This is a genomic window from Schaalia dentiphila ATCC 17982 (genome assembly GCF_000154225.1).
GTDB lineage: Bacteria > Actinomycetota > Actinomycetes > Actinomycetales > Actinomycetaceae > Pauljensenia > Pauljensenia dentiphila.
The window spans coordinates 1,297,830-1,413,172 of sequence record NZ_DS264586.1; the positions used below are offsets into that span (position 1 = coordinate 1,297,830).

100 protein-coding genes, 1 tRNA gene, 3 rRNA genes and 1 riboswitch (2 of these 105 cut by a window edge) are annotated in these 115,343 nt (G+C 63.9%); of the genes, 79 read left to right on the forward strand and 25 right to left on the reverse strand.

Translation table 11 applies throughout. The features are described from left to right. The 8 genes from ACTODO_RS05480 to ACTODO_RS05515 all read left to right on the forward strand — a co-directional run. Positions 1 to 239, forward strand: partial view of a DeoR/GlpR family DNA-binding transcription regulator gene (locus ACTODO_RS05480; RefSeq protein ID WP_003792304.1) — the end only. It extends 511 nt beyond the left edge of the window; only the last 239 of its 750 coding nucleotides appear in the window; its start codon lies beyond the left edge, outside the window; the stop codon is at positions 237 to 239. A gap of 10 nt (positions 240 to 249) precedes the next feature. After that, the gene (locus ACTODO_RS05485) at positions 250 to 1,596 is read left to right on the forward strand and encodes a dihydrolipoamide acetyltransferase family protein (protein WP_003792305.1); all 1,347 of its coding nucleotides are present in this window, start codon (positions 250 to 252) and stop codon (positions 1,594 to 1,596) included. 16 nt (positions 1,597 to 1,612) lie between these two features. Further along, positions 1,613 to 2,980, forward strand: a complete 1,368-nt coding sequence (gene lpdA, locus ACTODO_RS05490) for a dihydrolipoyl dehydrogenase (RefSeq protein ID WP_003792306.1) — start codon at positions 1,613 to 1,615, stop codon at positions 2,978 to 2,980. 33 nt (positions 2,981 to 3,013) lie between these two features. Continuing rightward, positions 3,014 to 5,467, forward strand: a complete 2,454-nt coding sequence (locus tag ACTODO_RS05495) for an alpha-ketoacid dehydrogenase subunit alpha/beta (protein ID WP_003792308.1) — start codon at positions 3,014 to 3,016, stop codon at positions 5,465 to 5,467. Between the two features lie 159 nt (positions 5,468 to 5,626). Next, entirely contained in the window at positions 5,627 to 6,946 is a 1,320-nt protein-coding gene (locus ACTODO_RS05500; RefSeq protein ID WP_003792309.1) for a PHP domain-containing protein, read from the forward strand. A gap of 27 nt (positions 6,947 to 6,973) precedes the next feature. After that, positions 6,974 to 7,996, forward strand: a complete 1,023-nt coding sequence (locus ACTODO_RS05505) for an SDR family NAD(P)-dependent oxidoreductase (protein ID WP_003792310.1) — start codon at positions 6,974 to 6,976, stop codon at positions 7,994 to 7,996. Between the two features lie 99 nt (positions 7,997 to 8,095). Further along, the gene (locus ACTODO_RS05510; RefSeq protein ID WP_003792311.1) at positions 8,096 to 9,697 is read left to right on the forward strand and encodes an alcohol dehydrogenase catalytic domain-containing protein; all 1,602 of its coding nucleotides are present in this window, start codon (positions 8,096 to 8,098) and stop codon (positions 9,695 to 9,697) included. A 185-nt stretch (positions 9,698 to 9,882) separates the two neighbouring features. Next, positions 9,883 to 10,695, forward strand: a complete 813-nt coding sequence (locus tag ACTODO_RS05515; protein WP_003792312.1) for a hypothetical protein — start codon at positions 9,883 to 9,885, stop codon at positions 10,693 to 10,695. Between the two features lie 94 nt (positions 10,696 to 10,789). Here ACTODO_RS05515 and ACTODO_RS05520 read toward each other — a convergent pair whose 3' ends face one another. The 3 genes from ACTODO_RS05520 to ACTODO_RS05530 form a co-directional block, all read right to left on the reverse strand. Continuing rightward, positions 10,790 to 11,650 (reverse strand): IS3 family transposase, encoded by an 861-nt coding sequence (locus ACTODO_RS05520; protein ID WP_003790148.1) that lies wholly within the window; start codon positions 11,648 to 11,650, stop codon positions 10,790 to 10,792. Then, positions 11,650 to 12,162 (reverse strand): helix-turn-helix domain-containing protein, encoded by a 513-nt coding sequence (locus tag ACTODO_RS05525; RefSeq protein WP_034511730.1) that lies wholly within the window; start codon positions 12,160 to 12,162, stop codon positions 11,650 to 11,652. Before ACTODO_RS05525 ends, ACTODO_RS05520 begins: the two co-directional genes overlap by 1 nt. A 101-nt stretch (positions 12,163 to 12,263) precedes the next feature. Next, on the reverse strand, positions 12,264 to 13,745 hold the full coding sequence (locus ACTODO_RS05530; RefSeq protein WP_034512164.1) for an alanine/glycine:cation symporter family protein: 1,482 nt from the start codon (positions 13,743 to 13,745) through the stop codon (positions 12,264 to 12,266). Between the two features lie 590 nt (positions 13,746 to 14,335). Here ACTODO_RS05530 and ACTODO_RS05535 point away from each other — a divergent pair. From ACTODO_RS05535 to rrf, 3 genes are all read left to right on the forward strand, one after another. Beyond that, positions 14,336 to 15,876: ribosomal RNA gene (locus ACTODO_RS05535) — 16S ribosomal RNA — on the forward strand. A 324-nt stretch (positions 15,877 to 16,200) separates the two neighbouring features. Then, a 23S ribosomal RNA gene (locus ACTODO_RS05540) occupies positions 16,201 to 19,325 on the forward strand. A gap of 125 nt (positions 19,326 to 19,450) precedes the next feature. Continuing rightward, positions 19,451 to 19,568, forward strand: a 5S ribosomal RNA gene (gene rrf, locus ACTODO_RS05545). Together the 16S, 23S and 5S rRNA genes form the textbook arrangement of a ribosomal RNA operon. Before the next feature lie 138 nt (positions 19,569 to 19,706). On the opposite strand, the gene ACTODO_RS05550 is transcribed toward rrf, so the two are convergent. Beyond that, positions 19,707 to 20,903: a hypothetical protein gene (locus ACTODO_RS05550; RefSeq protein ID WP_003792315.1), complete on the reverse strand. Its 1,197-nt coding sequence runs from the start codon at positions 20,901 to 20,903 to the stop codon at positions 19,707 to 19,709. On the opposite strand from ACTODO_RS05550, the gene ACTODO_RS10320 reads away from it, so the two are divergent. The 6 genes from ACTODO_RS10320 to ACTODO_RS05585 all read left to right on the forward strand — a co-directional run bounded on the left by ACTODO_RS10320 (position 20,844) and on the right by ACTODO_RS05585 (position 28,001). Beyond that, positions 20,844 to 22,457: an HAD-IIA family hydrolase gene (locus tag ACTODO_RS10320; protein ID WP_003792316.1), complete on the forward strand. Its 1,614-nt coding sequence runs from the start codon at positions 20,844 to 20,846 to the stop codon at positions 22,455 to 22,457. The genes ACTODO_RS05550 and ACTODO_RS10320 overlap by 60 nt on opposite strands. A gap of 184 nt (positions 22,458 to 22,641) precedes the next feature. Continuing rightward, complete coding sequence (locus ACTODO_RS05565; protein ID WP_003792321.1) at positions 22,642 to 23,469, forward strand: TlyA family RNA methyltransferase; 828 nt, start codon at positions 22,642 to 22,644, stop codon at positions 23,467 to 23,469. Continuing rightward, positions 23,466 to 24,296: an NAD(+)/NADH kinase gene (locus ACTODO_RS05570; RefSeq protein WP_003792322.1), complete on the forward strand. Its 831-nt coding sequence runs from the start codon at positions 23,466 to 23,468 to the stop codon at positions 24,294 to 24,296. The genes ACTODO_RS05565 and ACTODO_RS05570 overlap by 4 nt, the downstream gene beginning before the upstream one ends. Beyond that, positions 24,293 to 25,969 carry a DNA repair protein RecN gene (recN, locus tag ACTODO_RS05575; RefSeq protein ID WP_003792323.1) on the forward strand — a complete coding sequence of 559 codons (1,677 nt, stop codon included), beginning with the start codon at positions 24,293 to 24,295 and terminating at the stop codon, positions 25,967 to 25,969. The genes ACTODO_RS05570 and recN overlap by 4 nt, the downstream gene beginning before the upstream one ends. Continuing rightward, positions 25,966 to 27,111, forward strand: coding sequence for a putative cytokinetic ring protein SteA (steA, locus tag ACTODO_RS05580; RefSeq protein WP_003792324.1), 1,146 nt, complete (start codon positions 25,966 to 25,968; stop codon positions 27,109 to 27,111). Before recN ends, steA begins: the two co-directional genes overlap by 4 nt. After that, on the forward strand, positions 27,108 to 28,001 hold the full coding sequence (locus ACTODO_RS05585; protein ID WP_003792325.1) for a copper transporter: 894 nt from the start codon (positions 27,108 to 27,110) through the stop codon (positions 27,999 to 28,001). Before steA ends, ACTODO_RS05585 begins: the two co-directional genes overlap by 4 nt. A 79-nt stretch (positions 28,002 to 28,080) precedes the next feature. Here the strand turns inward: ACTODO_RS05585 and ACTODO_RS05590 are convergent, their stop codons facing one another. Further along, complete coding sequence (locus tag ACTODO_RS05590) at positions 28,081 to 28,941, reverse strand: IS3 family transposase (protein ID WP_003790148.1); 861 nt, start codon at positions 28,939 to 28,941, stop codon at positions 28,081 to 28,083. Next, positions 28,941 to 29,453, reverse strand: coding sequence for a helix-turn-helix domain-containing protein (locus ACTODO_RS05595; protein ID WP_034511730.1), 513 nt, complete (start codon positions 29,451 to 29,453; stop codon positions 28,941 to 28,943). The genes ACTODO_RS05590 and ACTODO_RS05595 overlap by 1 nt, the downstream gene beginning before the upstream one ends. 152 nt (positions 29,454 to 29,605) lie before the next feature. Here ACTODO_RS05595 and ACTODO_RS05600 point away from each other — a divergent pair, with 152 nt between their 5' ends. The 8 genes from ACTODO_RS05600 (at position 29,606) to ACTODO_RS05635 (ending at position 36,776) form a co-directional block, all read left to right on the forward strand. After that, positions 29,606 to 30,250: an NUDIX domain-containing protein gene (locus ACTODO_RS05600; protein ID WP_003792327.1), complete on the forward strand. Its 645-nt coding sequence runs from the start codon at positions 29,606 to 29,608 to the stop codon at positions 30,248 to 30,250. Between the two features lie 129 nt (positions 30,251 to 30,379). Beyond that, positions 30,380 to 31,099 carry a helix-turn-helix transcriptional regulator gene (locus ACTODO_RS05605; protein ID WP_003792328.1) on the forward strand — a complete coding sequence of 240 codons (720 nt, stop codon included), beginning with the start codon at positions 30,380 to 30,382 and terminating at the stop codon, positions 31,097 to 31,099. Between the two features lie 32 nt (positions 31,100 to 31,131). After that, positions 31,132 to 32,577, forward strand: coding sequence for a Fe-S cluster assembly protein SufB (gene sufB / locus ACTODO_RS05610; protein WP_034467058.1), 1,446 nt, complete (start codon positions 31,132 to 31,134; stop codon positions 32,575 to 32,577). After that, entirely contained in the window at positions 32,577 to 33,767 is a 1,191-nt protein-coding gene (sufD, locus tag ACTODO_RS05615; protein ID WP_003792330.1) for a Fe-S cluster assembly protein SufD, read from the forward strand. Before sufB ends, sufD begins: the two co-directional genes overlap by 1 nt. Positions 33,768 to 33,783: 16 nt before the next feature. Further along, positions 33,784 to 34,536, forward strand: coding sequence for a Fe-S cluster assembly ATPase SufC (gene sufC, locus ACTODO_RS05620; protein ID WP_003792331.1), 753 nt, complete (start codon positions 33,784 to 33,786; stop codon positions 34,534 to 34,536). Between the two features lie 5 nt (positions 34,537 to 34,541). After that, a complete protein-coding gene (locus tag ACTODO_RS05625; RefSeq protein ID WP_003792332.1) occupies positions 34,542 to 35,819 on the forward strand; it encodes a SufS family cysteine desulfurase in 1,278 nt (425 codons plus the stop codon). A 38-nt stretch (positions 35,820 to 35,857) separates the two neighbouring features. After that, a complete protein-coding gene (sufU, locus tag ACTODO_RS05630; protein WP_003792333.1) occupies positions 35,858 to 36,334 on the forward strand; it encodes a Fe-S cluster assembly sulfur transfer protein SufU in 477 nt (158 codons plus the stop codon). Between the two features lie 10 nt (positions 36,335 to 36,344). Beyond that, complete coding sequence (locus ACTODO_RS05635) at positions 36,345 to 36,776, forward strand: metal-sulfur cluster assembly factor (RefSeq protein ID WP_034512171.1); 432 nt, start codon at positions 36,345 to 36,347, stop codon at positions 36,774 to 36,776. An 87-nt stretch (positions 36,777 to 36,863) separates the two neighbouring features. Here ACTODO_RS05635 and ACTODO_RS05640 read toward each other — a convergent pair whose 3' ends face one another. Genes ACTODO_RS05640 through ACTODO_RS05655 form a run of 4 tightly spaced genes read right to left on the reverse strand, consistent with a single transcriptional unit; the run spans position 36,864 to position 41,524 of the window. Then, positions 36,864 to 38,549, reverse strand: coding sequence for an AMP-binding protein (locus ACTODO_RS05640; protein WP_003792336.1), 1,686 nt, complete (start codon positions 38,547 to 38,549; stop codon positions 36,864 to 36,866). 51 nt (positions 38,550 to 38,600) lie between these two features. Next, a complete protein-coding gene (ypfJ, locus tag ACTODO_RS05645) occupies positions 38,601 to 39,497 on the reverse strand; it encodes a KPN_02809 family neutral zinc metallopeptidase (protein WP_003792337.1) in 897 nt (298 codons plus the stop codon). A gap of 15 nt (positions 39,498 to 39,512) precedes the next feature. Next, on the reverse strand, positions 39,513 to 40,838 hold the full coding sequence (gene tgt, locus ACTODO_RS05650) for a tRNA guanosine(34) transglycosylase Tgt (RefSeq protein ID WP_003792338.1): 1,326 nt from the start codon (positions 40,836 to 40,838) through the stop codon (positions 39,513 to 39,515). Then, positions 40,835 to 41,524, reverse strand: a complete 690-nt coding sequence (locus ACTODO_RS05655; RefSeq protein WP_003792339.1) for a queuosine precursor transporter — start codon at positions 41,522 to 41,524, stop codon at positions 40,835 to 40,837. Before ACTODO_RS05655 ends, tgt begins: the two co-directional genes overlap by 4 nt. Positions 41,525 to 41,666: 142 nt before the next feature. Here ACTODO_RS05655 and ACTODO_RS05660 point away from each other — a divergent pair, with 142 nt between their 5' ends. Then, positions 41,667 to 43,280: an ABC-F family ATP-binding cassette domain-containing protein gene (locus tag ACTODO_RS05660; protein ID WP_003792340.1), complete on the forward strand. Its 1,614-nt coding sequence runs from the start codon at positions 41,667 to 41,669 to the stop codon at positions 43,278 to 43,280. An 82-nt stretch (positions 43,281 to 43,362) separates the two neighbouring features. On the opposite strand, the gene ACTODO_RS05665 is transcribed toward ACTODO_RS05660, so the two are convergent. The 5 genes from ACTODO_RS05665 to ACTODO_RS05685 form a co-directional block, all read right to left on the reverse strand. After that, the gene (locus ACTODO_RS05665) at positions 43,363 to 44,136 is read right to left on the reverse strand and encodes an amino acid ABC transporter ATP-binding protein (RefSeq protein ID WP_003792341.1); all 774 of its coding nucleotides are present in this window, start codon (positions 44,134 to 44,136) and stop codon (positions 43,363 to 43,365) included. Continuing rightward, entirely contained in the window at positions 44,133 to 45,095 is a 963-nt protein-coding gene (locus tag ACTODO_RS05670; protein ID WP_003792342.1) for an amino acid ABC transporter permease, read from the reverse strand. The genes ACTODO_RS05665 and ACTODO_RS05670 overlap by 4 nt, the downstream gene beginning before the upstream one ends. Before the next feature lie 7 nt (positions 45,096 to 45,102). Continuing rightward, positions 45,103 to 46,047 (reverse strand): ABC transporter substrate-binding protein, encoded by a 945-nt coding sequence (locus tag ACTODO_RS05675; protein WP_003792343.1) that lies wholly within the window; start codon positions 46,045 to 46,047, stop codon positions 45,103 to 45,105. A gap of 96 nt (positions 46,048 to 46,143) precedes the next feature. After that, positions 46,144 to 47,079 carry an ABC transporter substrate-binding protein gene (locus tag ACTODO_RS05680; protein WP_003792344.1) on the reverse strand — a complete coding sequence of 312 codons (936 nt, stop codon included), beginning with the start codon at positions 47,077 to 47,079 and terminating at the stop codon, positions 46,144 to 46,146. A 140-nt stretch (positions 47,080 to 47,219) separates the two neighbouring features. Further along, entirely contained in the window at positions 47,220 to 47,912 is a 693-nt protein-coding gene (locus tag ACTODO_RS05685; RefSeq protein ID WP_003792346.1) for a DUF4191 domain-containing protein, read from the reverse strand. 105 nt (positions 47,913 to 48,017) lie between these two features. On the opposite strand from ACTODO_RS05685, the gene ACTODO_RS05690 reads away from it, so the two are divergent. Further along, on the forward strand, positions 48,018 to 49,352 hold the full coding sequence (locus ACTODO_RS05690) for a protein kinase domain-containing protein (protein WP_003792347.1): 1,335 nt from the start codon (positions 48,018 to 48,020) through the stop codon (positions 49,350 to 49,352). An 83-nt stretch (positions 49,353 to 49,435) separates the two neighbouring features. On the opposite strand, the gene sucB is transcribed toward ACTODO_RS05690, so the two are convergent. Continuing rightward, a complete protein-coding gene (gene sucB / locus ACTODO_RS05695) occupies positions 49,436 to 51,151 on the reverse strand; it encodes a 2-oxoglutarate dehydrogenase, E2 component, dihydrolipoamide succinyltransferase (protein WP_034512175.1) in 1,716 nt (571 codons plus the stop codon). 27 nt (positions 51,152 to 51,178) lie between these two features. Then, complete coding sequence (lpdA, locus tag ACTODO_RS05700; RefSeq protein WP_003792349.1) at positions 51,179 to 52,552, reverse strand: dihydrolipoyl dehydrogenase; 1,374 nt, start codon at positions 52,550 to 52,552, stop codon at positions 51,179 to 51,181. A gap of 155 nt (positions 52,553 to 52,707) precedes the next feature. On the opposite strand from lpdA (ACTODO_RS05700), the gene ACTODO_RS05705 reads away from it, so the two are divergent. Continuing rightward, positions 52,708 to 53,256 carry a hypothetical protein gene (locus ACTODO_RS05705; protein ID WP_003792350.1) on the forward strand — a complete coding sequence of 183 codons (549 nt, stop codon included), beginning with the start codon at positions 52,708 to 52,710 and terminating at the stop codon, positions 53,254 to 53,256. Between the two features lie 90 nt (positions 53,257 to 53,346). Here ACTODO_RS05705 and ACTODO_RS05710 read toward each other — a convergent pair whose 3' ends face one another. Both ACTODO_RS05710 and ACTODO_RS05715 read right to left on the reverse strand, forming a co-directional pair. Beyond that, positions 53,347 to 53,808: a tRNA (cytidine(34)-2'-O)-methyltransferase gene (locus ACTODO_RS05710; protein WP_003792351.1), complete on the reverse strand. Its 462-nt coding sequence runs from the start codon at positions 53,806 to 53,808 to the stop codon at positions 53,347 to 53,349. Positions 53,809 to 53,813: 5 nt separating this feature from the next. Continuing rightward, the gene (locus ACTODO_RS05715; protein WP_003792353.1) at positions 53,814 to 54,341 is read right to left on the reverse strand and encodes a YbhB/YbcL family Raf kinase inhibitor-like protein; all 528 of its coding nucleotides are present in this window, start codon (positions 54,339 to 54,341) and stop codon (positions 53,814 to 53,816) included. 129 nt (positions 54,342 to 54,470) lie between these two features. Here ACTODO_RS05715 and ACTODO_RS05720 point away from each other — a divergent pair, with 129 nt between their 5' ends. Genes ACTODO_RS05720 through ACTODO_RS05730 form a run of 3 tightly spaced genes read left to right on the forward strand, consistent with a single transcriptional unit; the run spans position 54,471 to position 59,687 of the window. After that, entirely contained in the window at positions 54,471 to 54,953 is a 483-nt protein-coding gene (locus ACTODO_RS05720) for a hypothetical protein (protein ID WP_003792354.1), read from the forward strand. A 9-nt stretch (positions 54,954 to 54,962) separates the two neighbouring features. Further along, the gene (locus tag ACTODO_RS05725) at positions 54,963 to 56,516 is read left to right on the forward strand and encodes a DNA polymerase Y family protein (protein WP_003792355.1); all 1,554 of its coding nucleotides are present in this window, start codon (positions 54,963 to 54,965) and stop codon (positions 56,514 to 56,516) included. Between the two features lie 39 nt (positions 56,517 to 56,555). After that, the gene (locus tag ACTODO_RS05730) at positions 56,556 to 59,687 is read left to right on the forward strand and encodes a DEAD/DEAH box helicase (protein ID WP_003792356.1); all 3,132 of its coding nucleotides are present in this window, start codon (positions 56,556 to 56,558) and stop codon (positions 59,685 to 59,687) included. Here ACTODO_RS05730 and ACTODO_RS05735 read toward each other — a convergent pair. Beyond that, on the reverse strand, positions 59,684 to 60,748 hold the full coding sequence (locus ACTODO_RS05735) for an alcohol dehydrogenase catalytic domain-containing protein (protein ID WP_003792357.1): 1,065 nt from the start codon (positions 60,746 to 60,748) through the stop codon (positions 59,684 to 59,686). The two genes, ACTODO_RS05730 and ACTODO_RS05735, sit on opposite strands and share 4 nt — an antisense overlap. A 116-nt stretch (positions 60,749 to 60,864) precedes the next feature. Between ACTODO_RS05735 and ACTODO_RS05740 the strand changes: the two genes are divergently transcribed. Next, positions 60,865 to 64,149 (forward strand): error-prone DNA polymerase, encoded by a 3,285-nt coding sequence (locus ACTODO_RS05740; protein WP_003792358.1) that lies wholly within the window; start codon positions 60,865 to 60,867, stop codon positions 64,147 to 64,149. On the opposite strand, the gene ACTODO_RS05745 is transcribed toward ACTODO_RS05740, so the two are convergent. Next, entirely contained in the window at positions 64,146 to 64,823 is a 678-nt protein-coding gene (locus ACTODO_RS05745; protein ID WP_208853689.1) for an HAD family hydrolase, read from the reverse strand. The two genes, ACTODO_RS05740 and ACTODO_RS05745, sit on opposite strands and share 4 nt — an antisense overlap. Before the next feature lie 88 nt (positions 64,824 to 64,911). Between ACTODO_RS05745 and ACTODO_RS05750 the strand changes: the two genes are divergently transcribed. From ACTODO_RS05750 to ACTODO_RS05775, 6 genes are all read left to right on the forward strand, one after another. Further along, positions 64,912 to 65,400 (forward strand): MarR family winged helix-turn-helix transcriptional regulator, encoded by a 489-nt coding sequence (locus ACTODO_RS05750; protein ID WP_196773340.1) that lies wholly within the window; start codon positions 64,912 to 64,914, stop codon positions 65,398 to 65,400. Positions 65,401 to 65,478: 78 nt separating this feature from the next. Then, positions 65,479 to 65,565 (forward strand) — tRNA-Leu (locus ACTODO_RS05755). A gap of 71 nt (positions 65,566 to 65,636) precedes the next feature. Continuing rightward, the gene (locus tag ACTODO_RS05760) at positions 65,637 to 66,308 is read left to right on the forward strand and encodes a DsbA family oxidoreductase (protein WP_003792361.1); all 672 of its coding nucleotides are present in this window, start codon (positions 65,637 to 65,639) and stop codon (positions 66,306 to 66,308) included. Then, on the forward strand, positions 66,305 to 66,817 hold the full coding sequence (locus ACTODO_RS05765) for a pyrophosphohydrolase domain-containing protein (RefSeq protein WP_003792362.1): 513 nt from the start codon (positions 66,305 to 66,307) through the stop codon (positions 66,815 to 66,817). The genes ACTODO_RS05760 and ACTODO_RS05765 overlap by 4 nt, the downstream gene beginning before the upstream one ends. A 71-nt stretch (positions 66,818 to 66,888) precedes the next feature. Next, the gene (locus ACTODO_RS05770) at positions 66,889 to 67,986 is read left to right on the forward strand and encodes an NAD(P)/FAD-dependent oxidoreductase (RefSeq protein WP_003792363.1); all 1,098 of its coding nucleotides are present in this window, start codon (positions 66,889 to 66,891) and stop codon (positions 67,984 to 67,986) included. A 33-nt stretch (positions 67,987 to 68,019) separates the two neighbouring features. Beyond that, a complete protein-coding gene (locus tag ACTODO_RS05775; RefSeq protein WP_034512178.1) occupies positions 68,020 to 68,286 on the forward strand; it encodes a hypothetical protein in 267 nt (88 codons plus the stop codon). Between the two features lie 105 nt (positions 68,287 to 68,391). On the opposite strand, the gene ACTODO_RS05780 is transcribed toward ACTODO_RS05775, so the two are convergent. Together ACTODO_RS05780 and ACTODO_RS05785 are read right to left on the reverse strand one after the other, a co-directional pair. Continuing rightward, positions 68,392 to 69,324 (reverse strand): aldo/keto reductase, encoded by a 933-nt coding sequence (locus ACTODO_RS05780; protein WP_003792366.1) that lies wholly within the window; start codon positions 69,322 to 69,324, stop codon positions 68,392 to 68,394. Positions 69,325 to 69,328: 4 nt separating this feature from the next. After that, the gene (locus tag ACTODO_RS05785) at positions 69,329 to 70,183 is read right to left on the reverse strand and encodes a RecB family exonuclease (RefSeq protein ID WP_003792367.1); all 855 of its coding nucleotides are present in this window, start codon (positions 70,181 to 70,183) and stop codon (positions 69,329 to 69,331) included. Between the two features lie 79 nt (positions 70,184 to 70,262). On the opposite strand from ACTODO_RS05785, the gene ACTODO_RS05790 reads away from it, so the two are divergent. From ACTODO_RS05790 to ACTODO_RS05870, 17 genes are all read left to right on the forward strand, one after another. Continuing rightward, positions 70,263 to 71,312, forward strand: coding sequence for a tRNA (adenine-N1)-methyltransferase (locus ACTODO_RS05790; protein WP_034512180.1), 1,050 nt, complete (start codon positions 70,263 to 70,265; stop codon positions 71,310 to 71,312). Continuing rightward, positions 71,305 to 72,849: a proteasome ATPase gene (gene arc / locus ACTODO_RS05795; RefSeq protein WP_003792369.1), complete on the forward strand. Its 1,545-nt coding sequence runs from the start codon at positions 71,305 to 71,307 to the stop codon at positions 72,847 to 72,849. The genes ACTODO_RS05790 and arc overlap by 8 nt, the downstream gene beginning before the upstream one ends. Further along, positions 72,846 to 74,366 (forward strand): depupylase/deamidase Dop, encoded by a 1,521-nt coding sequence (gene dop, locus ACTODO_RS05800; protein ID WP_003792370.1) that lies wholly within the window; start codon positions 72,846 to 72,848, stop codon positions 74,364 to 74,366. The genes arc and dop overlap by 4 nt, the downstream gene beginning before the upstream one ends. A gap of 25 nt (positions 74,367 to 74,391) precedes the next feature. Beyond that, positions 74,392 to 74,568 carry a ubiquitin-like protein Pup gene (locus ACTODO_RS05805; RefSeq protein WP_003792371.1) on the forward strand — a complete coding sequence of 59 codons (177 nt, stop codon included), beginning with the start codon at positions 74,392 to 74,394 and terminating at the stop codon, positions 74,566 to 74,568. Position 74,569: 1 nt separating this feature from the next. Continuing rightward, complete coding sequence (gene pafA / locus ACTODO_RS05810; protein ID WP_034512182.1) at positions 74,570 to 75,955, forward strand: Pup--protein ligase; 1,386 nt, start codon at positions 74,570 to 74,572, stop codon at positions 75,953 to 75,955. Beyond that, a complete protein-coding gene (locus tag ACTODO_RS05815; RefSeq protein ID WP_003792373.1) occupies positions 75,952 to 76,992 on the forward strand; it encodes an FKBP-type peptidyl-prolyl cis-trans isomerase in 1,041 nt (346 codons plus the stop codon). Before pafA ends, ACTODO_RS05815 begins: the two co-directional genes overlap by 4 nt. A gap of 60 nt (positions 76,993 to 77,052) precedes the next feature. Then, positions 77,053 to 78,264 (forward strand): chorismate synthase, encoded by a 1,212-nt coding sequence (gene aroC / locus ACTODO_RS05820; RefSeq protein ID WP_003792375.1) that lies wholly within the window; start codon positions 77,053 to 77,055, stop codon positions 78,262 to 78,264. Continuing rightward, a complete protein-coding gene (locus ACTODO_RS05825) occupies positions 78,261 to 78,770 on the forward strand; it encodes a shikimate kinase (RefSeq protein ID WP_003792376.1) in 510 nt (169 codons plus the stop codon). The genes aroC and ACTODO_RS05825 overlap by 4 nt, the downstream gene beginning before the upstream one ends. Further along, complete coding sequence (gene aroB / locus ACTODO_RS05830) at positions 78,767 to 79,849, forward strand: 3-dehydroquinate synthase (RefSeq protein WP_003792377.1); 1,083 nt, start codon at positions 78,767 to 78,769, stop codon at positions 79,847 to 79,849. Before ACTODO_RS05825 ends, aroB begins: the two co-directional genes overlap by 4 nt. Further along, positions 79,846 to 80,370: a shikimate kinase gene (locus ACTODO_RS05835; RefSeq protein ID WP_003792378.1), complete on the forward strand. Its 525-nt coding sequence runs from the start codon at positions 79,846 to 79,848 to the stop codon at positions 80,368 to 80,370. The genes aroB and ACTODO_RS05835 overlap by 4 nt, the downstream gene beginning before the upstream one ends. Positions 80,371 to 80,394: 24 nt before the next feature. Further along, complete coding sequence (gene efp, locus ACTODO_RS05840; RefSeq protein ID WP_034512184.1) at positions 80,395 to 80,958, forward strand: elongation factor P; 564 nt, start codon at positions 80,395 to 80,397, stop codon at positions 80,956 to 80,958. Beyond that, entirely contained in the window at positions 80,958 to 81,920 is a 963-nt protein-coding gene (gene nusB, locus ACTODO_RS11095; RefSeq protein ID WP_003792380.1) for a transcription antitermination factor NusB, read from the forward strand. The genes efp and nusB overlap by 1 nt, the downstream gene beginning before the upstream one ends. A 217-nt stretch (positions 81,921 to 82,137) precedes the next feature. Then, positions 82,138 to 82,485 (forward strand): hypothetical protein, encoded by a 348-nt coding sequence (locus tag ACTODO_RS05850; protein ID WP_003792381.1) that lies wholly within the window; start codon positions 82,138 to 82,140, stop codon positions 82,483 to 82,485. An 88-nt stretch (positions 82,486 to 82,573) separates the two neighbouring features. Beyond that, positions 82,574 to 82,759: a modification methylase BabI gene (locus ACTODO_RS05855; protein WP_231125980.1), complete on the forward strand. Its 186-nt coding sequence runs from the start codon at positions 82,574 to 82,576 to the stop codon at positions 82,757 to 82,759. 311 nt (positions 82,760 to 83,070) lie between these two features. Beyond that, positions 83,071 to 83,379, forward strand: a complete 309-nt coding sequence (locus ACTODO_RS10985; RefSeq protein ID WP_003792383.1) for a hypothetical protein — start codon at positions 83,071 to 83,073, stop codon at positions 83,377 to 83,379. Positions 83,380 to 83,730: 351 nt separating this feature from the next. Further along, complete coding sequence (locus tag ACTODO_RS05865; RefSeq protein WP_003792384.1) at positions 83,731 to 84,429, forward strand: hypothetical protein; 699 nt, start codon at positions 83,731 to 83,733, stop codon at positions 84,427 to 84,429. A gap of 15 nt (positions 84,430 to 84,444) precedes the next feature. Further along, on the forward strand, positions 84,445 to 85,773 hold the full coding sequence (locus ACTODO_RS05870; RefSeq protein ID WP_003792385.1) for a hypothetical protein: 1,329 nt from the start codon (positions 84,445 to 84,447) through the stop codon (positions 85,771 to 85,773). Positions 85,774 to 85,901: 128 nt separating this feature from the next. Here the strand turns inward: ACTODO_RS05870 and ACTODO_RS05875 are convergent, their stop codons facing one another. After that, complete coding sequence (locus ACTODO_RS05875; RefSeq protein ID WP_003792386.1) at positions 85,902 to 86,198, reverse strand: DUF2249 domain-containing protein; 297 nt, start codon at positions 86,196 to 86,198, stop codon at positions 85,902 to 85,904. 404 nt (positions 86,199 to 86,602) lie between these two features. On the opposite strand from ACTODO_RS05875, the gene uhpT reads away from it, so the two are divergent. After that, entirely contained in the window at positions 86,603 to 88,018 is a 1,416-nt protein-coding gene (uhpT, locus tag ACTODO_RS05880) for a hexose-6-phosphate:phosphate antiporter UhpT (RefSeq protein WP_003792387.1), read from the forward strand. Between the two features lie 2 nt (positions 88,019 to 88,020). After that, positions 88,021 to 88,797 (forward strand): inositol monophosphatase family protein, encoded by a 777-nt coding sequence (locus ACTODO_RS05885; protein ID WP_003792388.1) that lies wholly within the window; start codon positions 88,021 to 88,023, stop codon positions 88,795 to 88,797. 48 nt (positions 88,798 to 88,845) lie between these two features. On the opposite strand, the gene ACTODO_RS05890 is transcribed toward ACTODO_RS05885, so the two are convergent. Next, the gene (locus tag ACTODO_RS05890) at positions 88,846 to 89,883 is read right to left on the reverse strand and encodes a LacI family DNA-binding transcriptional regulator (RefSeq protein WP_003792390.1); all 1,038 of its coding nucleotides are present in this window, start codon (positions 89,881 to 89,883) and stop codon (positions 88,846 to 88,848) included. Positions 89,884 to 90,014: 131 nt separating this feature from the next. On the opposite strand from ACTODO_RS05890, the gene pyrR reads away from it, so the two are divergent. The 22 genes from pyrR to lnt form a co-directional block, all read left to right on the forward strand. Then, the gene (gene pyrR / locus ACTODO_RS05895) at positions 90,015 to 90,578 is read left to right on the forward strand and encodes a bifunctional pyr operon transcriptional regulator/uracil phosphoribosyltransferase PyrR (RefSeq protein WP_003792391.1); all 564 of its coding nucleotides are present in this window, start codon (positions 90,015 to 90,017) and stop codon (positions 90,576 to 90,578) included. Positions 90,579 to 90,581: 3 nt separating this feature from the next. Next, on the forward strand, positions 90,582 to 91,568 hold the full coding sequence (locus ACTODO_RS05900; RefSeq protein WP_003792392.1) for an aspartate carbamoyltransferase catalytic subunit: 987 nt from the start codon (positions 90,582 to 90,584) through the stop codon (positions 91,566 to 91,568). Beyond that, a complete protein-coding gene (locus tag ACTODO_RS05905) occupies positions 91,561 to 92,880 on the forward strand; it encodes a dihydroorotase (RefSeq protein ID WP_003792393.1) in 1,320 nt (439 codons plus the stop codon). Before ACTODO_RS05900 ends, ACTODO_RS05905 begins: the two co-directional genes overlap by 8 nt. Next, positions 92,877 to 94,064, forward strand: a complete 1,188-nt coding sequence (carA, locus tag ACTODO_RS05910; RefSeq protein ID WP_003792394.1) for a glutamine-hydrolyzing carbamoyl-phosphate synthase small subunit — start codon at positions 92,877 to 92,879, stop codon at positions 94,062 to 94,064. The genes ACTODO_RS05905 and carA overlap by 4 nt, the downstream gene beginning before the upstream one ends. Continuing rightward, positions 94,064 to 97,363, forward strand: coding sequence for a carbamoyl-phosphate synthase large subunit (gene carB, locus ACTODO_RS05915; protein ID WP_003792395.1), 3,300 nt, complete (start codon positions 94,064 to 94,066; stop codon positions 97,361 to 97,363). Before carA ends, carB begins: the two co-directional genes overlap by 1 nt. Next, on the forward strand, positions 97,360 to 98,226 hold the full coding sequence (gene pyrF, locus ACTODO_RS05920; RefSeq protein ID WP_003792396.1) for an orotidine-5'-phosphate decarboxylase: 867 nt from the start codon (positions 97,360 to 97,362) through the stop codon (positions 98,224 to 98,226). The genes carB and pyrF overlap by 4 nt, the downstream gene beginning before the upstream one ends. 101 nt (positions 98,227 to 98,327) lie before the next feature. Beyond that, positions 98,328 to 98,639 (forward strand): integration host factor, actinobacterial type, encoded by a 312-nt coding sequence (gene mihF / locus ACTODO_RS05925; RefSeq protein ID WP_007589281.1) that lies wholly within the window; start codon positions 98,328 to 98,330, stop codon positions 98,637 to 98,639. A gap of 27 nt (positions 98,640 to 98,666) precedes the next feature. Beyond that, on the forward strand, positions 98,667 to 99,224 hold the full coding sequence (gene gmk / locus ACTODO_RS05930; RefSeq protein WP_003792399.1) for a guanylate kinase: 558 nt from the start codon (positions 98,667 to 98,669) through the stop codon (positions 99,222 to 99,224). Between the two features lie 36 nt (positions 99,225 to 99,260). Further along, positions 99,261 to 99,527, forward strand: coding sequence for a DNA-directed RNA polymerase subunit omega (gene rpoZ / locus ACTODO_RS05935; RefSeq protein ID WP_003792400.1), 267 nt, complete (start codon positions 99,261 to 99,263; stop codon positions 99,525 to 99,527). Between the two features lies 1 nt (position 99,528). Further along, entirely contained in the window at positions 99,529 to 100,758 is a 1,230-nt protein-coding gene (gene coaBC / locus ACTODO_RS05940) for a bifunctional phosphopantothenoylcysteine decarboxylase/phosphopantothenate--cysteine ligase CoaBC (protein WP_003792401.1), read from the forward strand. Then, entirely contained in the window at positions 100,755 to 101,942 is a 1,188-nt protein-coding gene (gene metK / locus ACTODO_RS05945; RefSeq protein ID WP_003792402.1) for a methionine adenosyltransferase, read from the forward strand. The genes coaBC and metK overlap by 4 nt, the downstream gene beginning before the upstream one ends. Continuing rightward, positions 101,939 to 102,574 (forward strand): vitamin K epoxide reductase family protein, encoded by a 636-nt coding sequence (locus ACTODO_RS05950; RefSeq protein WP_003792403.1) that lies wholly within the window; start codon positions 101,939 to 101,941, stop codon positions 102,572 to 102,574. The genes metK and ACTODO_RS05950 overlap by 4 nt, the downstream gene beginning before the upstream one ends. A 42-nt stretch (positions 102,575 to 102,616) precedes the next feature. Next, positions 102,617 to 104,599 (forward strand): primosomal protein N' family DNA-binding protein, encoded by a 1,983-nt coding sequence (locus ACTODO_RS05955; protein ID WP_003792404.1) that lies wholly within the window; start codon positions 102,617 to 102,619, stop codon positions 104,597 to 104,599. Between the two features lie 34 nt (positions 104,600 to 104,633). Beyond that, entirely contained in the window at positions 104,634 to 105,578 is a 945-nt protein-coding gene (locus tag ACTODO_RS05960) for a methionyl-tRNA formyltransferase (protein ID WP_003792406.1), read from the forward strand. Continuing rightward, entirely contained in the window at positions 105,575 to 107,047 is a 1,473-nt protein-coding gene (locus tag ACTODO_RS05965) for a transcription antitermination factor NusB (RefSeq protein ID WP_003792407.1), read from the forward strand. The genes ACTODO_RS05960 and ACTODO_RS05965 overlap by 4 nt, the downstream gene beginning before the upstream one ends. A gap of 10 nt (positions 107,048 to 107,057) precedes the next feature. Next, entirely contained in the window at positions 107,058 to 107,720 is a 663-nt protein-coding gene (gene rpe, locus ACTODO_RS05970; protein WP_003792408.1) for a ribulose-phosphate 3-epimerase, read from the forward strand. A gap of 107 nt (positions 107,721 to 107,827) precedes the next feature. Further along, positions 107,828 to 107,957: riboswitch (FMN riboswitch) on the forward strand. 56 nt (positions 107,958 to 108,013) lie between these two features. Next, on the forward strand, positions 108,014 to 108,787 hold the full coding sequence (locus tag ACTODO_RS05975; protein WP_003792409.1) for an ABC transporter permease: 774 nt from the start codon (positions 108,014 to 108,016) through the stop codon (positions 108,785 to 108,787). A gap of 11 nt (positions 108,788 to 108,798) precedes the next feature. Then, on the forward strand, positions 108,799 to 109,842 hold the full coding sequence (locus ACTODO_RS05980) for an ABC transporter substrate-binding protein (RefSeq protein WP_431312113.1): 1,044 nt from the start codon (positions 108,799 to 108,801) through the stop codon (positions 109,840 to 109,842). A 49-nt stretch (positions 109,843 to 109,891) separates the two neighbouring features. Further along, positions 109,892 to 110,824: a helix-turn-helix transcriptional regulator gene (locus ACTODO_RS05985; RefSeq protein WP_003792411.1), complete on the forward strand. Its 933-nt coding sequence runs from the start codon at positions 109,892 to 109,894 to the stop codon at positions 110,822 to 110,824. Next, positions 110,817 to 111,755, forward strand: coding sequence for a helix-turn-helix transcriptional regulator (locus ACTODO_RS05990; protein ID WP_003792412.1), 939 nt, complete (start codon positions 110,817 to 110,819; stop codon positions 111,753 to 111,755). The genes ACTODO_RS05985 and ACTODO_RS05990 overlap by 8 nt, the downstream gene beginning before the upstream one ends. Continuing rightward, positions 111,752 to 114,520 carry a DEAD/DEAH box helicase gene (locus tag ACTODO_RS05995; protein ID WP_003792413.1) on the forward strand — a complete coding sequence of 923 codons (2,769 nt, stop codon included), beginning with the start codon at positions 111,752 to 111,754 and terminating at the stop codon, positions 114,518 to 114,520. Before ACTODO_RS05990 ends, ACTODO_RS05995 begins: the two co-directional genes overlap by 4 nt. Positions 114,521 to 114,536: 16 nt before the next feature. Next, positions 114,537 to 115,343 carry the beginning of an apolipoprotein N-acyltransferase gene (lnt, locus tag ACTODO_RS06000; protein WP_003792414.1) on the forward strand. It continues 813 nt past the right edge of the window, so only the first 807 of its 1,620 coding nucleotides appear in the window; its start codon is at positions 114,537 to 114,539; the stop codon falls past the right edge of the window.

The window sequence follows — 115,343 nt, forward strand, 5'->3', positions numbered from 1 at the left end:
ACGGGTTCAGCGTTGATCGGGGTCTGACCACCCAGCTTGTAGAAGGTGGACAGGTCGGCTCCATTATGCGTACCCGCGCACAAGAGACGTGGCTGCTCGCTGACTCCTCCAAGTATGGGGAAGCCGGCTTTGTCAGCTTCATGGGGATCGACGAGGTCACCGGAATCATCACCGACGATGAGATCCCCGAAGAATCCATCAAGGAATTGGCCGAGCGCACGAAGCTGCGCATCGTCTAGGAGGAATTACATGGCCACCATCGTGGTGATGCCCCAGCTGGGCAACTCTGTTGAGTCATGCATCATCGTCGAGTGGATGATCGCAGAAGGCGACACCGTCTCCGTCGACCAGACGCTCGCGTCCATCGAGACCGACAAGTCGACCATGGAGGTGCCCTCGACCGCCGAGGGTACCGTCCTGAAGCTCCTGTGGGAGGAAGGCGACGAGGTCCCCGTGAAGGATCCGCTCATCATCGTCGGTGAGCCCGGAGAGGACATCTCCGGCCTCGTTCCCGGTGGCGACGCTGCCCCCGCCGAAGCCGACGCTCCCGCCGAGCAAGTCGCCGCTGCCCCCGAGGCTGGCGCCCCCGCCTTCGCGACCGAGCGCGCCACCGGCGCCGTCTCTCCGCGCGCCCGCGCCCTCGCCGCGTCGAACGGCGTCGACGCCTCGGCCATCACCGAGGGCTCCGGCCCCCACGGCCGCGTCATCGAGCGTGACGTCGCCGCCGCGATCGCCGCCGGCCCCGTCCTGACCTCCGCCGCGCGCGCCGCCGGCGTGAGCGCAGCCGAAGGCACCGGCATCGGTGGGCGCGTGTCCGTCGCCGACGCTGGCCGTACCGCAGAGGCTGCCCCGGCCGCCGCTGTCGTGGCTCCCGCCGCCGCTGCCGCCGACTTCCCCGGCGCCTCGGCCTCCGCCCCGCTCAAGGGCGTGCGCAAGGTCGTCGCCAAGCGAATGATGGAGTCCCTGACCTCCACCGCGCAGCTGACCCTCAACACGACGGCCAACGCCGCCGGCATCCTCGCGATGCGCAAGAAGGTCAAGAACGCCGACGAGGCCCTGGGCCTGAACAAGATCACGCTCAACGACCTGGTCTGCTTCGCGGTGTCGCGCACCCTGCTCAAGTACCCCGTGTTCAACGCTCACCTCGAGGACGGCGTCCTCACCGAGTTCGAGCAGGTCCACCTCGGCTTCGCGTGCGACACCCCGCGCGGCCTCCTCGTCCCCGTCATCCGCTCCGCGCAGGCACTGGGCCTCAAGGCGTTCTCCGACGAGGCCAAGCGCCTCGCCGGCGGCGCGATCGACGGCTCCCTGTCGCCCGACTTCTTGAGCGGCGGCACCTTCACGGTCTCCAACATCGGTTCCTTCGGTATCGAGACCTTCACCCCCGTCATCAACCTGCCCCAGACGGCCATCCTGGGCGTCGGCGCGATTACCCCGCGCCCGACCGTGGCCGCAGACGGCTCGATCGGCGTGGAGCAGCGCCTAAACCTGTCGCTGACGATCGACCACCAGGTGATCGACGGTGCGGACGGCGCTCGCTTCCTGCGCGACCTGGTCGCAGCCATCGAGAACATCGACGTGACGGTCCTGGCCTGAGGAAAGAGGAATACTCATGAGTGACACGCATTTTGACGTCATCGTCCTCGGTGCGGGCCCCGGCGGCTACCTGGCTGCCGAGCGCCTCGGACACGCGGGCAAGAAGGTCGCCCTCGTGGAGGAGCAGTACCTGGGCGGCACCTGCCTGAACGTGGGCTGCATCCCCACCAAGACCCTGCTCAACGGCGCGAAGAACTACCTGCACGCCAAGGAAGCCAGCCAGTTCGGCGTGGACGCTCAGGGCGTGGCCGTCAACTGGACGCAGATGCAGGCCTGGAAGGACCAGGTCGTGAAGGGCCTGGTCGCCGGCGTCGCAGCCACTGAGCGCAAGGCGGGGGTCACCGTCATCAACGGACGAGGCCACCTCGATGCCCCCGGTCGCGTGACCGTCGAGGGTACGACCTACACCTCGGATCACGTCATCATCGCCACGGGTTCCGTGCCGGCCATGCCCCCGCTGCCCGGCACCCAGGACAACCCGGCGCTGGTCGACTCCACGGGCATCCTGTCCCTGCCGCAGATCCCGGCCCGTCTCGCGATCATTGGCGGCGGCGTCATCGGCGTCGAGTTTGCGTCCCTGTACGCCACCCTCGGCTCCCAGGTGACCGTCATCGAGATGGCCCCCGAGATCCTGCCCTTCATGGACGACGACCTGGCCGCCAAGGCCCGCGCCGCCATGAAGGACGTGACCTTCGAGCTGGGCTGCCGCGTCGAGTCCCTCGACGGAGGCACCGTCCACTACTCCAAGGGCGAAGAGAAGCTGAGCGTCGAGGCCGACGTGGTCCTCATGGCTGTTGGCCGCCGTCCCGCGACGGAGGGCTGGGGCGCGCAAGAGGCTGGCCTGGAGATCAACCGCGGCGTCGTCGTCGACGACACGATGCGCACCAACCTGCCCAATGTGTGGGCCATCGGTGACGTCACCGGACGTTCCCTCCTGGCGCATGCCGCCTACCGCATGGCGGAGATCGCCTCGGCGAACATCCTCGATCCCTCCGCTAAGAAGCGCGGCGAGGTCATGCGCTGGCACACCGTTCCGTGGGCCGTCTTCTCGATCCCCGAGGCCGCAGGCGTCGGTCTGACCGAGTCCGCCGCCAAGCGCGAAGGCCGCGAGGTCCTCGTCGCCAAGGTCCCCGCCCTCATGTCCGGCCGCTTCATCGCGGAGAACGGCTTCAAGGCCCCCGGCGAGGCGAAGATCCTCGTCGACCCCAAGACCCACCAGGTGCTGGGCATCCACGTGCTGGGTGCGTACGCCGCCGAGATGATCTGGGGCGCCCAGGCCGTCCTCGAGATGGAACTGACCGTCGAGGACCTGCGCCAGGTCGTCTTCCCGCACCCCACGGTCTCCGAGGTCATCCGCGAAGCCGCGTGGGCCGTCAAGCTCTAACGAACATTCCCTACATCAAGGAAGAGTAGAAACATGACTCAGTCTCTTATCATCGACCCCAATGAGGTGCGTCGCCCCGGGTACGTGAAGTTCCCCGAGGTCCCCGTCAACCAGTACACCTTCGACCGTGACACCGAGATCGCCCGCTACGGCGAAAAGGGCATGGTCCAGATGCTCCACGACATGATCGTCGTGCGCACCTTCGAGTCGATGCTCGACTCCATCAAGAAGACCGGCGCCTGGGAAGGCGTCGAGTACAACCACCCCGGCCCCGCCCACCTGGGCATCGGCCAGGAGAGCGCCTACGTCGGCCAGAGCTACGTGCTGTCGCCCGATGACTTCATCTTCGGTTCGCACCGCTCCCACGGCGAGATCCTCGCCAAGTGCTACTCGGCCATGCACCAGATGGATGAGAGCCAGCTCGAGGGCATCATGAAGGGCTTCCTCGGCGGCGAGACCCTGTCCTACGCCGAGAAGATCGACTACAAGGACACGAAGGACCTCACCGAGAACTTCATCCTCTTCGGCGCCCTCGCCGAGATCTTCGCCCGCAAGTCCGGCTTCAACCGCGGCCTGGGCGGCTCGATGCACACCTTCTTCCTGCCCTTCGGTTCCTACCCGAACAACGCGATCGTCGGTGGCTCCGCCCCCATCGCGAACGGTGCGGCCCTCTTCAAGCGCATCAACCGCAAGCCCGGCATCGTCATCTCCAACATCGGTGACGCCGCCATGGCCTGTGGCCCCGTGTGGGAGGCCATGAACTTCGCGTCCATGGACCAGTTCCGCTCGCTGTGGCGCGAGGAGGACGGTGGCAACCCGCCGATCCTGTTCAACTTCTTCAACAACTTCTACGGCATGGGCGGCCAGACCTTCGGTGAGACCATGGGCTACGAGATCCTCGCCCGCGTGGGTGCGGCCCTCAACCCCGAGGCCATGCACGCCGAGCGCGTCGACGGCCTCAACCCGCTGGCCGTCGCTGATGCGACCACCCGCAAGAAGAAGATCCTCGAGGAGGGCCGTGGCCCCGTCCTCATGGACACCATCACCTACCGCTTCTCCGGCCACTCGCCGTCGGACGCCTCCTCGTACCGCACGAAGGAAGAGGTCGACCTGTGGGAGCAGGTGGACTGCATCAAGGAGTACTCCAACCTGCTCATCTCCAACGGCCTGACCACGCAGGACGAGATCGACGGCTACACCGCCTCCCTGACCGAGAAGCTTGTCAAGGTCCTCAAGCTCTCGATCGACGACGAGGCCACGCCTCGCGTCGCCGACGGCTACATCGACTCCGTCATGTACTCCAACGAGAAGGTCGAGGCCTTCGACGACGCGACCCCCGAGATCGACCTCGAGGACAACCCGCGCGTCAAGGCTCTGGCCAAGAAGGTGCGTACCTCTGTCGACGAGAACGGCAAGCCCGTCTCCAAGATGCGCATGTACCAGTTCCGTGACGGCCTGTTCGAGGCCATGCTGCACCGCTTCAAGACCGACCCGACGATGGCCGCTTGGGGCGAGGAAAACCGCGACTGGGGCGGTGCCTTCGCCGTCTACCGTGGCCTGACCGAGGCCCTGCCCTACCGTCGCCTGTTCAACTCGCCCATCGCCGAGGCCTCGATCGTGGGCGCCGGCGTCGGCTACGCGATGGCCGGTGGCCGCGCGGTCGTTGAGCTCATGTACTGCGACTTCCTGGGCCGCGCCGGTGACGAGGTCTTCAACCAGATGGCCAAGTGGCAGTCGATGAGCGCCGGCCTGCTCAAGATGCCTCTCGTCCTGCGCGTGTCCGTGGGCGCGAAGTACGGCGCTCAGCACTCTCAGGACTGGAGCGCGCTCGTCGCTCACATCCCGGGCCTGAAGGTCTACTTCCCGACCACCCCGACCGACGCTAAGGGCATGCTCAACCTGGCGCTCGCCGGCACCGACCCGGTCGTGTTCCTCGAGAGCCAGAAGCTCTACGACAAGGGCGAGGACTTCGAGCCCGGCGGCGTGCCCGAGGGCTACTACGAGACCGAAGAGGGCGAGCCGGCGATCCGCCGCGAGGGCACCGACATCACGATCGCTGCCTACGGTGCGACCGTGTACAAGGCCCTCGAGGCCGCGGACGTCCTGGCTGAGAAGTACGGCCTGAGCGCCGAGGTCATCGACCTGCGCTTCGTCGCCCCGCTCAACTACGACAAGCTCATCGCCTCCGTGAAGAAGACCGGTCGCCTGGTCCTCACCTCGGACGCGGTCGAGCGCGGTTCCTTCCTGAACACGGTCGCTGCCAACGTGCAGACCCTGGCCTTCGACGCGCTCGACGCGCCGATCGCCGTCGTGGCCTCGCGCAACGGCATCACGCCCGGACCCGAGATGGAGTCGTTCTTCTTCCCGCAGGTCTCCTGGATCCTCGATGCGATTCACGAGCGCGTCCTCCCGCTGCCCGGCCACGTGCCCACCACGAAGCACGCGACCGAGGCTGAGATCGCGCGCCTGAACCGCGCGGGACTCTGAGGCGCTGGGGGCGGGCCGTTCCCCTTTCCTGCCCGCCCCCGTCCTTGGCTCGCATTCCCTGACGCGAGCCCGCGAGGCCGGGGCTACACTCCTCCTCACCGTGCCCCGGCCTCGCCCACATACTTGTTTCAATACCGTTTTTCTCCACCCAACGAAGAGATGGCAGAACCCATGGACATCACCAACGACCCGGCAGCAACCCCGGCCCAGCGCATCGAGGCGCTGCGCGCCGGCGTGGCCGACGAGCACTTCCCCAGCTGGGTGCCCGAATCGAATAACCACATTCACACGTGCTTCTCGTTCAGCCCCTACACGCCCACGCACGCCGCCCTGCTGGCGCGCCGCAACGGCCTGCGCGTCGTCGGATCGGTCGACCACGACTCGATCGGCGCCGCCGCTGAGATGAGCGAGGCGACCCGCATCCTGGGCATGGGTTCCGTCACCGGCTTTGAGATCCGCGCCCGCTTCGGCGAAGGCACGCCGCTCGCGCAGCGCAAGCTCAACAACCCCGATTCCGAGGGCGTCGCCTACATGACGGTCCAGGGCGTGCCCGCCCCGGCCCGCGAGAAGGTCGCCGAGTGGCTCGCCCCCAAGCGCGCCGCCCGCCTCGAGCGCACTCTCGCCATGGCCGAGAGCGCCAACAAGATCCTCACCGACCTGGGCCTGGAGCCCTTCGACCCGCGCTCCGACATGGTCGGCATCTCCCAGTACGCCAATGGCGGTGGGATCACCGAGCGTCACCTGCTGGCCGCCATGGCCTCGGCCCTCATCCGTGGTTTCGGCCGTGGTCCCGCCCTGGTCCAGGGCCTGGACTCGATGGGCGTCGAGATCCCCGAGTCCCTCGCTCGCGTGCTCTCCGACGCCGACAACCCGCACCTCATGTACGACCTGCTGGGCGTCCTGAAGGCCAACTACCTGGATCGCATTTACATCCAGCCCTCCGACGAGCTGCCGAGCGCGGCCGAGGTCGTCGAGTTCGCCGACTCTGTCGGCGCGATCGCCACCTACGCCTACCTGGGCGACGTGTCTGCCTCGCCGACGGGCGACAAGAAGGCCGAGAAGTTCGAGGACGACTTCCTCGACGAGCTCTTCGAGTACATGGAGTCTATCGGCCTGCGCGCCGTCACCTACATGCCCCCGCGCAACACCCCCGAGCAGCTTGAGCGCATCCACGCGCTCGCGGCCGCCCACGGCATGCTCGAGATCTCGGGTGTGGACATCAACCAGCCCCGCCAGCGCTTCACCTGCGAGGAGCTGCGTCGCCCCGAGTTCGCGGACCTCAACGAGGCCACGTGGGCGCTCGTCGCGCACGAGGCCCTGTCCTGCGTGGACCCCTCCCTGCACCTGCTGGGCCGCACGGGTCGCCTGACCCCCGAGGCGCTCGCCGAGCGCATCAGCCAGTACGCACCCCTGGGTCGCGCGATTGCCGACGGCGAGGACGCCGCCGCGGTCGCCGCCCGAGCCACATCGATTAACTGACGATCACCGTCAAGAAAGAGAGACATCATGAGTAACGCCCCCGAGGTACGCGGGCTCTTCCTCAAGGCCCTCGGCCGCCCGGTCATCGTGGCCCCCAGCTCGGCCGAGCCGACCGTCACCTTCGACGGCCCGCTCACCGAGGTGTGCCCCTGCTCCCTGAAGGAGACGGAGCTTCCCGTTGTCGTGCGCGCCGGCGAGGAGACCTTCGAGGTCCGCGCCACCGCCACGGGTGAGCGCGCCATCAACGGCCGCGTCGCTCTCGTGACGGGCGGCGCCCAGGGATTCGGCGCGGAGATCGCGCGCGGCCTGGTGGACGCCGGCTGCTTCGTGTACGTCGCCGACCTGAACGGCGAGGGCGCCGCAGCAAAGGCGGCCGAGCTCGGCGGCGAAGGCGTCGCCCACCCGATCACGGTCAACGTCGCCGACGAAGAGTCCGTCGCCGCGATGGCCACCGAGATCGAGCGCGTCACCGGCGGCCTCGACCTGGTCGTCTCTAACGCGGGTATCGTGCGCGCAGGCTCCGTCCTCGAGCAGGACGCTTCCGCGTTCCGCCTGTCCACGGACATCAACTACGTGGCCTTCTTCCTGGTCACCAAGCACCTGGGCCAGCTCTTGGCCCGCCAGCACTCGACCGCCCCCGAGTGGCTGACCGACATCATCCAGATCAACTCCAAGTCCGGCCTCGTCGGCTCGAACAAGAACGCGGCCTACGCGGGTTCGAAGTTCGGCGGCATCGGCCTGGTCCAGTCCTTCGCCCTCGAGATGGTTGCTCACGGCGTGAAGGTCAACGCGATCTGCCCCGGCAACTTCTACGACGGCCCGCTCTGGTCCGACCCGGACCGTGGCCTCTTCGTCCAGTACCTGAACTCCGGCAAGGTCCCCGGCGCCAAGACGGTCGCCGACGTCAAGGAGTTCTACGAGGCGAAGGTCCCCATGCGCCGCGGCGCCCAGGGAATCGACGTTCTGCGCGCGATCTTCTACATCGTTGAGCAGGAATACGAGACCGGCCAGGCCGTGCCCGTCACGGGCGGCCAGGTGATGCTCTCCTGACTTCTCACGAGGCCGGGGACGCATGCGGGTTTCTCGCCAGCTCCCCGGCCTCGTCCTTTCTTCCCACGTCCAGTTGTTTTTCCAGTGAAAGAGTCAGTCATGACCCAGATTCCCTCCACCCAGTACGCGATTCAGATCGTCGGCAAGGAAGAGTTCGTCGTTAACCCGGCGAAGCCCGTTGACCCCGTTGGCCCGACGCAGATCATGCTCGAGGTCGAAGCCTGCGGCATTTGCTTCTCTGATACGAAGCTGCTCCACCAGTTCGATGGCCACCCGCGCAAGTCGGATGTGGTGGCGGGCATCGACCTGGACGCCCTCAAGGACATCCCGTCCTACCACCCGAACCAGGAGGCCGTGACGCCCGGCCACGAGCCCGTCGTGCGCGTCGTGCAGGTCGGCGAGAAGGTCACGCACTTCAAGGTCGGCGATCGCCTGCTGGTCCAGGCTGACTGGAAGCACCTGCGTACCGCGAAGTCGAACGGCGCCTTCGGCTACAACTTCGACGGTGCCCTCGAGGAGTTCGTTGTCGTCGACGAGCGCTGCGTCGTGTCCCCGGACGGGGAAGAGTTCCTCATCCACGTGTCGGAGGGCCCGTCGGCCGCAGCCGTCGGCCTCATCGAGCCCTGGGCGACCGTCGAGGGTTCCTACGCGTGGGCCGAGCGAAACCACGTCGCCGACGGCGGCCGCCTGCTGGTGGTCGGTGAGGGCGACATCGACGCTCTGACCGCCGAGCACAAGCCCGCCGAGGTCGTGCGCGTTGCCGCCGACGCCATCGAGAGTGTCGAGGGCGAGTTCGACGACATCGTGTTCTTCGGTGCGGACGCCGACGCCATCGAGAAGGCCGCGCTCCTGATCGGCACCCGCGGCACCATGTGTGTCGTCCTCGGCGGCGAGAAGATCTCGCGCAAGGTGTCCCTGGACATCGGCCGCGTCCACTACGACTTCACCCGCTTCTGCGGCACGACCGGCTCGGACCCGCGCGAGGGCTACGCCTGGATCCCCGCCAACGGCGATCTTCGCGAGAACGACCGTTGCGTCTTCGTCGGCGCCGCCGGCCCGATGGGCGTCATGCACACGATGCGCGCCGTCACCTCGGGTGTTCCCGGCGTCAGCGTCGTGGGCACCGACCTGTCGGACGAGCGTCTGGCCAACCTGACGAAGGTTGTCGGCCCGACCGCCGAGAAGAACGGCGTGCCGCTGGACATCGTCAACACCTCCTCGACGCCGCTGGTGTACGGCTACACCTACGCGACGTGCCTCGTGCCGGTCCCGGCGCTGGTCTCCCAGGCCGTCGACCTGCTGGCCGAGGGTGGCATCCTGAACGCGTTCGCCGGTATCCCGGCCGGCACGTTCGGCGACTTTGACCTGCAGGGCATCATCGAGCGCCGCATCTTCATGCTGGGCACCTCCGGCTCGGACGTCTCCGACATGCGCACGGTCCTGCGCAAGATCGAGGCTGGCATCATCGACACCACGATCTCCCTGTGGGCGATCACCGGCATGGCGGGCTTTGGCGACGCCATTAACTCGGTGATGGACCGCACCTCGGGCGGCAAGATCATGGTCTTCCCGATGATGCACGACCTGGGCCTGACCCCCGTTTCTGAGCTGGCCGAGAAGCTGCCGACGGTCGCTGCGAAGCTCGACGCCGACGGCCTGTGGACCAAGGAGGCCGAGGAGGCGCTGCTCGCCACCCGCTGAGCGCTCCGCCTCGACCTTTGCCCCGGCCTCGTCTGTCACTCAGACGAGGCCGGGGCTTCCTGCGCCTGCGAAGCGTGCGGGGCTGCTCTTATTCCCGGCCGAAGGAGTATGCTAGGAAGAGGCGAGTCGCGGGAGGGGACATGCGTTGTTGGCGATCGCTGGTGGATCACGGTTCTCGTGCGCCGGTGACAAGAGACGAAGGCTACGTGGCGTTGCAGGCGTGGCTGGTCGGCCAGCTGGACCCGCGCACGCCCCACGCGGCGGACGTCTTTGCGCAGGACAGGGAGTGCCTCTACGATGCATTCCTGTCCGTGCTCATTGGCACGGGGCTGGGATTCATCGACTACGACGACATCCGCTTCCACCACGGCCTCTACGCCTTCGACTTTTTCGTGGGCGACGTCCACGCGCCACCCCGGCGTGGGGGAGCGGACGGGCCGGGGGAGTCCCGCGCGGCAGGGCAGCTCTCCCCGGCGGTCGCCACCCCGGCGATGTGCCACGCGATTGTCGACACGTGGCTCGGTGACGTGGGCAGGCACATCCACTTCGTGGCATCTGTGATTGCCTCCGTGGCCACCCTCGAGCTCGTCGCCGATGTGAGCGTCGACGAGTGCGTCTTCGAGTGTGACCTGCCGCCGGATTACGCGCGCTCCACCGCGAACATGCCGTTCGAGGACGGGAGCCTGCCGATCGGCTCGCTGGACGCCTGCCTGCTCGCCGAAGGGCCGCTCATTCACCTCGAGGCGCGCCCGCGCTACAAGGGACAGGCCCTGTCCCCCTCGGGCTTTACCGAGGCCTTGGCATCGGCCGTGCAGATGGGGCTCTCCGTGGAGTCGTCCTCTGCGTTCGCCTTCGGGGCCGCCGCCACTCTGCGCGCCCCGCACGGGGGCCCTGAGATACTCGGGTGGGCCGCCGACGCGGTGGCTCGTGCCCTGTCCGCGTGCGGGCACACCGGGGGAGTGCAGATCCGAACGCGCTTCGATCACGCGCCGGCGTAGGATCCGATCGCCGCGCCGTCGCGCATAACGAAGCCCCGGCCTCGTCCGTTCAATGAACTGCGCCCCGAAACTTGGACGCTTTAAATGGTAGCCGTTATGCGGCTTCCTGTAGGGCCTGATCCCGGTATTCTGCCGGGGTCAGGCCCTTGAGCTTTACTTGGCGTCTTGTTGTGTTCCAGTGTGTGATGTAGGCGTCGAGGTCGGCTTTGAAGCTCTCGAAGGTCTGCCAGTCCTGGCCGCGAAAGAACTCGTCCTTGAGGTGCCCGAAAACCTGCTCGGTGGCGCCATTGTCGATGCAGTTGCCTGTGCGTGACATGCTCTGGATGAAACCGTTATCGGCGAGCGCACTGATGTAGGTCTCGTGCTGGTACTGCCATCCCATGTCCGAGTGCAAGATCGGCTCAGCTCCTGCGGGCTTGGCATCTATGAGCATCTGGAGCATCTCTTGTTGTTGGGCGAGGTTGGGGCGCATCGAGATGGAGTGGGCCACGATCTCTTTGCTGGCAAAGTCGTAGACCGGAGCGAGGTAGGCCTTACCGAAGGAGAGCTTGAACTCGGTGACATCGGTACCCATTTTCTGCCAGGGCCCATCGGCCTTAAAGTCGCGGCCGATGATGTTGTCGAAGCTGTGTCCCACGTCCCCCTTGTAGGAGTTGTACCTGTGGTAGGCCCTCTCGCGGCGTATGGCGCAGCGCAGCCCCATTTCGCCCATCATCTTCAAGACCGTCTTATCGGCGATGCGCTCCCCTTCCTCAGCGCGCAGGCACATGGCTACCTGCCTGTGACCGCACCCGTTGGGGGTTCGCGAAAAGATCTGGGCGACCTTGGGCCGCAGATACGCCCTGGTTGGCTGCTGGGGGTGAGCCAGCGCGTAGTAGTAGCTCGACCTGGCAAGACCGGCGGCCTCAAGGAGATCACCTACCGCGTGTCCGCGCCCTGAAAGCTCGGCAACCACTAGGGCTTTGTCCCGGTTTGGGAGCGCCTCTGCGCCTTCAGGGCAATCGATTTTTTTAGGTACGCCACCTGCGCCTCGAGCTTGCGCACGCGCACTTCGAGTTCCTCCTCACGCGTTGGTGGCACCGCCCGCACCGACCCCTTCGGCCTGCCCTTGGGCTTGGGCTTAAGCGCCTGCGCGCCGCCCTCGCGGTACAGCCTGCACCAATTCTTCAGCGGTGTCGCGCTCGCAATACCGAAACGCACCATCGCCTCAGGCTTACTCATCCCACCATCAACCACGGCCCTCGCTGCGGCGACCTTGGTCTCATAGTCGTATCTGGCCCGCTTTACTCCCATGGCAAGAAGCCCGCCCCTCCCGATCACGCGGTACATCTTCTGCCACTCTCTCACAGTCTCGGCACACACACCAAGCCTCCTGGCGGTCAAACCATAGCCAAACCCCCTCTCAAACATCTCCACCGCCTGCTCCCGAAGCAAACGATCATGCCTCAACCCCAGATCCACAGACACGAAAAGCCTCCCATTCCCTGGACTTCAATTTCGATGTCCAAGAAACGGGAGGCAGTTCACAATCAGACGAGGCCGGGGCCGGTTGCTAGGGAAGAGGACCCTTACGCGTTGGTCTTCTCGGCGGCGTCCTGGGCGGAGGCCGGAGCCTTATCCTGCCAGTAGTCCAACTCTGCGGGGTTCAGGCCGATCGAGGAGGCCGTGAACTTCGGGTCGCGGCCGGCCTTACGCTGGGCGACGTAGTCGTTCGCGCAGCGGATGGCCTGGTTGCCGAGGATAACGATGACGGGCAGGTTGATGAGCGCCATGAGGCCCATCAGGATGTCGCCCAGGTTCCACGCGACCTCAAACTTCAGGAGCGCGCCGCAGAAAACGAGGCCAGCGGCCACGAGACGGAAGGCCGTGAGCATCCAGTGCTTGATCTCGATCTTGCGCAGCAGGAAGCGGAAGTTGACCTCGGCGTAGTAGAAGTTGCCGACCAGCGTCGTGAACGCGAAGAGGAACAGTGCGACCGAGATGAAGACCTGGGCGACCGGCTGGCCGAGCACCGTGGCCATCGCGTCCTTCACGAGGGGAGCGCCCGTCACGCCGCCATCATCGCCGACGCCCGAGGAGAGAACCACGAACGCGGTGAAGGTACAGATGATCATCGTGTCGATGAAGACGGAGAGCATCTGGACGAGGCCCTGCTTGGCGGGGTGGGACACGGAGGCGGAGGCCGCGGCGTTCGGCGCCGAACCAACGCCGGCCTCGTTCGAGTACAGGCCGCGCTTGATGCCGTACATCATGGCCGAACCGGCGAAGCCGCCGAAGATAGCCTGGAAGTCGAAAGCACCCTTGAAGATCGCGGAGAACATCGCGGGAATGTTGTGGAAGTTGAGGGCGATGACGACCGCGCCGACACCCAGGTAGATGATGGCCATGACGGGAACGAGGAAGCCCGTGACCTCGGTCAGGCGGCGCGTGCCGCCCAGGATCGAACCTGCCATCAGAATCGCGAGGATGGCACCGATGATCCAGGGAGTCCACTCGTTTGCCCAGCTGTACTGGGTGAAGGCGTCGGCGACGTTGAAGGATGCCAGCAGGTTGAAGCCACCCATGTAGGTAAGGATCAGAACGATGGCGAAGAGGTAGGCGAGCCAGTTCTGCTTAAGAGCCGTCTGGATGTAGTAGGCGGGACCACCGTAGGAGTGGTGAGGGCCGCGCTTCTTGTAGATCTGCGCGAGCGTCGACTCAATGAAGGCGGAAGCGCCACCGAGCGTGGCGATGACCCACATCCAGAACACGGAACCGGCACCGCCGAGCGTCACGGCCGTCGCCACACCGGCGATGTTACCGACGCCCACGCGCGAGGCCGTGGAGACCATCAGTGCGCGGAAGGAGGAGACACCGCCTTCTTTCTTCGGAGGCTCCATCACGACGCGAAGCGCATCCACAAACAGGCGCAGCGGAAGAGCGCGCGTGCGGATAAAGAAGTACAGGCCGACGCCGATCAAGAGGGCGACGAGCACGTACGTATACATAAAGCCTGAGATCGTATCCAGGGTGCCGGCGAGATCGAAGGCCGGGCGCAGGGTGCCGTTCATGGTGTTTCCTAGCATTGTCGGATGCGGTAGAACCGCGCTGATGGCGGCAAGTATAGCCCTAGGGTCAATGGATAGTAAAAACTTTGCTAAGAACTGTGATGGTTTCTGTCATAAGTCCAGCTTGCGAGTGCCTGGAGCCTGCACTATTGCGGATCGGGAGCCTCTGCAGAGAGCGCTGGAGCACACTTTCGTTCAAATCATGTGGTCTGGGACATGAAATTGCGCGATTCTGGGCTGGATTCACCCTCGTCCTCTGGTCATTTTGGCTAGATTCTGCGGAAAAGTGGATGAAGGGGTGTTCGGTACGTACGATTTGACGATGTTGAGCAACCTGCGTATTGTTTTCCTTGTTGCGCCGAACGGCAGCGAACGAAGCGAGAAGCTCGGGTCGCGGAAACATGGCGCGAAACACCTTTCGAAAGCATGCGAGAAATTCGTGTGTGCTCGATCGTGTGGGTGTTGTTTGTGAACTCGATAGTGTGTTTGTTTGTTTTTTATGCCTGTTTTTTGTTTTTGAGTGTTTTTGGTTGGGATTGCTGGCTGGCCTTGTTTGGTTGGTTGGTTTTTCTGGGCTTTAACGTTTTTGTTTTTGTTCGGAGAGTTTGATCCTGGCTCAGGACGAACGCTGGCGGCGTGCTTAACACATGCAAGTCGAACGCTGAAGCCCAGCTTGCTGGGTGGATGAGTGGCGAACGGGTGAGTAACACGTGAGTAACCTGCCCCCTTCTTTGGGATAACGCCCGGAAACGGGTGCTAATACTGGATATTCACTGATCTTCGCATGGGGGTTGGTGGAAAGGTTTTTTCTGGTGGGGGATGGGCTCGCGGCCTATCAGCTTGTTGGTGGGGTGATGGCCTACCAAGGCTTTGACGGGTAGCCGGCCTGAGAGGGTGACCGGTCACATTGGGACTGAGATACGGCCCAGACTCCTACGGGAGGCAGCAGTGGGGAATATTGCACAATGGGCGAAAGCCTGATGCAGCGACGCCGCGTGAGGGATGGAGGCCTTCGGGTTGTAAACCTCTTTCGCTCATGGTCAAGCCGCAACTCAAGGTTGTGGTGAGGGTAGTGGGTAAAGAAGCGCCGGCTAACTACGTGCCAGCAGCCGCGGTAATACGTAGGGCGCGAGCGTTGTCCGGAATTATTGGGCGTAAAGGGCTTGTAGGCGGTTGGTCGCGTCTGCCGTGAAATCCTCTGGCTTAACTGGGGGCGTGCGGTGGGTACGGGCTGACTTGAGTGCGGTAGGGGAGACTGGAACTCCTGGTGTAGCGGTGGAATGCGCAGATATCAGGAAGAACACCGGTGGCGAAGGCGGGTCTCTGGGCCGTTACTGACGCTGAGGAGCGAAAGCGTGGGGAGCGAACAGGATTAGATACCCTGGTAGTCCACGCTGTAAACGTTGGGCACTAGGTGTGGGGGCCACCCGTGGTTTCTGCGCCGTAGCTAACGCTTTAAGTGCCCCGCCTGGGGAGTACGGCCGCAAGGCTAAAACTCAAAGGAATTGACGGGGGCCCGCACAAGCGGCGGAGCATGCGGATTAATTCGATGCAACGCGAAGAACCTTACCAAGGCTTGACATGCACGGCGGCACTGCAGAGATGTGGTGGCATTTAGTTGGTCGTGTGCAGGTGGTGCATGGTTGTCGTCAGCTCGTGTCGTGAGATGTTGGGTTAAGTCCCGCAACGAGCGCAACCCTTGCCCTATGTTGCCAGCACGTGATGGTGGGGACTCGTGGGGGACTGCCGGGGTTAACTCGGAGGAAGGTGGGGATGACGTCAAATCATCATGCCCCTTATGTCTTGGGCTTCACGCATGCTACAATGGCTGGTACAGAGGGTTGCGATACTGTGAGGTGGAGCGAATCCCTTAAAGCCAGTCTCAGTTCGGATTGGGGTCTGCAACTCGACCCCATGAAGGTGGAGTCGCTAGTAATCGCAGATCAGCAACGCTGCGGTGAATACGTTCTCGGGCCTTGTACACACCGCCCGTCACGTCACGAAAGTTGGTAACACCCGAAGCCCATGGCCTAACCGCTTTGTGCGGGGGGAGTGGTCGAAGGTGGGATTGGCGATTGGGACGAAGTCGTAACAAGGTAGCCGTACCGGAAGGTGCGGCTGGATCACCTCCTTTCTAGGGAGCCCATATTTATGGGGAACAAGCGTGCATGGTGACCCGTTGTGGTTGGTGTGTTGGCTTGTTTTCTTGTGCCTGCATGTGTACGCCACCCGATGTGGGTGGTGGGTGTGGGTGCGTTACTGGGTTGGGCATAAGAAGTTATACGAGCGAGCACACTGTCGGGTTCACGTTCAACACCGTGTTGGCGTCCGCCACGTGTTGTGGTGGTTGCCCGCGCAGCCGGCCTGATGGTTTGTTGGGTGTGGGTGTGTGTGGTGGGTTGTTTGTGATTTGTATAGTGGTTGCGAGCATATTTGTTCTGTACTGTTTTTTGTGTTTTGTTTAGTTTTATTGGGCATTCGGTGGATGCCTTGGCATCAAGAGCTGATGAAGGACGTTGCGGCCTGCGATATGCCTCGGGGAGCTGGCGAGCGAGCGTTATTATCCGAGGGTGTCCGAATGGGGGAACCTAACCTGGGTTGTGCTGGGTTACCATCATCTGAACGTGTATAGGGTGGTGGGGGGAACGCGGGGAAGTGAAACATCTCAGTACCCGCAGGAAAAGATATTCCGTGAGTAGTGGCGAGCGAAAGCGGAGGAGGCTAAACCAGATGCGTGTCAAAGGCGGCGGCCGTTGCGTGTTTGGTGTTGTGGGGCCATATTGGATCTTTCTGCCGGGGGATCGCATCACTTGTTGTTGGGAGTTGAACAGTCTGGGAAGTCTGACCGTAGAGCGTGATAGTCGTGTAAACGGACCGGTGGCGTGTGGTGTGGGTGTGGTACCCGAGTAGCGCGGGACTCGTGAAATCTCGTGTGAATCTGCCAAGACCACTTGGTAAGCCTAAATACTACTTGATGACCGATAGTGCATAGTACCGTGAGGGAATGGTGAAAAGTACCCCGGGAGGGGAGTGAAATAGTACCTGAAACCGTGTGCCTGTAAGCCGTCAGAGCCTTGAGGGGTGATGGCGTGCCTTTTGAAGAATGAGCCTGCGAGTTAGTGATACGTGGCGTGCTTAACCCGTGTGGGGTATGCGTAGCGAAAGCGAGTCTGAAAGATGGCGTGTGTCGCGTGTTCTAGACCCGAAGCGGGGTGATCTACCCATGGTCAGGTTGAAGCAGAGGTAAGACTGTGTGGAGGACCGAACCCACCAGGGTTGAAAACCTGGGGGATGAACTGTGGGTAGGGGTGAAAGGCCAATCAAACTCCGTGATAGCTGGTTCTCCCCGAAATGCATTTAGGTGCAGCGTCGCGTGGTCCCTGGTGGAGGTAGAGCTACTGGATGGCCGATGGGCCCTATGGGTTACTGACGTCAGCCAAACTCCGAATGCCATTAGGTGTAGCGCGGCAGTGAGACTGCGGGGGATAAGCTTCGTAGTCGAGAGGGAAACAGCCCAGATCATCAGCTAAGGCCCCTAAGCGTACGCTAAGTGGGAAAGGATGTGGAGTCGCGGTGACAACCAGGAGGTTGGCTTAGAAGCAGCCATCCTTGAAAGAGTGCGTAATAGCTCACTGGTCAAGTGGTTCTGCGCCGACAATGTAGCGGGGCTCAAGCGTACCGCCGAAGCTGTGGCAACAACACGCAGAGCTGGCACCAGGAACTGGATGTCGGTGTGTTGTTGGGTAGGGGAGCGTCCTGCACGAGGTGAAGCCTGGAGGGAACTTCTGGTGGATTGTGTGGGAGTGAGAATGCAGGCATGAGTAACGAATCTGCGGTGAGAATCCGCAGCGCCGATTGACTAAGGGTTCCAGGGCTAGGTTTATCCGCCCTGGGTTAGTCGGGTCCTAAGGCGAGGCCGACAGGCGTAGTCGATGGACAACCAGTTGATATTCTGGTACCGCGTTATGACCGCCCATGCTGAAGTCATTGTGCTAACCAATTTGCTCACGCCGCCTCCACGCTTTCGGGCGTGTTGGTGTGTGTGGGTCTTGGGGCCCCGGTGATGGTAGGCAAGCGTGTTAACAGGGGTGACGCAGACAGGTAGCTGCAGTGCGCCGATGGTTGTGCGTATTTAAGGTTGTGGCCCGCCTCCCAGGCAAATCCGGGGGGCACTAGGGTGAGAACTGATGAGGGACACACGCGTGTGTGGACTTGTGGTGATCCTAAGCTGCCGAGAAAAGCCTCGACGTGAGGGCATGACGCGCCCGTACCCTAAACCGACTCAGGTGGTCAGGTAGAGTATACCGAGGCGTTCGAGTGAATCGTGGTTAAGGAACTCGGCAAAATTCCTCCGTAACTTCGGGATAAGGAGGACCCCGTGACTTCGGCCCATCATGCGTGGGTGTGGGGTTGTGGGGTCGCAGAGAATAGGGAGAAGCGACTGTTTATCAAAAACACAGGTGCGTGCGAAGCCGTAAGGCGATGTATACGCACTGACGCCTGCCCGGTGCTGGAAGGTTAAGAGGAACCGTCAACACCCCCTTTTGGGGTGTGAAGCGGTGAATTTAAGCCCCAGTAAACGGCGGTGGTAACTATAACCATCCTAAGGTAGCGAAATTCCTTGTCGGGTAAGTTCCGACCTGCACGAATGGCGTAACGACTTCTCCGCTGTCTCAACCGCGAACTCGGTGAAATTGCAGTACGAGTAAAGATGCTCGTTTCGCGCAGAAGGACGGAAAGACCCCGGGACCTTTACTATAGCTTGGTATTGGTGTTCGCTTGGACTTGTGTAGGATAGGTGGGAGACTGTGAAGCTGCCGCGCCAGCGGTGGTGGAGTCGTCGTTGAAATACCATTCTGGTTCAAGCGGACACCTCAACCTTGGCCCGTGATCCGGGTTGGGGACAGTGCCTGGTGGGTAGTTTAACTGGGGCGGTTGCCTCCTAAAATGTAACGGAGGCGCTCAAAGGTTCCCTCAGCCTGGTTGGTAATCAGGTGGCGAGTGCAAGTGTACAAGGGAGCTTGACTGTGAGACCGACGGGTCGAGCAGGTGCGAAAGCAGGAACTAGTGATCCGGCCATGGCACGTGGGTGCGTGGTCGCTCAACGGATAAAAGGTACCCCGGGGATAACAGGCTGATCTTGCCCAAGAGTCCATATCGACGGCATGGTTTGGCACCTCGATGTCGGCTCGTCGCATCCTGGGGCTGGAGTTGGTCCCAAGGGTTGGGCTGTTCGCCCATTAAAGCGGTACGCGAGCTGGGTTCAGAACGTCGTGAGACAGTTCGGTCCCTATCCTCTGTGCGCGCAGGAAATTTGAGAAGGGCCGTCCCTAGTACGAGAGGACCGGGATGGACGAACCTCTGGTGTGCCAGTTGTACCGCCAGGTGCATGGCTGGTTAGCTACGTTCGGAAGGGATAACCGCTGAAAGCATCTAAGCGGGAAGCCTGCTTCAAGATGAGATTTCCACGCCCCCCCGTGGGGTGAGAGGCCCCCGCCAGACTAGCGGGTCGATAGGCCAGAGGTGGAAGCACAGCAATGTGCTCGCGAGCCGACTGGTACTAATGGGCCAACACTAAACAACAACCCAACACACCGTTGGGGTGAACAAGAAACACCAGCACAACAGCCGCAACCACTATACAAACCACGATCAACCCACACCCCCGCCACAACAACACTACGGGGGAGCGTGTTGAACACCAATCTTGTGGTGGTCATAGCACCGGGGAAACGCCCAGCACCCATTCCGAACCTGGAAGCTAAGCCCGGCAGCGCCAATGGTACTGCAACCGACAGGTTGTGGGAGAGTAGGACACCGCCACAACACACCGAATCGAGAGGGACGGACCGCGATAGCGTGCCGTCCCTCTCGTTTTTGCGGCCCCATGCCGCTGATACGCCGCCCGTCGTCTACTATTGGGTGGTTGAACGCGCACGATGCGCACCATGAACAAGAGCGCGCCTATCGGCGCAGGAATAGAGGATAGACACCATGGCAGAAGAGACTCGAGGACGCGGCGAATTCGGCCGTGGTGGATACCAGAAGCGCCAGCCGCAGTGGCGCGATCGCGATGGCGAACGCTCCGCCCGCGGTGAGCGAGGCGGTTTCCAGCGGCGTGATGATCGCCGTGGTGGCTTCCGCGACGACCGTCGTGATGGCGAGCGCGGCGTTTTCCAGCGTCGTGACAACGACCGCCGCGATTTTGGTTCGCGTGATGATCGTCGTGGGGACCGCGGTGGCTACCAGCGTCGCGACGACCGCCGCGGCAATTTCGAGGACCGTGGGGACCGTGGTGGGTTCCGTCGCGACGATCGTCGTGACGGTGATCGTGGTTTCCAGCGGCGTGATGATCGCCGTGGTGGCTTCCGCGACGACCGTCGTGATGGCGAGCGCGGCGGTTTCCAGCGTCGTGACAACGACCGCCGTGGCTTTGGTTCGCGTGATGATCGTCGTGGGGACCGCGGTGGCTACCAGCGTCGCGACGACCGCCGCGGCAATTTCGAGGACCGTGGGGACCGTGGTGGGTTCCGTCGCGACGATCGTCGTGACGGTGATCGTGGTTTCCAGCGGCGTGATGATCGCCGTGGTGGCTTCCGCGACGACCGTCGTGATGGCGAGCGCGGCGGTTTCCAGCGTCGTGACAACGACCGCCGTGATTTTGGTTCGCGTGATGATCGTCGTGGGGACCGCGGTGGCTACCAGCGTCGCGACGACCGCCGCGGCGGCTTCCAGGATCGCGGACGCGGGGGTGCACCTCGTAACGACGGCGGTTACAAGAACTACTCCTCGACGGATGAGTACGTCTCGCCCAACGGTAATGAGCCGACGATTCCGGCCGGCGTCAGCGCTGAGGAGCTCGACCGCGATGCTCTGCGCGCTCTGACCACCCTTTCTGGTCCCAATCGTGACATCGTTGCCCGCCACCTGGTGATGGCCGGCCAGCTGATCGATCTTGATCCCGAGGCTGCCTACCAGCATGCGCAGGCCGCTGTTGCACGTGCAGGCCGAGTCGACGTTGTACGCGAGGCTGCTGCGCTTACCGCCTATGCTTCGGGACGCTACGAGGAAGCTCTGCGAGAGGTTCGTGCCGTGCGTCGCATGCGGGGCGATTCGTCGCTGCGTGCCGTGGAAGCCGACGCTGAGCGTGGGCTCGGCCATCCGGAGAAGGCCGTCGAAATCATCGACGCCACCGATCCCTCGACCCTCGACCTTGCCGAGCAGGTGGAGCTCGTGCTCGTCTCCTCCGGCGCGCGTGCGGATCTCGGCCAGGCTGAGGTTGGCCTCGTGATCGTTGACGATGCACTTGCAGTGCTGCCGGCTGAAGCTGACGACGAACTGCGCCGCCGCCTGATGGAGGTCAAGGCGCAGCGACTGCTCGACCTTGGTCGCGACGACGAAGCCGCAGAGGTCATCGCGTCGATGCCCGCCGAGGTCGAGGATACGGAGATTGTCGATATCGCCCTGTACGCTGATGCCGACGTGGATGGCAAGCGTTCTCCGCTGCGTGGCTCGGGCGCGGCTCTGGCTGAAGAATACGACTGCGCACTGCTCGACCTTGACGGTACTGCGTGGTCCGGTGACGAGAAGATCGAGCACGCGGCCGCGTCGGTGATCGAGGCGCGCGAGGCCGGCATGGCTTCCGCCTTCGTCACCAACAATGCGATGCGTACCCCCCAGCAGGTGACCGACAAGCTTAACTCCATGGACTTCCAGGCGACGCCTGACATGGTCATGACCTCCGCGATGGACATCGCAGCGATCATGGCTGAAGAGCTCGAGGAGGGCTCGAAGGTATTCGTCATCGGCGGCGCCGGTCTGCGTCTCGCTCTCGAGGAGCGTGGCTTTGTCCTGGTGGACAGCGCCGATGAGGAGCCTGTGGCCGTTGTTCAGGGCCTTGACAAGAAGGTCGACTGGGCGCTGCTGTCCGAAGGCGCTTTCGCCATCGAGCGCGGGGCGGCCTTCTACGCCTCGAACCTTGATGCAACCTTGCCTATCGAGCGCGGCCAGGCACTGGGCAACGGTTCGCTCGTCCGCGCTATCCAGCACGCGACGCGCAAGCGTCCGATCGCTGGTGGCAAGCCTGAGCCGGGTATCTACCGCCGTGCCGGCGAGCTTGTGGGCGCGCAGAACCCGCTCGCTGTCGGTGACCGCCTCGAGACCGACATCATGGGCGCTGTCGCCGCCGGTGTGCCTGCCCTGCATGTCCTGACGGGCGTGCACCAGGCGCGCGACGTCATCCGCGCCCCGCGCGGACAGCGCCCCACCTACCTCGCGATCGACATGCGTGGTCTGCTTGAGGCACACCCGGCACCCAAGCACCACCGCGACGGCACGTGGACCTGCGGTGTCTCCCAGGTTGCCAAGGCCACGCGCTCCGGCGTGCTCACGCTCGACGACGTCGAGCTGACCGAGCCTGTCACGATGAGCATCGACTCCTATCGTGCACTCGCCGCTGCGGCGTGGGAGTATGCGGATGGCGCCGGCACGCCGGCCAGCTGCCCCGAGATCACGGTCGTCGACAACGAGGATCCCGCTGGCATCGTCTCCCAGCCCGAGCCTGTTGCCGCCGCGGACGAGGACGACTTCTACGACGTGGCTGCGGATGCCGACAAGCTGCCCGAACCGGGGGCTTCGACCCCCGTGTTCCTGCCCGGTGAAGAAGAGCTCGAGGAGCTCCTGGAACGCACGGCAGATCTGGACGAGCAGGCCTGATGGCATTACGCGAGCAGACTGAGGCCCGCCTGGTCGGTTTCGATCAGCTCGGCGCGTCCCTTCAAGTAGAGACGCTCCGGGCGATCGAAGCCGACCTGCGGCGGGCCCTGTCTGCCGACGCGCCGAGCGGCACGGTCCGCCCCGGTGCGCAACTAATGGGTTCAGGTCACGAGGGGAGCGGCGCGTGAAGTTACGCAGGATCGACTCCGAGCTGGTGCGCCGCGGCCTCGCGAAGTCCCGTGCTGCCGCTGCACAGATGATTGAGGACGGGCGCGTCAAGCTCGATGGCCAGATCGTGCTCAAGCCCGCTCGCCAAATGGATCCTGCTCAGGCGATCGTTGTCGAGGAATCGGACGATCCGGAGTACGTATCGCGCGGCGCTCACAAGCTTGCGGGAGTACTTGACGCGCTCGGCGACAAGGCGCCGCTGATCGAGGGGCGTCGGGCTCTGGACGCGGGTGCTTCGACAGGTGGTTTTACTGACGTGTTGTTGCGCCGCGGCGCCGCATCCGTCGTCGCCGTCGACGTCGGATATGGCCAACTCGCGTGGAAGTTGCAGAGCGACCCGCGCGTGGAGGTGCACGATCGGACGAACGTGCGCACCCTCGATCCGGCTTCCGTCGCTCCCGCCCCGGAGCTTGTGGTCGGCGATATGTCGTTCATTTCGCTGACGCTGGTACTTCCTGCGCTCGTTGCAGCGGCCGCGCCCCACGCCGATTTCCTCCTGATGGTCAAGCCTCAGTTCGAAATCGGTAAGGAACGTCTCGGCCACGGAGGCGTCGTTCGTAATCCCGAGCACCATGTCGAAACTGTGGAAACGGTTGCGCGGTGCGCCATCGAGCGTGGCTTGGATATCGCAGCGATCGCTGCGTCACCGCTGCCCGGTCCATCCGGTAACGTCGAGTATTTCGTGCACATGCGCCGCGACTACCCGGATCCCATCGATCCCACGCAGCTCACCGACTACATCCGGCGTGCAGTTGAGGCCGGTCCCGCTGGAGGTTCCCGATGACTCGTGTCCTGATGGTTCGTCACCGTCACAGGCCCAACGCGGTGACGAGCGCCGTGAGCCTCGCAGAGGCACTCAAGGAACGCGGCATAGACGTCGTCGACGACGCTTCGGGCGGCGATATCGATATGGTGCTCTCGATCGGCGGCGATGGCACTTTCTTGGTCGCTGCGTCGAGTGCGCGCGCTCTGGACGTCCCCCTTCTCGGTATCAACGCCGGCCACATGGGATTCCTGACGGAACTCGGTGATAAGGGCACGGGCGATCTCGCGCGCAAGATTGCCGATGGCGACTTTTCGGTCGAACGACGCATGACACTCGATGTCACGATGGAACGTCCCGACGGATCGAAGGCTGACGACTGGGCACTCAACGAGGCTGTCGTCATGCACACCGACGTCGCGCATCCCGTTCATTTTGCGCTCGTCGTCGACGGCCAGGAAGTGTCGACGTACGGCGCGGACGGCATGATTTTGTCGACTCCGACCGGATCGACCGCCTACTCCTTCTCCGCGGGAGGCCCGGTCGTGTGGCCCGATACCGAGGCGATCGTTGTCGCCCCGCTGGCCGCTCACGGCCTTTTCACCCGCCCGCTCGTCGTCGGCCCGTCGGCGTGTGTGGAGATCGTTGTTCTCGATGACATCTGGACGCCTCCGGAGATGTGGTGCGACGGCCTACGTCGTATGACAGTCCCTGCTGGCGCAGTGGTGCGGGCGCGCGTCGGTTCGTCTCCCGTTCAGCTTGTACGCGTCGACGACACGCCATTTTCTGCACGTCTCGTCCGCAAGTTTAATCTTCCCGTGCGCGGGTGGAGGGATGATCCTCGGTGATCGAGTCTCTCGATATGTCGCATCTCGGCGTCATCGAGTCTGCCCACGTCGACTTTGGCGAGGGCCTTATCGTCGTCACCGGTGAGACCGGTGCGGGCAAGACGATGGTGCTGTCGAGTCTCCAGCTGCTGCTCGGTGCCCGAGCGGATGCGGCGCTCGTACGCTCGGGTGCCGATCATCTGTCTGTCGATGGTATTTTTTCGGTCAACGAGGAGGTTGCAGCTCGCGTTGAGGAGGCCGGTGGCCTCGTCGAGGGCGGTGAGCTGATTGTCGGTCGTTCGGTGCGTGCTGCAGGCCGTTCGCGCGCGCACCTCGGATCGCGCCCCGTGCCGGCCTCGGTCCTGACGGATATCGTCGGGTCGATGGTGACGATTCATGGGCAGTCCGACCAGATCCGTCTCACGGGTGAGGCCGCACAGCGCCGCGCGCTCGATCAATTTGGCGGTGAGGAGCACGCGGCTCTGCTTGGGGAGTACCGCGCGGCTTTTCGTCACGCGGTCGAGGTCAAGCATCGCCTGGATTCGCTGCGTGTCGATGCGAGCGAGCGTGCCGAGGAGCTGGAGGATCTGCGCGCGGCGATCAAGCAGATTGAAGAGCTTGATCCCGCCATCGGCGAAGAAGAAGATCTCGTTCGCGAGGCAGCGCGCCTAACGAATGTCGAGGACCTGCGTGCGCTGGTGGGAGTGACTCTGAGCTTTCTCAAGGGTGACGATCGGGGCGACTTCACAGGGGCGGTTGAGGCGACCCGTCACGCCTACGCACAGCTCGATGACGCAGCTCGATTCGACGCGGCCGTGGCTGAGTTTGTGGGACGTGCGCGCAATCAGGTGCTCGAGTTGGAAGCACTTGCTGATGACGTTTCGGCGTACCTGTCGCGCCTCGACGCTGATCCGGAGAGGCTTGCGCAGATTCACGCGAGACGAGCGGCTATCAAAGACGTACTGCGTGGGCGCGCGGCTGACATCGAGGGCCTCCTCGCATGGGCCGACGAGGCTCGCTCTCGTGTCGAGGAACTTTCGTCGCCCGGGTCTGATCCGGCCGCTGTCGAACGTGAACTGGTGGCCGCCCAGGAGCGCGTTCTTGAGTGTGGGCGCCGCGTCACGCAGGCGCGTGTGCGTCTCGCGGGACAGCTCGCGGAGGGCGTGAACGAGGAGCTTCACGCCCTGTCGATGCCCGACGCGACGCTGCACATCGATTGTGAGCCGACGAAACCCACCTCCAATGGATGTGAGACCGTCGTCTTCCGCTTGCAGCCACATCCTCATGCTCCCGCCCGCCCTCTCGGACAGGGAGCCTCCGGCGGTGAGTTGTCCCGTGTCATGCTCGCATTGGAGCTGATGCTGGGGCGCACCGAAGCGTCGTCGACGTTTATCTTCGACGAGATCGACGCCGGTATTGGCGGGCAGACCGCGACCGAGGTTGGCGCGCGTTTGAAGAGGCTTGCACAATCACGGCAGGTGATTGTCGTGACGCACCTGGCCCAAGTCGCGGCTTTTGGCGATCAGCACCTCGTCATCGAGAAGAACGATGGGACCACGAAGGTGCGCGAAGTGAGCGGTGCGAACCGTGAAGCTGAACTGACCCGCATGATGGGTGGGGATCCGCACTCGGCTGCGGCGCGCCGCCACGCTTCGCAAGTCTTGGCCTCTGCCGTGTCACAATCGCAGGGATGAGTGAGACACTTTCAAAGGAAACGAGCGCGCGCTCCGGGCGGATTCGCATTGACGACCGCCCCAAGCACCTGGCGACGCGCCTAGAACGCGGCGAGATCGCCGTCATCAACGGTGCGGACCTGGACCGCGAGAGCGCTGCGGCGCTCGTTGCTGCCGGTCCCGTCGCAGTGCTGAATGCACAGCCGTCTCTGACGGGACGCGTAGCTGCCCTGGGGCCACGGCTCATTCTCGAGGCTGGCATTATCCTCGTCGACGACCTGGGTCAGGACATCATGTCCCTGCGCGAAGGCCAAGAAGTGACGGTCACAGGATCGAAGGTCCTCGTAGACGGCTCCGTCATTGCGACCGGATCCATCGTGTCCTTGGACGACTTGGATGTCGACGTCGCCGACTCGTCTGCGCTGTTCGCCGCTGTCGACGCCTCGATTGAGGACTACCTGTCGAAAGATGGTGCGACGGTGCTGCGCGGAGTCAACGTGCCCCAGCTCTCCGACCTCGAGAAACGGCCGATTCTCCTCGTGACGGGTGCTGCCGACGCGAAGGCCGAGTTGCGTGCCCTCGCGCGATGGCGCTCCGAGGTTAGCCCGTTTGTGATCGCCGTCGACGGCGGAGCCGACGTGGCGCTGAAGGCCCGACTGTCGCTCGACCTCGTCGTCGGTGACGCCGAACTGATGAGTGAGAAGGCAATCCGCAAGGCTCGCTCCTTTATCGTTCGCGCCGGAGGAGACGGCCTCGCTCCCGGCGCAGATCGGCTCGACCGTATGGGCGTCGTTTACGATCGCGTCGCTATGGCTGGCACGTCTCTCGACGCGGCTTTCGTTGTCGCTGCACATTCGTCGGCGCCCTCTGTCGTCACTGCTGGCGTGTCGTACGGGGAGGCGGAGCTGGTTGACGCCGGCCGAGCCCTTGTGGCCCCCGCATTCTTCTCGCGGCTTGCGGTTGGCTCGCGCCTCATCGGTGCGCAGGCGGTCGCGGCGACCTTCCGCCCGCGTCCGCGCGGTTGGACGCTTGTTCTGCTCGCCGTGGTCGCGCTGGCCCTGATGGGCGTCGCTCTGTGGTCGACCCCGTGGGGCAACGACCTGCTGCACCCCGTCACTTCATTCTTCGTCTCGCTGATGCACTCCGCAGGAGGAGCCCAATGATTAACTTCCGCTACCACGTCGTCTCGATCATCGGGATCTTCATTGCTTTGGCCGTTGGCGTCGTTCTGGGGGCCGGCCCGCTGCAAAGCCGTATTCAGGCTGGCGTCAGCTCGTCGGCGACCACCTCGGCAGCGGACCCGCTGCTGAGCGCTCAAGCAGATGCGGAGGCTGCCGGCCTCAAGGCCCTCGCTTCTTCGACGCTTACCGGTTCGCTGAGCTCCGCCAAGGTTGCCCTCGTTGTTTTGCCCGGCGCATCTGACGATGACGTGACTGCGATTCGTTCGACGCTGACCGATGCCGGAGCGAGCGTCGTCGGTCGAGTGACGCTCACTGACAACTGGCAGTCGACCTCGATGAGCCAGTACCGCACGACGCTGTCGACGACCCTGGCCTCGCACCTCGCGTCGGGCGCTGCCAAGACCGCTAGCGCTGATGGCGTCGTTGGCTATTCGATCGTCCAGGTGCTGACCACGACCGGAGCCGAGACCGACCTGCTGCGTCAGATTCTCACCGATGAATCCACGCCGATCATGACCATCGACGAGGATGCAAACGGTAGTGCCACGGCGCTCGTCGCCGTTGGCCCGCGTGCACAGGCGACGGCTGCTTCCAACGCGACGCCCGCTGCGGTGACGTCGAACCCCGATGCGTGGGTTGGCCTCGGCCAGGCGCTCGGCTCGACTAACGGCGTTCTCGTCGGCGACGCCTCCACCCGCGCCGCGATGATTTCGCAGGTGCGTGCCAGCGGTACCGTTGTTACGACAGTTGACTCGGTCGGAACGACTCTGGCCGCTGTCGATACCGCGCTGGCGCTGTCGACGCCCGCGACGAGTGCCCGCGCTTTCGGTGTGGGCACCGGTGCACAGTCGGTGATTCCCTCCGTCGAGTAGCACACAACGCTCTTAGCTGAAGCCCCGGTGGTTCATTGTGAACTGCGCCCCGAAACTTGGACGCTTTAAATGGTAGCCGTTATGCGGCTTCCTGTAGGGCCTGATCCCGGTATTCTGCCGGGGTCAGGCCCTTGAGCTTTACTTGGCGTCTTGTTGTGTTCCAGTGTGTGATGTAGGCGTCGAGGTCGGCTTTGAAGCTCTCGAAGGTCTGCCAGTCCTGGCCGCGAAAGAACTCGTCCTTGAGGTGCCCGAAAACCTGCTCGGTGGCGCCATTGTCGATGCAGTTGCCTGTGCGTGACATGCTCTGGATGAAACCGTTATCGGCGAGCGCACTGATGTAGGTCTCGTGCTGGTACTGCCATCCCATGTCCGAGTGCAAGATCGGCTCAGCTCCTGCGGGCTTGGCATCTATGAGCATCTGGAGCATCTCTTGTTGTTGGGCGAGGTTGGGGCGCATCGAGATGGAGTGGGCCACGATCTCTTTGCTGGCAAAGTCGTAGACCGGAGCGAGGTAGGCCTTACCGAAGGAGAGCTTGAACTCGGTGACATCGGTACCCATTTTCTGCCAGGGCCCATCGGCCTTAAAGTCGCGGCCGATGATGTTGTCGAAGCTGTGTCCCACGTCCCCCTTGTAGGAGTTGTACCTGTGGTAGGCCCTCTCGCGGCGTATGGCGCAGCGCAGCCCCATTTCGCCCATCATCTTCAAGACCGTCTTATCGGCGATGCGCTCCCCTTCCTCAGCGCGCAGGCACATGGCTACCTGCCTGTGACCGCACCCGTTGGGGGTTCGCGAAAAGATCTGGGCGACCTTGGGCCGCAGATACGCCCTGGTTGGCTGCTGGGGGTGAGCCAGCGCGTAGTAGTAGCTCGACCTGGCAAGACCGGCGGCCTCAAGGAGATCACCTACCGCGTGTCCGCGCCCTGAAAGCTCGGCAACCACTAGGGCTTTGTCCCGGTTTGGGAGCGCCTCTGCGCCTTCAGGGCAATCGATTTTTTTAGGTACGCCACCTGCGCCTCGAGCTTGCGCACGCGCACTTCGAGTTCCTCCTCACGCGTTGGTGGCACCGCCCGCACCGACCCCTTCGGCCTGCCCTTGGGCTTGGGCTTAAGCGCCTGCGCGCCGCCCTCGCGGTACAGCCTGCACCAATTCTTCAGCGGTGTCGCGCTCGCAATACCGAAACGCACCATCGCCTCAGGCTTACTCATCCCACCATCAACCACGGCCCTCGCTGCGGCGACCTTGGTCTCATAGTCGTATCTGGCCCGCTTTACTCCCATGGCAAGAAGCCCGCCCCTCCCGATCACGCGGTACATCTTCTGCCACTCTCTCACAGTCTCGGCACACACACCAAGCCTCCTGGCGGTCAAACCATAGCCAAACCCCCTCTCAAACATCTCCACCGCCTGCTCCCGAAGCAAACGATCATGCCTCAACCCCAGATCCACAGACACGAAAAGCCTCCCATTCCCTGGACTTCAATTTCGATGTCCAAGAAACGGGAGGCAGTTCATTGTGACCGCCGGGGCCTCGTCGCACTCCTGCTCGTGCAAGGCGCGGGCCTATACTCAATGGCGTACTGCCGAACCCAAATGAAAGCGTGATCATGCGTTTCCTGTCTCCCCAAGACGCTGTGACCATCGAAGACCAGCACAGCCCCCGTACCGTGACCAAGAGCGAGACTGTGTGGAACGGCCGCATCGTCGACATGATCAAAGACCACGTCATTGTCGTCGAGGGCCAGGAACCCGTTGTTCGTGAATACACGCGGCACCCGGGTGCCGTCGCTGTCATCGTGCTGCGCGGTGAGAGTGGGGGAGAGGAGCTTCTCCTGGAGCGTCAGTACCGTCACCCCGTCAAGGCCGAGCTGTGGGAGATTCCCGCGGGTCTGCTCGATGTTCCCGGTGAGGATCCGCGCATCGCAGCAGAGCGCGAGCTTGCTGAAGAGGCTGATCTGGTTGCCGATCGCTGGGACGTCCTCGTCGACTACTTCACCTCGCCTGGCGTCTCGACTGAGCCGCTGCGTATTTTCCTCGCCCGCGAGCTCCACGACGCCGACGAGGCCTTCGAGCGTGAGGACGAGGAAGCGACGATGGAATACGCGTGGGTGAGCCTCGATGATGCGCTCACCATGGTGTTGGATGGGCGGCTGCACAACCCGTCGGCCATCATCGGTGTCCTCGCCGCGCACGCCGCTCGCGCGCGCGGGTGGGCCGGAATGCGGGCAACCGACGCTCCGTGGCTCCGGTGATTTTTCTCCGGTAGGTCCTAGGTCCCTAAATGTGTGGGCGGTCCAACACTCCAAGCGGCTTTTCGCAACGCCTATTTATCTAAATTGGCGTACACTCGTTCCCAGAGAAAAGCACACAGAGGCGCAGTAATGGAGCGTCGGAGCGGAGGACACGTGGCAGAAGAATCAGACGCCACTACTCGACAGCAGGTGCTCGATCTCATCGTCGAAAAGGGGCCGGTTACGGCCTCGTCGATCGCGAAGGTCCTGGGGCTGACGACGGCCGCCGTGCGGCGCCACATCACTCTCCTCTTGGACTCTAAGGAGATCGCCGAGCACGAGCCCAGTGCTCCGTCGAAGCGTGGCCGTGGTAGGCCCGCACGTCACTACGTCGCGACCGAACGGGCACACGTTCACCTTGCCGATGGATATTCCGACCTCGCCTCCAAGGCCCTCGGATACCTTGGCCAGCTCGGTGGGCATGAAGCCGTTGAGTCTTTTGCTGCAGCGCGGTCGCGCGAGATCGAGCGGCGCTACGCGCCGATCGTGCGCGACGCGGGTTCAGACCCGCGGGTGCGCGCCCAGGCGCTCGCCGATGCGCTTACTCAGGACGGCTACGCGGCCACTGTGCGCGACATCGGCGGTGGAACGCTCGCGGTGCAGCTGTGCCAGGGCCACTGCCCGATTCAAAATGTCGCGGGAGATTTCCCGCAGCTGTGCGACGCCGAGACGCTTGCCTTTGGCAAGCTGCTTGACGTCCACGTGCAACGACTTTCCACGCTTGCTGGCGGGGGACACGTGTGCACAACCCACATTCCCGTGGGTATGCCCGTCATCCGCCCCGGAGCGCGGAACGTGCGACGCAAGTAGCACTTGGTTAAGAACGAGAGGTTGACACAACAATGACGCAGGCACCCGCCTCGGGCGCTGATGACCGTCGAATGACCGATGATGAGATCATCGAGTCGATTGGCGGTTACGAATACGGTTGGCACGACTCCGACGACTACTCGAAGGACGTCCCCACCGGAATTAACGAAGAAATCGTTCGCTTCATCTCTGAGGTGAAGGACGAGCCGCAGTGGATGCGGGAGCGCCGCCTGAAGGCGCTGGAACTGTTCGAACGTAAGCCGATGCCGGCGTGGGGTCCCGATCTGTCCCACGTGGATTTCGATTCGTTCAAGTACTACGTACGTCCGACGGATCGCCAGGTCAACGACTGGGAAGACCTGCCTGAGGAAATTCGCGACACATATGACCGCCTCGGCATTCCCGAGGCTGAGAAGTCGCGCCTGGTCTCCGGCGTCGCCGCTCAGTACGAGTCCGAGGTCGTCTACCAGCAGATCCAGGAAGACCTGGAGCGACAGGGCGTCATCTTCACTGACACCGACACCGGCCTGCGCGAGTACCCGGAGATCTTCGAGGAGTACTTCGGTAAGTGCGTTCCCGCGGGTGACAACAAGTTCTCTGCACTGAATACGGCAGCCTGGTCCGGTGGATCCTTCGTCTACGTCCCCAAGGGCGTTCACGTGACGATCCCGCTGCAGGCGTACTTCCGCATCAACACGTCGGCAATGGGCCAGTTTGAGCGCACGCTGATCATCGCCGACGAAGGCTCTTACGTCCACTATGTTGAGGGCTGCACCGCCCCCATCTACGACGAGAACTCTCTCCACTCCGGCGTCATCGAGATCTTCGTGAAGAAGGACGCTCGCGTACGCTACACGACGATTCAGAACTGGTCGACGAACGTCCTCAACCTGGTTACCCAGCGTGCAATGGTTGAAGAAGGCGGCACCATGGAATGGGTCGACGGCAACATGGGTGCCGCGATCACCATGAAGTACCCGGCCTGCTTCCTGATGGGTGAGCACGCCCGTGGCGAGACGCTGTCCATCGGTTTCGCAGGCCCCGGCCAGCAGCAGGACACCGGCGCCAAGATGGTGCACATGGCCCCCCACACCTCCTCGTCGATCGTGTCGAAGTCCGTGTCCCGAGGCGGTGGCCGCACCTCCTACCGTGGCCTCGTCCAGGTCAACGCCCGTGCGCGTCACTCCAAGTCGAACGTGCTCTGCGACGCCCTGCTCGTCGATAAGATCTCGCGGACCGACACCTACCCCTACGTTGACGTGCGCACCGACGACGTCGAAATGGGCCACGAGGCAACCGTCACGAAGGTGAGCGCCGACCAGCTCTTCTACCTGATGAGCCGCGGTCTCGACGAGAACGAGGCCATGGCAATGATCGTGCGCGGCTTCGTCGAGCCGATCGCCAAGGAGCTTCCGATGGAGTATGCCCTCGAGCTCAACCGCCTCATTGAACTGCAGATGGAAGGATCCGTCGGCTGATGACGACCCCCAACACTATTGTTGACACCATGAACAAGGCCCACTCGCACGGGGCTGACGCCGAGAAGGCTCACCCGTCGCGCGCGGACCGTCCGACCTCGTTCAACCTGGACGACATTGTCGTTCCGCACGGACGCGAGGAGGACTGGCGATTCACCCCGATGCGTCGCATCGAGCGCCTCTTCGAACCCGCCAACTACGACGCGGGCGATGCGCCCGTGACGGTTGACGCTCCCGCTCCCGTCGTCGTCGAAACCGTGACCCGCGACGACAAGCGCCTCGGAACCGTTCTTGCTCCCGGCGATCGCACCGCCGTCGTCGCGTGGAACGGCTTTGAGCAGGCAACCGTCGTCGAGATCCCGGCAGAGGCTGAGCTCGACGCTCCTGTTCGCATCAACGTGGCGGATATCGAGGGCACCCGCGCGCAGCACATCGTGATTCGCGCCGAGAACTTCTCGAAGGCTACCGTCATCCTGTCGCACACCGGATCCGCGCAGGCTGCCCTCAACCAGACTGTTGAGGTTGAGACTGGCGACAGCGCGAACCTGACCGTCGTGTCGCTGCAGGAATGGGACGATACCGTTCTGCACGCCTCGAACCAGCGTCTGGCGCTCGGCCGTGACTCCAAGCTCACGCACATCGTTGTTAGCTTCGGCGGCGACCTTGTGCGCGTGTGCGCCGACACCGACTTCCGTGGCCCCGGCGCCGAGATCAACATGCTCGGTATCTACTTCGTGGACGGTGGCCAGCACCTTGAGCACCGCGTGTTCGTTGACCACTCCCAGCCGAAGTGCTTCTCGCGCGTCACCTACAAGGGCGCCCTCCAGGGCAAGGATGCGCACTCGGTGTGGATCGGCGACTGCCTCATTCGCGAGGCCGCCGACGGAACGGACACCTACGAACTGAACCGCAACCTGGTGCTCACCGAGGGCGCTAAGGCCGACTCCGTCCCCAACCTCGAGATCGAGAACGGCGAGATTGAAGGCGCCGGACACGCGTCTGCGACCGGTCGTTTCGACGACGAGCAGCTGTTCTACCTGATGAGCCGTGGTGTTCCTGAGCACGAGGCACGCCGCCTGGTCGTGCGCGGCTTCTTCGCCGAACTGATCAACCAGATTGGCGTCCCCGAGGTGGTCGAGCACCTCATGGCAACCGTCGAGGCCGAGCTGGCCAAGTCCCGTAACAACTGAGCTGTAAGGAATACATATGTCGACTCTGCGTATTAAGGATCTGCACGTCTCCGTCGAGACCGCCGAGGGCCCCAAGGAAATCCTCAAGGGCGTCAACCTCACCATCAACTCCGGTGAAATCCACGCCATCATGGGCCCCAACGGCTCCGGCAAGTCCACCATGGCCTACGCTCTGGCCGGTCACCCCGATTACGAGATCACCTCGGGTGAGGCATGGCTCGACGACCAGCTCATCACCGAGATGAGCGTCGACGAGCGCGCCAAGGCAGGCCTGTTCCTGGCCATGCAGTACCCCGTCGAGGTCGCTGGCGTGTCCGTCTCCAACTTCCTGCGCACCGCCAAGACCGCGATCGACGGCCAGGCTCCGGCCCTGCGCTCGTGGGTCAAGGACATGAAGAGCTCCATGGAGAACCTGCGCATGGACTCCGACTTCGCCGAGCGTGACGTCAACGTCGGCTTCTCTGGCGGTGAGAAGAAGCGCCTGGAGATCCTGCAGATGGAGCTGCTCAAGCCCTCCTTCGCCGTCCTCGACGAGACCGACTCCGGCCTCGACGTCGACGCTCTGCGCATCGTGTCCGAGGGCGTCAACCGCGTCCACGGTGAGACCGGCTGCGGCGTTATGCTGATCACGCACTACACCCGTATCCTGCGCTACATCAAGCCCAGCCACGTTCACGTTTTCGTCGACGGCCGCGTTGCCGCTCAGGGCGGCCCCGAGCTGGCCGACGAGCTCGAAGAGAACGGCTACGACAAGTACCTGGGTCTCTGATCGCCGTGTCTACGGACTTCACCGCCGCCGAGCTCAACGCGATTCGATCGGACTTTCCGATTCTGAGTCGCGTCGGGCGCGGCGGCGCGCCCATTGCGTACCTCGACGCATCTGCGACCTCGCAGAAGCCCGTGTGCGTGATCGACGCCGAGGCCGACTTCTACCGCCGTAGCAACGGAGCGGTCCACCGAGGTACGCACCTTCTCGGCGACGAGGCGACTGACGCTTTTGAGAGCGCGCGGGGTACCCTGGCCTCGTTCGTGGGCGTTGCACCCGACGAGATCGTGTGGACGAAGAACGCCACCGAGGCGATCAACCTCGTCGCTCTGTCCATGGGAAACGCGTCGCAGGGCATGGGAGGCGCGCAGTCTGCTGCTCTGCGCGTGGGACGGGGCGATCGCATTGTCTGTACGCGCGCTGAGCACCACGCGAACATCGTTCCGTGGCAGCAGCTGTGTGAGCGTACGGGCGCCGAGCTCGCATGGCTCGATCTGACGCCCGACGGTCGCATTGACCTGGACACGCTGTCGGTTATTACGCCGAATACCCGTTTGGTTGCATTTACCCACGTGTCTAACGTCACGGGCGCCGTTTCGCCTGTTGCTGCCGTGACTGCAGCTGCGCGCGCCGTCGGCGCGCTTATTCTCCTCGACACGTGCCAGTCCAGCGCGCACATGCCGCTCGACCTGTCCGTGCTCGACGTGGACTTTGCGGTATTTTCCTCCCACAAGATGCTCGGCCCCACGGGTGCGGGCGCGCTGTGGGGACGTCGTGCGCTTCTAGCTGCGATGCCACCCGTTCTCACCGGCGGCTCGATGATCGAATGGGTGACCATGGAGGAATCGACCTTCATGGCTCCTCCCGAGCGTTTCGAAGCCGGATCGCAGCCTGTCGCGCAGATCGCCGCCTGGTCGGAGGCACTGCGCTACCTGTCGATGCTCGGCATGGACCGCGTGGAGGCCCACGAGCACGCGCTTACCCGCATGATGCTCGACGGAATTTCGTCGATCGACGGTATTCAGGTGCTCGGCCCTGACTCGGACGTCGATCGCATCGGCGTCGTCGCTTTCGCCGTCGACGGTGTGCATCCGCACGACGTCGGCCAGTTCATGGACTCCGTGGACGTGGCCGTGCGCGTCGGACACCACTGCGCGATCCCGCTCCATACGTTCTTCCAGGTGCGTTCTTCCGCGCGTGCGTCGGTCGCACCGACAACCACTGTGCAGGAGATCGACCGTCTCATTGATGGCCTGTCGAAGGTCCGCAGTTTCTTCGGCCGATAGAATCGCCAACAGTACCGGAATCATTTGGAAAGGTTGCCATGGGAAGTCTTGAGCAGTTGTACCAGCAGGTGATCCTCGATCACGCTCGGGAGAAGCACGGTGCGGGGGACCCGAGCGGTATGGATGCTTCGTCGCACCAGGTGAACCCTACGTGCGGCGACGAGGTGACGCTGGGCGTCACGCTGGACGGGGAACGTCTTGCTTCCCTGCAGTGGGACGGGGACGGCTGCTCGATCTCGCGCGCGTCTCTGTCCATGATGACGGACCTGACCCAAGGCAAGTCCGCCGAGGAAATCGGCCGCCTGTACCGGGACATGGAGGTCATGATGCATTCGCGTAACCTCGGAGTCGATGATGAGATCCTCGACGACCTGGGCGACGCGGCCGCCCTCGAATCTACGTCGCAGTTCGCGAATCGCGTGAAGTGCGCCCTCCTGGGATGGTACGCGCTGCGCGACGCGATGGCCAAGTCCGGCATTGATATTTCCACCGCGGGCGAGCCCGCTGAGCAGTAAAGGAACACCCATGAGTAACCCGATGGCTCAGTCTGAGCCCGTCGAGCAGCGCTTCGGAGCGCCCGCGCAGGAAGCGCCGGACGCCGAGGTGCCCACCCGCCAGATTGACGGCACCGACGTCATTGAGCAGGGCACCCTTGCCGCCGAGAACGTGCTCGAAGCCCTCAAGGACGTTATCGACCCCGAACTCGGCATCAACATTGTTGATCTCGGCCTGGTCTACGGTGTCGTCATCGGCTCCGAGAACCAGGTGCGCCTCGATATGACCCTGACGTCGGCCGCCTGCCCGCTCACCGATGTTATCGAGCGCCAGGCGCAGACGATTCTGTCTGCCGTCACCGACGAGGTCCAGATCAACTGGGTCTGGATGCCGCCGTGGGGCCCCGATCGCATCACCCCCGATGGCCGCGAGCAGCTGCGTGCCATTGGTTTTAACGTCTGATCAACACACAATCATCCCCCGGGGGCGTTGCATCCCGGGGGATTGTTTTATGCGCTGTTGAGGGGGAGCCTCCCGGTAGCAAGAGAACTAGCGGCCCAATGCCTCGCGCACGAGCTGGGCAACCTTACGACGCAGGATCTTCCCCATCTGATTGCGCGGAAGCTCGGCGATAACGACGAGTTGGCGGGGGAGCGCGTAGTGCGCAATCGTCTTCTCCGCCCAGGCGCGGACCTCCTCGAGAGTCAGCGGAGCGCTGCCTTCCTGCATGATGATGGCCGCGGCGACCTCCTCTGTCGCATCCGAAACGGGAACACCCACGACGGCAACATCGTTGACCGATGGATGACTGCGAATCGCAGCTTCCACTTGAGATGGGTAGACGTTAAAGCCGCCGGACAGAATGAGTTCCTTTTTGCGGTCCGCCATCGAAATGAAGCCGTCGCTGTTCACGCCGATATCGCCCGTCTTGAACCAGCCCTCAGACGTAAAGACGCGTGCGGTCTCTTCGGGTGCGTCCAGATATCCTTCAAAGACCTGAGGTCCACGAACGATAATCTCCCCAGGCTGGCCATCCTCGACGTCGAGAGTATCGTCGTCGAGCGAAACGAGGCGTAGCTGTGTGGAAGGGAAGGGAACCCCAAGAACCCCGTGGCGGCGCTTGTCCGACAGAGGCGCACCTGTTAACACCGGAGCGGTTTCAGACAAGCCATAACCCTCGACGATCATGCCACCGGTAGCTTCCTCCCACTCACCCGCGAGTGCCGTCGACAGCGGCATGGCCCCGGCGACCGAGTAACGAATGGAGGACAGGTCTGTCTTCGTCCGTGTGGCGAGTCGGAGGATCCTCTCAAACATGGGAGGAACACCGACAAAGAATGTTATCGGGCGTCGTTTATGCGCGTCGAGAGCCATCTGCGCGTCGAACTTCGGGAGCAGAACCTGGGTGGCCGCCTTGCGCACGGATGCGCACAGGAAGAATGTCAGCCCGAAGGCGTGGAAGTACGGGAGGAGCGAGAAGAAGGTTTCGGCTCCCTCGTGTAGCTTCCACACCCAGAACATACACTGGTTAACGTTGACCCCGATGTTGCGGTGCGTGAGGGGAGCAGACTTGGGGATGCCGTTCGTTCCGGACGTGTGCAGGATAACGGCGCGATCGTCTGGGGAAGGCAGCGGGAACGACGGGTCAATGGCCGCCGACGAGGCCGTGGCGCGGTCCCACGACCGCGTGCCCGAAGGGACGGAGCCGCGCAGCTGATTGCGGGTCTCGCGGGCCCGAGCAACCGGAAGCCTCAAGAGCAGACGCTGCGAGGCCGGCATGCCGTGCGAAATATCCACCGTGAACACTGTGTCGAGAACGCTGAGTGGATAGGCGTCCACGCACTTTTCCCACACGATCGCCACCTTGCCGCCGTGGCGGCCAAGCTGGCCCGCAATCTCCGAAGCCGGAGCGAGTGGATTATGCTGCGCAGCAATCGCCCCAATACGCATACACGCGTAGAAAGCAACAAACGCCTGCGGGCAGTTCGGCAGGGCGATGGCCACCGTATCGCCCGGCCCGACCCCGGCCTCGTGCAGAACCCGCGCGGCCTTCAGGACCTGATCGCGCACCTGCGCGTACGTGGTTGTTGCCCCGAAGTAGTCGAGCGCAATGCGGTCGGGATACAAGCGCGCCGCATCGTCTAAAAGGTTGTACAGCGATTCATCAGGCACGGGCACCTCGTAGGGGACCGCGTCGTACATGTCGTGAGCCTGCTCGACGATGCTACGTGTCATGACTTCCTCCTGCGAATCGGCGCACTCAATTGTACCGATCCGCAGCCCTGCTCACACCCGAGGAATGCTCCAGGTGTCACACGTCGAGATATCGCCGGAATCAAGTCCGCGCTGCAGCCACGTTGCGCGCTGCTGGGCACTGCCATGCGTCCACGTCTCTGGGTTGGAGGACCCCTGGTACTTTTCCTGCAGACGGTCATCCCCGATTGCCTGAGCGGTCTGGAGTGCGCCCAGGACCTGATCGGCCGTCGGGGTCTTCAGGAACGGAGTGCCGGTCGAGGGATCCGGGGTGTTGGCCGCCCAGTGCATCCACACGCCCGCGTAGCAGTCAGCCTGGAGTTCGCTGCGCACGCCCGCACCCTGTTCACCGGACTCGCGCGTGTCGTGTGCGCGGAAGACACCCTGAATGTTCTGGATGTGGTGGCCCCACTCGTGGGCCACGACGTATTCCTGGGCGAGCACGGAATCGGACGCACCGTACTTGGAGACCATGTCGTCGAAGAACCCGAGGTCGAGGTACACCGTCGAGTCTCCAGGGCAGTAGAAGGGGCCCACGGCGCTCGTCGCGTTACCGCATGCGGTGGAGATGGAGTTCGTGAAGATCTGGAAGTCGGGCAGCTGGTACGCGACGCCCGTGTCCTGGGCGGACAGCTGGGTCTTCCACACCGCGTCGAGGGACTGCGCGGTGGCGACCATGCGGCACTCGACGCGAGTGTTGGCGTCCTGACCCGTCTGGCAGGTGGACGTGTCAACCGCCGACGACGAGGTTGACGACGTGTCGGAAGACGTCGAGAGGAGGCTCGTCAGATCGATGCCGGTGAAGTAGGAGAACCCGAGAATCAAGAGAACACCGAGCAGCGAGCCACCGCTTGCACCTGCGATCTTGCGCCCCGCGCCGGACGTACCGACGCGCGAGGGATCCAAACGGATGTTGTCATTGAAACTCATGGTTGCTCCACACTTTCAGCGGCGGCGCCCGGCCTCGTAGCGGCCAAGCATGTCGGAACGGAACTGGTCAAAGCACCCGTCGATGATCGATGCGCGAATTCCATCGACGAGACGCAGTGTAAACCACTCGTTGTGAATGGTTGCGAGCGTCGCCGACAAAATTTCTTTCGCCTTGAACAGATGATGAATGTATGCGCGGGTGTAGTGCGTGCAGGTGTAGCACCCGCAGCCCTCAACGAGCGGCGTGAAATCCCTCTTGAAGCGTGCATTCGTGATGTTGAAACGCCCGTCCGGCGTGTAGATCGCGGCGTTACGCGCGACGCGCGACGGATTGACGCAGTCGAAGGTGTCGGCACCGGCTGCGACGCCTGCGAACAGGTCCTCGGGCTCGGAGATACCCAGGAGGTGGCGGGGACGATCCTCGCCCAGTTCCTCACACACCCACGAGACGATCGTTCCGAGATTTTCCTTCTCGAGGGCGCCACCAACGCCGAACCCGTCGAAGCGCTGGCCGTCAACCTCCATATCTGCCATCGTGCGTGCGGCCTGGCGACGCAGATCCTCCCATTGTGCGCCCTGGATGACACCCCACAGCTGCTGATACGGCTTGTGAGAGCGTTCCTCCGTGAGGCGTTTATGCTCGGCGAGGCATCGGGCTGCCCACGCGTGGGTGCGCTCGAGAGATTCCTCCTGGTAGGAACGCGGGTGGAGCAGGCTCGTGAGCTCATCGAAGGCAAACATGATGTCCGAGCCAAGCTGGTGCTGGATACCCATCGACACCTCGGGGTTGAAGCGATGCTTCGTACCGTCGATGTGGCTGGAGAAGATCACGCCATCGTCGTCGACGACCGCGTTGGACGCCTTAATCGCCTGCATCTGGACCTTTGGGTCGGTCGGATCGGCCTGACCGGAGAACTCCTGCGACAGAACCTTCTTAAAGCCGGCTCCAAGAGACAGGACCTGGAAGCCGCCCGAATCGGTGTAGGTGGGGCCAGACCAATTCATGAACGGACCGAAACCGCCGGCCTCGTCGACGATGTCGGACCCCGGCTGCAGGTACAGGTGGTAAGCGTTCGCAAGGACGGCCTGAGCACCCAGCGAGCGCACCATCTCGGGCGTGAGGGCCTTGACGTTGGCCTTCGTGCCGACGGGAATGAACGCGGGGGTCGCGATCGTTCCGTGCGCGGTGTGGATGATGCCGGTGCGTCCGAGGCCTCCGTGTGACTCCATTCGGTGCCCGATGGTGAAGCCTCTATCGGGATGGTGTGCTCCCTCCGAGGCCGGGGGCTCGAAAGGCGTGAGCTGCTCGGGAGCGGGAGCGGACAGCCAGTTGTCGTTCATCGGTCGAAGACCTCGTCCTTCTTGAGTCCCTCCGTGCGCCGAATGGCCGCGATGACCGGGTAGGTCAGGGGGAGCAGGATGACCTCAAGGAGCACCTTGTACAAGTAGCCGGTGACGGTGTAGTTGATGAAATTGCCCAGCGACATCTCGCCGTAGAAGAGGATCGTGCAGAACAAGATAGTGTCTGCTGCCTCGCCGACGATCGTCGAGCCGATGAGGCGGGCCCACAGGTGCTTGGAACCCCAGCGTTGGCGGATCCATACGAGGACGTAGGAGTTCAGCAGCTGACCCGCCAGGTAACCAACGAGGGAAGCCAAGACCGCACGCCACACGACGCCGAGGACCGCCGCAAAAGCATCCTGGTTTTCGTAATCCGGAGCGGGAGGCAGATACTGCACGACGAAGAAAGTGAGGGATGCCAGAAGGGAAGCCACAAATCCCATGATGATGACGCGCTTAGCCCGAGCAAATCCGTAGACTTCCGAGAGCACATCGCCGATGATGTACGTGAGTGGGAAGAGGATCGCGCCTCCGTCGAAAATGAGGTAGTGCGTGGACGTGCCGAGCATAAACGCCTTGGTTGCGGCGATATTCGAGATGAGCAGCAGTGCCACGAAGGCGACGGAGACGATGTCAAGGGCGCGCGTGGGGCGCGCCGATCCAGACGGGACCGGGCTATCGGACATGGGATGAAACCTCGCAAAGCAGAGTAGATATCGGTTAATTCCGACACCCATTGTGCCCGCTCCTAGCGTGATCATGCGCAACAGCGCCGCCTCGCAGGTGGGTTGATTCGCCCACACGCACCCCTCCCTCTACTCTTGGAGGGTGATTAACGTCCAGGATTTCTCGTTGCGCATCGGCCCCCGCGAGCTCGTCAACCACGCGAGCTTCCGTATCGACAAAGGCATGTGTATCGGCCTCGTTGGCCGTAACGGTGCGGGTAAGACGACGACGATGAGGTTGCTCGCGGGCGAAGACGACCGTGGAGGCGCGGCCGAGTACACCGGCACCATCTCATCGAATGGGACGGTCGGTTACCTGGCGCAGGACACGCACGTGGGTGATCCGTCGATGAAGGCCCGCGACCGCATCATCTCCGTACGCGGCATCGACTCGATTATCGCCCGTATCCGCAAGGCCGAACACGAGATGTCAACGACTGAGGGCGCTCGTCAGCAGCGCGCCATGGAACGTTACGTGAAGCTCGATCAGCAGTTCACGAACTCAGGCGGTTGGGCAGCTAACGCCGAGGCGGCGCAGATCGCGCACTCGCTGGGACTTGAAGACCGGGTGCTCGATCAGACCCTCGATACCCTCTCCGGTGGTCAGCGACGCAGGGTCGAGCTTGCCCGTGTGCTCTTCTCCGACGCGGACGTCCTGCTTCTGGACGAACCCACGAACCACCTCGACCACGATTCGATCGTCTGGCTGCGGGACTGGATCAAGACGTTCCCTGGCGGCGTCATGATCATTTCGCACGATGTCAAGCTGCTGGGTGACACCGTCAACCAGGTCTTCTATCTCGATGCGAACCGCGCACAGATCGACATCTATCACCTCGGTTGGTCGGCCTATCTCAAGCAGCGTGAGGAAGACGAACGCCGTCGCCGTAAAGAACGCGCCAACGCGTTGAAGAAGGCCGAACACCTCAAGGCTCAGGGCGAGAAGATGCGCGCGAAGGCCACAAAGGCCGTCGCCGCTCAGCAGATGCTGCGCCGAGCTGAAGAGCTCTTCGCTCAAGCGGGTTCAGAGATCGTCCAGGACAAGGTTGCGCGCCTCCGCTTCCCCGACCCGGCACCGTCGGGCCGCGTTCCCCTCACTGCTGAAGGGCTGTCGAAGTCCTACGGTTCGCTCGAAGTGTTCACCGGCGTGGACCTCGCGATCGACCGTGGCTCGAAAGTCGTCGTTCTCGGCCTCAACGGCGCCGGCAAGACGACGCTCCTGCGGCTCCTGTCCGGTATCGAGGAGCCAGACTCCGGCCGCGTCGTGCCCGGACACGGTCTTAAGCTCGGCTACTACGCCCAGGAGCACGAGACCCTTGATGAGACCCGCACGATCCGTGAAAACATGGCCGAGGCCGCTCCTACCCTCGACGACACCCACGTGCGCAACATTCTCGGCCAGTTCCTCTTCCAAGGTGATGACGTCGAAAAGCCCGTGTCTGTGCTGTCTGGCGGTGAGAAGACCCGCCTCGCTTTAGCAACACTCATCGTCTCGGGCGCAAACGTCCTGCTGCTCGACGAACCGACCAACAACCTCGACCCCGCTTCGCGAGAAGAGATCCTCGCGGCCCTCCGTGACTACGAGGGCGCCGTCATCCTCGTCACGCACGATCCCGGCGCTGTCACGGCACTTAACCCCGAGCGTGTCCTGCTGTTGCCTGACGCCGATGAGGACCTGTGGGACGATAGCTACCTGGATCTCGTTACCCTCACCTGACGACGATACCTCGGTCGTTTCGCGACAGGTACGACAAAGGCCGGGACTGGAACACGCCAGCCCCGGCCTCGTCATCAGAAGCTCACAGAACCTTGGAGAAGAACTCCTTGGTTCGCTCAGACTTCGGGTTATCGATGACCTCGGAGGGAGCTCCGGCCTCGACGATCACGCCACCATCCATAAAAACAACCTGGTCGGCGACTTCGTGGGCGAACCCGATCTCGTGAGTGACAACCGCCATCGTCATGCCCGATGCGGCCAAGTCCTGCATGACCTGGAGCACCTCACCGACGAGCTCGGGATCGAGCGCTGAGGTCGGCTCATCAAAGAGCATGATATCCGGATCCATGGCGAGCGCACGGGCGATGGCAACTCGCTGCTGCTGACCACCCGAAAGCTCCGCCGGATAATGGTCCGCGCGATCAGCCAGACCGACGCGGTCAAGCAGCTCGAGAGCCTGGGCGCGCGCTTCGATCTTCGAACGCTTGAGAACTTGAACGGGGGCCTCCATGACGTTCTCCAGCGCGGTCTTGTGCGGGAAGAGATTGAATCGCTGGAACACCATGCCGATACGAGAACGCTGAGCAGCGATCTCCTTATCGTGGCGCTCGTGCAGCACGCCGTCCTCGTCCTCACGGTAGCCGAGCAGCTCACCGTCGACGTACACGCGGCCGGCGCTAATGTCCTCGAGCATGTTCAGGCATCGCAGGAGCGTCGACTTGCCCGAACCTGAGGGGCCAAGGATGACGCAGACCTCGCCGGAACCGATATCCAGGTCGATGCCCCGCAGGACGTGCAGGTCACCGAAGAACTTGTGGACTCCGCGAACGGAGACCATGGGCGTCGTGGTCGTCATGGTGTCACATCCAAAAACTTGAGCTTGGTGCCCTTGGCCTTGTGATCCTCATCGGAAGAAGATGACGTGGCGGGGGAGTGGGCGCCGGCGTTGTCGCGGCGCTCGAAGCCCTTGCCGTAGTACTTCTCGATGAAGGACTGAATCCACATTAGGAGACTCGTGATGACGAGGTACCAAATCGCAGCCGCGATCAGGAGCGGCACGGGAGCGAACGTCGCCTGGCCACGCTGACGCGCAATGAACGTGAGTTCGAGGGTGAAGGGGATCGCCGAGACCAGGGAGGTCGTCTTCAGCATCGAAATTGTCTCGTTGCCGATCGGCGGCACAATCACACGCATTGCCTGGGGCAGGATGATACGGCGGAAGATCGTTCCGCGCGGCATTCCCAGCGCGGTGGCGGCCTCCCACTGGCCCTTCGGGACGCTCAGCAGGCCCGCGCGCATGATTTCCGCGAGGTACGCGCCTTCGTTCAGGCCCAAGCCGATGAAAGCCATCCAGAATGGGGTGAAGTAGGTTGCCGTATCAAACGTCAGCTCCCATCCCCACAGTGAGCCGAGGAAGGGCACACCGAAGGAGAGCTTCGGGTAGAGCGTGGGCAGCAGCGACCAGAAAATCAACTGCGTGTAGATAGGGGTTCCACGGAAGAACCAGATGTAGGCCATCGCCACCCAGCGCAGGACCGGGTTTACGGACTGACGCATGATCGCCATCGTGATGGCGAGAGCGGTGCCCACCACCATCGCGAGGATCGTCAGGATGATCGTGAAGAGCACACCCTGCAAGATCGAACGCGAGAACAGCCACTGGGACACCACCTGCCACTGGAAGTTTGCGTTCGTCACCAGCGCGTGCGCTGCCATTGCCGCAAGGATTGCCGCGACGATTGCACTCGCCCACCTCCCTGGGCGGGGGACTGGTTTCGCGTCGATCAGCTCAACGCCGTCTTTGATGGTTGCCATGAGATCCTCAGTCGTTCGTCGCCGGGTTCAGCTCGGCGGTGGTCAGCGCTGCGTCCTGAGCGCCATAGGTGGTCAGGATGTCCTTGAGGTAGCCGTTGTCCATCAGGTACTGCATGGCCTTCTGGATGGCCTGGGTCAGCTGCTCGTCGTTCTTATTGACAGCTACGCCCTGCGGCGCAGAGTCGACGACGTCGCCGACCTGCTCGATCTTGCCGCTCGAGAGATTTGCGGTGTAGCCGATGACAGTCGAGTCAGCAAGGGTGGCGTCGTACTGGCCGCCGATGACCTTCGTCGCGATGTCGGTCTGCAGGTCATGCGGCATGATCGTGATCTTGTCCTTGCCGTCGGCCACGCACTGCTCCGACAGCTCGGTGGCGTAGTCCTCCTGCGCAGTGCCGGTCTGAACGCCGATCGTCTTGCCACACGGGTCGGTCGGATCGAAATTCTTCGGGTTGCCAGCAGCGACGCCGTAGGCGGAGCCCACCTCAACGTAGGAAATGAGGTTTGCCTGCTCCTCGCGTTCGGAGGTGATCGTGAAGGAGGAGATACCCACGTCGAACTTGGTGCCCAGCGCCGGAATAATGGTCGGGAACTCAGCGTGGTTCGTGGTTCCCTCGTTCAGACCCATTACCTTGGCGAGCGCCTTGTTGATGTCGACATCATATCCCTGAGGGGTCTGTGAATCGTCACCGAGGAACTCCGCGGGCGCATAGTCGGCGGAGGCGCCGTTTCGCAGCGTACCTCGCTCCTTGACTTCGTCGGGAACCAGGGCAGCGATTTCGTCGACGGTCGGGATCTTCGACACGTCGTACGAGGCCGTGGTTGCCGCGGCCGAGGTGCTCTCAGATCCGCTGGTCGACGAGCTGGTCGACGTCGGATCCGCACAGGCGGCGAGTGGGAGAGCAGCTGCGGCTGCGAGGACGATAAGGGCGTGTGCCTTCGAGATGGTCATGATCTGCCTTCCGATGGGAGTGGGCCGTGGCTCGTGATTGCTACCATTATGCACCCATATGCATCTAAATGCATATTATGCGTAACATGTCCCGAATCAGTCGACGGTCGGGTTGAGTGTAGCTGTCGTCAGTGCTGCATTCTCGGCGCCGTAGGACGCCAGAATGTCGTTGAGGTAGCCGTTGTCCATCAGGTACTGCATAGCCTTCTGGACCGCCTCAGCAAGCTGCGCATCATCCTTTGCGACCGCCACGCCCTGAGGGGCTGACTCAAACGTGTCGCCAAGCTGCTCGATCTTGCCGGCAGACTGCGAGCTCGTGTAGCCAATGACTGTTGAGTCCGCGAGGGTCGCGTCATACTGGCCGCCAGTCAGCTTGGTGGCGATGTCCGTCTGGAGCTCGTGAGGCATGACGGTGATCTTTTCCTTGCCGGCTGCAACACACTCGTCAGAGAGCGCGGCCGCGTATTCTTCCTGAGCCGTGCCGGTCTGAACCGCAATAGTCGCGCCGCACGGGTTAGACGGGTCAAAATTCTTCGGATTGCCAGCAGCGACGCCCCATGCGGATCCGACGTTCAGGTAAGACACCATGTTGACTTGCTGCTCACGCTCGGAGGTAATGGTGAACGATGAGATGCCCACGTCGAACTTTGTGCCGAGAGCGGGGATGATCGTGGGGAATTCGGAGTGCTTCGTTTCTCCGGCGTTCAGACCCATGACCTTGGCGAGCGCCTTGTTAATGTCAATGTCATAGCCAATGGGAGTCTGTCCATCAGCATCCATGTATTCGGCAGGCGCATATCCGGTAGAGGCTCCGTTACGCAGGGTGCCCCGCTTCTTAATGCTGTCGGGAACGAGCGCTGCAATCTCGTCGACGGTTGGGATTGATGAGATGTCGTAGTGTGAGGTGGTTGATGTGGCTGCCCCCGTCGTCGTGTCTGCGGTACTCGTGCTCGTCGTGGGGTCTGCGCATGCGGCCATTGCGGTCGCGGTACTGGCCAGAGTGAGCATGGCGAGAATCTTCTTGGTGTGCATGATTATGTTCCTCAGTATCCGTGATTCGAGTGATATCGTGTACTGAACATGCAAGCATGTGCATACTATGCATGTCGAATGAGTCTCGGATCGTGGATACACAAGTGGGCAAGCACACGGTGCTTGCCCACTTGAGAGGTTCAGTTGCCGCGAAGTGCGCGGCGTGACGGCTTGGCGCGAAAAGGATCGATGCCCTTCGGAATGGGAGGCTCGCCCGATCGGAGAGCGTTGATACGTGCCGAGACCTGGGGAACTTCCTCGGGGGTCAGCACGTTCTTCAGCTTGCGCAGCTCACGCTGCAGATCCTTCAGGGCGATCTGCCCGTCATCGTGACCCACCTGGATCTGATGAACGGGAACGTTGCGCATGACCCTGGTGACGCGCTTCGTCTCGGCCTGGAGGAGGGGGCGGACGCGTGACGCGGGGCCCTCGGAGATGAGAACGACGCCGGCGCGGCCAACAATGCGCCACACGAGGTCCTGCTCACGGGTGTATGCGACGGGCTGCTCGGGAATCACCCAGCCTCGCTGAATCTGGGACAGTGCAACCTTCACGGCACCCGCCGTATCCTCAACCTGCGAGTACAGAGCGCGGCGCGTCAGAATGCTCAGCAGCGCAAGGGCTGCGGTGAACGAGCCCACGATGCCGACGACAAGCCAGCCAATAAGCGACATGTTGGTCAGCCAGGCTACCAGCATGAAGACGGCGATCACCGCTGCGACTGTTCCGAGAAGCATCCACGGAAGTGCCGGGTAGGTGCGTTTGGTCAGTCGGTACGCGTCGAGGACGTTCTGATAGAAGCGCCTCTTGCCGGGGGGATTCGATTCACTCATAGCCTCATTATTGTACGTGCAATTGATGATCGAAAGTCCACCCGTCCGATCAGGCACTTTGTGAAATGAGTTGCATCACATTGGTTGGCTTTGGACAATGTCGGTATGAACATTGGCGGTTACGACATTGGCCAAATCTTCCATATCGGGGCGACAGGCCCCGTGTGGCGTACGCGCACGAATGCGGGTGAGGCGCTGTTGTCGCTGCGCGCCGCCGGAGATGGAGAGCGCTGCCTCGAGCGGTGGAAGGCGTGGGCGTCGATCACGTCGCGACACGTTGTTGCCTTGCGCGACGTTGCGCGATCAGATGACGGCCGCTGGGCAATCGTTTACGACTATGTGGCAGGACGTCCCCTCGACGCGGAAATTGGCTCGCCCGACTTGCGCCCCATCGCGACAAGACGCCAGATCATCGAAGGAATTGCTGCCGGGGTCAGTGCCCTGCACAGCGCTGGAATCGTCCATGGGGATTTAACGCCCTCCAACATCATCGTGACACCATCTGGGCGCGCGGTCATCATCGATCTCATCGACGAGTTGGGAGAGGACGACGGAACGCCGGGGTGGAGTCAAGGACGCAGCGGGCCGCAGGCCGATCGTGCGTGCCTGCGTCAGCTCGCGCAGATTCTGCACATGGACGAGGCCCTGGCTGAGCTCGGGTTCGATGAGCCTAACGATTGTCTTGCAGACGCGACGCCCGTTGTTGACGATCCCGTCGAGCACCCTATTTCGCGTGAGCCCGTGGATCCCGAGCGCGTCATCGCAGACTTGCGCGCTGCGGCACTGCGCGAAGATACCCTCAGAGATAGGCAGTCCGAGCGCCCGGCTGCCTCGACACCACAGAATGTGCGTGGCAGGAGACAGGAAGCGCAGCGCGGCCGGCGCCGAGCGCTCGGCGTCCTCGCTATGGGGCTGATGGCGATCATCGCAGGTGTGTCCATTATGGCCTACGGCTTCTTGAGTAGCGGTCCGAGCGACGACCAATCGGAGACATCGGTTTACAGCGATCCCTCACAGTCCCTTGAGCAGTCATCCGGTAGTCCATGCGACGTTTCCGCCCTGTCAGAAACGATTAATCGTGCGATCCGCACGCGCGACGAAGCAGTGGTCGCCGGTGACCCGACGCCTCTTGAGAGCGTTCTTGGTGGCGAGCTGCTTGATCAAGACAAGGAACGCATCGCAATGATGCAAAGCGACGGAGTGCGCGTCTCGCAGTTGTCCTCACGGATCGATGATGTGTCCGTTTTAGCGTGTGAGCCGGGAGCCATCGATGTCAGTGCAACGTTGACGGTTCTCACGTCGGAAACATGTCGAGCTGGAACGTGTGAGAAGCGCTCGGAGCCCCAAGTAACCGACCTTCGGGTGCGCGTCGATCCAGTGTCGGGAAAGGTTGTGAAGGCGGAGCCCGCTGATCAGCAAAGTGGTGCAGACGCGCAATAATGCGCGACAACTTCGCATGTGTTCAGGCAATAGCGATGGGGTGGGCCTCATGCGAGGCCCACCCCATCAGCGTTCGGTGAGGATCAGAGTCCGAGGTCGGCCTCGAACGCGCCTTCCTCCAGTCGCTTCTTCACATCCATGAGGAAGCGCGAAGCGTCGGCACCGTCGACCAGGCGATGGTCGTAGGACAGTGACAGGTACACCATCGAGCGAATCGCGATGACGTCGGCGCCGTCGGCACCCTTCATCACGACGGGACGCTTCACGATCGTGCCAACGCCCATGATCGCGGTCTCCGGCATGTTGAGGACCGGCGTATCAAAGAGCGCGCCACCCGAACCGGTGTTGGTCACCGTGAACGTCGAGCCGGACAGCTCGTCGGGACCAATCTTCGAGTCGCGAGTACGGGCAGCCAGATCGTTGATCGAGGCGGCGATGCCCGCGATGTCCTTGTCTCCGGCGTTCTTTATCACCGGGACCAGCAGACCGCGCGGCGTGTCAACGGCGATACCCACGTGCTCGTAGTCGAAGTACGTGACCTCCTTGTCGTTGATGGTCGCGTTGATCTTCGGGTGGTAGGCGAGGGCCTCGGTCGCGGCCTTCACGAAGAAGGGCAGGAACGTCAGCTTGGTGCCGTGCTTGGCAAGGAACGCGTCCTTCGAACGCGCGCGCAGAGCGGCAATCTTCGTGACGTCGACCTCGATAACCGTGGTCAGCTGAGCCGCAGTCTGAAGAGATTCGACCATGCGGCGAGCGATCGTCTGACGCAGTCGCGACATCTTCTCGGTCGTGCCACGCAGCGGCGAAGGCTCGCGAACAGCGTTGGCCTGTGCAGCGGCCGGAGCAGCGGAAGCAGCAGGGGCGGCGGGGGCTGCGACTGCAGCGCGAGCGGCAGCGGCGGCAGCCTCAATGTCCTCGCGGCGAACGCGGCCGCCGACACCCGTGCCCGACACGGACGCCAGATCGACGCCGAGCTCGCGGGCGAGCTTACGAACGATCGGGGTGACGTAGGCGGAGCCGGTCACAGCGACAGGGGTTTCAACGACCGGAGCAGCGGAAGCCGTCTGTGCCAGCGTCGAGGCGTTCGGGAAGGGATCAACCGGAGCTGCCGAAGCGGCAGGAGTAGCGGGTGCAGCCGGTGCAGCGGGAGCAGCAGGCGTCACCGGAGCGGCCGGAGCAGTTGCCTCGGCGACGGGAGCAGCAGAGGGAGCCGACGAAGAAATGATCGCGACGACGGTGCCGACCTCAACGGTCTCATCCTCGGGAACGCGGATCTCTGCAAGGAAACCGGCGACCGGGGAGGGGACCTCGGAGTCGACCTTGTCCGTGGAGACCTCGAGCAGCGGCTCGTCGGCGTCAACGGCGTCGCCCACGGACTTCAGCCACGTGGTGACGGTGCCCTCGGTGACGGACTCGCCCAGAGCGGGCATGCGCACCTCGGTACCCTGCGCGGGAGCGGAGGCAGGGGCGGCAGCGGTCTCGACAGGAGCTGCAGCAGGCGCCGCCGGAGCCTCGACAGGAGCAGCCGCGGGTGCAGCAGCAGGGGCTGCCGAAGCCTCAGACGCATCGCCAATGCGAGCGATCTCGGTGCCAACCTCGACAGTCTCATCCTCGGGGACCAGGATTTCCAGCAGGACGCCGGCCACGGGGGAGGGGACCTCGGAGTCGACCTTGTCCGTGGACACCTCAACGATGGGCTCATCGAGTTCGACGGTGTCGCCGACCTGCTTGAGCCACGTGGTGACGGTGCCCTCGGTGACGGACTCGCCCAGAGCGGGCATGGTCACTGAAGTTGCCATGTGTGTTCTCCTATTAAAAATGTTCGGTCAGTTGTGGACGTGGAGCGGCTTGCCTGCCAGCGCCATAGCCGCTTCACCAAGCGACTCGTTCTGGCTGGGGTGCGCGTGGATCAGGGAAGCGACATCCGAGGGGTATGCCTCCCAATTCACCATGAGCTCGCCCTCACCAATCTGCTCGCCGATGCGCGCGCCGATGCCGTGGAAGCCCACGATCGGACCGCCCTCAACCGAGACCAGCTTGATGATGCCCGATGTGGCCAGGATAGACGACTTTCCGTTGCCGGCGAGGTTGTACTCGACGGTGCGTACCTGGTCCCCAAACTTTTCACGTGCCTGCTTCTCGGTCATGCCGACGGAGGCAATCTCCGGCTCGCAGAACGTCACACGCGGGATGTTGATATCAGCCTGCATGGTCGGGTTCAGGCCAGCGATCTCTTCGGCCACGAAGATGCCCTGCATGAAGCCGCGGTGTGCCAGCTGAAGGCCGGGAACGATATCGCCGACCGCGTAGATGTTTCCGACGCCGGTGTGCAGGCGGTCGTTGGTGATGACGAAGCCGCGATCCAGCGTGATGCCGGCCTGCTCGTAGCCCAGGCCCTCGGTGACGGGGCCACGGCCGACAGCGACCAGAAGGACGTCGGCGTCGAAAGCCTTGCCGTCTTCGGTCGTGACGTGCACGCCCTGCTCGTTCTGCGTGGCCGAGGCGAAGCGAGTGTTCGTGTGGAACTTGATGCCGCGCTTGCGGTAGGCGCGCTCGAGCTGCTTGGAGATGGCCTCATCCTCGTTGTTGGCGAGGTGGGGCAGCGCTTCAATGATCGTGATCTCGGCGCCGAAGCTGCGCCACACGGATGCGAACTCCAGACCGATGACGCCGCCGCCAAGAATCACGGCGGAGGAGGGAACCCAATCCATCTGAAGGGCCTGGTCGGAGGAGATCACGCGGCCGCCGATCTCGAGGCTGGGGATCGAACGCGAGTAGGAGCCGGTCGCCAGAACGATGTTACGGCCGGTAATGCGCTGGCCGTTCACCTCGATAGTGTTCGCGTCGGCGAGGCGGCCCCAGCCGGAGATCACCTCGACGTTGCGAGACTTGAGCAGGCCCTGCAGGCCCTTGTACAGACCGGAAATAACAGAGTCGCGGTACTTACCCACCTGAGCCATGTCAATGCCGTTGAAGGTGGAGGAGACGCCGAACTTGGACGACTCACGCACGGCCTCGGCCGTTTCTGCAGCGTGCAGGTACGCCTTGGTGGGGATGCAGCCGCGGTGCAGACAGGTGCCGCCCACCTTGTCGCCGTCAATGAGGGCGACCTTCATGCCCAACTGCGCAGCGCGCAGGGCGGTCGCGTAGCCGCCGGAACCCGCACCCAGAATGACGATGTCGTAGGTCGATTCGCTCAAGGTTTAAAACTCCTCGCTGATGAGCTGAAGCTCAGATGGTTGTTTTCATGGCGGGCCTCACGGTCCTTATAGGCCCATTGTCCCACGTTTGTGCAACGCTGTCTTGAAGCTCGGTGTTCCATCGCGGTGCATCAGGCCACACGGCATAGTTGCTCATGGTGCTCTTCCCCAATGCGATGCGTCGCGACAATGCTGTCGGTAGGATCAGACGTGTGCACGGACATGAGACGACGAACGAGGCCGTCGGTGCGCGCGATCAGCGCCCACCGTCGCTTGGGCTTGGCCGCATCATCATTGCTCTGTTTTGGCTCCTCGGGGCCTGGATTCTCGTCACGGCTATCCTCGATCTGTTTCATGCGCAGGGGCAACCCTGGGGGCCGCGCATCGTTGCGCTGCTCGCGGGTATCGACTACCTCGTCGCGGCCACGGCGCTCACCCACAACGGGCGACGCATGCGCATGGTTGGTTGGGTCACGATCTCTCTGTCGATCGCCATTCCGATTATTTTGTGGGTCGCATCGCTCGGCTTGGATGAGCTGAATTCCGCGCGCTCAGCCTGGACTGGCCTCGGCGCTGACTTCTACTTCCTACCCTTTATCGTGTCGATCATCGGATTGATCTGGATGTGGCGCTCGAATCCGCGCAGGATCGTCTCGCTCGCAGAGCAGGTCGAACGTCCGTCCTCCCCGTGGAGGGCGCACTGACCCACTGCTTGATCCAGCGATGAACGCAGTAAACGAGGCCCGGCGGAGCGGTCCGATCCGGGCCTCGTTCGTCATCTTTTCATCGTGGGGTTAGACGCCGTTTGGGAAACCCAGCTGTCGCCAGGCCTCGTACAGCACGATCGATGCGGAGTTGGCCAAGTTGAGCGAACGCACCCCGTCAACCATCTGGATGCGCACGCGATCCTCCACGCGCGGATGATGCATCGCATCCTCGGACAGGCCGACCGACTCGCGCCCAAAGAGGAGGCCATCTCCATCGGCATAGGAGACGTCGGAGTACATGGTGGTTGCGTGGCCCGTGAGCGCCCAGACGCGCCCTGGAACCTCGGCGAGTGCCTCATCGAGGGAATCGTGCACCATAACGTGCGCGAGGTCGTGGTAGTCCAGGCCTGCGCGGCGGAGCTTCGCGTCGTCCATGTCGAAGCCCAGCGGCTTGACCAAGTGCAGCATCGATCCGGTGCACGCGGACAGGCGAATAGCGGCACCCGTATTGCCGGGGATTTCCGGCTCCCAAAAAATAATGTGCAGCATAATCCTTAGGCCTGGTGGGTCACGGTCAGGGAGGCGCGTGCAATCGTGTGCTCGAGCGCCGCGAACGAGGCCATAGCTGGGGTCGCGTCGTCGTCGAGCCCCAGCGAATCCGTATCGAGGGCGTGCACCGTGAATACGTAGCGGTGGGGGCGATCGCCGGTGGGGGGAGCGGCTCCGAAGTAGGAGGCCTCGCCCGCATCGCCGCGCAGATGGAAAGCCGGACCGTCCAGCATGAGGTCGGATGCTCCGGCACCCGCCTCCAGGTGGGTCATGGACGACGGGATGTCAAGAATTGCCCAGTGCCACCAGCCCGAGGGGGTCGGGGCATCCGGGGCAAAGCAGGTCAGCATGAAGCTCGCCGTGTCCTCGGGGAAACCGTGCCACGTGAGATCCGGGGAAAGGGATCCGGCCTCGGCGGTCGCCGACTCGGGCATGGGCGCGCCGTCGGTGAGAACGCTCGATGACAGCGTAAACGTGGGGGCTTCCATGCCCTCGTAGGGGCTGGGGGCAAGGGGGCGCTGGTCGATGTTCATGCATGCTCCTTTTCTCGGTGTTTCCATTGTGACCTATTCGCGCGCGATCGGCGTTCGGGACACAGATGTGTGAGCGGGGTTCTACACTTCCAGTATCGAACACATGTTCTATTGCTGGGAGGGGGAGTTATGACTGATGCGCATGCGCGACTACTGGCGGCGCGCGACGTGTTGAACCGTGCCGAACAGGCTGTTGGCCTGCGAGCGCGTGACGATATCGAGCATGCGCAGGCGGGGATTTCTCCTGTCCTTCTGGGGCCGACGGGCAGGGCTGAACTCATCCGATTGCTGATCGATACATGTCCCTCCGAGGGGTGGATAGGCGTGTGCGGAGTGAGGAATATCGGCTGGGAATGGGCCTCGCAGCAGGGGATGGACCTCGACCGTGTACTGGTATTAAACGCGGGGAAAGATCACCAGGTGGGGGACCTGTGTTCCCTTCTGATAGAAGCCTGCGATGTTGTCTGCCTCGATATTCCTGAACTGTCCGGCGCACAGCAGCGGACCTTGGCAGCGAGGGCCCGATCGATGGGACGCACCATCGTGACACTGCGCCCCTGGCCGGGGCTTTCTCGTGAAGCGCCGCGCCGACGAATGCGGCTGGTGGTCTAGGTGCGTGACATGGTGGTGTGGGTGCCCGATTGGCCCGTTCACTGCCTCGTGGTCGATCTGCCGCCGGGTGGCACTGGGGCTGTCGTACATAGCGAACGCATCGAGGTTGCCAGCGGCGCTGCTCGGAGCGCCGGAGTGAGGAGCGGCATGAGCGTACGAGAGGCGATGTATGTGTGCCCCGATCTCATCTGCTTGCCTCGCGACCCTGATCGCGAGGCGCGAGCGTTTAGCGCCGTTGTCGATGCTTTCGATTCAGTGGCGGCCGGGGTGGAGTGCGTGCGCCCCGGGGTAGCTAGGTGTCGGGCGCGTGGTCCCGCTCGTTGGCATGGGAGTGAGGAGGCCGCGGCCTTGGCTCTGGTGTCGGCGATCGAGGAGGCCGTCGGCGTTGAATGTTTTGTTGGCATCGCCGATGGGCCGGTCGCATCCCTGGAGGCGGCGCGCGAGGGACGCATTGTTCCTGCCGGAGAAAACCAATTATTCCTGGGGCGTATCCCGTTACATCGTGCCCTATGGGCCGTTCCTGTCGCGATGACTGATAGAGCAGCTGACGCCATCGAGCTATTGACAGGCCTGGGCGTTCACACGTGCGCGGATTTTCTGGCACTGGGGCGAGGTCGTGTGTGCGAGCGCTTCGGCGACGTCGGTGAACAACTCTGGAATCTCGCTTCCGGAGGCGACAGTGCCCTCACCCCGGCCGGGCGCATTCAACCAGACATCACGATGGAGTGCGTCATTGATGTGGGTGGAGATTCCATCAATACGATGATCGTACCCATTCAACGCATCGCACGAGATCTGTCTCAGAGGCTGGGGCGGGGCGGGCTCGTCTCGCAGACCCTGCGCATCGATGTGGAGGATGCCGGGGGCGGTCAGCGCACTCGCACGTGGAGTGGATGTGACGTGTGCGTATCGGACGAGGTTGCTCTGCGCGTCCGGTGGACGCTCGCGGGGTGGACTTCGGGTATCGAAGGGCCCAGTGGCGCAGTGACCTGTATACGCGTGACCGCATGTGATCCGCGGGTGGGGCGCAGTGCGTCAGCACTGTGGGGGCGGTCAGATCGCGAGCGCGATGTCTCGCGCAGCGTGGTGCGTATTCAGGGGATGGCGGGGCCGGATTCTCTCCTGATTCCGCGGGTGCAGGGCGGATACGATCCGCGCAGCCGTGTTGTGATGACCAGATGGGGGAGCAAGCCTCTCCTTCGCCCGCATGAGGGGGCGTGGGAGGGACGCATCGCTCATCCTCCGGCGACGCTTTTTGACGAGCCCGTGCGTGTGAGGATTGTTGGCGTATCTGGGGCCTTCGACGATGTGCGTGTGGACCACCGAGGGGCCTTGAGTGCTGCACCCGCCTACCTCGTGAGCGAGCGTGATGTCTCGCAATCAGTGTTGGGGAGGGGGCGCCGTGCGGCTATCGCGCGAGTGGAAGGGCCTTGGCCGGTGGGAGGTCGGTGGTGGGCGCAGGAGAGACCGCGCGCCTACATGAGGGCTCTGCTTGAGGACGGACGGGACGTTCTCCTTGTCTGGAAGGAGGGGGAGTGGGCAATCGAGGGACTGTCCCAGTGAGCCGGTGCTGGGGATGGGTGGGTGCCGTAGACTGAAAGGATGGTATCGCTGTCGCACACGCTGGCCTCGCTGTCGGATGATGACATGATGGCCCTCGTTGGCCCGGCGGCGTGGGCGAATGGCCTGCGTTTAGCGCGCAGTGGCGCGGTGCGTGAATTCTCCTGGAGCGAGGATGGCGAGCAGGCTGAAGCACGCGTGAAGGAAGCCGGGCTGACCTATCGCGTGCGCGTCGCACAGGGCGCTGTGCGTCCCTCCCTCGCGTGTGCGTGCCCGCTGCGCAGTGACTGTCCCCATACGGTAGCGACGCTCATTGTTGGGCGCGAGGATGCCCGCGACAAGCAGCGCTCGGTGCCTGAATGGAGCCGTGTCCTCGAGCAAATGCTGGGTTCTGACCGCGACCGCCTGGGCGAGCCGTTGGCCCTCGTCGTTGATGCGCATGATCCCGGGGTCGAGCCGTCTCTCATCCCGCTGCGCCGAAGCTCCTCATCCGGGTGGACGACGAAGAGGGCTTCGTGGCTCGATTTGACGGCGACGCAGTGGGCGTCAGTGACGGATGGGCTGGATCCCACGCATGTCTCTCTCATGCGCGAGGGGTACCGCCTGTCGCGTGAATCGCGTTCGTGGCACTCGCGCACGGAGGTGACGCTCAGTTCGCTGGGTGAGCATGCCTACGCGTGGCTGGCGCGTCTGGTGCGGGCCGGGGTTGAGCTCTACGCCTCGCCTGACGCCGATGAGAGGGTGGTGCTCTCGCACGCGACCTGGGACGCGGACATTGATGTGCGCTCCGGTGACGACGGCCTTGACGTCAGAGTCGTCGCGCGCAACGGAGACGAGGTGATCACGAGGCCGCGTATCGACCGCGACGCGAGTGTGCTGCTGCTGGATGGAGGGCGCGGAATCGCGCGGATTGAGGGTGTGGGAACGCTTGACGGCTTTCCTCTCGATCGAGGCTTGCATATTCCTGCCGCAGATGTCGCGCAGTTTCGTGGCACGTGGCTGCCCGCCCTCCTCAGGCGTTTTTCGATGGCTTCCTCCGATGGCAGTTTTGACCCTGAGGCTCGCCCGGACGTGTCGCTCGTGGGGACAGTGCGACGCGACGGGGAATCTGTCGTTGTGCGTTGGTGGGCAGAGTATCGTCAGGGTGAGTCACGCTCGCGCACTCCTGTGGCCCACTGCGTGGAGGACGAGGCCGTGGCCGAGATCCTGGGTCGCGTCGAGTTGTGGGGACGTGGGTTCGACTCCGCCCTGTGGACCGCGCCTCCGACGACGGGGAGGCTGTCTCCGTGGCGTGTTCCTGCCTTCTTGGAAGCGGTTGTTGATGCTGAGGGCATCGATGGCCTCGTGTGGGACGTTGCGGAGGACGTGCGTGCCATCGACGTGCGAGAAGACGGATTCGATGTCGATGTGAGCGTTGATCCAGCCACGCGTGACTGGTTTGACCTCAACGTGCGCCTGCGCCTCGGCCGCGTCACGATCAGCGTGCGCGAAGCGCTCGAAGCGATCGCAGGCGGGCAGGATTACGTCGAGGTCGAGGGAACGTGGGTACGCCTTGACGGCGAACGTATTCGCTCCTTGGCGACGTTGCTGGAAGAGGCACGCACCCTGGCGGGATGGGACGGCGAGGGTTTCAGGCTCACGCCGATGCAGGTCGGCGTCGTCGATCTATTCGCGAGTGCATCCGACCACGTGAGCCTCAGTGACGCGTGGAGGATGCGGGTCGCTCCGCTGCGCGACGGCTCCGCGGATGAAGGTGTGCCGCCGGTACCATCGCTCAGCTCGGTTCTGCGGCCGTACCAACGGCACGGCCACGCTTGGCTAACGGCTCGCTTGTCCGGTGGAATCGGTGGAATTTTGGCGGATGACATGGGCCTGGGTAAAACCGTTCAGATCCTGTCGGCTGTGGCAGCGCTGCGAGCGCATGCACCCGCCGGCGATCCCTCGCCCGTTCTCGTCGTGGCGCCGACCTCCGTCGTTGGCGTGTGGATAGACCAGGCGCGCACCTTCACACCGCACCTGCGTGTGCGCGCGGTGAAGGAAACGGCCACGCGCCGTGGGACGACGATCCAGGAGGAGGTTGCCGATATGGATATCGTCGTCACCTCCTACACGCTCGCCCGCCTGGAGGCGGAGCAGTGGAACCAGGTGCGCCTCGGCGGAGTTGTCATCGATGAAGCGCAAGCGGTGAAGAACCCTCGCACCGCAACCTACCGAGCGCTTCGCGATCTTGAGTCGCCCTGGAAGTTGGCGGTGTCGGGTACCCCCATCGAAAACTCGCTGGGAGACCTGTGGTCGTTGCTTTCCTTGACGTGCCCCGGCCTCCTGCCCTCGTGGGAGGCATTCCAGCAGCAGGTGCGCAGGCCGATCGAAAATGGCGCGGATCCGGCGATGCTCGGGCGTCTGACGGCCTATGTTGCGCCCTTTGTTCTGCGGCGCACGAAGGAGGAGGTCGCTCCGGATCTGCCCGATAAGATCGTCGACATTGTGCGCGTCGATTTGGGCAAGGAGCACCGCCGTATCTACGATCAGTATCTGGCCCGCGAGCGCGCCCGGATTCTCGACCTGCTGCGAGACGTGGATGCGAACCGCATGAGTGTGCTTGCGGCGATTACGAGGCTGCGTCAGCTAGCGCTCGATCCGGCTCTCGTCGAGGAGTCGTATGCGCACGTGGGGTCGGCAAAAATCGAGTACCTGGCGGATCGCCTGGATGAGATCGTGCCACTCGGACATCAGGCCTTGGTGTTTAGCCAGTTCACCTCGTTCCTGGAGCGTATCCGGCACATGCTTGAGCGCCGTGGAATATCCGCCGTGCAGCTCGATGGGTCGACGCGTGGTCGGGCTGAGGTCATCGAGAAGTTCCGCTCGGGCGATGCTCAAGTCTTCCTCATCTCGCTGAAGGCTGGCGGTTCCGGGTTGACCCTCACCGAGGCGGACTACGTCTACGTCATGGATCCCTGGTGGAATCCTGCCGCGGAGGAGCAGGCGATTGATCGCGCGCACCGCATCGGTCAGATGAAGAAAGTCAACGTCTATCGAATGGTTGCGACTGATACGATCGAAGCGAAGGTTGTGGAGCTTCAGGATCGCAAGCGCCAGCTCATTTCTTCGGTGATGAACGGGACTGGAATGGGCGCTCGCCTGAGCGAGGCGGACCTGCGCGGGCTCCTCGACTAAAGGGCGGCGAAGCTTTTCGGGCGCACGGCGACCTTCAGGCCGGCGCGTGTGCGCACGGCGTTGAGGGCGTCGCTAACGTCGGACAGCTCATACTCGTGTGTGATGAGTGGCGACAGGTTAATGCGTCCGCTTGAGAGCGCTTCGACGGCCGCCGTGTAGTCGTCAAGGGTCGCGTTCGCGCTGCCGCTGATGGTCAGCTCCCGGTAGTGCACGAGGTTCGGGTCGATCTGAGTCATCGCTCCCGCGGGGAAGCCTGCGAAGAAAGAAATGTGGCCGCCGATGCGCGCGCACTGAGCGGCAATGGAGACGAGGGCTGGGGCTCCGACTGCGATAATGACGACGTCTGCTCCTACACCGTCAGTCCACGTCATGACCTCACGTACAAGATCCTCGCCTTGGGTGCCGGTCGTCAACTCGGCTCCCATTGCTCGCGCGGGTTCGAGGCGCGCCTGTCGGCCGCAGGCCATGACGCGCGCGCCGGCAGAAACCGCGAGTGCGCAGTGGATGAGGCCGATCGGGCCAGTTCCCAGCACGAGCACACGGGAGTTGGATTCGATGGGTAGGCGTGTTGTTGCGCGCAGGCAGCACGAGAGCGGCTCGGCGAGTGCGAGGTGAGGCGGGGCGATCTCGCGAGCGACGGGGGTAATGCACGCGAGCGCTTCTTCGGGGACGAGGATGAAGTCTGCGAGGGCTCCATCCACCCCCGTTCCGAATAGGCGCATGTTCGCGCACACGTTAGAGCGCCCACTCGTACAGGGGGCGCAGTGTCCGCAGGCAATCTCGGGAGCGAGTCCGACCTGCGTGCCCGGAGCGGGAACGTCGACCCCTGCGGTGAGGTCGCTTCCAACACGCCACACGCGTGCGGCGATTTCGTGCCCGAGGACTACGCCCGGGGTGACGCCGTTCGTCTTTTGTCCTGTTGCGATGCGCAGGTCCGTGCCGCACAGGGTTGTTGCTTCGACGGAGAGGAGAACGTCGCGTGGGCCGAGTGTTGGGATGGGGCGTTCGTCGAGTACCAGGGCGCCGGGGGAGCGAAGCGACGCTGCGAGCATGGATTCCATGCTTCCAGCATAGGGCTTGTGCTCCTCGTGGGAGGGGCGCCTTTCACCCCATCTGTACGCGCCAACGCAGCTCCCCCCAACAACAGTATCGAACATATGTTCAATATAATGGCTGTATGACCACGGAACGACGCTACGCAGAACTGCATGCGCACAGCGCCTTCACGTTTCTTGACGGGACCGACGAGCCCGCGCGTATGGTGGAGGAAGCTGCGCGCCTCGGGCTCGATGCCCTCGCGATTCTCGACGTCGACGGCATGTACTCGACGGTTCAGACGACCATGGCTGCCCGCACGGCCGGCCTGCCGATCGTGTACGGCGCTGAGCTCACGCTCGCGCCGGATGCTCTGAGGGGCATTGTTCCGGGTTCATCTGCGCCGGGATGGGGACTTGCTCCCGGAGCTGAAGACCCGGGGATGCGCCTCCCCATTGTGGCGGCCAGCCCCACCGGCTACGCGCATCTCGTGGGAGCGATGAGCGCTCGAGCACTGTCCGAACCCGGGCAGCGCAATCCACGCCACGACCTCGTCAATCTGAGTGAGGCCGGAGGGGAGCTCGTCGTCCTCACTGGCGGTAGGCGGGGCCCGCTCATGCGCGCGCTACGAGCCGGGGGCACGGCGCCCGCACGCCGAGTCCTGGACGGACTTGTAGACGCTTTTGGGTGCGACCAGGTCCTCGTCGAGTGGCAGGCTGCGCGTGGGGATGAAGACGAGGTCGGAGACGTGCTCGCGGAGCTTGCGCGCGCGAGCGGAACTCGCCTGGTGGCGACGAGCGGAGCGCGCATGTCCTCACCCTCGAAGCAGGCGCTCGGCGACATCTTGACGGCGACCCGCTTGGGATCTTCCTTGAACGAGGCGGAGGCTCACCTGGGCGCGCACCGCTCTTTCCTGCGTTCACCCGCGGAGATGGCACGACTGCATGGAGCACACCCGCAGGCACTCGACAACGCATGCGAGGTCGCAGCCGCGTGCGCTTTCGACCTGCGCCTCGTCGCCCCGCGCTTGCCGCGCACCCAGGTCCCCGACGGGCACACCCCGGACAGCTGGCTCGCGCACTGCACCTACGAGGGCGCGAGCGTGCGCTACGGATCACGCGCACACCACCCCCGGGCATGGGAAACGATCGAGCACGAACTCGGGGTCATCGAGCGCCTCGGCTTTGCGGGCTACTTCCTCATCGTCAAAGACATCGTCGACTTTTGCGCCCGCAACGGGATCCTGTGCCAGGGGCGGGGCAGCGCCGCCAACTCAGCGGTGTGCTATTGCCTGGGAATCACAGCGGTCGACGCGGTGCGCCACAACCTGCTGTTCGAGCGATTTTTATCCGATGCGCGCTCGGGGCCACCGGATATCGATGTCGATATCGAGGCGTGTCGTCGAGAAGAGGTCATCCAGTACGTCTACGACACGTTTGGGAGGGATCGCGCGGCCCAGGTCGCGAACGTCATCACGTACCGCCCGCGCTCAGCGATCCGCGATGTCGCACGCGCCCTCGGATACCCGGCCGGTACGGCCACAGCCTGGTCCCAGGGCAGGGGAGAAGTGCCACCCCTCGTTGGTGATGCGGCCCAGGCGCTCGCGCGTCTTCCCCGGCACATGGGGATCCACTCAGGCGGCATGGTGCTCACCGATCAGCCGGTGTCGCGCATCTGCCCGGTTGGGTGGGCCGCGATGCCGGGACGTACGGTTCTCCAATGGGATAAGGAGGACTGTGCGGATGCCGGCCTCGTGAAGTTCGACCTGCTATCGCTCGGCATGTTGACCGCGTTGCGCGTCGCCTTCGACGAGCTCCGGGCGGGTGGCGCGCGTGCGGGGGAGGCCTCGAATCAGCTGCGTGGCTGGGCACCTCGAGTAGTGGAAGGGCGCGAGGGCCAACCCCTGGGCCTGCACACCCTGCCGGAGGAGGACCCGAGGGTCTACGACTTGCTGTGCGCGGCCGACACGGTGGGCGTCTTCCAGGTAGAGTCGCGCGCGCAGATGAACACGCTTCCTAGGCTCAAACCACGCTGCTTCTACGACATTGTCGTGGAGGTCGCTCTGATCCGACCGGGGCCGATCCAGGGGCGCTCAGTCAACCCCTATTTACGGCGCCGTTCGGGACGCGAGAAGGTCACCTATCTGCACCAACTCCTTGAGCCCGCCCTGCGCCAGACGCTCGGCGTCCCCCTCTTTCAGGAGCAGCTCATGCGCATCGCGAGGGACGCGGCGGGCTTGTCGGGGGCGCGCGCCGATCAGCTGCGCCGCGCGATGGGGGCCAAGCGCAGCCCGGAGCGCATGGAAGCTCTCAAGGGGGACCTTATGGCGGGCATGGAGGAACGGGGTATCGACGCGCCCACGCGCGAGCGTATCTTCGAACAGCTCAAGGGCTTTGCGGACTTCGGGTTCCCGGAGTCTCATTCGTTTTCCTTCGCACACATCGTGTACGCGTCGTCCTGGCTGAAGGTGCACGCCCCCGAGCACTTTTATGCCGCGATCCTGGCCTCCCAGCCGATGGGCTTCTATTCGCCCGCGACCCTCGTGCAGGACGCCCGCAGGCACGGGGTGCGCGTGGTGGGTCCGTCAGTCAACGATTCACTCGTCGACGCGAGCGTGCAGCGCGTGGGCGACGATGAGGCGGGGGAGTCCTACAACCCGGGGCGCCCGGAGGCTTTGCCCTCGCGCGGCACCGTTGCCCTCGATGTCGATCGCGAGCTTGCGGTGCGTATCGGGCTCTCTCAGGTACGAGGCCTGGGCGCGGTCGCCGAGCGCATCGTCGAAGCCAGGCGTCAGGGAGCATTTACGAGTCAGGCGGACCTCGCGCGGCGAGCCCACGTGAGCGCCTCTGCCATGGAAAAGCTCGCGATGGCCGGCGCTCTCGAGTGTCTGGGGGTCGGGCGGCGCGAGGGTGCATGGGCTGCGGGGGCACTCGCGCAGCCACAGGCTCGGGCCGGTCAATGGCAGCCATTCCTTCCGGGCACGGAGGTGGGGGCGCGCGTTCCCGAGCTGCCTTCGTTATCGGAGGCGGAGCGCATGCGCTCGGATGTCGCTTCGACGGGGCTGACCCCGGGGCGCCACCCTTTCAGCTACGTCCGCGGATCGCTGCCCGCTAGCGTCCTCCGGGCTGGCGAGCTGGGCCAGCACCTGACCGGACGCATCGTCGACATCGCCGGAGTCGTCACCCATCGACAGCGCCCGCACACGGGCGGGGGGATCACGTTCCTCTCCCTCGAAGACGAAACCGGCCTCGTCAACGTCTCTGTCTCTGTGGGAGCATGGAAAAAGTTCCGGCGCGTGTGCCTCGAGTCCAGTGCTCTACTCGTGCGTGGGACACTCGAGTGGGGAGATGGTGCGATCAGCGTGCAAGCCTTCAGGATCGCGTCTATCGCACTTCCCGTCGAGGTAAAGTCCCGAGACTTTCGCTAACCAGCGCTTCGCGCGTGCTGCGCCACGCCATCCAGGAGGTATGTGCGCAGGTCATCGACCGTGTCGCACACGGCATCCGCATCGGCCAGGCCATCGTCCGTTGCGTAGCCCCACCCAACGCCGATCACCGGAATGCCAGCCTCCTTAGCGCCGCGCACGTCCCAGATCGAGTCGCCGACGATAACGGGGCGGGAGATATCGGCGCCGCGATCCTCCAAACGTGTCAGAGCCTCGTGAATGACTGTTGCTTTGCTCGAGGCCGGGTCGGGGGTAGCCCCGGCAATCACATCAAAAACGCTGGACAGGCCGAGATGCTCCATCTGAGCGAGAGCCATCGGGGCCTGCTTCGACGTCGCGGTCGCCAACGGAACGCCAGCATCATGAAGTTCGTGAAGCAGCTCAATGACCCCGGGGAAGGGCTCGGGATCAAGAAAGTGAGCTTGATATCGCGAACGGTAGCCACTCACGAGGTTGGCTAGGAGCTCACCCTCGTACCCCAGGTCGCCGAAGGCGTACCACAGCGGCGGGCCGACATAGGTGCGGAGCCGCTGATCGTCGGGGATCGGAAAATCGTAGTCTGACAGTGCGCCACGAAATGCACTCATGACGGCCGGAGCGGAATCAACAATCGTTCCGTCGACGTCAAAAAGGACAACAGAAATGGATAAAGACACGTGGCTCCCCCGCGTTGTTGGTGCTTTCTTAGTCACTATGCCCTATTATCCCGAGAGAAGCATCCGACACGACCACGAGGAGGGAGACATGGAATCACGAGCACAACTGACGCCGATCGTTCAGGCCAATAGTGCGCGCGCTGCCGCATGGCGAGTCTTCTTCGAGGCGTCCGGGCGCCTGCAGGGCATTCTCGAGACGCGCCTCAAGCGCACCTACGGGGTTTCCATGCCCGACTACAACATTCTTCTGGCCCTCTGGGAGGCGCCTGGCCATCGTCTGCGCATGGGCGAGCTGGCCGACCGTGTCGTTTATTCGCCGTCGCGCGTCACCTACCTCGTTTCGAATCTGTCGCGCGACGGATGGGTGGAACGCGTTCCCTCCGCGGTCGATCGCCGCGGCTACGACGCGTGCCTGACGACCCAGGGGATCGAAACTGTGCTTGCTGCCACAGAGCTGCATCAGCAGACGGTCAGCGAGTACCTCCTGGATGGCATGACGGACGCCGATATCGACTCAATTGCCAAGGTTTTTGCCACTCTTGACTCGCGCCTGCGCGGCGGCGAAAAAGACTCCTAGTTTCGATTGGCGCATCTCGCCCACATCGTGTTAAGCTTCTACTCGCTTGCGGATCGCAACGGTTCGCATCGCTCACCTGCGCGGGTGGCGGAATAGGCAGACGCGCTAGCTTGAGGTGCTAGTCCTCATTTTACGAGGGTGGGGGTTCAAGTCCCCCTCCGCGCACGAAATGCCCCGGGGCCGAAAGGCTCCGGGGTTTTCCATATCAATCGTGAGGAGGCACCGTGCGTATCGACATGTGGCTCGACACCTGCGACCCGTGGAGCTATCTCGGGCTGCGACACCTGCGCGCAGCTCTCGAGGAATTCGAGCATCGTGACGAGGTTGAGGTCTACCTGCACGCTTTCCTTCTTGACCCGGAACTCGACGCCCCCGTGGACAAGCCCCGCGTTGTGGCTCTCGTGGAATCCGGTGCCGCGACGCTCGAAGAAGTACGCGAATCTGACGAGCGGATGCAGGCGCTCGGCGCGCGCGAGGGGATTCGCTTCGACTTCGATAAACTCATCATCGCTCCGACATCGCGCGCACACCGCATCATCGCGGCCGCCCACGATGCTGATATTGATGCCGATACGGTGGCAGGTCCCTCCTCGCTGCAACTGAAGGTTGCCGAGGCCATCATGCGCGCCCACTTCGAAATGGGGCTGGACATCTCCCACCCCGAGGTTCTCATCGGGTGCGCCCAGGACATTGGAATGCCGCCGGAGCTTGCTGCTCTCGCCGTGGGCGACGAGGAATGGGCATCCCGCGTGTATTCGGACTTCCAGATGGCGATGCACATGGGTGTCACCACCGTCCCCACGTACGTCTTTGACGCGCAGTACCTCGTCGACGGACATCAAACGATCACCGCATTTACGAACATCCTGGCTACGGCCTGGGAACAGTCTCGAAAGGATCACGCATGAGCGAGAAGAACACCCCCACCTCGAACACTCAGAGCGCTCCCAGCCCGATGGAACTCGTCCAGGAGTTCCACCGCACCTACTCGATGCCGATTCGTTCCTTCGACGATCCGACGTTGTCCTATGAGCGCCTCGGCATGCGCATGAGCCTCATCGCCGAAGAATTCGCTGAACTCATGGGAGCGGTGTACGGCAAGCGCGCGCGCGCGATCATTGAGACGGCTACCGCCGAGGCGGTCGCGGCAGACGATGGCGAGCGCGATGTTATTGAGGCTGCGGACGCCCTCGCCGACCTCATCTACGTCATCTACGGTATGGCGATCGAGTCCGGAATGGATCTCGATTCTGTGCTCGCCGAGGTCCAGGCTTCGAACCTCTCCAAGCTTATGCCGGACGGCTCCGTCAAGCTGCGCGAGGATGGAAAGGTCCTCAAAGGCCCCAACTTCTTCCCGCCGAATGTTGCGCGCGGCCTCGGCCTGGAGACCGGGGAGAGCGCCAACGACGCGGACTAAGGTCCCTAGCACGCGCATTCGTGCCCGCCAGGTGACACAATAGACGCGGTCCACTCATAAGGAGGAAAGACATGGCACGCGTCGCAGTCATTGGCGGAGGTTACGGAGGCGTCACGGTCGCAAAGGGGCTGGACCCCATCGCGGACGTTGTCCTCATCGAACAGAAGGACCAGTTCGTCCATCACGCAGCCGCGCTGCGTGCCGCGGTCGACACCGTGTGGGAACACGCGATCTTCATGCCCTACACGAACCTGCTGCACCGCGGCGAGGTCCTCCGTGGCACAGTATCGCGTGTTGACGGCACGACCGTTCATGTCTTTGGCCACGACCCGATCGAGGCCGACTACGTCGTCTTCGCGACCGGATCGACCTATCCTTTCCCCGCGAAGTACTCCTCTTACCGCTCGTCCGTGGCGAAGGCACGCCTTGAGCAGCTGCACGAGAACCTCGGACGGGCCCGCTCGGTGATGATCGTCGGCGGCGGCACCGTCGGCATCGAGCTGACCGGCGAACTCGCCAATGCCTTCCCCGGCCTGGACATCACGATCGTTGAGGCCTCCGATCAGATCCTGGGCACGCCCGGCTACACCGATGCGCTGCGCAACGAGATCAGCGAGCAGCTGAGCACCCTCGGCGTGCGCGTCGTCACCGGCTCTGAGCTCGCTTACCTGCCCCCGCAGAACGTTGGCGACCTCAGTCACTTCATGGTTGAAACCAAGAACGGTGAGGTCATCGAGGCCGATCTGTGGTTCCAGTGCTACGGTGCCCGCGCCAACACCGGCTTCCTGATCGGCAGCGACTACGAGTCCGTCATGAACCCGAACGGCACCATCCGTGTCGATAGCACCATGCAGGTCGCAGATCACCCGAACGTCTACGCCGTCGGTGATCTCACCGATGTGCGTGAATCGAAGCGTGCCGACGCCGCGCGCCAGCAGGCCCGCGTCGTCATCGCGAACATCACCGCCCAGATCGAAGGGGAGAAGCCCGACGCCATCTACCAGCCGACGAAGGAGTGGGTGATTCTGCCCCTCGGCCCGAACATGGGTGCGTCGCAGCTCCTTGATGCGGACGGGCAGACCCGTATTCTGGGCGCGGAGCAGACCGCCGAGATCAAGGGAACCGATCTGATGGTGTCCGTTATTCGTTCGCAGCTCAACCTCCCCTGATAAAGTGCGCCGTCTCACGGTAGAATGATCGTCATGACTGGAGATGCCCGCCGCGCGCTGACGCGCCTGCTCAACGCTTTCGAAAACCACTTCGACATCGCCCGCGATGGAGACGAGGCCGACGACGCCGCGCTCGAAGCAGCTGAGCTTGCGCTGCGTGACGCGTTCTTCACCTACGACGACATTCTTTTCACTCAGCTGGGCGTGGAATTGCCCTTCGACATTCTCGATGACTCCGAGGATGACGACGATGATTTCGACGACTCCGATGAAGACGACTTTATCGAGGTCGATGACTGACTCGATCATCAGCTTGTTCAAGATGGGTGGGGCCCGAACCAAGCGGTTCGGGCCCCACCCATCTTTACGTGATCACGCGACGTCAATCACGTGAAGCGCGCCTTACTACTGAGCCACCTCGGAGAGAACCTGCCGAATGGGGGCAGGCAACGGCTCCGTGTAATCGAGCAGCGTCTCCAGCTGGCGCAGCGTGCGCGGACCGACGAGGGCACTGGTGACACCCGGATAATCGCGCACCCATGCAAGCGCCACGTCGCCCGTCGAGCGTTCCAGTCCCGCGCCCGCGCGCGTGGCAGCCTCAATGACGCCGCGCGCCGAGCCCGTCAAGTGGCCCTCCACCAGATGGCGAAGATGTGGCGAAGCAGCGCGCGAGTCCGCGGGCGTCGAGTGGCGGTACTTGCCCGTCAGAGCACCGCCTGCCAATGCGGACGCGGCGATGACGCCGACCCCGTGTTCACTCAGTTCAGCGACCCTCGCCGCCCGCGAGGTATCTGCGAGGGAGAAGGGGAACTCGACCACTGAGATCGGAGCGCTCGCTCCGAGCATGCCGCGTGTCACCGCCTCGGCAAGCTGCCACTGCGTCGCCCGCGACAGCCCCACGTAGCGCGCACGGCCAGAGCGATACGCTGCGGTCGCAGCTTCAAGAGTCTCGTCCAGTGGGACCTCCGCGCGAGGCTCCACCATCCACACGTCCACGTAGTCGGTGTCCAACCGTGCGAGGGCATCATCGAGACTGCGCAGCAGATCGCCGCGCCCCGCAGCGCTCACCCACGCGCCTTCGGAGGCCCGGCGCACGCCTCCGCGCCACGCGACTGCCACGCGGTGCCGACCAACAGCTGAGATGGCTTCGGACAGGATGTCTACCGCCATGCCGTCACCATGGGACGCAGAACATTCCACCAGATTGCCGCCCGCGTCGACGAAACGGCGCAGCATGTCGAGCGCTTCGGGGCCGTCAGTGTCGCGCCCCCAGGTGAGCGTGCCGATACCAATGGCCGACAGGTAGAGCCCGGTGCGGCCGCATTGCTTCAAGTCCATGCATCTAGCCTAGCCGAGTCCGCGACAGCCACCGTGCATGTTGCTCGGGCAGCGGGGGAGTGGTTCCGCCGAACACCGGGCAGAGTGACCGCACCCCGCACCAGTTGCACAGGGGATTCTTGCGAGGCACAAAAGAGTCGTTCTCAATGTCGCGTGCAATCGAGTCCCAGAGCTGGTCAATGTGACGCTCAAAACTCGCGATGTCGCCCGCTTTGGGATCAAAGGTGATGACCTGGCCGGCCTTCAGATAGACAAGCTGCATGCGAGAAGGAAGCACCTGCGTGCGCGCGAGGAGCAGCGCGTAGAAACGCAGCTGGTACAGGGCCTCGTCGACGTAGCGCGGACCGGGCGCCTTCCCGGTCTTGTAGTCGACGACCCGAAGCCGTCCGTCGGGGGCACGGTCCACACGGTCGATGAAACCGAGGAGTCGTACGCCGCCCGAGGTCATTGTCGTCACACGCTGCTCAAGCGCTGCCGGTGCAATCCACTGGGGCTGCTCGATCGCAAAGTACCCGTTGACGACCGCGCGCGCCTCGTCGAGCCACGCGTCACGGTCCGCATCGTCGCTAAACAACGCGGGAACCTCCGGGTTCTTTGATGCCAGGGCCTCGTATTGCGGCCACACCTGGCCGCGCGCGGCCTCAGGTGTACGCTGCTGCGCTGGCAGAGCGAAAAGCTTCTCAAGCACTGCGTGCACGATTGTTCCCAGAGCCTTCGCGCGCGTTTCTGGTTCACGGTATCCGTCCAGGACGTGAAGACGGTACTGCAGGGGGCAGCGCTCGTATTCCTTCGCTCGCGAAGCCGAGAGTGCGGGCTCCCACGTGCGCTCGGCCGTCGAAGGGGTGATCAGGTCTGTCATGAATACCACGCTAACCCCTCCCGCCCTCATCTGTGTCCTGCTATGGGCGCAGCTGGTGGCAAGCGCTATCCTTTACGTAATGACTATTCAGCGTAATACTTCAATGTCGGCCAATGATTTTGGCCAGCCCACCCGCCGAGGCGTCCTTTCTGAGGGCGACCGCGTTCAGGTTCGCGACCCCAAGGGACGCTTCCACCAGGTGATTCTCGTGAGCGGTGGTCGTTTCCAATCCAACCGCGGCGGATTCAACCATAACGACGTCATTGGCCGTCCCGACGGCCAGGTGATTGTCACCGAGGAAGGCCGCCAGTTCCAGATCCTGCGGCCCCTGCAGGTCGATTATGTGATGTCGATGCCCCGCGGCGCCGCCGTCGTCTATCCCAAGGACGCAGGGGTCATTACCCACATGGGGGATATTTTCCCCGGCGCGACTGTCGTCGAGGCCGGCGCCGGCTCCGGCGCGCTGTCGATGGCTCTCCTCGATGCGGTCGGCCCGCAGGGGTGCCTTATCTCTGTGGAGCGGCGCCAGGACTTCGCTGACATCGCGGCCGCCAACGTTGACCTGTGGTTCGGCCGCCGCCACCCCGCATGGGACCTGCGCGTCGGTGACGTCGACGAGGTGCTGTGGTCGGCCGAAGAGGGCAGCGTCGACCGGATCGTACTCGACATGCTTGCTCCCTGGGAGAACATCGAGGCCATCACCCATGCGCTGATTCCGGGCGGCGTGCTCGTGTGCTACGTCGCGACCGTCACACAGATGTCACGTCTCGTCGAGGATCTGCGCGCCTCCGAGCGTTTCACCGATCCGATCGCCTGGGAGGACATACGCCGCGAGTGGCACCTCGACGGCCTGGCCGTGCGCCCCGAGCACCGCATGGTGGCCCACACCGGTTTCCTCGTGGTCACCCGCCTCCTCGCGCCTGGCGTCACGCCGCAGGAGCGTTCGACTCGTCCGGCGAAGGCTGCCGAAGGTCAGGGCGGCGCGTGGGACGACGAGCCGGACTGGTCGCTGGAGAAGGTCGGTCAGCGCGTGAACTCTGAGAAGAAGGTGCGCAAGGTCCGCCGTGACGTCGTCGCGCAGGCCGACACGTGGGCGTCGGAGGGACGTGAGGCAGCGACTGATGAGTGAGGTCGAAGAACGCCAGGCACTTGAACGACGTCTGATTTCGCTGGAAGAAAAGAACGGCCGCCTCACCACCGCGCTGACGACCGCCCGCACGGAGCTGATTCGCCTACAGGGGGAGCTGGCCGACGTGTCGCGTCCTCCCCAGACTCTCGCAACGTTCGTGCGAGCGTTTCCTGCTTCACGCCAGATCGAGGTCGTGATGGGCGGCAAGCGCATGCGCGTTGCCGTCACTCCGAAGCTTGATGTCACTGACCTCTCGTACGGGCAGTGGGTGCGCCTCGACGACACGATGATCGCCGTGGCCGCGGATGACTTCCCGCGCAGCGGGCAGGTCGTCTCCGTTCTCGAGCTCGTTGGCCGCGACCGCGTGCTTGTGGCGACGGAAGGTGGAGCGGAGAATCTCCTTGAGCTGGCCGGCCCTCTACGCCACGGAAACCTGCGTCCCGGCGATTCTCTCGTCGTGGACGCCCGCTCGGGCATCGCCTTCGAGCGCATCGTGCGTGAGGATGTCGAGCAGCTGCTCACCCCCGAGGTTCCCGACGTCACATACGAGGACATCGGTGGTCTCGACGATCAGATTGCGCAGGTGCGTGACTCGATCGAGATGCCGTTTAACCATCCTGAGCTGTACCGCCAGTTTGGCCTGCGCCCGCCCAAGGGCATTCTCTTGTATGGGCCTCCCGGGTCGGGCAAGACTCTGATCGCGAAGGCCGTTGCCAACTCGCTGTCGAAGCGTGGGGGTGCGTCGACCTTCTTCCTGTCGATCAAGGGCCCCGAACTGCTGAACAAGTTCGTCGGCGAAACCGAGCGCCAGATTCGCGCCATTTTCGCTCGCGCACGGACCCTCGCAGCCGGCGACACCCCAGTCGTCATCTTCTTCGATGAGATGGAGGCCCTGTTCCGCACGCGTGGCACGGGCGTGTCCTCAGACGTCGAAACGATGATTGTCCCGCAGCTCCTCGCCGAGATGGACGGCGTCGAATCCCTCGACAACGTCGTGATCATCGGCGCTTCCAACCGCGCCGACATGATCGACCCGGCGGTGTTGCGCCCGGGGCGCCTCGACGTGCGCATCCGCGTGGATCGTCCGGACCGCGCGGGTGCCCTCGATATCTTCTCGAAGTATCTGACGCCTCAGGTGCCGATCCATGCTTTGGAAATTGAGCGTTTCGGCGGCATCAACGAGGCTGTGGCGGGCATGAGCGAACGCGGCGTCGACGCGCTCTACGCGCGCAATGAGACGACGGCTCTCTTCCTCGCAACCCTGGTGAATGGCGACCACAAGCGCATCTACCTGTCCGACCTCGTGTCTGGCGCTCTCATTGCCGGCATCGTCGAACGCGCAAAGAAGTACGCGATTAAGGACGCGCTGACGGGCGCATCTTCCGGCCTGAGCATGGATCATCTGCTGCGCGGGGTGCACGAGGAGATGAACGAGTCGCTCGAACTCGCTGCCACCTCCTCGCCGGAAGACTGGGCTCGTACCAGCGGGCTGGCCCCTGAAATCGTCAGCGTGAAGCCGATTGGAACGGTGAAATGAGCAGCGAACGCATTATTGGAACCGAGACCGAGTACGGCGTTTACCGTCCCGGCGACGCGTGGGCAAACCCGATTGCTCTGTCGACGACGGTCGTGACCACGTACGGCGAGATCAGCCGCGAGGGAACTCCGGCCCAGGGCGCGGGCGTCGTCCGCTGGGACTACACGGGGGAGGACCCGCTCAACGACCTGCGCGGCATGCGCATGTCCCGTGCTGCGGCAGACCCGTCTTTGCTCACTGACGATCCGTACCACCTCGCACCGTCCGGTGGTTCGGAGCGCGTCGCGCGGCCGACCCCCGAAGAACTCGCCCTCCCTGCGGCGACGACCGCCGTCCTCACGAATGGCGCACGCCTGTACGTCGATCACGCGCACCCCGAGTACTCCGCGCCCGAAACGATCGGTGCGCGCGATGCGCTCCTGTGGGACCGCGCCGGCGAGGTGATCGCCCAGCGCGTCATGGCACGCCTGGAAGAACTCGGCGAAGAACCTATCGTCCTCGTTAAGAACAACACCGACGGCAAGGGTGCTGCCTACGGTACCCACGAGAACTACCAGATGCCCCGCATCACCGACCTCGATGCGATCGTGCGAGGACTCACGCCCTTCATGGTGACCCGCCCGGTCATCTGCGGTGCCGGCCGCGTGGGACGCGGACAAAAGAGCGAGGTCCCGGGCTTCCAGATGTCCCAGCGCGCCGACTTTGTGGAGAACGAAGTCGGACTGGAGACCACTTTCAACCGCCCAATCATCAACACACGAGACGAGCCGCATGCGAATCCGGCTCAGTTCCGCCGACTCCACGTCATCGGCGGCGACGGCAACATGTTCGACGTCTCGGCCTTCCTGCGTTTCGGCACCACCTCGCTCGTCCTGTGGGCAATCGAGCAGGGCACGGACCTGCGCTGGGATTCGATCGTCATGGACGATCCCGTGCAGGAGACCTGGAACGTGTCGCACCATCCCGACCTCGACTACAAGGTGACGACCGCGGGCGGCGCCTACACGGCGGCAGAGCTCCAGCAGGTCTACTTGGATCTGGTTCTCGACACTTTTGAAGAAACGGGCACGACACCCACGCAGGCCGACCAGGAGATCCTCACGCTGTGGCAGTCGGTGCTTGATCGCATGCGCGCCGATCTCTTCTCGGTGGCCACCGAGGTCGAATGGGTGGGCAAGTACCAGCTCGTGAAGAGACAGAAGGAACGCGCCGGGGTCGAATGGAATGATCCGCGACTGGCTGCCATCGACCTGCAGTGGGCGGACCTGCGTCCCAGCCACGGCCTCGTCTATCGACTCGCGAAGGCTGGCATGGTCACGCGCCTTGTGTCCGATGAGGAGGTCGAGCGCGCCGCGGACGTGGCGCCCACGAACACTCGCGCTCACGTGCGCGGATGGGCGGTGGCCAATCGACCCGACCTCGTGAAGGCCTCATGGTCCTCACTCGTCCTCGACCCGGGCGAGGGGGACCTCGTCCGATTCCCGATCGCCGACGCGCGCGATACATCCACTCGATAAAGAACGACAGAAAGCAGAACCAATAATGTCGAATCAGATTTTCGCAGGCGGCCCGACCCCTGAAGATGACGCTCTCGAGGCGGCAGGCCAGGTTCAGGCGCGCACCTCGTCGATCGACTCCCTCCTCGACGAGATTGACTCCGTTCTTGAAACCAACGCTGAGGCGTTCGTCCAGGGCTTCGTCCAGAAGGGCGGCCAGTGACGTGAGGCGTCGAGTTTTCGGCATCGAAACGGAGTACGGGCTCACGGCCGCGTCCCCGAGCGGGGGCGCCCCCATGGATGCCGAGCACGCCGCTCGCCAGCTGTTCGAGCCACTCCTGCATCAGGGGCGCTCCTCGAACCTGTTTCTGCGTAACGGCGGGCGTCTCTACCTCGACGTGGGCGCTCATCCCGAGTACGCGACTGCTGAGTGCGATCGTCTTGAGGATTTGCTCGAGCAGGATCGCGCCGGCGCCTCCATGCTTGCGGATTTGGCAGTTCAGGCAGACGCGGCCCTCTCCGAGCTCGGCTCAGACCTGCGCTTGCACCTGTTCCGAAACAACCTTGACTCGCAGGGCAACTCCTACGGCTGCCACGAAAACTATCTTCTCCATCGGCGCCGCGATTTCCGTCAGGTCGCGGATGCTCTCGTCGCATTCTTCGTGACGCGCCAGATTCTCGTCGGTAACGGGTGGATCAACACCGCTGCGGCGACGCCGCGTCTGCAGTTCTCCCAGCGTGCCGATCAGATGTGGGACGCCGTGTCGTCGGCGACCACGCGCTCGCGTCCGATCATTAACACGCGCGATGAGGCCTTGGCTGATTCTGGCGCATATCGACGCATGCACGTCATCGTCGGCGACACGAACGTCGCCGAGCCGACGACTGCCTTGAAGGTCGGTATGACGGAGCTCCTCATCCATGCGATCGAGGACGGTCTGCAGATCCAAGACCTGGCGCTCGCTGATCCGATGCGTGCAATCCGCGAGGTCAACTCCGACCTGTCCGGCTCGGCCCCCCTTGAGCTGGCCAACGGACGCACGACGAGCGCCGTCGCGCTGCAACGAGAGATCCATGAACGTGTGCTTGCCCGTATCCCAGTCGCGGAGCTGGATCCTATGCGCGCCTACGTCGTCGACCTGTGGGGCAGGGGCATCGATGCCATCGCCAGCGGTGACTGGAGCAACATCGACACCGAGCTGGACATCGCGATCAAGCACAAGCTTCTCACGTCGTACTGCGCACGCAGTGGGGCGAGCCTCACTGATCCGCGCGTGGCTCGGCTTGAGCTGTCTTACTCCGACATCACCGCTGATGGCCTGTGGGAGCGAATGGAACGCGCGGGACTCATGCGACGCCTCACGACCGTCGAGGGTGTCCATCGCGCGCAGACGATCGCGCCTGCGACGACCCGCGCTCACCTGCGCGGACGTATCATCGCAGCCGCCGAAGATGCCCGCGCCGACCTGAGCGTCGACTGGGTGCACGTGCGTCTCGATGAATCGTCGACGATTCCGTTGTCCTTGCAGGATCCGTTAGCCACAACCGACCCGCGTGTTGACGCGCTCATCGCGCAGATCGACTCTCAGTCTCCTACGATTCCCGCATGAGCCCCGAGTCGTCGTCACCTGATGCCCGCGCCGTCAGCCGTGCACGCGGATCCTCGCAGCGCGCGGCTGCGCGTGCACAGCGCTCCCGGGGCATCTCCCGCGCATCTCTCTTCCTGCGCGTTGTTCTCACGGTGGTTCTCATCGCTGCGGGAGGTGGACTCGCCTGGTGGGCGTTCCACCCCCGCCCCGCCGCAGACGAAGCGAGCGCGCCCGAATCCGCTACCCAGTCGACAACCCTGGCTCTGTTCGACCGCGTGACCGTGTCCGGGCGCGTCGGCGCGACACCGACGATCGAGATCAAGGCCCCGCTGGAGATCGACGGTTTCAAAGCACGCGTGCTCGAGGAAGGCAGCGGTCGTGAGATCACTGAAGGCTCACCCGTCCTCGTCTCTGTCACCGCTTTCGATGGAACTAGCGGACGCATGCTCTCCGAGTCCGGCCGCCCCCAGATGAGCCTCGGCATCGTCGGCTCCGGCCAGATCAATGACGACCTGTCACGTCTGGTCACCGGCAGGCGCGAGGGCACGCGTCTTCTCGCATTCCGTTCCATCACGATGGGTGACGGATCGCCGAATACCATCGAAGTCGACGTCGTCGATATCCTGCCTTCGATCGCAACCGGTACCTCGGTCGACGCGAGCGTCGGTCCGATGAGCGTTGAGATGAGCCCGGAGGGGCCGATCATCAGCCACAGTGATACGCTGCCCGGCGGCGTCACGACCCAGACCCTTATCAAGGGTGATGGGGTGCAGGTCCACGAAGGCGACCGGGTCGTCGCGCAGTTCACGGTTCTCGGCTGGACCGACGGTACCGTGCGCGTGTCCACGTGGGAGACCGGCGTCCCCGAGGTCATCAACTTGGGAACGGCGATGAAGGGGCTCGCAACGGCCCTCGTTGACCAGAAAGTGGGGTCACGACTGGCCATCACAATCCCTCCGGACCTGGCTGCCGGTGACGACACTCTGTGCGTCGTCATCGATATCCTCGGTACAGAGCCTGGTACTGCGACGAATGGGGACCAAGCACCTCAGTCGTGACCGTTCAGCTCGTGAGAGCCGTTTCGCACAAGGCTTGTCGCTTGTGGGACACTGGGAGGCATGCTGAGATGGATGACCGCCGGTGAATCGCACGGACCCGCACTGCTCGCAACGATCGAGGGACTGCCCTCCGGGTTGCATGTGACGACGGAGGACCTGCGCCGTGGCCTCGCGCGTCGTCGCCTCGGTTACGGCCGTGGCGCTCGGCAGAAGTTCGAGGCCGACGAGGTATCGATCCTGGCCGGCGTGCGGCACGGCGTGACAACCGGCGCCCCGGTGGCTATTCGCATTGGCAACTCTGAATGGCCCAAGTGGGAGACGGTGATGAGTGCCGATCCGGTCGATCCGTCGGAGCTTCTCATCGACGCGGGAACGGGAGACGAACGCGAGATCGCTCGTAACCGTCCGCTGACAAGGCCCCGGCCCGGTCACGCGGACCTGCCCGGAATGCTGTCCTACGACCTGTCCGAGGCTCGCCCCGTCCTTGAGCGCGCGAGCGCCCGCGAGACTGCCGCCCGCGTTGCGCTCGGTGTGCTCGCCGAAGCCCTCCTCGAGCAGGTCGCCGGCGTTCGTCTCGTGTCCCACGTCGTCTCCGTTGGGGCCCAGCACGCCACGGCCTCGTTGACGCCTACTCCCGCGGACGAGGCGGCGCTGTGCGAGGCTTCGATGCGCACACTCGATCCGGAGGATAACGCCCGCTTCGAGGCAGCCGTCGATGCTGCCAAGCAGGCGGGCGACACGATCGGCGGCGTCGCCGAAGTGATCGCATACGACGTTCCAGTCGGCTTGGGGACACACGTGACCGCGCGCGAGCGCCTCGATGCGCGCTTGGCCGCCGCACTCATGTCGATCCAATCCGTCAAGGGCGTTGAGATCGGAGACGGTTTCACGCAGGCCGCGCTGCTCGGTTCCGCGGCCCACGACGAAATCGTGCGGGGCGAGGATGGTCACCTGGCGCGCGCCTCCAACCATGCCGGAGGCATCGAAGGAGGTACGTCCAATGGCGCGCCGATCGTCGCACGCGCTGCTTTCAAGCCGATCTCGACCGTTCCGCACGCCTTGCGCAGCGTCGACCTTGCGACGGGTGAGGAAGCGGTGGGCTTGCACCAGCGCTCCGACACCTGCCAGGTGGTGCCCGGCGCAGTCATCGCCGAGGCGGAGGTGGCTCTCGTGCTCGCGGATGCTCTGTCGGATCACGCTGGCGGCCGATCGGTTGGCGAGATGCGCAGGAACCTCGAGGCGTACCTCGCGGTGGTGGGCGAGCGCGCATGAGTGCTCAGTGCCCCGTCGTCCTCGTGGGTCTGCCAGGTGCGGGCAAGTCCAAGGTTGGGCGCCTGCTCGCCGAGCGGTTGTGCGTTGACCACATCGATACAGACGCCCTCGTCGTTGAGCGCGAAGGCCGTCCGATCGCTGACATCTTCGCCACCGACGGAGAAGCGGCTTTTCGTGTGATGGAGACCGAAGCGGTCGCCGATGCGCTCACGCACGATGCCGTCGTGTCCCTGGGCGGGGGAGCGGCAGCGACTCCCGCCGTTCGGGAGCTCCTATCCGGGCACACGGTCGTCTACATCGATGCTCCCCACGAGGAGCTCGTTCGTCGCACCGCCTCGAAGACGCATCGGCCGCTGCTGGCCGACGACCCGTCCGGCACGCTCGCGCGCCTGCGCACCGAGCGCGAGCCTCACTACCGATCCGTCGCCACCATCGTCGTCGAGTCAGGGTCTGGTCCCGTCGACGACGTCGTCACCGCCATCGCCCAGCAGTTGGAGCACGCATGAGCACGATTATCCGCGTCACCGGAGAACACCCCTCGACTATTACAGTTGGACACGGACTCGGCTTCAAGCCGATCTACGATGCCCTCGACGAGGCCGCGACGAAGGCGCTCATTATTCACGCGCATCCTCTCGCTAGCCGAGCGGAGGCCCTAGCGCAGTACCTGCGTGAACAGGGGATCGAGGCCTCAACTGCCGACCACCCCAATGCCGAGGCCGGCAAGTCAATTGAGGTTGTTGCGTCCCTGTGGGACGAGTGCGGTCGTCTCCAGCTCGGACGTAAAGACGCGATCGTCGCCATGGGCGGGGGAGCGACCACCGACATGGCTGGTTTCGTCGCCGCAACGTGGCTGCGCGGTATCACCCTCATCAACGTTCCGACGACGCTCCTCGCTATGGTTGACGCGGCCGTTGGCGGTAAGACAGGAATCAACACGTCCGTCGGGAAGAACCTCGTCGGTTCGTTCTATCCGGCAACCTCCGTGGTTGCCGATATGGATCTCCTCGAGAGCCTTCCTACACCCGATCTGGCGGCCGGTGCCGCCGAGGTCATTAAGTGCGGCTTCATCGCCGACCCGGAGATTTTGCGCATCGTCGAGGAGACGGAACCAAACGAGCTTCTGCGATCGTACAGCCCGCAGCTTGCTGAGATCACCACCCGCGCGATCGCAGTCAAGGCCCGCGTTGTTTCTGCCGACCTGACGGAGGGCGGCCTGCGCGAAATCCTCAACTACGGACACACCCTCGCGCACGCCATCGAGCGCGCGAACGACTACACCTGGCGCCACGGCAATGCCGTTGCTATCGGTTGCTGCTTCGCGGCACGCCTGGCCCAAGCCCGGGGGCTGCTCAGCGCTGACGATGTTTCTCGCCACGACCAGCTTTTCTCACGCGTCGGGCTGCCGACTCGCTACGAGGGAAGCACTCTCGACGAGCTCACCCACATCATGCTCTCCGATAAGAAGGTACGACGCGGCATCCTGCGTTTCGTCCTCCTGGACGGCATCGCAAATCCCGGGACGGTCTCCGTCGATCCGCAGGAGCTGCGGGCCCCCGCGTCTCAGATCGGCATTCGCGCATGAGCCTCATCGTGTTGATCGGAGTGACTGGCTCCGGCAAAACCACCGTTGGACGTGAGCTCTCCCGCCGTCACGAACTGCCGCTCTACGAGGTCGACGCCGCCGTCGAGGAACGCCTCGGCGCACCTATGCGCACCCTCGTGGTCGGACGCGATCCGCGCCTGGCCACCACAGCACGCGTAGAAGCCGAGCGGCTCCTTGGTCTCGACGAGGGCATTGTCACGCTCGGTGCCTCTCAGCCGCTCGACCCAGCTACTGCCTCGTCGATCGAGCGGACGCGTGCAAACGGCGCGTTCGTCATCGAGCTCAGCGCCGATCTTTCCGCGGTATCACGCCGAGAAGGCCTCGGCGCTCCGCGCTCGGTCGGCCTGGGTGCGCCCCGCGCCGTGCTGACCCAGCTCATGAAACAAGCGCGCGAGGCATACGCCTCCGTGGCCGACACAACAGTGGATACGAGTGACCGCACCCCGCAAGAAGTCGCGGATTTGGTCGCACGCGCGTGTAAACTGACCCCTGATTACTGATTCCTTCTCAAGTGAGGTACCCCTGTGGCAACGACCAATGATCTGAAGAACGGCCTGGTTATGGTGATCGACGGCCAGCTCTGGCAGGTTGTCGAATTCCAGCACGTGAAGCCCGGCAAGGGCCCGGCCTTCGTGCGCACCAAGATCAAGAACGTCCTGTCCGGCAAGACCGTCGACAAGACCTTCAACGCGGGCCTGAAGATCGAGACCGCGACCGTCGACCGTCGCGACATGACGTACCTGTACCAGGATGGCACCGACTACGTCTTCATGGATCAGTCCACCTACGAACAGATCAACGTTCCCGCCGAAACCGTGGGCGACGCGCGCAACTTCATGGTGGAGAACCAGAACGTTATCGTCTCCCAGCACGACGGCACCGTCCTGTTCGTCGAGCTGCCCGCCACCGTCGTTCTGACGATCACGCACACGGAGCCCGGTCTGCAGGGCGATCGGTCTTCCGCCGGCACCAAGCCCGCGACGCTGGAGACCGGCTATGAGATCCAGGTCCCCCTCTTCATGGAGGAGGGCACCCGCGTCAAGGTCGACACCCGCGACGGCTCGTACTCGGGTCGCGTGACCGACTGATGTCGCGCCAGCACCGTTTCACCTCGCGCACGAAGGCCCGCAAACGCGCCGCCGACGTGGTTTTCGAGGCGGACCAGCGGGGGATGGGCCGCGACCCCGAGGTCCTGCGCGACCTGCTGCGCGAGCGGCGCGTCATCACCGCCGCGCAGACGCCCCTGCCGGAGTACTCGATCCAGATCATCGCGGGCGTGGCCGACAGCCTGCGCCGCATCGACGACCTGATCGAGGCCCACGCGCGCGTCCCCGGGCTGGACAGGGTGGCCGCCGTGGACTTGGCGGTCATGCGCGTGGCGGTGTGGGAGATGCTGGCCAATTCGGACGACGTGTCGCCGATCGTGGCGATCGACGAGGCGATCTCCATCGTCCGTTCGATCTCCACCGACGCCTCGCCCCGTTTCGTCAACGCGGTGCTCGACGCGATCCGCAAGGACATCGCCTCCTCGTGGGCGCGGCGCGGCGGGGACGACGGGGACTTCGACAAGGCGGGGGCTGGGCAGGCCGATGGCGCGGCTGGCGACGACGGCGCTGGTGCCGGGGACACCGGAGACGCTGGTACGGCAGGCGCTGATCGGCCCAGTGATGGCGCTGCGGACCGTTCTGGCGGCGGGGAAGCCCCCGTCGGCGGGGACGGTGGTGCCGATACTGCCGGAGTCGGCAGGCAGGGGAGTGCCGACCGGACCGGTGGCGCCGACATCGGCACTGATCCCGATTGGGCCAGCGGCGGCCCGAGCGGCAGCGGCGCTGCCCACGTGGACGGCGGTATTGTCGGCCCCGATGGCGCCGTCACCGGCTTGGACGCCGCCGAGGGCAGCGGTCCCCACAGCGCCGATCCGGGCGCACCGGTGGCGGACCGCCTCGAGGATCTGCCTGCTCCGACCCGCGCCCTGCCCGAGGGCGCCGAGCCCGTCGAGTCCGCGGAGTTGGTCGACGACGAGCTGGACGAACTGCTCGAGGAGTACTGACCACTCGGCGACCAGTGCTGTGACTGCATGCCCGCCCTTGTTGATCGTTGATCATAAGGCGTAGCCGCCGCACTGGTCGGCGAGCGCGCGCGAAGATATACTCGCAGCGGAAGGCCTGGCCACCGGAGTTCCGCATTGTTCTCGACACGCGGTGCCAGGTATTCGTCAACTCGGCTCGCGCTGGTCTTCGATCGCGCGGAAAGGCATCCGAACGCTAATGGTGAGGAACATCCGTGAGCGCATTGGTTCTCTGCTGCCAGCGACGGTGACGAGCTCCGAACTGGTGTCGGACACCGTTCCAGTCATCCACGCCGGAGCCATGGGGCTTCAGATTTGGGGCGCTTTCGTGGGGCAGAGCGCGGGCGAGGCGATGTGGGACGAGATGGACCCCCAGGACCTCGCCGTCCGCTTGAAAGCATTCGAGATGAACCGTCTGCTGGCGGTGGACGGCGGCCCGGGCTGGTTGCACCTCGATTTCACGAACGGCTGGATCCGCGTCGTGGCGGACACGTGGGAGCCGTGGTCGATCATCCTGCCTGGAATCTGGTGGACCGGAGATATATGAGGGCATCAACCCAGAACCACTGAGGCCGAGCAATGAATGACACCAATTTAGAACAGCGGTGCCGTGTGCTGCTGGCCAGTAGACCGAGTTGCGCCTGGTTGATCTGCCGCAGCAAATGCGCAAAGCCTGGTTCGACGAGAACTCCCGTGGTGAGAACGGCGCCCTTCGTGAGCTCGCGCTCGACGACGCCCTCTGGGACCAGTTCAACCGGGACTACGACGCCTGGTACGCCGAGCGCCCCCGGCCCGGTGCGCCCGGGCGCCTCCAGCCGTGAGATGGCGGGCGCACGGCGGCGGCAGGGAGCCGACGCGCCCCGCGAGGGCCGGGCGCCGGCTCCGCGCGGCGGCTACTATCGGTGGGGAGAGGTGCTGGACCATGCCGAGGCAGGAAGTATGAGACGGTTCGCAAGAACGGATTTGCTCGCGGAGGCGGGGCCCGTCGAGGAGTTCTCCGCTGAGAGCGCTCCCGAGGCGGTCGCCGACGGGATCACCGAGGTGCTCACCGCGCCCAGGTGCTTCGACGGCTCGCACATGTACGCGATGGTCGTGTGGGAGCTGCCCCCCCGGCGCCGAGCGCCCCGAGGACGTGGCAGCCGACGACCCCGCGCGTTCGACGTACATCCAGTGCGCGGGCTCCACCGGGGTGATGACGGTCGAGATCCGCGTCACCGGCCAGGACGGCTCGTACAAGCATTACGTCGTCGCCCGCGAGCCGGTCGCAGATCCTGAGAGCTGGATGGGCATCGAGTGGGACCCCGGCGAGGGCGGGCCCGCCGCCGTCCGCGTCCACCCCGAGGAGGTCTTCACCGGGGAGCAGGCCGCCCCCGTGTTCCGCGCCTACGTGGTCGACGGGCGCCTGCCCGCGCCCGAACTGCTGCGCCCGCTTGACATCTGAGCGCTGGTCGCGGTCCCAGGGAGTGCGCGATTCCCTGAGTCTCCACACCATTCTCAAGGAAAGGGTGCATATTTTACTGTACTCATGGTCAGAATTGAAATATGACTCATATGAGTAGTGGGATGATTTGAAATAATTTGAGGTCAAATGATTTGAATTACTAAGATGAACGTGTTCCGTTTCATATATTCTGTCAGACAATTCGATCGTTGGGCCTGGTAGCCTTGAGGTAGCTCTAGTTGTCAGATTAGGGTTACTGGAGGACCAAGGGGAACTCCCATGTCACACACACGCACATTCAAAGTCGTCCGTGCGCTACTGGTTCAGTGTCTGGTGTGTTCGACATTCTTCATGCCGACGCTAGCCAATGCTGCTACAGAGCACGACTCTGAATTCGATGAACTCTTGGCGCTGAATCCAGGAGTGTCCGCCTCTGAGCTCGCGAGCGCACTCGATGCCGAATCCTCGGAGAAGGGGATGTCTGTTCAAGAGTACGCGCGAAGCGTCCTGGCTGAACAGCGCGCTGCGAAGGAGAAATACGAGTCCGAAATGCAAGATATGCAGATCGGAGGAGGGGGCGCGGACCTGGCCTCTATCGACGGAACAGCGGGTGCGACGTATTTGCTTCCGAAATCAGACTACGTCGGTGATGTCTACTGGAGTCCTGGGGTTCCACATTACGGTCATGTTGGGATATTCTCCGGACGTGATTGGATTGTTGAGGCGGCTGGAAAACCTGGAGGGTCGAACTGGGACTGGGTGTGGAATGTAACAGTTCCCTCGGGAACCGTCCTTTTTTACTTCCACACCTCTCAGGCGACCCAAGACGCTGCGGCGGCTTACGCCTACAACCATCTGCTCCACTACCCCTACAACTGGCGTTTCTGGTCCAACAAGGAGTACAATATTAAAAGTCTGAATTGCTCGCAGTTGGTGTGGTACGCCTACTACTATGGTGCAGGCCTTGATGTTGATGGCGATGGGGGCAATGCTGTTTTCCCGTCGGACATCCGCGATAGTTCGCTCTCGTACATCTACAGGCGACTCTGATCGAGGCGGTGCGGCATGGAACACGGCATTCGCCGTATCAGTAATGCGCTGTGCGCATCTGCGAGCGCGGCCGCATTGGTCGTCTGCTGTGTTTCATGCGCGCACTCGACAACGGAGGACGTGGGGTACCTGGAGGGGTTCACGACCTCGGGCGCGTTCCTGGTCGTCAGGCTGAGCAGTCAGGGGATCAGGAACGGGCTGCCCCCGGATACCGCGAACGGGTACCTGGTCGCCTTCCAGCAGGACGGCAGCATGAGCGCCGCGTGGACCCAGGGGCTCCTCAGCTCGGAAATGACTTGGAACGGGCCGGTGCTCAGTGTCGGCGACTCGGCGTACGAGTACCTGATCACTGACGACGGCGCCTCGGCGTTCCCCCGCACCGTGGACGGCGGGCACGAGGTGGGGCGCTTCGTCTCGAGCACTGACGGCAGCGTCCTCAGTTTCTACGTCGAGGGCCCCGTGCAACGGGCGTACAACATCGACAGTGGGGGAATCAGGGATCGGTCTGAGAACCAAGAGTTCTATCTGACAAACGGGGAGTGCGGGGGGAGGGTGCTCTCGTCCACGTCCACGAGGATCACTCCCATCCTTCAGGAAAGCGCATCCGAGTTCGCCGCCTCCCGCCCGCCGAGCGCAGCGGAGTCGGACGGCGCGCAATCGGACTCTGCGGAGTCGGGAGCGCCCGACGGCTACGACATACTCGCTCAGGTCTACCCCCACGATGGGGACCTGCCCCCGGTGCTCGCGGTGGCTCCCAGGGAAACACGGATCGAAGTGTTCCGCACGGATCTGTGGTGTGCGGACGATGTCTTCTACCACCTCATGTATTTGGACTCACCTGAGTTCGTCACACGCGATTCGGATGGCGACGAGGGGAGGACGACCATTTTCCTCAACGAATGGGACCTGGGAACGGGGGAGCGCCGCATCCGGATGGTGACGGACGAAGAGGGGGCTCCTTTCGCTGTGGGTTATCAAGAAACTGCTTTCTTCGGCCAGTACGATGAGCAGTTCTACACGTTCGCGACGCCCTACGGCCATGTGTTCAAGCTCGACGCCCAGTCGGCACGGGTCACGCAATTGGCGACGCTGCCCTTGGCGAAGCCCGAGCTGAGGAGTGCGCGATTCTACGTGCGCGACGGCTACGCCTACGCGATCGAACCGAGTGAGGACGGGGAGGCGCCCCCTCAGTTCAGCGCGTGCCGTCTTTCCGACGGGCGGTGCTCGACGCCGAAACCGCTGGAAGGGCTCGAGAAGAAGATGCGCGGCAGTCTGCTGGGAGGGGAACAAGTTCTCCAATCCTTCGCCGTGCGCCCCGGCTACATCCCCGACATCGACTCGTGACGCCCGGAGACGCTCTGGCGTGAAGGGGGAGCCGTGTCCCCCGACAGCCGACGGGCACCGCCCCGAACCCGCTCCGGCACGGGCGCGCCGAATGGACCCAGCCGCGCGCCGGAGCGGGGGACGGCGGCTCACAGCGCGGTGCGCGTCGCCTTCACGTCCCAGTGCTCGGGCCCGTCGGTGAGGACCTCGAAGGTCCACTCGCCGGGCAGCTGTGCGATCTGAGCAAGCAGCGGACGAGGCAGGTGGGGAGCGCGAATGATGAAGGATTCACCGGCGTTCATCGACTGGGCTGCGCCGAGAACAGCTGCGTGACGGAGACGGTGGGGGATAGCGGTCGCATCAATGGTCGGTTCGGCGACGTCGTGCTCGCCGCAGCCACAGCCGCCACCGTGGACCTCGGGGTGGGGAAGCTGTTCGATCGTCATGGTGTGGCCTTTCTATAGAGAAGCATCTGAGGCGCCGTCGGCGCTCATTGAATTTTACCGGCTTTGCCCCTTTCATCGCAGCGCCAACAGGACTACGTATCGCTCACGAAGCCAAGATACCCGGTAGGGGTATACCAAGATACCCCTACGGGGTATAATTCGCCGTCACACGGTGACAGGCTTACGTCACTGACAAGCGGGCCGAGGAGTATTCGACACGCATCACCCTCAATACCAACCAAATGCTCATACATTGAGTCGTTTGACACCAGTTCATAACCGACGCCTTTCATGCGCACGCGACTCTTGACACTGAATGTAAGCGTTTGTATTCTGGTGGCGTGACGCCGATGGCACCGTCGCCATCATCACCCGCGTACACCAACAACACTGGAGAGACAGCAATGACGCATCTATCCCACATTTTCGATATTCGTACGTCTCCACCCACGTCCCTGACGCTCGAGCAGCAACGTACAAAGTGGCTCATGGAGTTCCTCAAGACGTACGCCGTGCTCGTCATCGTGTATGGCGGCTTCTACCTGCTACGTACGAACTTCAAGTCCGCGCAGCCTTTCCTCGTTGAACAGGTCGGGCTAACGACGACTCAACTCGGCACGATCGGCTTCGCCTTCTCGCTAACCTACGGCTTCGGCGGACTCATTCTCGGGTTCTTCATTGATGGCAAGAACACCAAGAAGGTCATCTCCGCACTGCTGCTCGCCTCGGGTGTCACGTCGATCCTCATCGGCCTCGTGCTCGCATGGTTCCACAGCCCATACGGCTGGATGATCCTCCTGTGGTCACTCAATGGCCTCTTCCAGGCTCCCGGCGGCCCCTGCTGCAACTCGACGATGAACCGATGGACGCCCCGTGCCCTGCGCGGTCGCTTCATCGGCTGGTGGAATGCCTCGCACAACGTTGGCGCGATGGTGGCGGGCGTTCTCGCTCTCTGGGGCGCGAACACGCTGTTCAACGGATCTGTCATCGGCATGTTTATCGTCCCCGCCGTCATCTGCATCCCAATCGGCATATGGGGCTGGTTCTTCGGTAAGGACGATCCCAAGGAGCACGGTTGGAACACGCCCGAGGCGATCTTCGGTGAACCCGAGTCGAAGGCTGATGCGGTTACAAGCTCCGTCTCCAAGGGCCGGATCCTGCTCGATTACGTTGTCAAGAATCCTGCCGTCTGGTTCCTGTGCATCGCTAATGTGGCCGCGTACTGTGTGCGCATTGGCATCGACAACTGGAACGTGCTCTACACACGTCAGGAGCTTGGTTTCTCCGATTACCTTGCGGTGAACACGACCATCGCGCTGGAACTCGGCGGCCTCGCCGGCTCTCTTCTGTGGGGATACTTCTCAGACAAGATGGGCGGTCGGCGGGCCCTGAGCGCCGCTATCGGCATGGGCGCTGTGGTCATCCCGCTCTTCGTCTACGCGCATGCGACGACAGCTCCTGTCGTCTACGGAGCTCTCTTCATGATCGGCTTCCTTATCTTCGGCCCCGTCACCTTGATTGGCATCTGCGTCATCGGTTTTGCGCCGAAGACCGCGACCGTGGTCGTCAACGCAGTTCCTCGAGCATTCGGCTACGTCTTTGGCGATTCGATGGCCAAGGTTCTTCTCGGCCGCATTGCAGACCCGACGAAGGACGGCGTGACGGTCCTCGGACTGCACCTCCACGGCTGGTCATCGACATTCACCGTGCTGTTTGCATCCGCAGCGGTTGGCCTCGCCTGCCTGATCGTGGTCGCATTCTTTGAGGAGCGTAACCTGCGCGCTGACCGTGAATTCAGCGAAGCGAAGGAGGAATCGTGAGCATGACGGTTGATATGGAGCATTTGCTCAACGCGGCTATTGAGGCTGTTCGCAGGGGGATGAACATTGCCCTTCACCCACCCGTCGAGCTTGACGTTCACACGAAAGCAAATCGTAACGACCTCGTCACGGCCGTCGATAAAGCGATCGAAGCGGATATTGCCTCCCATCTTCACGCAGTGACAGGCTTACCACTGCTGGGGGAGGAGGGGCACGCCGTTGACTCTTTCGCCGGACTCGTCTGGGTCCTTGATCCGATCGACGGCACGATGAACTACGTGGAAACCCACCGCGATTATGCGGTGTCCTTAGCCTTGTGCGAGGACGGAACTCCGGTCCTTGGCGTGGTCGCCGACGTTGTCGCCGGACGCATTTATCACGCGATCCGAGGCCAAGGAGCGTGGGTCGATGGGGTTCCTCTCACGCAGGCAACGGATGTGTCAACGTATCGTGACGCCATCATCATCACCGACATCAAAGAGATCCTCGCGCTGCCTCGGCTTGCCCGCGCGCTTCAGGACAGCCGTGGCCATCGGCGCTACGGCTCCGCAGCGCTCGAGTGCGTGGAAGTTGCTGTCGGCCGGGCTGGAGCATTCGTCCACATGTGGGTCTCACCGTGGGACATCGCCGCAGCGACGCTCATCGCCACCGAGTGCGGTGCGCTCGCGACGCGCTTGGACGGAACTCCGCTCGACGTGCGCTACAAGGGATCGATTCTCCTTGGCACACCCAACGTGCATGCCACGCTTGTTGAGTGCCTGATGTCCTCAGTGCAGTAAGCGCGGACGGTCGCGCGGACGGGCTCACGGGCAGTTCGTTCCGCGCGGCTATCCCGTGCTCGCCCGAACGACGAGTTCCGTGTCAACACGCTGACGAGCCGGGCTGCCACCGTCGCTGAGCGCTCGTGCGATCGCCTGATCGACAGCGAGGCTCGCGACACGCGACGGCGCACGGTCAATCGACGTCAGAGAGAGGGCGCGCGACGAAGCGATCGCTGAGTTATCGCAGCCCACAACCAACATATCGCGCCCCGGAACGAGGCCGTCCCCGAGGAGAGCAAGAATGGCGCCGTGCGCGCACTGGTCGTTGTAGCAAACGAGCGCATCAACTCCGGCAGGGAGACCCGCTCGGACAGCGAGGAAGCCAGCGTCGACGTTGTCACCGCCCGGCACAGTGAGCGCATCGACCTCGTGAGTGATGCACGCCTGCGTAAAAGCCGCTTCGCGCGCTCGTGCGGAGGGCCCGGGAGGCCCTTCAAGGAAGGCAATGCGTCGGCTGCCACGTTGGGCGAGAAGAGCAATCGCTTGCCCCATACCGCGTTCGTTGGAGCTCGTCACAAGATCAATGTCTCGACGAGGCGCGCGCTGACCAATGAGGACGGCCGGAGTATTCGGAAAGCGCGTCGAGATGCAGGTCGAGTCGACAGCAATGACGGCCTGAGCGCGCAGCTGCAGAACAGACTCCCAGGCTCGGTCGACATCGCGCGAGGTATCAATCGACTCCACAATGACCCGAAACCCCCGATCCTCAGCGTATCGGAGGGCCTCAGCACGGTAGCGAACATGTAGTTCCTGGCTGAGGGAACAGACGAGGCCCAGGATCTGCGGCCGCGCCGAAGCGAGGAGAGACGCCGCGATGTTTGCCCGGTAGCCGAGCTGTTCGGCCACTTTTTCGATTCGTTCGCGTGTTGGGGCTGCGACGCGCGGAGATCCCCCAAGAGCGCGTGACACGGTCGCGATCGATGTTCCGGCAGCGAGAGCGATATCGTCAAGCGTCACGCGCTGTCCAGACATCGGACGGTCGTGCGCCAACGGCGTCACACCGGTCCTTTGCCCGGGCCTGGACTGCTTCGACTGCTGGCTCATTCCTGCAGTCTAACGCCACTCACGTGGTGTTTCACACGTGGAGGCGTCACACCGGCTCGTGACGAGGAGCGTAGGATTGATGTACGACAGATCCTTTAATGACCGTCCCGTGAGGCGGGGAAGGAGTAAGCGTGGCCGAAGTGCACGCAGATCGCGCATCGCGCGGCAAAGAAGTATTGGGAGTTGGCGACGTCGCACGCTCCCTGACACGCATCGCCTATGAGATCGTCGAACGAAACGGCGGCAGCGATAATCTGGTGATCGCCGGTATCCCCACTCGTGGCGCAACGTTGGCACGCCGCCTCGTCAATCGGATTCGGGAAGTCTCCGGCACCTACGCGGAACTCGCAATCATCGACACCACGATGTACCGCGACGACCTGGCCTCTCAGCCCCTGAGAGCTCCGAAAGAGACTCTGGTGCCTCGCACTGGCATCAACGGTAAGACCGTCGTCCTTGTCGACGATGTGCTGTACACCGGCCGCACCATCAAGGCTGCGCTCGATGCTCTTACTCGTATCGGTCGCCCTGCGGCCGTTCAGCTCGCAGTCCTTGTCGACCGTGGCCACCGCGAGCTTCCGATTCGCCCGGACTACGTCGGCAAGAACCTGCCGACCTCCCGCGACGAAATCGTCACCATCCTGCTCGACGAAACAGACGGGCGCGATGGCGTCCTTCTCGGGAAAGGCCTGTAAACGATGAGCCTGAGCCATCTCATTTCTATCCGTGATTTGACGCGCGAGGAGGCGATTCTGATCCTCGACACGGCGGAGCAGATGGCCGCCACTCAGCGCCACGGCGTCAAGAAGCTTCCGACGCTTCAGGGAAAAACCGTCGTCAACCTCTTTTTCGAGGATTCGACACGCACCCGCATCTCCTTTGAGACCGCCGCCAAGCGCTTGAGCGCCGACGTCATCAACTTCCAGTCCCGCGGCTCCTCGGTTTCCAAGGGCGAGTCCCTCAAGGACACCGCGCTCACGCTGGAGGCCATGAGCGCGGATGCGGTTATCGTGCGCCACTCCTCGTCGGGCGCTGCACACCGTCTCGCGCACGCCGGCTGGATGAATCTACCGGTCCTCAACGCGGGTGACGGCACCCACCAGCATCCGACGCAGGCTCTCCTTGACGCGATGACCCTGCGCCGCCACTACGCCCCGTCGCTTGGCGAGAATGGGACGACCGCCCCCGGCTCCGGCCTCGACGGCGCACACGTCGTCATTGTCGGGGACGTCCTTCACTCGCGCGTGGCGCGCTCCAACGTCGATCTCCTGACGCTCCTGGGCGCCCGCGTCACCCTCGTGGCCCCCCCAACGCTCCTGCCGATCGGTGTGGAGACCTGGAGCTGCGCCACCTCCTACAACTTCGACGAGGCCCTCGCGACCCACCCCGACGCGGTCATGATGCTGCGCGTGCAGCGCGAGCGCATGTCGAGCGCGGGCGGTGGTTTCTTCCCGTCGCCCGGCGCCTACCACGCGGAGTACGGCCTCACCCCAGCACGCTTCGCAACGCTGTCTCCCAACGCCGTCGTTATGCATCCCGGCCCGATGAACCGAGGCCTCGAAATCTGCGCTGAGGCAGCCGACTCAGACCGATCTGTCATCGTTGAACAGGTGTCGAACGGTGTGTGCATCCGCATGGCCGCCCTCTACCTGCTTCTCGCATCGGAAGGACACAGCAATGACTGAACAGACCCGTGACATCCTGATCACCGGAGCCTCGCTACTCGGCGGGGAACCCACCGACATTGCGCTGTCCGCTGGCACCATCGTCGCGATCGGTGCCGACGCCCGTAACGCCGTGCGCGACCCGCGCATCATCGACGCCGAAGGCCTCATCGCCCTGCCCGGCCTCGTCGACATCCACACCCACCTGCGTCAGCCCGGCGGCGAGGACGCCGAGACCGTTTTCACCGGTACGCGAGCGGCCGCGGTCGGCGGCTACACGGCCGTCCACGCGATGGCCAACACGACGCCCACGCAAGACACGGCCGCCATCGTCGACCAGGTGCTGCGCCTGGGCGAGGAGGCCGACTGGGTCGAGGTGCGTCCCGTCGGTGCCGTCACCAAGGGCCTGGAAGGCAAGCAGCTCGCTTCGCTCGGTTCGATGGCCCGTTCACGCTCGAAGGTCCGCGTCTTCTCTGACGACGGCAAGTGCGTGTCCGATCCCGTTCTCATGCGCCGCGCCCTCGAGTATGTCAAGGGCTTCGGAGGCGTCATCGCCCAGCACAGCCAGGATCCGGCCCTCACCGAGGGCGCTCAGATGAACGAGTCGACGCTGTCCGGTGAGCTCGGCCTAGCCGGCTGGCCCGCCGTCGCCGAAGAGGCGATCATCGCCCGCGACATCCTGCTCGCCAAGCATGTCGGCTCGCGCCTGCACGTGTGTCACCTGTCGACAGCGGGTTCGGTTGACCTCGTGCGCTGGGGTAAGGCACAGGGCGTGGATATCACGGCCGAGGCTACGCCTCACCACCTGCTCCTCACCGAGCAGCTGGCCGCCACTTACGACCCGCTCTACAAGGTGAACCCGCCGCTGCGCCGGGCCGAGGACGTCGAGGCCGTGCGCGAAGGCCTGGCCGACGGCACGATCGATTGCATCGGCACGGACCACGCTCCGCATCCGCTCGAGATGAAGGACTGCGAGTGGCAGGCCGGCGCGTTCGGCATGACCGGCCTGGAGACAGCGCTGCCGATCATCATCGAGACGATGGTGAACACGGGCCGCATGGACTGGGCAGACGTCGCCCGCGTGATGTCGACTGTTCCCGCCCAGATTGGTTGCGTGAAATCACAGGGCCAGGGCCTGGTCGTTGGCGCCCCCGCACACGTCACCCTCGTCGACGCCACCGTCCGCGTCACGGTCGATCCCGCCAAGCAGTGGACACGCTCCACGAACTGTCCCTTCCGCGGCATGGAACTGCCCGGACAGGTGCGTTACACGATCTACAACGGCGTCCCGACGGTCGTCGGCGCCACCCCGATTGCCAAGGAGGACCGATGACCACGTCCGATATCGCTCTGCTCGTCCTGGAGGACGGCACCGTTTTCAAGGGCCGCGCATGGGGCGCGAAGGGCCGCACGCTCGGCGAGATCGTGTTCTCGACCGGCATGACCGGCTACCAGGAGACGCTCACCGACCCGTCGTACCACCGCCAGATCGTCGTCATGACGGCCCCGCACATTGGCAACACCGGCGTCAACGATGAGGATCCCGAATCCTCGCGCATCTGGGTCGCGGGCTTCGTCGTGCGCGACGCCGCCCGCCGCGCCTCCAACTGGCGCTCGCGCCGCGAGCTGGAGGACGAACTGATCTCTCAGGGCATCGTCGGCATCGCGGACGTCGACACGCGTGCGATCACCCGCCACATCCGCGAGCGGGGAGCGATGCGCGCTGGCATCTTCTCGGGTGACGCGCTGCCTGTGGGCGCGCAGTACCTGGGGGACGAGGCCGTGGCCTCCCTCGTGCGCATCGTTGCCGAGTCGCCCGCGATGAGCGGAGCAGCGCTCGCCGCCGAGGTGTCGACGGACGAGACCTACGTGGTGGAGCCCCTCGGCGACTTCGAGGGCAAGGAACCCATCGCGCGCGTCGTCGCCGTCGACCTGGGTATCAAGTCGCGCACGCCCTACCACCTCGCCGCGCGTGGAGCGCGCGTCTACGTGGTGCCCTCCACCGCGTCCTTCGCGGATATCGAGGCACTCAAGCCGGACGGCGTCTTCTTCTCCAACGGACCCGGCGACCCGTCGACTGCCGACCGCGAGATCGGAGTGCTGCGCGCCGTCCTCGACGCGGGCATCCCGTACTTTGGTATTTGCTTCGGTCACCAGCTCTTCGGCCGTGCGCTTGGCTACGGCACCTACAAGCTGGACTACGGTCACCGCGGTATCAACCAGCCGGTGAAGGAGGTGGCCACGGGCCGCGTGGAGATCACCGCTCACAACCACGGCTTCGCGGTGGACGCTCCGGTAGGGGAGCCCTCGGTCGCTCCCTTCGAGTCGGGCCGCTACGGGCGCGTCGAGGTCTCCCACGTCGGCCTCAACGACGGCGTCGTCGAGGGCCTGCGTGCCCTGGACATTCCTGCCTTCTCCGTTCAGTACCACCCCGAGGCAGCTGCGGGCCCGCACGACGGCGAGCTGCTCTTCGATCGCTTTATTTCCCTGATGACTGCCGCTAAGGAGACCCACTGATGCCCCGCAGGAACGATCTGTCGTCAGTCCTCGTCATTGGATCGGGCCCGATCGTCATCGGCCAGGCGTGCGAGTTCGACTACTCGGGCACGCAGGCATGCCGCGTGCTGAAGGAGGAGGGCCTGCGCGTCATCCTCGTTAACTCCAACCCGGCCACCATCATGACCGATCCGGGCATCGCCGACGCCACCTACGTCGAGCCGATCACCCCGGAGGTCGTGGCCTCGATCATCGAGAAGGAGCGTCCCGACGCGCTACTGCCCACGCTGGGCGGTCAGACGGCCCTGAACACGGCCGTCGCGCTGTCTGAAATGGGCGTTCTTGAGCGTTTTAACGTCGAGCTGATCGGCGCATCGATCGACGCGATTCGCGCCGGTGAGGACCGCGAGGAGTTCAAGGAGATCGTCGAGCGCTCCGGCGCGGAGGTCGCGCGTTCCTTCATCGCCCACACGATGGAGGAGTGCCACGCGGCCGCCGCCGAGCTCGGCTACCCCCTCGTCGTTCGCCCCTCCTTCACGATGGGCGGGCTCGGCTCCGGTTTTGCTTACACCCCCGAAGACCTCGAGCGCATCGCCGGCCAGGGCCTGGCCGCCTCGATCACGACCGAGGTTCTCCTCGAGGAGTCGATCCTCGGCTGGAAGGAATACGAGCTTGAGCTCATGCGCGACAAGGCGGACAACGTTGTCGTCGTGTGTTCGATCGAGAACGTTGACCCGGTCGGCGTGCACACGGGTGACTCGATCACGGTCGCTCCGGCGCTGACCCTCACCGACCGCGAGATGCAGCGTCTTCGCGACATCGGCATTGCCGTCATCCGCGCTGTGGGTGTGGACACGGGCGGCTGTAACATCCAGTTCGCGATTCACCCCGAGACTGGCCGCATCATCGTCATCGAGATGAACCCGCGCGTGTCGCGTTCGTCCGCGCTGGCCTCGAAGGCGACGGGCTTCCCGATTGCGAAGATCGCCGCGCGGCTTGCCACCGGCTACACGCTCGACGAGATTCCGAACGACATCACGGGCTCGACCCCGGCCTCGTTCGAGCCGACACTCGACTACGTGGTCGTCAAGGTCCCGCGCTTCACCTTCGAGAAGTTCCCGGCCGCCGACCCGACCCTCACCACCTCGATGAAGGCCGTGGGCGAGGCCATGGCGATCGGTCGTTCCTACACGGAGGCCTTGCAGAAGGCTCTGCGCTCGATCGATAAGGGCGGCGTGCAGTTCCACTGGGACGGGGACGTGCCCACGCCCGAGGAGACCCGCGCGCTCGTCGAGGCCGCTGCAGTCGGAACCGAGGGCCGTCTCGTCCAGGTCCAGCAGGCTATTCGTGGCGGTGCGACCCTCGAGGAACTCTTCGAGTCGACGAAGATCGACCCGTGGTTCCTCGACCAGATGTTCCTCCTCGACGAGGTCGCGACCCGCATTCGCGAGGCTGAGGCTCTCACGGGCGACGTCCTCGCCGAGGCGAAGCGTCACGGCTTCTCCGACCGTCAGATCGCAGCGATGCGCGGCCTGTCCGAGGATACGGTGCGCGAGGTGCGCGGCGCGTTTGGCATCCACCCCGTGTTCAAGACGGTCGACACCTGCGCCGCCGAGTTCGCGGCCCGCACGCCCTACCACTACTCGACCTACGACCAGGAGAATGAGGTCCGTCCGCGCGGGCGCGAAGCCGTCATCATCCTGGGTGCTGGTCCCAACCGCATCGGTCAGGGAATCGAGTTCGACTATTCGTGCGTGCACGCGGCCATGTCGCTGCGCGAGCGCTACGAGACCATCATGGTCAACTGCAACCCCGAAACGGTGTCAACCGACTACGACATCTCCGACCGCCTCTACTTCGAGCCCCTCACGCTCGAGGACGTCTTGGAGATTTACCGCGCCGAGTGTGCGGCCGGCCCCGTCAAGGGCATGATCGTCCAGCTCGGCGGCCAGACTCCGCTGTCCTTGGCAGCCGACCTCGAGCGCGCCGGGGTGCCGATCCTCGGCACGAGCCCGCGCGCCATCGACCTGGCCGAGGACCGCGAGGAGTTCGGCAAGGTTCTTGAGGCGGCGCAGTGCCCGGCTCCCGCGCACGACACCGCGAACACGCCCGAGCAGGTTATCGCCGTGGCTGAGCAGGTCGGCTACCCGGTCCTCGTTCGCCCCTCCTTCGTGCTGGGCGGACGCGGCATGGCGATCATTAACGACGAGCCAGCGCTCCGCGAATACCTCGCGAGCCATGACTCTGAGCTGCTGTTCTCGCGCGGCCCGCTCCTCATCGACCGCTTCCTGGACGCGGCCATCGAGATCGATGTCGACGCCCTGTACGACGGTGAAGAGCTCTTCATGGGCGCGATCATGGAGCACATCGAGGAGGCTGGCATCCACTCGGGTGACTCCTCCTGCGTGCTGCCTCCGATGACGCTGTCCGCGCGTGAACTCGAGCGCATCACGGCATCTACCGAGGCGATCGCGCGAGGCGTCGGCGTGCGCGGCCTGATCAACATCCAGTTCGCTCTGCTTTCCGATACGCTTTACGTCATCGAGGCAAACCCGCGTGCCTCGCGTACCGTTCCCTTCGCGTCGAAGGCGACGGGCGTGCAGCTCGCGAAGGCCGCCGCTCTCATTCAGGTGGGTGCGACGATCGCCTCGCTGCGCGAGGAGGGCCTGCTGCCCACCCACGACGCCCGCGAGATCCACGACGGCGGCTCGATCGCGGTGAAGGCAGCCGTCCTGCCCTTCAAGCGCTTCCGCACGGCAGGCGGCGAAATCGTCGACACTGTCCTCGGTCCCGAGATGCGCTCGACGGGCGAAGTCATGGGCATCGACCGAGACTTCCCGACTGCGTTCGCCAAGTCCCAACTCGGCGCGTCGACCGATATGCCGACGTCGGGCACCGTCTTCATTTCCATTGCGGATACCGACAAGCGAGCAATCGTTCTGCCGGCCGCCCGTATGCACGAGATGGGCTTTAACATCCTCGCAACCTCCGGAACAGCATCGGTTCTGCGCCGCAATGGCATCGAGGCCCAGGCCGTTCGTAAGTCGTCCGAGGGCCGCGGCGACGGCGGCGAGCCGACGGTCGTCGACCTCATCAACGACGGCTCGATCGACATGGTCGTTAACACGCCTCAGCGCAGCGCCCCGCGTAATGACGGCTACCAGATTCGCGCCGCCGCTGCCTCGCAGGACCGCCCCGCGGTGACCACGCTGCAGGCATTCAACGCGATGGTCCAGGCCATCGAAGTGCGTATGCGCGGAGCCTACTCCGTGCGTTCCCTGCAGTTGTGGGATTCCATTCGATCGGAGGAGACACGATGACTACTGCCGCAATCAAACCTGGTGCCGCCGCCGGCTTCGGCGACCGTCTCTACGCCGCCATGCGCGCGTATGGACCCGTGTGCGTGGGCATCGATCCTCACGCGGGCCTGCTGCGGGAATGGGGACTTGACGACGACGCGAGCGGTGTGCGAGAGTTCTCTCTTCGCGTCATCGAGGCGCTCGGCGGTCGCGTCGCTGCCTTCAAGCCTCAAGCTGCTTTCTTCGAGCGTCACGGCTCTCGCGGCGTCGCCGTTCTTGAGGAGGTCATCGCCGCCTGTCGCGAGGTCGGCACGCTGTGCATTGTGGATGCGAAGCGCGGTGACATCGGCTCGACGATGGACGGCTATGCACAGGCGTTCCTGTCGGATTCTTCTCCGCTCGCCGGCGACGCGGTCACGCTCTCGCCCTATCTCGGCGTCGGATCGCTGACCCCCGCCCTCGAGTTGGCGCGACAGACCCGCAGGGGAGTGTTCGTCTTGGCGCTCACGTCCAACCCTGAGGGATCCTCTGTACAGCACGCCCGCGGCGAGGACGGAACAAGCGTTGCGGGCCGCGTCGTGTCCCAACTGGCGGACTTTAACGGCCAGTGTGACCAACACCACCTCGGCCCTGCGGGCATCGTTGTCGGGGCCACGGTCGGCGATGCGGTGAAGCGTTTGGGCATCGATCTCGCCTCGCTGAATGGCGCTTTTTTGGCTCCAGGACTGGGCGCACAGGGTGCTGGCCCGGCGCAGGTCAGAGAGGTTTTCGCCGGGGCCGAAGATGCTGTCCTCGCCTCGTCTTCCCGCGCAATCTTGCGCTCTGGCCCGAGTATTGCCGGCCTTCGAGATGCCTACCGTGCAACGGTCGATTCACTGCAATAATCTGCTCTGTTACTAAGGAAGCAGCGTTTTGGTCTGGCACTAGTGGTCTGGAAGGTGACATAGTTTATTTACCGAAGATCCCAACCGAGGAGATGATCAGAATGGCACTACCTGATCTCACGCCAGAACAGAGGGCGCAGGCTCTCGAGAAGGCAACGCAGGCACGGAGGCGTCGCGCCGAAGTGAAGAACGCGCTCAAGGCGCGCTCGATGAACCTGTCGGAGGTTTTGGAACTCGCTGATTCAGACGAAGCAGTCGCGAAGATGAAGGTCGTTTCGCTACTGGAGTCGCTGCCGCGCGTGGGCACGAACACGGCTGCCGTACTGATGGACGAGTACAAGATCGCCCAGAGCAGGCGCGTGCGTGGCCTCGGCCCCGTCCAGCGGAAGGCCCTCGTCGAGCGTTTCGGATGACGCGGTCAAGCGTGGCACACTTGAGTCATGACTAAGGCTCAACTGACTGTCCTCGCTGGCCCTACAGCCGTTGGTAAGGGAACTGTTGTCGCTGCGCTCACGAAGCGCTACCCGACGCTCAACGTGTCAGTCTCGGCAACAACTCGCGATCCTCGGCCCGGTGAACTGAACGGCGTCCACTACTACTTTGTTTCCGCCCAAGAGTTCGATGCAATGATCGAACGCGGAGACATGTTGGAGTGGGCGCTTGTTCATGGAAAAAACAAGTACGGGACGCCTCGCGGACCCGTCGATGAAGCCCTCGCTGCTGGCAAGCCCGTGCTTCTTGAGATCGACCTGGCCGGCGCACGCCAGGTCCGCACCAACAGGCCCGACGCACAGTTCATTTTCTTAGCTCCACCTTCGTGGGAGGAGCTCGAGCGTCGCCTCATTGGCCGGGGCACGGAAGGCCCTGAGGAACAGGCTCGCCGTCTGGCTACCGCCCGCGTTGAGCTCGAGGCTGCCTCGGAGTTTGACCATGTTGTGATCAACGACGACGTGGAGCGCGCCGTGGATGAGCTGGCTCGGCTCATTGGCCTGGAGTAGTATCTATCTGAATCCGCCACTGAGAGGAATACACGCATGTCCGGAATTGTTGCCCAGCCCGTGGGCATCACGTCCCCGCCCATTGACGATCTGCTGGAGCACGTCGATTCCAAGTACGCGCTGGTTATCTTCGCCGCGAAGCGTGCGCGTCAGATTAACTCCTACAATCTGCAGCTTCAGCAGAACATGATCCAGTTCGTGGGTCCGGTCGTCGACGTGCAGCCCGATGAGAAGCCGCTTGCGGTTTCCCTGCGTGAGATCAACGAAGGCCTCCTGTCTCTCGAAGCTAACCCCGAGGCCTGACATGGCAACGATCGTCGTCGGAGTGACCGGCGGCGTCGCAGCCTTTAAAGCACCCATCGTGGTCCGCGAGTGTCAACGCGCGGGCCACGACGTGTATGTCGCTGCGACGCGCGCGTCTTTGGATTTCGTTGGCCGTTCCACCTGGGAGGGCATCACGTCCCGCCCGGTTGCCGTGGATATCGCGGGGGAGGGACGCGCCGAGCATGTGGAGCTCGCTCGCGTCGCGGATCTCATCATCGTCGTGCCGGCGACCGCGAATTCTTTGGCGCGCCTCGCCGCTGGCTTCGCCGACGACATGGTGTCCTTGACTGTTCTCGCATCGGATGCTCCCGTTGTCGTTGCCCCGGCGATGCATTCCAACATGTGGCTGGCGCCCGCTACGCAGGCGAACGTTCAGGCGCTTCGTGATCGCGGCTTCCACGTCATCGAACCTGCTTCTGGCGCGCTTGGTTCCGGCGACAGGGGTGTCGGCCGCCTTCCCGAGCCTGAGGAGATCGCCCGGGTGGCTCTCGGGGTCCTTGCTGCTCGCGATCAGGCATCGAACGCTCTTGCTGGTCGCACGGTTGTTGTCACCGCCGGCGGTACACGCGAGCCCGTCGATCCGGTACGTTTTCTTGGCAATAAGTCCTCCGGCCGTCAGGGACTCGCGATCGCGTCGGCAGCGGCGCGAGCCGGCGCATCCGTACGCGTGATCGCCGCCAACATCGAGTCGGCTTTGCTCGCAACGTTGCCAACGGCCGTGCAGGTTACGCGAGTGGGGAGCGCCCTGCAGATGCGCGAGGCAACGATCGCTCAGGTGGCCGATGCCGACGCTCTCGTGATGACGGCAGCCGTCGCGGACTTCCGGCCCGAGGCTGCCTCAGAGTCGAAGATCAAAAAGGACCTGTCCAACGAGGAAGCTCCGACGATTCGCCTGGTTCGTAACCCCGATATCCTCGCCGAGATCGGGCACAGCGATCAGCGCCCGCCTCTCGTCGTCGGATTCGCCGCAGAGACCGGCACCGATGAGGAGATTCTCGCCTATGGCGCTGACAAGGCTGCCCGAAAAGGCGCGGATTTTATTTGCCTGAATCGGGTGGGGGAGAGCGTCGGATTTGGTGACGTTCCCAATGACATTCGACTCCTTGACGCACGCGGGAACACCGCGGGCCGTTACGTCGGCTCAAAGGATGAGGTGGCCGCTGGTCTTGTCGGCCATATGGCTTCATTCCTTGATAATCTAAAGCGGTGAGTCAACAGCTTTTTTCTTCTGAGTCCGTTACCGAAGGTCACCCCGACAAGGTCTGTGACCGTGTTTCCGATGCGATCCTCGACGCGCTGCTCGCCGCCGATCCCCGCTCGCGCGTGGCCGTCGAGACGATGGCGGCCACCGGTCTCATCCACATCGCCGGTGAGGTGACGACCGAGGCGTACGTTGAGATCCCGGAGATCGTGCGTCGCGAGATCCTGTCTATCGGCTACGACTCGTCACGTGTTGGCTTCGACGGTGCCTCCTGCGGCGTGTCCGTGTCGCTCGACGGTCAGAGCCCCGACATTGCCGGCGGCGTTGATGAAGCCCTTGAGGTGCGCGGCACCCAGGGCGGTGACCCGCGCGACCGTCTCGGCGCGGGCGACCAGGGCATCATGTTCGGCTACGCTTCTTCGGACACCCCGGACCTCATGCCCGCCCCCATTTGGCTGGCGCACCGCCTCGCGAAGCGCCTGACTGACGTTCGCAAGCAGGGCATCGTTGAAGGGCTGCGTCCCGACGGCAAGACTCAGGTGACTCTCGCGTACGCGGACGGTCGCCCGGTGGGTATCGACACGGTCGTCGTGTCCACCCAGCACGACGAGGCGCTGTCGCAGTCCGCAATCACCGACGCGGTACGCGACTATGTCATTAACCCCGTCATCGAAGAGTCCGGTCTCGCGCTGGCTACCGGCTCCATGACAACTCTCATCAACCCATCGGGTCGCTTCGTTTTGGGCGGTCCCGCCGCGGACGCCGGCCTCACCGGCCGCAAGATCATCGTCGACACCTACGGTGGTATGGCCCGTCACGGCGGCGGCGCCTTCTCCGGCAAGGACCCGTCAAAGGTCGATCGTTCCGCTACCTACGCCGCCCGTTGGGTGGCTAAGAACGTCGTTGCCGCCGGCATCGCTCAGCGTTGCGAAATTCAGCTTGCCTACGCGATTGGACGTGCTCGCCCGATCGGCCTGTATGTCGATACCTTCGGGACTACTTCGGTGCCCGAGGATCGCATCGCGGACGCCATCCGCGAGGTCTTCGACCTGCGTCCCCTCGGCATGATCGAAGACCTCGATCTGCTGCGTCCGATCTACCGCGAGACCGCTGCGTACGGCCACTTCGGTCGCGACCAGTTCCCGTGGGAGGCAACCAACCGCGTCGAACAGCTGAAGGCTGCGCTCGCATGAGCGAGGCAATGGAAGCCGAGGACTACCTGCCCTCGTACGAAACCGAGGATGCTCGCCGCGCGTGGCGCCGGCGCACGAGCCTGGAGATGATTGTTTCCGGCTTCATCGGCCTCGTCACGTCGTTCGTCCTCTCGATCGAGGCGTGGCAGCTCGCCGCTAACTCGTCGGCACGCTTCGGCTGCGATATTTCATCCGTCTTGTCATGTTCGGCGGTTGCGCAGACGTGGCAGGCACGGATCCTCGGCTTTCCCAATGCGTTCCTCGGCATCTTTTTCGAGGCTGTGGTTCTCGCTATTTCCGTCGCCATTTTTGCTGGCGTGAAGTTCCCGCGCTGGTACATGCTGGGCACGAACCTGCTGTACACGATCGCGCTGTTCTTTGCATTCTGGCTGTTCGGGCAGTCATATTTCATCATCCAGGTACTGTGCCCGTGGTGTCTGCTGATCACCCTGACGACAACGCTCGTCTTCGGAGGAATCACTCGCATCAATATTCGCGATGGCGTCATTCCAGCGCCCGAGGGACTGCGTCGTATCGTCGCCCAGGGGCTCGACTGGGCCCTGTGGGGTCTGATCGTCTTTGGCGTGCTCGCCATGGTGGTCGCGAAGTACGGGCTGAAGCTTCTCGGCTGAGAGCGGGACGCAGATGTGTGCTGGCCGTGATTCACTAGGATCATGACTTCCCAACAGGGCATGCTTGACGGTTTCGATCCGCCGCGGTCTTGCGCCGCGGAGATCGCTCGCGTGCTCGTTGACGTCGATCTGGCGCACATGGATCGGCCGCTCGACTACGTCGTTCCGGACAGGTTCATTGATGAGGCCGAGGTCGGCCGCGCAGTACGCGTACGGTTTTCCGGGACGCGCGTGGATGGCTGGATCGTTGAGCGTACACGTCGCGATGTGCTTGACGACGCCGCGCAGATCGAATCGGTATCGTCTGCACTCCCGGTGCTGACGCCTGCACTGTACGAGGCTGCACGTCGCATAGCGACGCGTTTTCTCGCAACGACCTCGCAGGTCCTGTCGCTCGCTATCCCACCGCGACATGCGCGCGGCGAAAAGACTGTCGTACAGGCACACGACTCGATGTGGCCATCCGTTGACGCTCCGACTGTTTCTGAAGGCTGGGCATCGTATCGTGCTGGCGACGCGTTACTTCACCGCCTTGCATCCGGAGAGTCTCCGCGTGCAGTCGTGACCGCGCTGCGTCCCCAGATGCGCGCGTGTCTGTCGGATGCCGTCGCTGCCACTGTTTCGTCGGGGCGCAGCGCCATCATCGTTGCTGCCACCGGAGAGGACGCCGCACGGTACGCACGTGCACTTGAGGAGGACCTCGGGGTGCCCGTTGCTGTCACAGGCGGTGAGGTGGCGCCCGAGGAGCGTTACCGTATCCACGCAGCCGCGACACTCGGGCGTCTTCCGATTGTGGTCGGCACACGCTCGGCAGCGTGGGTTCCGTGTGCGAAGCTGGGCCTCATCGTCATCTGCGACGACGGCGACGATCGACTGCGAGAGCGCAGGTTCCCTCGCTGCGACGTTCTTGATATCGCCGTGCAGCGGTGCGCGGTGGAGGGCGCGGGACTCCTTGTTGCTTCCTTCGCGCGCTCGGTGAAGGCACAGGCTCTCGTCCGTTCTGGCTGGGCGGCCAGTCTCGATCCGGTGCCCGGCGCGCTGCGCGACGCGACTCCACGCGTGCATCTGCACGGCGCGACGGAAGCAGAACGTGAGGGCGCCAGCGGCCACATGCGCATTCCCCCGGCAGCGTTGCGCATGATTCGCAAGGGCCTGCGCGAAGGCCCCGTTCTCATCCAGGTTGCAGTGTCCGGCTATTGGCCCACGGTCGTGTGCCGCCGTTGCGGCGAGCGTGCGCGCTGCCGCCATTGCTCGGGTCCCCTCGCAGTCAATAGCGGGGGAGACGTCACCTGTTCGTGGTGCGCCCGCACCTCGCAGTCATGGCGGTGCCCACATTGCTCCGGCACAGAGCTACGCGCAGCTCGCGTGGGATCGACGCGCACCGCCGAAGAGATCGCACGCAACCTCCCGGACACGTCGGTCCTCGAGTCTTCCGCTGCCCACAGAATCAACCGCCAACTGCCCTCACGCCCTACGGTCGTCGTTGCTACGCCGGGAGCTGAGCCAGACGTGGACGGTGGCTACGCCGCCGCCATCATCCTCGACGCGCACGCTCTGGCTGGGCGAGCCGAACTGTGGGCCCCGGAGGAGGCTGCCCGGCGGTGGCTCAACGCGCTGTCTCTTGTCCGCCCAGGCCACCCCGGCCTCGTTGTCGGGATGATTCCCGATGCGTTGGGGCAGGCACTCGTGCGCTGGGCTCCCACCGACTACGCCGATCGGCTTCTCGACGAGCGTGAGGCTCTCGGCTTTTTCCCTGCTACGACGATGGTTGCCCTCGATGGGCCAGCGGCTCAGGTCCGTCAGGTTGCCGAACAGGTCATTCGCGATGGAGGAGCTGATCTGGTCGGCACCGTCGTGCGCCCGGCGACGCGCGAGGGGGAGGAAAACCAAGTGCGCACGCTGGTGCGAAGCCCGTTGGCCGGGGCGACGTCGATGCTCGCGGTTCTTACCGAGATTCGACGCTCACGCAGTGCCCGTAAGCTTCCACTCGTCAAAATGAGCGTGAACCCACCCGAGCTCTTCTGAGTCAGGGCCTGCGTAGTACCGTAAACTGGCGGCCGTGCGCATTATTTTTGCTGGTACCCCCGAGGCCGCAGTTCCCACGCTGCGGGCCCTGCTGTCGTCGTCCCACGAGGTCGCCCTCGTCATCACGCGCCCACCGGCTCGGCGCGGCCGCGGAAAGACGATGTACCCGTCACCGGTGGCAGAGGTTGCCACCGAATTCGGCGTGGAACTGTTGGAGACAACGACACTAAAGACCCCCGACATCGCTCAGCGCATCGAGGACGTGCAGGCGGACCTCGGTGTCGTTGTTGCTTACGGCGGCCTCGTGCCCCCGAACGTGCTGGCAATGCCCGTACACGGGTGGGTAAACCTGCATTTCTCGGATCTACCAAGGTGGCGCGGAGCTGCTCCTGTTCAGTGGGCGATTCGCGAAGGGGATGCGACGACCGCGTCCTGCGTGTTCAACCTCGAGGAGGGCCTGGATACGGGCAGCGTCTATTCCCGCGTCGAGGTTCCGATCGGGCATGAGAGCGCTGGCGAGCTGCTCTCGTCCATGGCCAAGGCCGGGGCAGACCAGGTGCTCGGCGTCGTCGACGCGCTCGCCGCTGGTAGCGCAACCGCTACTCCGCAGCCCTCCGAGGGTGTCACGCACGCTCGCCGCCTCGAGCACGTCGACGGCTACGTGTCGTTCACGCACGATGCCGGGTACGAGGATCGCGTCATTCGTTCTGTCACGCCCAATCCCGGCGCCTACACGGTGTTGCCGGGCGGGGCACGCATGAAGCTCGACAAGGCTACGCCCGTGGACCGTGACGATCTCGCTCCCGGGCAGCTCGACGTGACGAAGAAGCAGGTCACCGTCGGGTGTACGAGTGGAGCTCTCGTGCTCGGAAAAGTGGCGCCGGCCGGTAAGTCCTGGATGGACGCGGCTGCCTGGGCGAGGGGAGCGCGGCCTTCCGAAGACCTGCGCCTTGGTGGAGAGCTGGAGGGAGAGCGATGAGCGAGAGGCGTTACGCGGACGGCTACCGCAAGCTGCGCAAGGCCGATGAGCCCCGTCGTATTGCCTACGACGTTCTCCACGAGGTCGAGACCCAGGGCGCGTTCACGAACATCATTTTGCCGAAAGCCCTGCGTCAGGCACGGCGCGACGGTCACTTCTCCGATCGGGACGCCGCCTTCACCTCCGAACTCGTCCACGGCACGCTGCGTGCGATCGGCCGACTCGACTGGGTGATCTCCCGTCATATCGACCGTCCCCTGGCTGATCTCGATCCGCGCGCGCTCGTCGTTCTGCGCATGGGTGCCCACCAGCTCCTCGACATGCGAGTGCCTGATCATGCTGCTGTGTCGGCGACTGTGGACGTCGCACGAGAGCACCTGACGGATGGCCCCGTGCGTTTCGTTAATGCCGTGTTGCGCTCGATCACTCGCGAGGATCCGTCCGAGCGTGAGGCAGCTATGGATGCCATCGCCGACGAGGATCAAGCCCTCGGCGTGCGCTACTCGCACCCGGCGTGGATGGTCACTGCGTTCCGCGACGCTCTGAAGGCCCACGGCTACCCCGAGGATGAACTTCTCGACGTTCTCGTGGCTGATAACGAGGTTCCCACGGTCACTCTGGTGGCCCGCCCGTCGTTGATGAGCGTCGACGAACTCGCCGATGAGGCCGAGGATATTCTCGACACGCGCGTCGCCCTGGGTGCTGTCTCCCCGTATGCCGTGCTCCTCGAATCCGGCGATCCCGCGCGCCTGCCCTCGATTCGCGACGGCCGCGCCGGCGCACAGGATGAGGGTTCGCAGCTCGCTGCCCTCATCGCCGCGTCCGCACCGCTTGAGGGCGACAACGACGAGCGCTGGCTCGACCTGTGTGCGGGTCCCGGTGGCAAGGCTGCTCTTCTGGCCGGCCTCGCCGCTGGCGTGGGAGCACGCGTGACCGCTAACGAGGTGCACCCGCACCGCGCCCGCCTCGTGGAGCGCACGACACGCCAGTTCGACTCCATTGAGGTCGTGAGCGGCGACGGTCGTACCTTCGGTGGTGGCCAGAGCGCATGGCGCCTCGGCTCGTTTGACCGTGTCGTCGTCGATGCCCCCTGCTCGGGCATGGGGTCGATGCGCCGCCGCCCCGAGTCCCGTTGGAACCGCACGCCCGCGGACGTGGAGGAGCTGACTGTTCTCCAGCGCGAACTACTCGATCGAGCAGTCGCGCTGACACGCCCCGGAGGCGTTCTCACATACATCACGTGTTCGCCGCACGCGGCCGAGACACGTGAACAGGTCGAGCGTCTGCTCAAGGCTGGCGAGGTCGAACTGCTTGACACCGTGGCGCTCGCAAACGAATGCGCACCCCAAGCGCTGGACGTGCCGGCATCTGCGGGCGTCATCAAAGGGTTTAGCGGTCGGACGCTCCAGCTCTGGGATCACCGTTTCGGCACGGATCTTATGTTTGTAGCCTGCCTGCGCAAGCGCTAGCATATGCGTTATGAACGCCACAATTAGCCCGTCGATTCTCAACTGCGACATCGCTAACCTGCGCGGTGAGCTCACCAAGATCGCAGGAGCGGATATCGCTCACGTCGACGTCATGGACAACCATTTCGTCCCCAACCTCTCATGGGGTCTGCCCGTCGCGGAGGCTGTCGTCAAGTCCGGCATTCTGCCGGTCGACGCACACCTCATGATCGAAGACCCGGATCGTTGGGCTCCGCAGTATGCGGAGGTCGGTTGTGAGTCCGTCACCTTCCACGCAGAGGCCGCTGCAGCGCCGCTGCGCCTGGCGCGCGAGCTGCACCGCATCGGCGCACGCGCCGGCCTGGCTCTGAAGCCGGCGACTGACATCGCACCGTTCGTCGACATCCTCAACGAGTTCGACATGATCCTCATCATGACGGTCGAGCCCGGCTTCGGCGGCCAGTCCTTCATCGAGCAGATGATCCCGAAGATCGAGCGCACGCGCACCGCGATCAACGCCGCAGGTCTGCAGGTGTCGATCCAGGTCGATGGCGGCATCTCGCGTGCGACCATCGAGCGCGCGGCCGAGGCCGGCGCCGACAACTTCGTCGCTGGTTCCGCGGTCTTCCGCGCTGACGACGCTCATCGTGAGGTGGAGGCGCTGCGCGAACTCGCCAACGCACACTCGCACTGATCGCACAGGCTTTCGGGCGGCCGGAACGAGATCCCGTTCCGGCCGCCCGTTTTCTTTCATAGCGGATACGCCTCGCATGGTGCGCCCGTCGGTGGCACAATGGCACACGAGTACTCCGGGGTCGGTGAAAGTCCGAACCGGCGGTGATAGTCCGCGACCCGCCCTCACAGAACGAGGGCGGTTGAGCCGGTGAAATTCCGGCACCGACGGTTAAAGTCCGGATGGGAGGAGTGCATGAGGCGCATCCGTGCGTCTGCTGTGCTGCGCGTACCCCCGGTGTCGGAAAGTAAGTCGTGGCAACTCGGAACAAGCCTCGCGGTGCTCTTACCGTCGCGGCACCGATCATTTTCCTCGCCGTGCTGTTGGCGGGGTGGTGGCTATCGACCACGCTGACCGGCATCGAGGCCTGGCGCCTACCTAACCCCATGTCCGTCATCTCCAAGGGATCGGTGATCCTGGCGCTTCCGTCAACCTGGCACAAGGTCCAGGTGACGGGTGCCGAGGCCGTCGCTGGGTGTCTGCTCGGCTCGGTCGTCGCGTTGCCGTCCGCGTATGTGATCTACCGGTCGCGTATTTTGGCTGCTGCGGTAGAGCCCTTTCTCGGGGCAACCCAAGCATTACCAGCAATCGCTATTGCACCAATTCTTGTGCTGTGGGTCGGCTACGGATTCATGTCCATCGTCGTCCTGTGCGCCCTGATGGTGTTCTTTCCGATTCTTGTCTCGACGGTCGTCGGCTTGCGCCATATTGACCGCGAGCTTCTCGAAGCTGCTGCATTGGACGGGGCGACGGGATGGACGATGGCACTCTACATGGAGCTCCCGCTGGCCGCTCCCGCGATTTTGGGCGGCCTGCGTAACGGGTTCGCCCTGTCGGTGACGGGCGCAGTCGTGGGGGAGATGGTGATGGGTGGCTCCGGGCTCGGGCAGGTACTCACTCAGATGAGAAACAACGTGGACACCGCCGGAATGTTCGTCATCATTATCATTTTGTGCACGATGGCGACTCTTCTCTACACGATCGTGTACAGGATCGAGCGGTCGAAGCGTTATGAGATCACGCAGTGAAGGAGAATCTCTTGAAGCTTTCCACAATCGTTCGTGCCGCAGTCGTCGGCGCATGTACTTCGTTGGTCCTGGCGGCGTGCACGCCGGGAGACAAGGCCGCTCAGTCGGGAACGGACGGCGATTCGGAGGTCACGATCGGCCTGACGTACATCCCCAACATTCAGTTCTCGCCCGTTTACGTTGCGGACGCGCAGGGAACGTACGCGGATAACGGTATCGTCCCAACAATTCGGCACCACGGGTCGCACGAGGGCTTTTTTACGGCGCTTCTGGCAGGTGAGGAGGATGTCGTCATCGCGTCGGGAGACGAAGCGGCGGTCGCTGCCTCGCAGGGCCTCGATATCGTGTCGATTGGCCAGTATTACGCCTCCTACCCAGGCGCAGTGATCGTTCCAGAGGATTCCGACATCCACTCTCTTGCTGACCTCAAGGGCAAGACGGTGGGCATTCCGGGTGAGCACGGTGCGAACTACTATGCGACGCGCGCCGCCATGCAGGAAGCTGGTCTTAGCGAGTCGGACGTGACGATCTCTCCGATCGGATACACGCAGCAGGCCGCACTCGCGTCGGGTCAGGTCGACGCAGTCGTCGGCTTTACCAACAACGACGCCGTGCAGATGCGACTGGCCGGCCTTCAGATCCGCGAGATCACGCTGAACCCCACATCGACACCGCTGGTGAGCGCGTCCTTCATCACCACTCACAAGTGGGCGCAGGAGCACCCGGAACAGGCGCGCGCAGTTGTCGCGGCCACGACCAAGGCCATGAACGATATCGCTGCGGCCCCCCAGATCGCCCTCGACGCGACGAAGCAGTGGGATACCTCGTTGACCGACGAGGCGACGTTGTCCGCGGCGAACGCTGTTCTTGCCGCAACGGTTCCTCTCTGGCTGGGCGACACCGGGACTGCAACGGGGGCGCAAGACCTGGCTACCTGGGCGCAGATGGTCACCTTCCTCGATTCTCTCGGGGAGCTTGAGGGGTCGGTGGATGCGACGACACTCGCGACCAACGACTATGTGAGCGCCAACGATAGCGCGTCGCCTCAGTCCTAAACGGTGCGCCGTATGCTCGGGACGCGCGCGTTTCGCGTAGGGTAGGCGGGTGAGTACCGCTGTCAACGCTAACGTGCGCGTCCTCGAGCTTTTCGTCGAGCTCCTGGGCGCGCGTCCCGGGCGCACGAAGGCGCAATTGCGTGCTCTTCCCGGATATCAGGGGCTCGCGGACGATGCCTTCGAAACGCAGTTCCAGCGAGACAAAGACGCGCTGCGCGACGCTGGTGCCCACATGACGATTCACTCTGGGGAGCGTTACAGCATCGCCTGGGATTCTTTTGCGCCCGGCATCGAGGTGACGAGTACCGACCGCGCGCTCATGTCGCTGGCTGCACGCGCGTGGGATAGCAGCGAATTCTTCGCCGACGCGATCGATGCGAAGGCGGCTGCAGCTTCCTCCGACGACGTTTCTGCTCCGACAATTCGCCTGGGTCTCACCGGCCTCGGGGCAGCCACCGTGTTGGCGCAGGCAATTCGCGAGCGGCGCGTGGTGTGCTTCGAATACCCGGGATCTCGCGAGCTCACAGAGCGCTCCGTCGAGCCGTGGGCCCTGTCGGTCCAGGGCCGCGCCTTGTACCTGTGGGGATGGGACCTCGATCGCGGCAGCGAGCGTACATTCCGTGTATCGCGCATTCGCTCCCAGATTTCGTTCATCGGGGAACCGGGAGATGCATCGCTCCCGCCCGAGGGAGCAGTGTTTCCGCGTGTGTCATCGTTCGTCTCTCCCGTCGTCGACGTGCGTGGGGACTGCACTGCACGCACGCTTCTTCATGGTTACGAGGCCGGGGCAGCATCTGAGGAGCACGGTTCGCCTCGGCATGGCTGGGAGCGCGTCGCGCTCGAAGGCGCAGAATTGGGAACGTGGATGGGTCGTCTTCTTCCCCTGGCATCTGACGTGGTCGTCGTATCACCCGAGTCCCTGCGCGACGCGATGTTGACGCGCCTGCGCGCGGCCGCCAAGTGGGGTGAGCACGATGCCTGAGAACGTACAGTTGGCCGTTGTCCGCCTCGCTTCGATGGTGGCGTGGATGAGTGAGCACCCGGGCGCGAACGTCGATGAGATCGCAGCGCATTTCCATCGCACTCGCCGACAGGTGCGTCGTGATATCGAGTATCTAGCGTCCGTTGGAGATTCACTGCCCGGCGCGTCCTTCGAGCTCGATTGGGAGCTCTACGAGCAAGAACAGCGCGTGTCACTACGCTCGACGCTGGGCGCTTCGGCGCCGCTGCGCCTGTCCACGCTAGAGGCGCAGGCTCTTCTCATCGGACTGTCTGCGATCACCCCGCTACTTGGCATGGATCTTGCCGCTCATGTTCCGCATGCCGCCCTCGTCGTCTGCGCGCTCGGGGGCCTGAAAGAGGCCGACGCCGAACAGCGTGTGGAGGCGATTCCTTCTCTGGCCTCGTCGAGCGAGAGCCTCGAGACCCTGCGCGACGCCCTTCTGCGCGAAGAACGTGTGTCTTTCACCTACGTGTCCGCTTCTGGCGTTCGCACGCGCCGCATCGTCGACCCGTGGTCGCTCGAGGCGAGCGCGAGCGGCTGGCTGCTGCGCGGCTGGTGCACTCGCGCGGGGGAGGCTCGCAGCTTCGCGGTCGTATCGATCAGCGACGTGCGTGGCGAGGGGCCACGCGTCGAGGAGCCGCGCCGCATTCGTCATGACGCACCCACCTGGACGCTCGACGTCGATCGCGATGCCCGGTGGATCGCCGACGAATACGACGGTCATATCGTCGCCGAGCTGGAGGGCGGGGGAGCACGCATCACCCTGCCCGTCTGGAACGAACAGTGGGGCATGAGCCTCCTCATCGACATTGCCCCACACCTACGCGCAGCAACGCCGGATATGCGCGACGAGGCCGCACGCCGTGCGCGCTCAGTTTTGTCGATCTGGACCCGAGAGGATGCATCGTGAGCCCCAAACGACGTCGACACCGCACCCGGGATACTGATCACGTCACCCAGCGCGAGGAGGAAGTCGGCCTCGGCGTGGGCAGTGCAGCCCAGCGCTACGCAGCGTACAAGGCCGAGGCGCGGGCCGCCTCGTCGCTACGCGCGCGCTGGGTCTCCTCGCTGAGCTTTACCCCGGACCCGTTCCAGATCCAGGCACTCGATGCCGTCGAGGCTGGCAGCTCCGTCCTCGTTGCCGCCCCCACGGGTGCAGGAAAGACGATCGTCGGCCAGTTCGGTGCCTACGTCGCCCTCGAGCAGGGAATGCGCGCGTTCTACACGACGCCGATCAAGGCACTGTCCAACCAGAAGTACCTGGAGCTGTGCGACCTGTACGGCGCGGACAACGTCGGCCTGGCGACCGGAGACACGTCGGTCAACTCCGGTGCCCCGGTCGTCGTCATGACGACAGAGGTCCTGCGTAACATGATCTACGCGGGTGCATCCCTGAGCGACTTGGGCGTCGTCATCCTTGACGAGGTCCACTACCTGGCGGATAAGATGCGCGGCCCGGTGTGGGAGGAAGTGATCATTCACCTGCCCGCACACGTCGCGATCATCGCCCTGTCGGCGACGGTGTCGAACGCCGAGGAGTTCGGGGCCTGGATCCGGGAAGTGCGCTCCTCCTGCGAGATCATCGTGTCCGAAAAGCGTCCCGTCCCGCTCTATCAGCACATGATCGTCGGCGAGGACATTTTTGACCTGTACGCGCCCACCGGAAAGGGAAAGCTCAATCCCGAGCTTGTGGCAGCGACACGCGACTCCGAGATGCGCGGCGGGCGCGGCTCACGCTCGTGGAACCGCGAGGTCCGGGTTCGTCGTGAGTCGCGTCCCTCCACTCTCATTTCACTCGATCGCGCGCGGCTGCTGCCCGCCATCACGTTCATCTTCTCGCGGGCAGGATGCGAGGACGCGGTGCGTCAGATCCTCTCCACGCGCATCACGCTGACGACGCGATCGGAAGCCGCAGAGATCGAGAGCTACGTGGATGAGGTCATCGCGCTTCTACCTCCCGAGGACGCCATCGTCCTCGGCGCCGAGGCGTGGAAACGCGGCCTCATGCGCGGCATCGCCGCCCACCACGCTGGCATGCTGCCCCTCATGAAGGAGAGCGTCGAGCACCTGTTCTCGCGCGGCCTTGTCAAGATGGTGTACGCGACCGAGACGCTCGCGCTCGGCATCAATATGCCCGCCCGCACGGTCGTCATCGAATCGCTGACGAAGTGGAACGGCTCGGCGCACGTCTCTCTGTCCGCCGGGGAGTACACGCAGCTGTCGGGTCGCGCGGGGCGTCGCGGTATCGACACCGAAGGGCACGCTGTCGTCTCACATCGTGGGGGAGTGGCACCCGAAGAGGTCGCAGCCCTTGCTTCGAAGCGCACGTACCCGTTGATCTCCGCGTTCACTCCGACGTACAACATGGTCGTCAACCTGCTCGCGCGATCGACGCGCGCCCAGACTCGCAAGGTCCTGGAGTCTTCTTTCGCTCAGTATCAGGCCGATTCCGCTGTCGTCGCGCTCGCTTCGCGACTGACCGAGCTGGAGGCTCAGCGCGATGCGACGGCCGAGGACCTGTCGTGTTCGCACGGTGATGTCCGCGAGTACCTGACGCTGCGCGACCAGTTGGGTCAGGCGGAGAAGTCCGGTGCGCGGGCACGCAAGCGCGAGGCACGAGATGAATTGCGTCGTCTTCTGTCCGGCGTGCGCCCGGGCGACGTCCTAGTGCTGACTCGTGGCCGCAAGACGCGCCTGTGTGTCGTTGGGGCGAAGGCCACCAGCGCCTCGGGCAGGGTTGAGGTCTCGGTGATCGGGGAGGACGCCACGTGGAGGGCACTGGCCCCCGAAGACGTGCGCGGTGCAATTGCAGTCGTCGGCCACATGCCGATTCCCGGCGGATCTGCGCTACGGCGCACGAAGGAGCGCACGCGCATCGCTGGGGAGCTGCGCTCCGGCGCAGCCAAGGGTATCTACGAGGTCCCTGCGGAGCCTACGCAGGCTTCTGATCCGGTTTCGGCACTGCGTGTCGCGATGCGTCAGCATCCGGTTCACCGCTGCCCGCACCGCGAGGAGCACGCTCGGGCGGGCGCCCAGTGGGCGCGCCTGGCGCGCGAGATTGATCGTCTCCGCTCATCGATCGACTCCCAGACGGGTTCCGTGGCCGCCCAGTTTGACCGCGTCTGCGCGGTCCTCGAACGTCTCGGATTTCTGGCCGGGGATGAGGTCACAGACGCAGGTCAGCGCTTGCGCCGAATCTTCGGTGAGCGCGACCTGGTGGTGGCCATGTCGATGAACGAGGGCACGTGGAATGAGCTCGACGAGGCGGAACTCGCGTCGATGGTTTCTGCGCTCGTCTACGATTCTCGCTCCGACGACGATGCGCAGCAGTTGGCCCCTGCGGGCGTGGGCATTCGACTGCAGGAAGCCTGGCACGAGAGCCTGGCAACCTTGGAGCGCGTGCACCGCGTCGAAAAGGCTTGTGGCTGTGACCTGACCCCGAGCCTTGACGCCGGTCTGATGGCTGCCACACTTGCGTGGGCACACGGCTCGACGCTGGCCACGGCGATTGATGCCACGCCGATCCAGGCCGGGGACTTCGTCCGCTGGATGCGTCAGGTCATGGACTGCCTCGGTCAGATTGCGTCGGCGTCGTCTAGCGGCGAGCTTGCACGTAAAGCCGAGGCCGCGAAGGACCGCATCGGTCGCGGTATCGTTGCGTGGTCGACGATTTGAGACACGTGGAGGGCTAGTGGGGCATCAGGACATCTTGCGGCGCGCATCGTTCGCACACGTGTGCGGCGATTCGATCATCGCTGCGATCGCCGGTCTGGCGCTGTATGCGTCGTTTCCACCCGTAGGCTGGTGGTGGCTATCGGTGCCTGCCCTCGCCCTGTTTCTGTCGCGCATTGACGAGGCCAGGGCTCCGCGCGCGCTGACGGTGACCTTCGTGTTCGGCATGAGCTTCTGGCTTCCTCTCATCGACTGGATTCCGCTGGCCGTTGGCACGACACCCCCGTGGTTCGTTCTGGCGCTCGTGCAGACGTTCTTCTTCATGGGTTGGGTGGTCTTTACGCGCTGGACTCAGCTGTGGCGGTGGGCGCGCGGTCCGCTCGTCCAGGCGTTGTTGTTTGCGCTGACCTGGACAGGCGTCGACGCTGCTCGCTCACGCTGGCCGTGGTCGGGCTTTCCGTGGGGCTCTGTTGCTTTGCCTCAGGTGGATTCGCCCCTCGGCCATCTCGCACCCTACGGAGGCGCGATGCTCATCACCGCAGTCGTCGTATTTCTTGCCGTTCTTGTGCGCCGCGCCTTCGCGGCTCGCGACGCCGCCGTTCTACGCGAGCACTGGTTTTCGCGCCCGGCATTGGCCCTCATCGTCGCCGCCGTATACGTCGCGCCCCTCGCAATTTCTTTACCCAATCAGGCGGACAACGGCATGTTGCGCGTCGGCGTCATCCAAGGCGATATCACGCTGCCCGGAGCCGAGGCATACAGCCGTGAGGGCGAGGTGACCGATAACAACATGCGGGCGTCCCTCGAGCTTGCGAGTTCGCCGCAG

Coding starts and splice junctions, on each gene's coding strand:
- ACTODO_RS05485 (WP_003792305.1), top strand. CDS start 250: ATGGCCACCATCGTGGTGATGCCCCAGCTGGGCAACTCTGTTGAGTCA.
- lpdA (WP_003792306.1), top strand. CDS start 1,613: ATGAGTGACACGCATTTTGACGTCATCGTCCTCGGTGCGGGCCCCGGC.
- ACTODO_RS05495 (WP_003792308.1), top strand. CDS start 3,014: ATGACTCAGTCTCTTATCATCGACCCCAATGAGGTGCGTCGCCCCGGG.
- ACTODO_RS05500 (WP_003792309.1), top strand. CDS start 5,627: ATGGCAGAACCCATGGACATCACCAACGACCCGGCAGCAACCCCGGCC.
- ACTODO_RS05505 (WP_003792310.1), top strand. CDS start 6,974: ATGAGTAACGCCCCCGAGGTACGCGGGCTCTTCCTCAAGGCCCTCGGC.
- ACTODO_RS05510 (WP_003792311.1), top strand. CDS start 8,096: ATGACCCAGATTCCCTCCACCCAGTACGCGATTCAGATCGTCGGCAAG.
- ACTODO_RS05530 (WP_034512164.1), bottom strand. CDS start 13,745: ATGAACGGCACCCTGCGCCCGGCCTTCGATCTCGCCGGCACCCTGGAT.
- ACTODO_RS10320 (WP_003792316.1), top strand. CDS start 20,844: ATGCGGGGCGATTCGTCGCTGCGTGCCGTGGAAGCCGACGCTGAGCGT.
- ACTODO_RS05550 (WP_003792315.1), bottom strand. CDS start 20,903: ATGGCCGAGCCCACGCTCAGCGTCGGCTTCCACGGCACGCAGCGACGA.
- ACTODO_RS05570 (WP_003792322.1), top strand. CDS start 23,466: ATGACTCGTGTCCTGATGGTTCGTCACCGTCACAGGCCCAACGCGGTG.
- steA (WP_003792324.1), top strand. CDS start 25,966: ATGAGTGAGACACTTTCAAAGGAAACGAGCGCGCGCTCCGGGCGGATT.
- ACTODO_RS05585 (WP_003792325.1), top strand. CDS start 27,108: ATGATTAACTTCCGCTACCACGTCGTCTCGATCATCGGGATCTTCATT.
- ACTODO_RS05600 (WP_003792327.1), top strand. CDS start 29,606: ATGCGTTTCCTGTCTCCCCAAGACGCTGTGACCATCGAAGACCAGCAC.
- ACTODO_RS05605 (WP_003792328.1), top strand. CDS start 30,380: ATGGAGCGTCGGAGCGGAGGACACGTGGCAGAAGAATCAGACGCCACT.
- sufB (WP_034467058.1), top strand. CDS start 31,132: ATGACGCAGGCACCCGCCTCGGGCGCTGATGACCGTCGAATGACCGAT.
- sufD (WP_003792330.1), top strand. CDS start 32,577: ATGACGACCCCCAACACTATTGTTGACACCATGAACAAGGCCCACTCG.
- sufC (WP_003792331.1), top strand. CDS start 33,784: ATGTCGACTCTGCGTATTAAGGATCTGCACGTCTCCGTCGAGACCGCC.
- sufU (WP_003792333.1), top strand. CDS start 35,858: ATGGGAAGTCTTGAGCAGTTGTACCAGCAGGTGATCCTCGATCACGCT.
- ACTODO_RS05635 (WP_034512171.1), top strand. CDS start 36,345: ATGAGTAACCCGATGGCTCAGTCTGAGCCCGTCGAGCAGCGCTTCGGA.
- ACTODO_RS05640 (WP_003792336.1), bottom strand. CDS start 38,549: ATGACACGTAGCATCGTCGAGCAGGCTCACGACATGTACGACGCGGTC.
- ypfJ (WP_003792337.1), bottom strand. CDS start 39,497: ATGAGTTTCAATGACAACATCCGTTTGGATCCCTCGCGCGTCGGTACG.
- tgt (WP_003792338.1), bottom strand. CDS start 40,838: ATGAACGACAACTGGCTGTCCGCTCCCGCTCCCGAGCAGCTCACGCCT.
- ACTODO_RS05655 (WP_003792339.1), bottom strand. CDS start 41,524: ATGTCCGATAGCCCGGTCCCGTCTGGATCGGCGCGCCCCACGCGCGCC.
- ACTODO_RS05665 (WP_003792341.1), bottom strand. CDS start 44,136: ATGACGACCACGACGCCCATGGTCTCCGTTCGCGGAGTCCACAAGTTC.
- ACTODO_RS05670 (WP_003792342.1), bottom strand. CDS start 45,095: ATGGCAACCATCAAAGACGGCGTTGAGCTGATCGACGCGAAACCAGTC.
- ACTODO_RS05675 (WP_003792343.1), bottom strand. CDS start 46,047: ATGACCATCTCGAAGGCACACGCCCTTATCGTCCTCGCAGCCGCAGCT.
- ACTODO_RS05680 (WP_003792344.1), bottom strand. CDS start 47,079: ATGCACACCAAGAAGATTCTCGCCATGCTCACTCTGGCCAGTACCGCG.
- ACTODO_RS05685 (WP_003792346.1), bottom strand. CDS start 47,912: ATGAGTGAATCGAATCCCCCCGGCAAGAGGCGCTTCTATCAGAACGTC.
- ACTODO_RS05690 (WP_003792347.1), top strand. CDS start 48,018: ATGAACATTGGCGGTTACGACATTGGCCAAATCTTCCATATCGGGGCG.
- sucB (WP_034512175.1), bottom strand. CDS start 51,151: ATGGCAACTTCAGTGACCATGCCCGCTCTGGGCGAGTCCGTCACCGAG.
- ACTODO_RS05705 (WP_003792350.1), top strand. CDS start 52,708: ATGGTGCTCTTCCCCAATGCGATGCGTCGCGACAATGCTGTCGGTAGG.
- ACTODO_RS05710 (WP_003792351.1), bottom strand. CDS start 53,808: ATGCTGCACATTATTTTTTGGGAGCCGGAAATCCCCGGCAATACGGGT.
- ACTODO_RS05715 (WP_003792353.1), bottom strand. CDS start 54,341: ATGAACATCGACCAGCGCCCCCTTGCCCCCAGCCCCTACGAGGGCATG.
- ACTODO_RS05720 (WP_003792354.1), top strand. CDS start 54,471: ATGACTGATGCGCATGCGCGACTACTGGCGGCGCGCGACGTGTTGAAC.
- ACTODO_RS05725 (WP_003792355.1), top strand. CDS start 54,963: ATGGTGGTGTGGGTGCCCGATTGGCCCGTTCACTGCCTCGTGGTCGAT.
- ACTODO_RS05730 (WP_003792356.1), top strand. CDS start 56,556: ATGGTATCGCTGTCGCACACGCTGGCCTCGCTGTCGGATGATGACATG.
- ACTODO_RS05735 (WP_003792357.1), bottom strand. CDS start 60,748: ATGGAATCCATGCTCGCAGCGTCGCTTCGCTCCCCCGGCGCCCTGGTA.
- ACTODO_RS05740 (WP_003792358.1), top strand. CDS start 60,865: ATGACCACGGAACGACGCTACGCAGAACTGCATGCGCACAGCGCCTTC.
- ACTODO_RS05750 (WP_196773340.1), top strand. CDS start 64,912: ATGGAATCACGAGCACAACTGACGCCGATCGTTCAGGCCAATAGTGCG.
- ACTODO_RS05760 (WP_003792361.1), top strand. CDS start 65,637: ATGTGGCTCGACACCTGCGACCCGTGGAGCTATCTCGGGCTGCGACAC.
- ACTODO_RS05765 (WP_003792362.1), top strand. CDS start 66,305: ATGAGCGAGAAGAACACCCCCACCTCGAACACTCAGAGCGCTCCCAGC.
- ACTODO_RS05770 (WP_003792363.1), top strand. CDS start 66,889: ATGGCACGCGTCGCAGTCATTGGCGGAGGTTACGGAGGCGTCACGGTC.
- ACTODO_RS05775 (WP_034512178.1), top strand. CDS start 68,020: ATGACTGGAGATGCCCGCCGCGCGCTGACGCGCCTGCTCAACGCTTTC.
- ACTODO_RS05780 (WP_003792366.1), bottom strand. CDS start 69,324: ATGGACTTGAAGCAATGCGGCCGCACCGGGCTCTACCTGTCGGCCATT.
- ACTODO_RS05785 (WP_003792367.1), bottom strand. CDS start 70,183: ATGACAGACCTGATCACCCCTTCGACGGCCGAGCGCACGTGGGAGCCC.
- ACTODO_RS05790 (WP_034512180.1), top strand. CDS start 70,263: ATGACTATTCAGCGTAATACTTCAATGTCGGCCAATGATTTTGGCCAG.
- arc (WP_003792369.1), top strand. CDS start 71,305: ATGAGTGAGGTCGAAGAACGCCAGGCACTTGAACGACGTCTGATTTCG.
- dop (WP_003792370.1), top strand. CDS start 72,846: ATGAGCAGCGAACGCATTATTGGAACCGAGACCGAGTACGGCGTTTAC.
- ACTODO_RS05805 (WP_003792371.1), top strand. CDS start 74,392: ATGTCGAATCAGATTTTCGCAGGCGGCCCGACCCCTGAAGATGACGCT.
- ACTODO_RS05815 (WP_003792373.1), top strand. CDS start 75,952: ATGAGCCCCGAGTCGTCGTCACCTGATGCCCGCGCCGTCAGCCGTGCA.
- aroC (WP_003792375.1), top strand. CDS start 77,053: ATGCTGAGATGGATGACCGCCGGTGAATCGCACGGACCCGCACTGCTC.
- ACTODO_RS05825 (WP_003792376.1), top strand. CDS start 78,261: ATGAGTGCTCAGTGCCCCGTCGTCCTCGTGGGTCTGCCAGGTGCGGGC.
- aroB (WP_003792377.1), top strand. CDS start 78,767: ATGAGCACGATTATCCGCGTCACCGGAGAACACCCCTCGACTATTACA.
- ACTODO_RS05835 (WP_003792378.1), top strand. CDS start 79,846: ATGAGCCTCATCGTGTTGATCGGAGTGACTGGCTCCGGCAAAACCACC.
- nusB (WP_003792380.1), top strand. CDS start 80,958: ATGTCGCGCCAGCACCGTTTCACCTCGCGCACGAAGGCCCGCAAACGC.
- ACTODO_RS05850 (WP_003792381.1), top strand. CDS start 82,138: ATGGTGAGGAACATCCGTGAGCGCATTGGTTCTCTGCTGCCAGCGACG.
- ACTODO_RS05865 (WP_003792384.1), top strand. CDS start 83,731: ATGCCGACGCTAGCCAATGCTGCTACAGAGCACGACTCTGAATTCGAT.
- ACTODO_RS05870 (WP_003792385.1), top strand. CDS start 84,445: ATGGAACACGGCATTCGCCGTATCAGTAATGCGCTGTGCGCATCTGCG.
- ACTODO_RS05875 (WP_003792386.1), bottom strand. CDS start 86,198: ATGACGATCGAACAGCTTCCCCACCCCGAGGTCCACGGTGGCGGCTGT.
- uhpT (WP_003792387.1), top strand. CDS start 86,603: ATGACGCATCTATCCCACATTTTCGATATTCGTACGTCTCCACCCACG.
- ACTODO_RS05885 (WP_003792388.1), top strand. CDS start 88,021: ATGACGGTTGATATGGAGCATTTGCTCAACGCGGCTATTGAGGCTGTT.
- ACTODO_RS05890 (WP_003792390.1), bottom strand. CDS start 89,883: ATGAGCCAGCAGTCGAAGCAGTCCAGGCCCGGGCAAAGGACCGGTGTG.
- ACTODO_RS05900 (WP_003792392.1), top strand. CDS start 90,582: ATGAGCCTGAGCCATCTCATTTCTATCCGTGATTTGACGCGCGAGGAG.
- ACTODO_RS05905 (WP_003792393.1), top strand. CDS start 91,561: ATGACTGAACAGACCCGTGACATCCTGATCACCGGAGCCTCGCTACTC.
- carA (WP_003792394.1), top strand. CDS start 92,877: ATGACCACGTCCGATATCGCTCTGCTCGTCCTGGAGGACGGCACCGTT.
- carB (WP_003792395.1), top strand. CDS start 94,064: ATGCCCCGCAGGAACGATCTGTCGTCAGTCCTCGTCATTGGATCGGGC.
- pyrF (WP_003792396.1), top strand. CDS start 97,360: ATGACTACTGCCGCAATCAAACCTGGTGCCGCCGCCGGCTTCGGCGAC.
- mihF (WP_007589281.1), top strand. CDS start 98,328: ATGGCACTACCTGATCTCACGCCAGAACAGAGGGCGCAGGCTCTCGAG.
- gmk (WP_003792399.1), top strand. CDS start 98,667: ATGACTAAGGCTCAACTGACTGTCCTCGCTGGCCCTACAGCCGTTGGT.
- rpoZ (WP_003792400.1), top strand. CDS start 99,261: ATGTCCGGAATTGTTGCCCAGCCCGTGGGCATCACGTCCCCGCCCATT.
- coaBC (WP_003792401.1), top strand. CDS start 99,529: ATGGCAACGATCGTCGTCGGAGTGACCGGCGGCGTCGCAGCCTTTAAA.
- ACTODO_RS05950 (WP_003792403.1), top strand. CDS start 101,939: ATGAGCGAGGCAATGGAAGCCGAGGACTACCTGCCCTCGTACGAAACC.
- ACTODO_RS05955 (WP_003792404.1), top strand. CDS start 102,617: ATGACTTCCCAACAGGGCATGCTTGACGGTTTCGATCCGCCGCGGTCT.
- ACTODO_RS05965 (WP_003792407.1), top strand. CDS start 105,575: ATGAGCGAGAGGCGTTACGCGGACGGCTACCGCAAGCTGCGCAAGGCC.
- rpe (WP_003792408.1), top strand. CDS start 107,058: ATGAACGCCACAATTAGCCCGTCGATTCTCAACTGCGACATCGCTAAC.
- ACTODO_RS05990 (WP_003792412.1), top strand. CDS start 110,817: ATGCCTGAGAACGTACAGTTGGCCGTTGTCCGCCTCGCTTCGATGGTG.